Origin of the sequence: Paraburkholderia sediminicola (assembly GCF_902859805.1) — a bacterium.
Taxonomy (GTDB): domain Bacteria; phylum Pseudomonadota; class Gammaproteobacteria; order Burkholderiales; family Burkholderiaceae; genus Paraburkholderia; species Paraburkholderia sediminicola.
This window is the reverse complement of the sequence record NZ_CADIKC010000002.1, coordinates 1-115,343: the sequence shown is the minus strand read 5'-3', so window position 1 is coordinate 115,343 and position 115,343 is coordinate 1. Positions and strand designations below refer to the sequence as shown.

The following is a 115,343-nucleotide window of genomic DNA, read 5'->3' as shown; positions in this document are numbered from 1 at the left end:
CCAACTGCGTGTCCAGTTTCTTTTCGAGCTGCTGCAGGCGCTGGGTCACCGCCGAGGGCGACAGCCCCAGTTTTCGCGCCGCGGCGATCAGGCTGCCACTTTCGCGGATGGCCAGCAGAAACCGGATATCGGCCGAGTCGTTCATGGCGGCAAGTTATGAGTTCGGGAGTCTGGCAGCTTAAAGCGTTTGGATGCGCTGTTCCAGTGCGTCACGAGACGTTCCTGCAAGGTAGACTGATACGTCCGTAACGAAGCTGATAGCTTGAGCGGCTAAAGTGTGCACGTTAGTGTGCAATTGAGCCAGTTGAGCCAGGTGGGGCGGGCAGCACCTGCCTTCCGTCGAATCGTTGTTGCTTCCATTTGAAGAGAAGTCCCATGCCGTTGTCACAAGGATCGAGTCCGGGCGCCGCCACGCAACTAAATGCCCTGAAACAGGGGGTATTCCTGCACACGGGCTGGCGCAGCGCAGGAACGTGGGTCTGGTCGCGTCTGCGCGCACTCGATTCCGTGACCGGATTCTATGAACCGTTCAGCACTGTGCTCGCCGATCTGAGCCTCGCCGACGTTTCTGCATCCCGCCCTACGTTGACCTCCGGACACCCGCCGCTGGCCGCGCCGTATTTCGACGAGTACCGGCCGTTTCTGGAGGAGGGCGCGCGCGGCGTGGCCGGATACAGGAAGCGCTTCGGCACCGATCGTTTTGCACCTGCACCCGACGCGGAATTCCCCGCCTTGCAGGCCTATCTGGCCAATCTTTGCGAACGCACCGCTGAGCACGGCAGCGTACCGGTCTTCAAGTTTTGCCGTTCGTCGGGGCGGCTGCCGTGGCTCAAGCAGGCCTTCCCGCAGGTCATGCACGCGGCCGTGTTGAGAAATCCCGCATCGCAGTTCGCCTCGGGGTGGCTGCTCAATCAGCAATGGAGCAATTCGTTTTTCGTGGCCGCACCCTTTCGCGTGCTGGGTCTGAACCAGACGGAGCCACTGGTTAGGCAGGCCATCGAAATCTGCGGCGTGAGCTTGCCGCCTGGCGTGCCCACGTCGGATGACGCCTACGCCATGGCGTGCGAGCAATACGCGCGCACGGCGGAAGGCAATAACGCGTATCGGGCGTTCGTCGCGCTATGGATTCTCTGTGTGTTGCGCATGGCCGACGGCGTCGATCTGATGATCGACGTCGACAGGCTGGGGCAATCGCGTGACTATGCGGCCGGATTGCGCTCCGGGTTCGAGGCGCAGGCCGGCTTGTCACCCGACTTCAGCAGCGCGCGCGATCTGGTCGAGGAAACGCGCCGCAGCGCGGCGCGCATGGCTGGGATCGACGGCCGGTCGATGCGAGCCGTTCATTCCGCGGCGCTGAAATTCCTCAAAGCCCAGAACAGCGCGGATGCCGATTTTATCGAGCTCGTCCGCGAAAAGATGGTGTTGGCCAATGAATTGACCGAGCAATGGCGCTGAGTTGGGCCTCTTTTCCTGACGTTGCGCCAGCCTTGCCGGCCAGTACAGTTGCCTCGTGAAAAACAATACAGTGAGGCGCGGTTTTATTGTGCTGTATCGGGAATATGACCGGCGCCGTCGATACAGTTGGCGGATCAACCCTTGCGGCCTATCCCGAACACGAGGAACGAAATGAATGCAGTGAACGAACAAGCGAAGTTGTCGGTGCAGCAGTTGGGGCATTACATCAGCGGTGCACCGGCTGCGTCGACCAGCGGCCGCTTCAAGGACGTGTTCAATCCCGCCACGGGCCAGGTGACCGGCTCGGTCGCTTTGGCATCGGTCGAGGAAGTGGACGCGGCGGTCAAGGCCGCCAAGGCTGCCTTCCCCGCCTGGAGCGAAACCGCGCCGATCAAGCGCGCCCGCATTCTGTTCAAGTTCAAGGAACTGCTGAACAGGCACCACGACGAACTGGCGATGCTGATCACCCGCGAGCACGGCAAGGTGTTCACGGACGCGCAAGGCGAGGTGGTGCGCGGTATCGAAGTGGTCGAGTTCGCTTGCGGTATTCCGAATCTGTTGAAAACCGATTTCACCGACCAGATCGGCGGCGGCATCGACAACTGGAATCTGCGTCAGGCGCTGGGCGTAGTGGCGGGGATCACGCCGTTCAATTTCCCGGTGATGGTGCCGATGTGGATGTTCCCGGTTGCGCTTGCCTGCGGCAACACGTTCGTGCTGAAGCCGTCGGAGCGTGATCCGTCGGCGTCGTTGCGCATTGCCGAACTGCTGAAGGAAGCCGGTCTGCCTGATGGCGTGTTCAACGTCGTGAACGGCGACAAGGTGGCCGTGGATGCGTTGATCGAACACCCGGACGTCGCGGCGCTGTCGTTTGTCGGGTCCACGCCGATCGCCGAATATATCTATACGGAAGCATCGAAGCGCGGCAAGCGCGTGCAGGCGCTCGGCGGCGCGAAGAACCATCTGGTGGTGATGCCGGACGCCGACCTGGACCAGGCGGTAGACGCCCTGATCGGCGCCGCCTACGGTTCGGCAGGCGAGCGTTGCATGGCGATCTCGGTTGCCGTGGCGGTGGGCAATGTCGCCGATGAACTGATCGAACGCCTGGTGCCGCGCGTGAAGTCGCTGGTGATCAAGAACGGCGAGAACCTCGACGCCGAAATGGGTCCATTGGTTACGGCCGAACATAAGGCCAAGGTGGCCGGCTATATCGACTCGGGCGTCGCGGAAGGCGCGAAGCTGATCGTCGATGGCCGCGCGCATCCGGTCACGAATGCAGACGGCTTCTTCATCGGCGGGACGCTGTTCGACCAGGTCGGTACCGGGATGAAGATCTACAAGGAAGAAATCTTCGGTCCGGTGCTGGCGGTGGTGCGTGTGCCCGATTTCGCGAGCGCGGTCGAGCTGATCAATGCGCACGAGTTCGGCAACGGCGTGTCGCTCTTTACGTCCGACGGCGGTGTGGCGCGTGCATTCGGCCGGCAGATTCAGGTGGGCATGGTCGGCATCAACGTGCCGATTCCGGTGCCGATGGCATGGCACTCGTTCGGCGGCTGGAAGCGGTCGCTGTTCGGCGATCACCACGCGTATGGCGAAGAAGGCGTACGTTTCTACACGCGCTACAAGAGCATCATGCAGCGCTGGCCGGATAGCATCACGAAGGGTGCGGAGTTCACGATGCCGGTGGCGAAGTAAGCGATAGAGCAGTATTGCCGTAGTTAAAAAGCCGCGCCTGATTTTTCAGGCGCGGCTTTTTTAATGAATCGGCCGCGTGCACGCGGCACGCAGCGACAAACAATCAGGCCTGGTTCAGATACCAGCGCCAGTCCTGTTCACCGACTTCGCCCATGAATTGCCGGTACTCGGCGCGCTTGATCGCGAGGAACACCTTAAGGAATTTCGCACCAAACACGTCCTTTGCCCAGTCTGACTGTTCGAGCGCGTTCAAGGCGCTCAACCAGTCGGTTGGCAGCAGCGTGGTGGCTTGCGCATAACCGTTGCCCTCGATCGGCGCGCCCGGGTCGAGGCGTTCGCGAATGCCGTGGTGCGAGGCCGCGAGAATAGCTGCCGCAGCGAGATACGGATTCGCATCGGCGCCGCACACGCGATGCTCGACGTGCCGGCTCGGCGCCGGACCGCCCGGCACGCGCAGGCTGACTGTGCGGTTATCGACGCCCCATGTCGGCGTGCACGGCGCATAACTGTTGGCCTGGAAGCGGCGATACGAGTTCGCGTTCGGACAGAACATCAGCATCGAGTCGAGCAGGCCGTGCAACATGCCGCCCACGGCCTGGCGCAGTAACGGCGTGCCGGCTTTGTCTTCGGCGGCGAACAGGTTGTCGCCGGCTTCATTGGCGAGGCTCACGTGCATGTGCATGCCCGAACCGGCAACGTCGGCGAACGGCTTCGCCATGAAACATGCGCTCATGCCGTGCGCGTTCGCGACCCCCTTGACGATGCGCTTGTAGCGCACGGCGTGATCCATTGCTTCAAGCGCGGGGCCGTGTTCGAGCGTGATCTCCACCTGGCCCGGCGCGTATTCGGAAATCGCGGTGCGTACCGGAATGTTCTGTTCGCGGCAGGCATCGTAGAGATCCTTCAGGAACGGTTCGATCTGTTCGAGTTCGCGCAGGCCATACACCTGGGTTGTTCGCGGACGGCGGCCGTCGGTATCGAGTGCGGGTTGCGGACGGCCCTGTGCATCGAGCTTTGCATCCAGCAGATAGAACTCGAGTTCGCACGCCATTACCGGAAAGAAACCCTCCGCTTGCAGACCGTCGACAATGCGCGCAAGCAGTTGCCGTGGATCGGCGACGCCGGCGGGCAGGCCTTCTTCGGGATGCATCTGAACCTGCACGGCGGCAGTCGGCATTTTGCGCCACGGCAGGCGCACGAGGCTGCCCGGCAGCGGATAGGCGCGGCAGTCGATATCGCCCACGTCCCAGACGAGGCCGCTGTCTTCGGTATCGTCGCCGTTGATGGTCAGGTTCATGATCGCGCTCGGCAGCGGCCGTCCGCTGCGATACACGGCGAGCAGTTCTTCACGATGAAGCAGCTTGCCGCGCGGCACGCCGGCGGCGTCGACGATAAAGAGTTCGATCAGATCGATATCGGGATTCTGTTCGAGGAAACTCAGCGCTTCCTGTTCGTGGGCGAATCGCATGTTGGTTCTCTCTGCGCGTTGGCGCGTGCCTCGTCCTCCGCATCAGGCGCGCGGAGCGACGAAAAAATCGGAAGAGCCGTGGATGGCGGCGTCGGATTCAGCTCAGGCGAGCGGATGCAGAGAGAACGACGGGGGACGTGCGTGACGGCAATGCCAGATCGCCCAGAAAGCGAGAATTACGTTCAGCAGGGGATTGAGGCGCGCCGTGGCGAGGCGCGCGTGTGCGCACGCCGGATCGGCGTGGCAACTGCGGCTGAATGACCGTGTGGCGGGCTTCATGATGCACACGAGTATAGCTGCGGGCCGGTCGCGTTGCTCGACGAAATAATGCTGCGCTTCGTTGTATTTGGCCGCGTTTCGAGCCGCGCCCCTCAAACCCCGGCCGACGTATCTTCTTCCGCTTCATGCAACACGGCATTCTGCACCGCCGTGACAGGACTGACATACGGCGGCGCCTGACGCGGGTCGTCAATGCTGTAGCGCAGACGCCCCGCCTCGACGTACACGCGAAACTGACGATACCTCACCAGATAGAGCAAGCCAACGATTGCCGCGGCGAAGCCCGATGCCGCGCCGACGCTGAGCGCCCACCGCGGGCCGAAGTGATCCGCGACCCAACCCACCACTGGTGCGCCGAGCGGCGTGCCGCCTAGTGCGATGGCCAGCAGGATCGCGATGACCCGGCCGCGCATGGCCGGCTCGGTGGAGATCTGCACGAGGCTGTTCGTCGACGTGTTGAAGGTCTGCGTCGCCACGCCAACCACGACGAGCGCCAGACCGAACAATACGTAGTTCGGCATTAGCGCGGCGACCGTGCAGCCGACGCCAAAAACCGCCGCTGCGCCGAGCAAAAGAGCCATGCGAGGCCTTGCTCTGCGCGCGGAGAGCAGCGCACCGGTGACCGAACCGATTGCCATGGTCGAGCTCAGCACGCCGTATTGACTCGCACCTGCATGAAAGGCGGTGACCGACATGGTCGAGATGAAGATCGGGAAGTTCAGCCCGAACGTCCCGATCAGAAACATCATCAACAGCGCGGCTTTCAGATCGGGACGCGTCCATACATACTTGAAGCCTTCCACGAAGCTGCCGCGCGTGCGCGCCGCACGCGGTTTCAGATTCAGTTCGCTGATGCGCAGCATCCGCAGCGAAGCGAGCACGGCGACGAAGGAGAGGCCATTGATCAGAAACACCCAGCCCGTGCCCACTGAGGCGATCAACAGCCCCGCGACAGCAGGCCCGATCATGCGCGCCGCGTTAAACGAGGTGGAGTTCAGCGCGACCGCGTTCGGCAGATCGGCTTCTCCCACCAGATCGGAAACAAAGGTCTGACGCGCCGGTGAATCGAACGCGGTGACACAGCCGAGCAAACCCGCAAACACATAGACCTGCCATAACTGCACGAGGCCGGTCACGGTGAGAATCCCGAGGCATAACGCCAACGTGCCCATCGCCCCCTGGGTGGCGAACAGCAGCTTGCGGCGATCGAAATGATCGGCCGCATAGCCGGTTAGGGGCAGCAGGAGCATTTGCGGCCCGAACTGCAGCGACATCACAATGCCCACGGAGGTGGCATTGTGATGCGTGAGTTCAGTCAGCACGAGCCAGTCCTGCGCCGTGCGCTGCATCCATGTCCCGACGTTGGAGACGATTGCGCCGCTGGCCCAGACCCGGTAGTTGAACGTACGCAGCGAACGGAATGTGCCGCTCACCGGGGCATCTCCGTGTGGACGATTCGCGCCGCGCAGCGGTTCAGACGCATGATCATGCGCGTGATGTTTCGAGCAGATCGAGGACGTCCTGCGTCGAGCCGGTTTCGCCGAGGCGCGGGAAGATTCGCGTGACGCTGTTGGTGTGAGCGTCTGCGTTCATGTCCGTCATCGCGTCTACCGCGAACGTGATGTTGAAGCCGAGTTCCTGTGCAAATCGCGCGGTGGACTCGACGCCGATGCTGGTGGCCACGCCGACGAGTACCACTTGCGTGACGCCTTGTTTCCGCAAATACGCTTCGAGGTCGGTGTTCGTGAACGCTCCCCAGGTGCGCTTGGTCACCAGATGATCCGACGGCTGCTGATTCAGTTCGGGAACGAGGTCTGCAAAGCCGGCGGGGAAGTCGCCGGCAGGACGCGACTGTTCCGCGCGGCCCGGCGCGCCGCCCGCCACGTTGACGAGCACCACCGGCAGACCATGGCGGCGAAATGCGTTGATCAGATCAACGGAGCGTTTGACGACCTCTGAGGTGGGATGAGCGGTGGGCAGCGCGACGATGCCTTGCTGCAAATCGATGACGACCAATGCGGTCTTTGCGTCGAGCGTAGTGAGGGCCATGGTGTTTTCCTGAGCGTTACGAGTCGATGAGGCGTTTGAGCAAGTCGACGCCAATCGTGAGTTGTTTCTGTTCGGCGGCGGAGAAGCGGGTCTGGATCGTACGGAATAGCCAGTCTTCGCGCGCCGCGCGGCTTGCCTTGATTTTCTTGCGGAAGGCGGGCGTGAGGGAGAGAACGGTTTGCCGCCCGTCGTTCGGGTCGGGTGCGCCGCTCACGAGTCCGGCCGCTTTCAGAACTGAAAGCGTCTCGCCCATGGATTGCGGCCGCATACCCTGGATGCGCGCGAGCGTGGTGACCGTTGCCGGACCTTCGCGTTCCAGCAGACCGAGAACCTGCACCTGCGACGGCGTGAAATCGCCCACATGTGCTTCTTCGCGCAACCGTCGGCGCAGCTTGCCGACAAGTACGCGCAGATCTTCCGCCGTTGCGTGCAGGGCGTCCGGATCGGAGAGGGGCCGTGTGGGCTGAGTGTCGTTGCTGGACATACCGGCAGATGTGAAGGTTACCTACGAAGGTTACCTTCACATCTGCCGGGAGTCAAGTTGACTGGATTGACAGCGGAATGCAAGGTGAACCACGCATTCCGTGTTTGGCTTGAGAGATCGGGTTGGCGCGCGGCGATGCGCCGTTTAGAACTTATGACGAAGCGCCACGCGGGCCACGACCTGATTCTGCGTCGACGAGGGAGACTGCGTGCCTGGGACGAATGCGTCGTCGAGAATCGAGTTGGTTGAACTGCCGGCGACCTTCTGATATTCGCCTTGAACGTAGACGTCCGTGCGTTTGGACAGGTTGTAGTCCGCCATCAGTCCGACGGAGTGAATTTTGGGCTTCACGCTGCCGGTGGAGGCATCGTATGTCTCTATCGTGTAGACATACTGCGCGCCGACAAAGAACGCGGGGGTGATCTGGTATTTTCCGTTCACTTCGAAGTTCTGGTATTTGAGCGTGTTCAGCTGAACGCCGTTCGCGGCGAGCGGGATGCCGATATAGCCATTACCGGTAGGATCCTTGTAGTTCGAGTTGGTATACGCGAAACCGACGGTCGCTGAACCGAACGTGTAGTTGATCCCGCCGCCGAACACGCGCATACGGCCGGCGATGAAGCTTGCGTCGTTGGCGGTAATTGCACCGTTCGACCCCACGCCGGGATTATTCGCCTGCAAATAGGCCGCGGCGACCAGCAGACCGCCGTTTGCGTATTGAGCGCCGAAACTGTACTGACGATTGTTGGCGAAATTCGTATCGTTGCTGAAGCTATACGTGCCACCGAACTGAAACCCCGAGAAATCCGGGCTGGCGTACTTGATGGTGTTATCGACACGAAACGAGTTATCGGTGTTGTCATTGTCGTACGGGTGCGCAAACAGATAGCCGGCCCAATTGCCATTGGCGGTAGTTTGCGCGAGATAGTCGACGACCGAATCGTATTGACGGCCTAGCGTAACGGAGCCGAAGCGATCGCTGCTCAGCCCCACATAGGCTTGCCGCCCGAACATGCGCCCACCCTGATTGAGTCGACCGGAATTCAGATCGAAGCCATTTTCGAGTTGAAAGATTGCTTTGAGACCACCGCCGAGATCTTCCGAGCCTTTCAAGCCCCAGCGACTGCCTTGAGCGTAACCGCTGGCGAGTTCCACGACGCTACCGTGCCCGACGTTATTTGTATAGTCGATCCCTTCGTCGATGACTCCGTACAGCGTCACGCTGCTTTGCGCGAAAGCGGGGGAGGCGACAGCGCCGACCAGGGCGACGGCGAGGACTTTCTTTTTCATAAGATCTCCGGAATGGTTTGGCAAGTGGCCGACGCATGATTTTCCGGACAATACTTTTTGCAAAGCGAGGAATTCTGATGGCACCAATCGGAAACCCCGATGGAGCACCCGCAGGAGAGATGAAACCCAACCGCAAACCCTTTGCGATCCGAACTATTGAATTGAAGTAGGAGCAAACAATCCGGGATGAAAACGAAAACAACGCGCGCAGGAAAAAGCAAGAAGGGGAAAAAACCAAACGGTGTTAAGAACGACGCGTCGGCGCGCGAAGCGCCGCCGGAAGAATGACACCCTTGTCACAAGCGCCTGCAGGTGCACGCCCCCAGATTCCAGATGCACCACTACCCTAGGCAAACTACGGCACCCACTTAGCAGGAGTGGTTTGAGCCGCTTTCTTTTGCCTACTTTTCTTTGCGGCAAGCAAAGAAAAGTAGGTGCCGCCCCGCACAGGGGCAACACTAATAGACCACGAACAATACAAGGAAAGGCACCAAACCCAGAACAAGAAAACCCCAAACCCAGAACAAGAAAACCCCAAACCCAGAACAAGGAACCCCCAAACCCAGAACAAGGAACCCCCAAACCCCAAGAACACCAAAAAACAACCACCCCGCAAGAAAAAAACTAAGCAGCAACCCCAACAACAACGTTGCGCCTCTCCTCCACCATCTCCTCAATCAACCCAGCGAGCACATCCACAGCAGGATCCCGATTAACAGAAGCCCGATGCAACTCAAGATCAGCCGGGGGCAGGGCAGGCAGCCCGTCCTGAACACCGAGCACCCGCCAGTTATCCGGCAGCGTACACCGATCGATAATAGTCACAGCCGCGCCGTGATTAACGGCAACCTTAATCCCAGTAGGACTCTGACTGGTATAAACCACCTGATACTGCCGCTCAAGCGCAGCAAGCGCTTCAAGCCCCCGCTGCCGATAACAGCAAGTCTCAGGAAACAAAGCCAGCGGCACAGGAACCCCAGGCTCCAGAACAAAATCCCGATGCGCCGCCCACACCACTTCCTCACGCCCAAGATGCCGCCCACTAGTCTGCGACCCATGCCGCACCACTAGCGCCAGATCCAACTCCCCTGCCTGCAACCGCTCCAGCAACTCCAACGACATCCGGCAATGAATATGCGGCCGCGCACCCGGCCTCAGCGCATAAAACTTCTTGAGCAACTCAGGCAGCCATAGCTCCGCATAGTCTTCGGGCAGCCCAAACCGGATCACACCGTCACTATTACTCCTGTTCAGCGCAGCAATTGCCTCGTTCTGCACCTGAATAATCCGCCGGGCGTGAATCAAAAAATTCTCGCCGTCGCGTGACAAAGCCAGCCGCCGGCTGTTCCGCAGAAACATGTGCGTTTCCAGCCGATCCTCCAGCGTGCGGATCCGCAGACTGATGGTCGATTGTGTGCGGTGCAGCAATTTGGCCGCCGCAGTAAACCCGCCGCTATCGACCACGGCAACGAACGCCCGCACCAGTTCGGGGTCCAGAGAACTCAGTTTCGACCAATCGGGTCCGCTGATGGAAGCCATCGGAATTACTCGCTTTCCAAAGAAATTTGGCGATCAAAACATGGGGGCGTCAGTGAGGTGATTGTTGTCGAAAACAATTCGCGTCACAAATCAGTCTGAACCCCTAATCTGGAGTCCCGCCGTGTCAGTCCTTCCTCTTGCCGATGCCGAATGCAACGATTTGAGCGACATCGTCGATACCGGGCGCTACCCGTTGCACGATCCGGACCACCCCCGCATGCGCGAGCTGATCGCAAGCTGCCGCGCCCACCTGGCGGGCAACGGCAGCGCGGTGCTGCACGGTTTTCTGCGGCCCGAGGCGCTTGTCCAGGCGCGGGCCGAGGGCGTGGCGCTGGCGGCCAAGACCTATTTTTCGACTCGTAAGGTCAACGCCTACTTCACGGCGGACGATCCGTCGCTGCCCGCCGACGATCCGCGCCGCGTCTTCATGGACCGCACCAGCGGTTTCGTCACCCGCGATGTGATTCCCGCTGACGCGATCGTGCATCGCATCTATGTGGCCCTCGCGATGAAGCGCTTCGTTGCGGCCTGCCTCGGTGAAGCACGCGTCTGGGAATACGCGGACCCTTATGCCGGGCTGGTTCAGAACGTCATGCCGCCCGGTACCGAACAGCCCTGGCATTACGACACCAACGAATTCATCGTTTCGATGATGACGCAACAGCCGGATGCGGGCGGCGACTTCGAGTATTGCCCGAACATCCGTTCGCCCCAGGGCGAGAACTATGGCGACGTGGGCAGCGTGGTGCGCGGCGAGACACGTGCGCCGATCAACGTGATCACGTTGCAGCCCGGTGATCTGCAACTGTTCAAGGGACGCTTTTCACTGCACCGCGTCACCAAGGTGCAAGGCGCAATTGACCGGCATACAGCGATCTTCGCGTACTCGCAGAAGCCCGGTGTGATCGGCAGGCTTGAACGCACGCGCCAGCTGTATGGACGGGTTTCAGAAATGCATCTGGAAGCCGAGCAGCGGCTCGTGCGCGCCGACAACCTCGTCGATTGAAGCTGTTTTTCTAAAACTACTCCACGTCCCCTTCGAAAACATGACGATTATTCGCCCGACTCACCGCCCGGAAGATTGCGAACCCACTGCGGAGGAAATCGCGCAGATTCAGCGTGACCGGCTTGCCGCCGTGCGCCGCGAGCTGAAAAAGCGCGATCTGACCGCCGCGATCCTGTTCGACCCCACGCATATGCGCTACGCGACCGGCTCGCGCAACATGCAGGTCTATTCGATGCGCAATCCCGCGCGCTATCTGTTCGTACCGGCCGAAGGCAAGGTCGTGCTGTTCGAATACGCCGGTTGCGATTTTCTAGCGGACGGACTCGATACCGTCGATGAAGTCCGGCCCGCTACCGCGATTTCCTATTACTTCTGCGACGACATGCTGGGCCGCGTCACCGAACGCTGGGCCGATGAAATCGACGAACTGGTCAAGCAGAGCGGCGGCGGCAAACGCATCGCCATCGAGAGCGCGACGTCGGCGGCGGCCTTTGCGTTGCAAGCGCGCGGCTATCAGATCAGCGACGCGCAGGAACCGCTCGAACGGGCCCGTTCGATCAAGGTGCCAAACGAGATCAAGATGATCCGTTCATCGTTGCGTGCCGCGGAAGAGGGCGTGCGCAAGCTGGAAGCCGCACTCGTGCCAGGCATCAGCGAAAACGAACTCTGGTCGCATCTGCATAAGCACATCATCGAAACGGACGGCGACTACGTGGAAACACGTTTGATCAGCTCGGGTCCGCGCACCAACCCGTGGTTCCAGGAAAGCAGCCCGCGCAAGATCCAGACAGGCGAGCTCGTTGGCCTCGATACGGATGTAGTGGGGCGCTTCGGCTATTACGCGGATTTCTCGCGCACGTTCCTGTGCGGCGATGCTCCCGCCACGACAGCACAGAAAACGCTCTACAAGCTCGCCTACGAACAGGTGCATTCGAACATGGAGAACGTGCGCGCCGGCACGACCTTCCAGGAGTTCATCGCGAAGGCCTGGAAGATTCCCGGTCCTTATCAGGCGCGCCGCTATTTCGCGCTCGCGCATGGCGTCGGCATGACCGGCGAGTATCCGTACATCGTCCATCGCGAGGACAACGACGCCAAGGGTTATGACGGCGTGATCGAGCCTGGTATGACGCTGTGCATCGAAAGCTATATCGGCCATGAAGATGGCGGCGAAGGCGTCAAGCTGGAAGAGCAGGTGTATGTGCGCGACGACGGCCGTGTGGAACTGCTGTCCGACTATCCGTTCGAGAAGCGCCTGCTCGCTTGAACGCATGGCGTGTCCTCACCGGCATGTGAGGCAGAGGTTCGGCCTCCCGTGCATGCCGGCTCAATGCAATTCAACGCTCCAAGGGTGATCGACGATGCAATTCAGACAACTTCGGGTGGTGTTGTGCGCCGCCGCCATGACTTTGACCGGCGTCACCGCGCACGCTGCGGATAGCTGGTGCGCGCAGGGAAAAACGGTGCATTTCGCCGGCATTACGTGGGAAAGCGGCTCTTTTGCGACCGAAGTGCTGCGGCAGATTCTGGAGAAGGGCTACGGCTGCAAGACCGATGTCGTGCCGGGCAGCACGGCGGCGACTGAAACCGCGCTCGCGCACAACGACGTGCAGGTGTGGGCTGAACAATGGACCGGGCGCAGCGAGATCACGGCGAAGGCTGTGGCTTCGGGCAGCGTCAAGCTGGTGGGCGACACCTTGCCCGGCGGCACGAAGGAAGGCTGGTTCGTGCCCGAATACGTGGTGAAGGGTGATCCCAAACGCGGTATCAAGCCGGTCGCCGCGGGCCTCGTTTCGGTGACCGACCTGCCTAAGTACAAGAGCGTATTCGCCGACGACGAAGAACCGGACAAGGGCCGCTTTCTCAACTGTCCGACGGGTTGGGATTGCGAACGGGTCAACACACGCTTGCTGAAGGTGCTGAATCTCGATGCGAGCTACACCAACTTCCATCCAGGCACCGGCGCCGCGCTCGATGCCGCTATCGCTTCCGCGTACCAGCGTGGCGCACCGATTGTGTTCTATTACTGGGGCCCGGCCGCGTTGATGGCGAAGTACAAGTTCGTCGAACTGAAGATGCCTGCCTATAACGACGCATGCTGGAAGACCTTGCGCGACGAAAGCAGTACCTCGCAATGTGCCTCCTCGTACATGGTTTCGCATGTCACGGTGGGCGTCTCCACGCCGTTCTACGACGCCGACCCGCAACTCGTGTCGATGCTCGGCAAGGTCAAGTTCCCAATGGACTTCCTCAACAGCACGATCCTCGAAATGAGCACGAAGAAACTCGACGGTTCGGCCATGGCCACGCAATTCCTGCGCGAGCATCCGGAGATGTGGAAGCAATGGGTGCCTGCCGACATCGCGTCGAAAGTGCAGGCTGGACTCGCTGGCGCCTGACAGGCGGTAACGGTAACGTCAGATGGCTTTCGACGGCACGAAGTCTTGCGGCTTCGTGCCGGACTGCAGGTGTTGTGCGGCCTGTGATCTACCTGTAGTGGAGGAGGGATCATGCATTCGTTTTTTCTGCATCTTTCGATTGCCGACTGGGTGAACGACGCCGTGCAATCGTTCGTTACCCGCTACGGCGACAGCTTTCACCAGTTCAGCATCGCGCTCTTACGCTATGTGCTCGTGCCGCTCGAAGGCGCGTTACGCGCGTTACCGCCGTGGCTGATTCTGCTGGCGGTCGGCGCTGTGACGTGGAATGCAACGCGGCGCCTGAGCATTGCCGGCTTCTTCATGCTGCTGCTCTATGCGATAGGTTGCTTCGGTCTGTGGGAAAAACTGATGCAGACCCTCGCGTTGATGCTGGTGGCGACGGTGCTGTCGGTCTCGCTCGGTGTGCCGCTCGGCATTCTCACCTCGCGCAGCGCATGGCTGCGGCGCGTGCTGTTGCCCACGCTCGACGTCATGCAAACGCTGCCGAGCTTCGTCTATCTGATTCCAGTGCTGATGCTGTTCGGCCTCGGCAAGGTGCCGGCGATCCTCGCCACGATCATCTATGCGCTGCCGCCGCTGATTCGCCTGACCGATCTCGGCATCCGCCATGTGGATGCCGAGGTGGTCGAGGCGGCGCGCGCCTTCGGTACGACTCGCTGGCAGTTGCTGGTGAATGTACAGATGCCGCTGGCGCGGCCCAGCATCATGGCCGGCATCAACCAGACGACGATGATGGCGCTTTCCATGGTGGTGATCGCCTCGATGATCGGTTCGCGCGGCCTCGGCGAAGATGTGCTCGCCGGGATTCAGACGCTCGACGTGGGCAAGGGGACGCAAGCTGGCATTGCCATCGTGATCCTCGCAATCGTGATCGATCGTATCAGCCAGGGTTACGGGCAGGACCGCCGCGCGCGACGGGTGTTGGCGCAGCGCAGAAAGGCCCGGGCGGCTTCGCGCATTCCTTATCGTGTGAGCAGCGCGAATACGGATGACACATCGGCGGCTGAAAGCGGACTCGAAACCCGCACGGCCAAATGACGGGAAAAAGCAGGGAAAAGCAGGAAAAACGCGAGGAGAGCGATATGGCAGCGATTGAAGTCAACCACGTGTACAAGCTTTTCGGGCCGCCGGCCACTCACGCGCGCGTGCTCGACCTGTTGCGAAGCGGCAAGGGCAAAGCCGATGTGCTGGCCCAGACCGGGTGCAACGTCGGCTTGAACGATGTCAGTCTGAATATCGGCGCGGGCGAGATTTTCGTGATCATGGGATTGTCCGGTTCCGGAAAATCGACCCTTGTGCGCCATTTCAACCGGCTGATCGAGCCGACCGCGGGCGAGATCGTGATCGACGGTTCGGACGTCATCAAGCTCGGCGCGCAAGGCCTGCGTGACCTGCGCCGTTATAAGGTCAGCATGGTGTTCCAGAATTTCGGACTGCTGCCGCATCAGACCGTGCTCGACAATACGGCGTACGCACTGCGTGTGCGCGGCGAACGCAAGACCGAAGCCAACGAGAAAGCCCGTGTCTGGCTCGGCAAGGTGGGCCTGAACGGCTACGACGAACACTACCCGGACGAGTTATCGGGCGGCATGCGTCAGCGGGTCGGCCTGGCCCGCGCGCTTGCCGCGGATACGGACGTGCTGCTGATGGACGAAGCATTCTCTGCGCTTGACCCGCTGATTCGCACAGAAATGCAGGACCAGTTGCTGCAACTGCAGGCGACGCTAAAGAAGACCATCGTGTTTATTACACACGATCTCGACGAAGCACTGCGGATCGGCAACCGCATCGCGATTCTGCGCGACGGCAAACTCGTGCAGGAAGGCACGCCCAACGAGATCCTGACGCGCCCCGCGGATGACTACGTGAGGCGCTTTGTCGAGCGTCGCCCGGATCGCGGAACAGTCAGCCATTGATACAGTGCTTGTATGCACAGGGATGTTGAGCCCGGTTTCACGGCGCAATCTCCGGAATGTCGGGCAAGCCATCTTTGGGCCCGAGCATGTCATCGACCGCGAGGCTTTGGCAGTTGGGTGCTGGAGCCGCCGCCGCAGTCGGAGTCGCTGCGACGGTCTCGATTCCAGCATGACTTCCTGTGTCTGCGAGTTGAGTTGTTTCGGCTTGCATGGCGACGCTGCAACCTTGCTCTTCTAGCAGTGAGGTCGAGTTACCGGCGCGGCATTCCTTGTGCAAGCTGTCGGCCCAGTTCGCAAAGCCGAGGAACTCATTCCGCTCTTTCGGAGTCTGGGCCAATTCGGCGTACCTCGCATACGCGCGCCCTGCGCGTGTCGGATCCATCTTGATAGCGTTCACGTATTCGCTGCGCGCGCCCTTGTCATCGCCGAGCAGATCCAGCGACTCCGCCAGATTGACGTGTGCTTCCTGATAGTCCGGTTTCAGATAAACGGCGATATGGAAGTCGTCGCGCGCATTTTGCAGGTCGGACTTCGCTTCAGCGGAATGACGCTCAGATGCTTGCCTCGCCAGGGCCAACCAGGCGCGGCCAATTGCATTGAACGCGGCCTCCCGTGACGAATGTAAGGCAATGGATCGTTCGAACGCGCCGATCGCCTGTTTGTGGCAACCGAGTTCACTGAGTGCGACGCCCCAGTTATAAAAGCTCCAGGACGACGGATATTCGGCGGATAGGCGGCTTACCGCGGTGATTTCGGCTTTGTACTGGTGGTTCACTTCGTCGATCTTCGAGAGTCCGAGGAGGGCCCATTTGTAGGTCGGCTGTTCGTCTCCGGCATCGACGATGCTCGAAAATATCTGTTCTGGCTCGGCAAAATCGCAGGCGCTGCTGTCGTCATAGCAGCTCGTCTGGGCTTCGGCCGACCGGTACGAGGCGTAGATATAAGGACTGTGCTTCTTCAGCACATCGCTGGCGAGATTGGGGAGTTTATTCTTCAGATCGGCGATTGCGCCTTCGGTCGTGTCGAAGTGATAAACCTGGCCGCGTTCCACCAGGACCAGATGCAGGGCGTAGTGGTCCGGGGTGCCGGTTACGCTGCCTGAGATGGTTGAGACCGGAAGCGGCAGCGCCTCGCGCACGTACTGCAGGATCGCCTTCGCGGAAATGGATGTGCCGGGCACAGAGAAATCCGGCATGTCGGAATCGAGCCTGATTTCTTCTTTGGCGGAGGCGGGTATCACGTTCGCTGCGCTCTCTTCGAGGTCGAGCAGTTGGCCCGCGACGAGTGACTGGACTACGTCGCTGGAGTAGCCGATCTTGGCGAGTTCCTCGGGAACAGAGATGTTTTCGATGACGGTCTCGCGTGCGGATAGCAGTTTCCACAGCACGGCGCACGCAAGAAATGCGCCGAACAGAAGCAGCACGTTCAGCGAAACGATGCGCAGGTTGGACGTGAAGGTGGCGACCCTCGCAAGACGGCCTTCATCCTGGGCGCCCGTTTTTCTGGGTGTCCGCCCTCGCTTCGGCCTGGGTTTCTTTTCCGGCTCGGGTCCGGATCCCGGGTGCGGCTGATGTGTTGGCTTGACCGCTCTCAGGTGCGAGGGGCGATCAGCTCCGCGATGATGTCTCGGTGCGTTCATGTTGCCTCCCCTCGATGAGCCGGCTTCAACAAAACGAAGCTGCGAGGCGAGGATTTAACAATTGGACGGCCTGCGTGACCTGACGCTTTTAATCAGGCTCGACCGTCTCGCGCACGATGCCGAAGTGCGTCCTGAATCCATCCCAACCGAGCGGCGTGACGGCTACCGACCGCGTGGTGGAAGACTTGCGCACCCAGCCCCATGCGAGAAAGGCGTCCATGAGCCGGGCGCCTAACGGCCCCGCGACGTGAAACTGCCGCTCGGTCCAATCGAGACATTGGCGGGCCAGTTCCGTTTGGCCGGCCGGCAACTCGCCGATATCGATGCCGAGCTGCTGTAGCCACGCGTGGCCGGACGTGGTGAGCGCGTAGCGGCGCTCGCTCGCCTCGACGATGAAGCCCCGCGTGAGCATGTTTTGCGTCACCGCGATGCTGATCTTGCCCGCCAGATGGTCATAGCAGCAGCGCGCGAAACGCAGCGCCTGCGCCGAGCGATTCGGCGTATTGCGCCACGCCGGGGTAACCGGGCCCACCGACGCGAGGCTTTCAAGCACATGAGAAACGTGCGCGCCCGCGAGCCGGTAATAGCGATGCCGGCCCTTGCTTTCCACGCTCAGCAAGCCGCCGTCGAGCAGCTTGGCGAGGTGCGAGCTGGCGGTCTGGGCAGTCACGCCCGCCGCTGCTGCAAGCGCGCCGGCCGACATAGTGCTGCCGTCGGCGAGCGTGATCAGCATCACCGAACGAACCGGTTCGGCGATCAGGTGTGCAACGCTCGAAATATTGTGCTGACCCATTTATGTGCAATGTCCGTCATTGATGCGTGAGCGACGCCTGCCGGCAGGCAAACCGTTGAGTTGTCCGCACGCACGCTTCGATACAGCCCGAAGCATTCTCTGTGTGGGCCGCCTTATAGTCAACGGCGAAGCAGAAAATAGGGGCTGAAACTCTTGAACGATGAACGTGAATATCAGAAGCGGGTATTGATCGCGACGAGCCTCAGCTACGTCATTGTCATCCTGGATACGTCGATCGTAAACGTTGCGCTGGAGCCGGTTGCGGCCAGTCTGGGCTCGGATATTGCCGGCCTGCAATGGGTGGTCAACGCTTACACGCTGACGTTTGCCAGCCTGCTGCTGAGCGGCGGCGCGCTGGGCGACCGGATCGGCGCGAAAACGGTCTACCTCGCCGGATTGCTGGTCTTTGCCTGCGCATCGGCGTTATGCGGATTCGCGCCGGATCTGCAGATTCTGGTGGTTGCGCGAGTATTACAAGGTCTCGGCGCAGCACTATTGGTGCCATGTTCGCTGACCCTGATCAACCATGCTTTCCCGGTTGCCCGGCAGCGCGCCAGCGCGATCGGCATGTTGGCCGGGTGCGGCGGTATCGCGATGGCGGCGGGGCCGCTAGCCGGTGGTCTGCTGACTCACCTGCTCGGCTGGCGCAGCATTTTTCTGGTGAACGTGCCGATTGCGCTGATCGGCGCGTGGCTGACTACGCGCGTCGATTCGGTGCGGCCGGCCAATTCGGACAAATCGATGGATGTCGCCGGGCAACTGCTCGCCATCGTTGCACTCGGCGCATCGGTAGCCGTGCTGATCGAGGGGGCGAAGCTCGGATGGCAGGCGGCCACGATACGTGTGGGCGCAGTGATTGCGCTTGCCGGCTGGGTCGCATTCGTGCTGGTTGAGGGCAAGCGCAAACAACCGATGCTGCCGTTGGGCTTCTTTCGTAGTCCGGTATTTTCTGCGTCGGCATTCGTTTCGCTGATTTCCGGCCTGATTTTCTATGGACTGTTTTTCCTGCTGAGCTTGTACTTCCAGTCTGCTCGTGCATGGTCGCCATTGCAGACCGGCCTCGCATTCCTGCCGTTGACTGTGATGGTGGCCATCGGCAGCTTCGCATCCGGCGCGTTGAATCGAACGTATGGCGCGCACCGGCTCGTTTGTGCCGGCTTTCTGCTGTATGCGCTGGGTTTCGCCGGGCTCGTCGCGCTCGCGGACGATGCGCCGTACTGGCGTATTGCGTTGTGCTTTCCCGCCGTCGGTTTTGCGGCGGGGGTGATTTCGCCGGCGGCGACCGCCGCGCTGATGACAGCGGTAGACAAGGCGCGTGCCGGCGTCGGGGCGGGCGTGCTCAACGCGAGCCGGCAGACAGGGGCTGCCTTTGGCGTCGCGATCTTCGGCGCGCTGATGAGTGCGATCCAGCCCATCGACGCTGGGATTCGCGTGGCGGTGTATCTGGCGACCGGCCTGTCGCTGCTGGGCGCGCTGGTCTGGAGTGTCGCGTTGGCGGTGGCGACGCGTTATGCAGGCAGTGATGCCTGCTAAGCGGGGGTGAACCGCAAAGAGCGGCGCGCCGGGCAGCATCGGCGGTCCGCCGGCTTCAACATCTTGTGAGCGCTTCACTGCTTGGTCACCGGTTAATCGCGCCGGTCGCGTAAAAACGACCTGGCCGCGTTCACAGAAGCGGGTGCAATGCCCGCTCATGGCCCCTCATGTGGACCAGGCGATTTATTATCGCTGGTACTAGTCAGGTGCATTTTCGGCCACCGATACTGAACTCATCTGCTATGGCCGTCGTGCCGCATCCGCTCGCTGCGGGTCGCCACACCGGGCCGGTCCTGCCATGCCAGGCGGACTCAGCAGAGACGATTTCATCGCTTACGAAAAGCAGACGGAGACTTCATGCTCAAGTTCCTGATCGGGATCGGCATCCCCTATGTCGGCGTGATAGGCCTGCTGCCCTGGGTCGCCTCGGTCGATCGATTCGTCCTCGGCGTGCCGTTCATCTATGCGTGGATTTTCGCGTGGTTTGTCCTGACGTCCATCTGCCTGCAGGTGTGCTGGCGTCTGTTCGATCGTCGCGCGGACGAAGCCGATCCGCGAACCCACTGAAGCAGCAGGAGAGCCAGGATGTCCACCGTTGTCTTTCTCGGTTTGATTCTCTTTTCGCTGTATCTGGCGATACGGTCTAAAAAAGGCCATGGCGCGCAAAGCGTGCATGACTTCTTTGTCGCGTCCCGGCAGTTTGGCGCGTATCTGGTGTTCTTTCTCGCTGCGGGCGAAATCTACAGTATCGGCACGATGGTCGGCTTTCCAGGCGGCATCTATGCGAAGGGCCCCACGTATGGAGTCTGGTTCCTGGGATACATCCTGCTGGCGTATCCCGTCGGCTATTTCATCGGGCCGAAAATCTGGGAGGCCGGCAAGCGCTATAACGCGATTACGCTGCCCGACCTGTTCAAGGGCTATTTCGGCAACCGTGCGCTGGAGGTGATCGTTGCCGGATCGGCGATTCTGTTCCTGCTGCCCTGGGGCGAGTTGCAATTCACGGGGCTCGTCGCCGCGTTCAAGGGCCTCGGCTGGAATTTCCAGCCGCTCTATCTGATTCTGATTTCAGCGATGCTGGCATTCACCTACATCGCCATTTCCGGTGTGCGGGCGTCGGCGTACATTGCGATTCTGAAAGACGTGCTGATGGTCGTGGCGATTGTGATCACCGGACTCGCGGTCTCGTGGGAGTCCGGCGTCACGGAAGTTTTTCACGCGGCGAGCCTGCACGTCAGCAACAGCATGAACGCCAGCCAACTGACGTTTTCGATGAGCACCATGCTGTTCCAGTCGCTGGGGTTCTATGTGATGCCGTTCGCCGTACAGGTTTTCTTTACGGCCACCAGTCCGAACACGATCCGGCGCACTCAGGTGGCCATGCCGCTGTACATGCTGATGTATCCGTTTCTGGTGATCGCTTCGTACTATGCGATCAGTCAGAACCTGCACCTCGCGTCGCCGAATGAAGCGTTCTTTGCGGCCGCGATCCGGCTGCTGCCGGGCTGGTTGCTGGGTCTTGTCGCCGCCGGCGCCGCGCTATCGGGTCTCCTGGTGCTGACGGGTATCTGTCTCGCCATCGGCCCGCTCGTGACACGCAATCTGTTGCCGAAGATGCCCGAGAGCAGGCAGAAGGCCACCGCGAAAACGGTCATCGTGGTCTACCTACTGGTCTCGATTGTGATGACCTTGCTGACACCGAATCTGATGCTCACGCTGATCAATACCGCCTACTACGGCGTGACCCAGTTTTTCCCCGGCGTGATGGTCATTCTGTTTTCGCTTCGAGTCAAACCGGCCGCTGTTGCAACGGGTATTCTGACTGGCCAGATCCTCGCGATCATCCTTTACATCCTTCATGTCGATCTCGGCGGATTCAACCTGGGCCTGCTGTGTCTCGTGATCAATATCGCGGTGACAGCGGTGCTGAATCATGGCTGGAAGCGTAAGCCGGTGCATGCGTTGTCCTGACTGTTTTGCTTGTGTCCTCAACCAAAGAACAGTTATCCATGAATTCGATTGAACGAGGTCCCATCACCGTTTTTGTCGCCAGGAAGATTCTGACGATGAATCCGGCCCAGCCGCAGGCCACGCACGTTGCCGTGCGGGACGGCAGAATTCTCTCCGTCGGGAATCTGGAGGACGTGAGTCGCTGGGGCGAGGCTGAGATCGTCGACACGTTCCGTGACAAGGTCCTGATGCCCGGTCTCGTAGAAGGGCATTGCCATCTGATGGAAGGCGCCATGTGGGATGCCGTGTATGTCGGCTACTACGACCGGCGTGGTCCCGACGGCAAGCTGTGGCGAGGACTCAGAACACTGGACGAGGTGATCGAACGGCTCGCCGAAGCACAACGCGCCATGACGGACGCTCAGGCGCCGCTGCTCGCGTGGGGCTTCGATCCGATTTTCTTCGGCGCGAGCCGTCTGTCGGTTAGAGAACTCGATACCGTTTCCGCGAGCCGGCCCATTGTCGTGCTGCACGCTAGTGTGCACCTGATGAACGTCAACACCGCCATGCTGGCGCTCGCCGGTATTGACGAAGACACCGACATCGACGGGATCGACAAGGATAGCGAAGGCCGGCCAAGCGGCGAGCTGCAGGAATTCGCCGCCATGTTCCCCGTGTATCAGGTGATAGGCAGTCAGCTTTCCATCGCGGCAAGTGAAAAGACCGAGGCCATCTGGAATTTCGGCAAAGTCGCGCAACTCGCCGGCGTGACTACCGCGACGGATCTGGTCAATGACCTTTCGGCGCTGGGCAATCGCAATCTTCGCGAAGTCACCGCCGACCCGCAGTATCCGGTCAGAATCGTGCCCGCGTTTGCTCCGCAGCGAAGCCCTGATAACGGCGTCGAAAAAGTACTGTCAGCCATTCACGACAGCACCGAGAAATTGCGGTTTGGTCCGGTCAAATTTATCGTCGATGGATCGATTCAGGGCTTTACGGCGCGGCTCAAATGGCCGGGTTATGTCGGCGGGCAACCGAGCGGCTTGTGGCTGATTCCGCCGAGCCAGCTGGAGGAGGTGTTCACGCCGTTTCATCGCGCGGGGCTGCAACTCCATATTCATACCAACGGCGATGAAGCCACCGAGGTCGTATTGAACGCCGTCGAAAAGATGCTCGACGCCTGTCCGCGCAGCGATCACCGCCATACGCTGCAGCACTGTCAGATGGCCGACGCGAGCCAGCTGGCCCGCGCAGCGAAACTCGGCGTGTGCATCAACTTTTTCTCCAACCATATCTACTACTGGGGCGACGCCCACTACGCGCAGACCATGGGCCCCGACCGCGCAAACCGGATGAATGCGGCGGGAACGGCGCGGCGTCTGGGTATTCCCTATGCCTTTCATTCGGATGCGCCGATCACGCAGTTGAGCCCGCTGTTCACGGCCTGGTGCGCGGTGCAGCGCAAGACGGCCGGCGGCCGCGTGCTGGGCGAGAGCGAATGTATCCCCGTGGCGGACGCACTGCGCGCGATTACGCTAGGGGCGGCCTATACGCTCAGGATGGAGCATCTGATCGGCAGTATCGAGGTGGGCAAATTCGCGGACTTCGCCGTGCTGGCCGACGACCCGACCGAGGTCGCGGCTGAGCAGTTGAAAGACGTCGAAGTGTGGGGCACGGTGCTGGGCGGCCGCGTGTTTCAGTCGCCGGCAAAATGAGCGGCGTGGCGCAGTCCGGCATTCGACCGCCCATTCCGCTGGTGGTGCTCGGCGGCTATCTGGGTGCGGGAAAGACGACGCTGCTCAACCATGTGCTCTCGAATGCCGGTGAGCGCAGGGTGGCGGTGCTGGTCAACGATTTCGGCGATATCAATATCGACGCCGCACTGATCCGCGAACGCACGGACGACGTCATCAATCTGGAGAACGGTTGCGTTTGCTGCTCGATCGGGGGGCGCCTCGTCGATGCGCTCGTGAAGATTAGCGCGCGTGCCGAGCGTCCTGAGTTGTTGATCATTGAAGCCAGTGGCGTTTCCGATCCCGTGAAGATCGCGCAGATCGGTCTGCTCGACCGGGCATTCAGGTTGGTCGGAATCATCGTTGCCGTGGACGCGGAGCGGGTCGGTGCGACTTTGCTCGACCCGTATGTCGGCGATATTGTGCGTCGGCAGATCGTGGGCGCGACGGCCCTTGTGCTTACCAAGACCGACCTTGTGACGGAGCAGGAAAAGGTTACGGCGTCGGATGCGGTGTTGACGCTCGCGAGCACGTCTATCCTGCTCGAATCCGCAAACGGTTCCATCCCGCTGGAGTTGATCTTCGACGCGAGCGTGGTGCCTCGTCATCGCACCCGTGGACCCGCGCTCGCGGCGAGTGGGCACGTCAATAGCCATCAGGACATCTGCAGCTTTTCCTTTCGTTCGGACTTTCGCCTCGACAGGAAGAAACTCAAGGACGTGTTTCGCACGTTGACGGTCCCGCTATTAAGGGCGAAGGGCATCGTATGGCTCGACCGGGATGCTTCTCCGCAGGAGCTCCATGTGGTCGGCGGCCGCATTTTGATCACGCCTTTTGCGGGTCATGCAGGGGGCGAATCGACGATCGTTCTGATCGGTCGCTTCAGCGACGAAGACGAGCGTACGGTGAAACGCTGCCTCGAAAGCGCACAAGTGCTGAACTGAACTGGCGTTAGCCTCGCGCCAGCGTGCCACGCTCATCGTGTCAGGCACGTCAAGCGCACTAAATTCACCAAACCAACCAAGCCCACCAACGGCCTGAATCCGAAACCGCGGTTCGAGGCCAGTCAAGCCACGTCTCCCCGCTACACGCTGCACCAGGCGAAACCAGCGCACTGGCCCTACCGTCGAGGGGTCACCAAACTTACACTTTTCCATAAGAGATCGCCGCTTAGGCAAGCTCACGAGTCACACCCAATTCACCAAGCAGGAGACATGCATGGCCACAACAGAAACGTCCGCATCGAAGGTCACCGCGGACACGCTCGCCGCATTTTCCGCTGCGTTCAATCGTCACGATGCCAATGCGCTGATGGAGTTCATGACCGAAGACTGTGTGTTCGACGCCGCTGGCGGAAGCGAAGTCTATGGCGCGCGCTTCGTCGGCCGCGACGCGGTGCGCGCAGCGTTCGAAGCGGTGTTCAAGACTTTCCCGGATGCGCATTGGGGAAAGGGCCGTCACTACGTGATCGGGGAACGCGGTGTGTCCGAATGGGTATTCACGGGCACGCATGCGGAGGGTTGGCGCATCGAAGCAGAAGGCTGCGATCTCTTCGAATTCCGTGATGGTCTGATCGCAGTCAAGCGCGCGTTCCGCAAGGAACGTCCCAAGCAGAACGTTTGACGCCGACGAGGAGCTTCTCATGGAGCAAAGTGTCATCACACGGGTCGGCGAAGGTCTGTCCGCAGGACGGGATAGCGCAACACAGTATGACCCGAGATACGACCCGCTGGTCTCGCCGGGACCGGGGCACGGCAAGCAATACGCGCCGACATACTGGGCCGCGACCGCCGGCACGCCGCCGCCGGACGATGGTCCGATCACGAAAGATATCGACGTGGATGTGGCGATCATCGGCGCAGGCTACACAGGGCTCGCGACAGCGCTTTGCCTCGCGCGCGAGCATGGCATCAAGGCCGTGGTGCTCGAGGCCAACAAAACCAGCTGGGGCTGCAGCAGCCGCAATGGCGGACAAGGGCAGAATGCGTCGGGACGCCTGTCACGTTCTCAATGGATCGAGCGTTGGGGTAAAGACGTCGCGTTGAAAATGCACGACGAGATCCAGGAGGGCTTCGACAACTTCAAGTCGCTGGTGGCCGAAATAGATTGCGATCCGCAGCCGGGTGGCCACTTTCTGATTGCGCACCGGCCACGCATGATGGACAAACTCGCCGCCGAAGCCAAAGTCTGGAAAGACGTTTTCGGTTATCCGTCCGAGCTTATCGATCAGGCCACGCTGCGCCGCGAGTACGTCAATGATTGCGAGGCGGCCGGCGCGCTCCACGAACCCGAAGGCATCGGCATCCACGCGCTGAAGCTCGCGTATGGCTATCTGCGGCTCGCACGCGAAGCGGGCGCACGCGTTCATCCGGCGAGTCCGGTGATCGGCTGGGAAACCATTAACGGCATCCATCATCTGCGCACGCCGGGCGGTATCGTGCGGGCCCGGTCTGTGGGTATAGCGACCGGCGCATATACGGCGCCGGACCTTCATCCTTCGCTGACGAGCCGGGTGATGCCGATCCTGTCGAATTCGATGGTGACGCGTCCGCTCACGCAGCAGGAAATCGCCGCTTGCAATTTTCGAACGACGCAGGTGCTCACCGATACGCGCACGCTGCGGTTTTACTACCGCTTCCTGCCGGACAACCGGCTGCAGATCGGCAGCCGTAGCGCGATCACCGGCGCGGATGCGCCGAACCCGCGCCACTACGAGTTGCTCATCGAAGGGATGGGGCGCAAGTTTCCGGCGTTGCGCGGTGTCCAGATCGACTATTCATGGTGGGGGTGGGTGGATGTGAGCCACGACATGATGCCGCGCGTGTGCCAGCCGGATCCGAAGCAGTCGGTGTTTTACGCACTGGGCTATGGTGGCAACGGTGTGTCATATTCCCAGCAGGCGGGGCGACGCCTCGCCGAACGGATTGCGGGCAAAGGGTCGAAGCAGATGTTGCCGATTTTCACGTCCCCGTTGCCCGGTCATCCGTTCGCGCCGTTCCGCCGCATTGGACAACGGATGCTCTACCAGTTGTATTTCCGGCGCGACGAGAAACCTTGAGCGCGGCCTGCGTGCCGCGCCACCCGCGGCACGTTATTCGCCAGCCGTCGTGCGTCACTTGCACGGCGTTGCGCAGCCAGACAGGTCTGCGCGTTAAATCATAAGAAAAGACACGATGCAGCGAAACGCGCAAGCGTCCTCGCTCGATCCGAATTGACGGCGCTCAGGTTCCGGGAACGCGCGCAGCTTCGCACCCCGCACGACCGGCGCCGTCATCAACAGGATGTGGAGGTGACATGCAGGTATCGAACAAGAGTGAACTGAAGACCGGCCTCAAGGAGCGCCACATGACCATGATCGCGCTAGGCGGCGTGATTGGCGCGGGGCTGTTTGTCGGCAGCGGCGTTGTGGTCCAGCAGGCAGGGCCGGCTGCGGTACTGTCGTTTCTGATTACCGGTGGCCTGATCGTGCTCGTTATGCGAATGCTCGGAGAAATGGCGTGCGCCATGCCGGCGGTGGGTTCGTTTTACGAATACGCGCGACTCGCCTTTGCCGGCAAGCGCGGGCCGGGCAAACTGGCCGGCTTTCTGACCGGCTGGATGTACTGGTATTTCTGGGTGATCGTCGTGGCCGTCGAGGCGGTGGCCGGCGCGAAACTGGTTCAATTCTGGCTGCCGGATACGCCGGCGTGGGCGATCAGTCTCGTGCTGCTGGTCGTGTTGACCGCGACCAACCTGATCTCGGTGGGCAGCTACGGGGAGTTCGAGTTCTGGTTCGCGTCCATCAAGGTGGCGGCGATCGTCGTGTTCCTGTTCCTCGGCGCGCTCTACGTGCTGGGTCTGTGGCCCGCTTCGATGCACACCACCTCGGTGATGCCGACACTGCTGTCGCACGGCGGGTTGATGCCGAAGGGCATCGGGCCGGTGCTGAGCGGCGCCGTCGCGGCGACCGGTTTTTATTTTGGCGCCGAGATCGTCACGATTGCCGCGGCCGAAGCGCATGAGCCGGTCAAGGCCGTCGCCAAAGCCACCAATTCGGTGATCACCCGCGTGCTGATTTTCTATGTCGGCTCGATTCTGCTCGTCGTAGCGCTGGTGCCGTGGGACTCGCCGAAAATGGCGACACCGTATGTGAGCGCACTCAGTGCAATGGGCATCCCGGCCGCCGCCAATGTCATGAACGCCATCGTGTTGACTGCGGTGCTGTCCGCGCTCAATTCCGGCCTTTACGCCGCATCGCGGATGATGTTTGCGCTGACCCGCCACGGCGATGCGCCTGCCGCGCTTGCCAAGGTCAATCGCCGCGGCGTTCCCGTTCGCGCGATTCTGATCGGCACCTTGTTCGGCTATGTGTCGGTGGTCATGTCTTACGTATCGCCCGATACCGTGTTCGCATTCCTTGTCAATTCGTACGGCACAGTGGCCATATTCGTCTACGTGCTGATCGCCGTGTCGCAACTGAAGCTGCGCGCCCGGCTCGAGCGCGAGGCGCCGGAGATGCTGCGCGTGAGGATGTGGTGCTATCCGTATCTGACCTGTTTCGCGATTGTCGGCATGGTTGGCATTCTGGTAGCGATGGCGTTCATACCGGACCAGCGTACGCCTCTGTGGCTCGGGGTGGTGAGTCTCGGGGTGTTGCTCGTGGCGTATGTATGGCGGGCCCGAAAAAGCGCCGTAACGTCAACTGAACCGGAATTCGTGGACTATCGGCCGCGTACTCATTGAGGCCTGTCCAGAAGGGGGCTGTTTGATGTGCGGCGGCGGGTCGTTCACGATCGCCGCCGCGCTCCGCTAATGAAAGGTTGGGGGCCGCTGCGTTGCTACTTCGTTGCGGCCACCGTTGCCGCAGCAGCAGGCTGAAGCAGCGGTCCAATGCGCACGGCGATCTCCTTGAGCTTCGGCACCGCTTTTAGCAGATCCTCCAGGCTGGAACGCGCTGTGGGCGAATGAACGGCCAGCGCCGCGAGCACGCGGCCATCCTCGACATTGCGCACCGGCACCGCGACCGCCACCATCCCGCGCACGAACTCCTCGTTGTCGACGCCGATGCCGCGCATGGCGAGGCGGTCGAGTTCCGCTTCCAGCAGATCGATATCGGTCAGGGTGCGATACGTCATCGATTTGAGCGGCAAGCGCCGGATGACAAGTGCGCGCTCGGCCGAACTCATCTGCGAAAGAAACAGCTTGCCGCTGGCCGTGCAATGCAGCGGGACGCGCGTGCCCGGTTGCATATGCAGACGCAAAGGTTCACTCGTTTCGACTCGCTCGACGTACAGCACGGTATCGCCGTCGAGCACGGTGAGATTGCAGGTCTCGCCGAGCGACTCCACGAGCGTGCGCAGCAGCGAACGGCACGCACGCGTAAACGTGCTGTTTGCGAGCGTGGTGAGGGCGAGCTGCGCGGCGCGCGGCCCAAGCGCAATCGCGCGATCGGCGCCGCGCGAGTCCGGCATGTGCGTGACGTAACCGCGTGCTTCGAGCGACTCGATCAGCCGCATCAGGGTCGCCTTCGGAATCTGCAGACGTGAGGACAACTGGGAGAGTGACGACGGTTGTCCGGCGGACGCAAGTTGCTCCAGCACGCTGAGCGCGCGCAGGACGCGGGTGTCGTCGGCGGGTTCGTGAGCGGGTGAGGGGAGATGCGTGGTGTCTCTCATTGTCCTTCCCGAAGCGGATGACGATAAATGCAGCCCGAGCGGATCAGTGACAACCCGGATGAACGCGCGCGGACAGAGTGAATAGTGAAACGAAAAAGTCGGTTTTCGTACCGGATTATTCAATCGTAACCGGATTTGCTTGAAGTCGAAACTGCCATCCAATAAATTGGGACGAAATGATCCGGTTTTAAAAACAAAGGCAGTAACACGGAGACATCAATGGTACGGAGTTTCGACTACGTGGTCGTCGGCGCGGGATCGGCCGGCTGTGTACTGGCCAACCGCCTCTCCGAGAATGGCCGCTACTCGGTCTGCCTGCTCGAAGCCGGGCCGCCCGACCGCTTTCTGTGGATCCATATCCCGATCGGTTACGGCAAGACCATGTTCCATCCGGTCTACAACTGGGGCTTTTACACCGACCCGGATCCGAACATGCACGACCGCAAGCTTTACTGGCCGCGCGGGCGCACGCTGGGCGGCTCCAGTTCCATCAACGGGCTGATCTACATTCGCGGTCAGAAAGAGGATTACGACCACTGGGCCGCGCTCGGCAATCGCGGCTGGAGCTGGAAAGAGTGCCTGCCTTACTTCCGGCGGCTCGAACACAACGAACTGGGCGAGTCACCTACGCGTGGCGTGGATGGTCCGTTGTGGGCCTCAACGATCAAGCAGCGCCACGAACTCGTTGACGCATTTATTGCAGCGTCGAATCGCCTGGGCGTCCCAACGGTCGACGACTTCAATCGGGGCGATCAGGAGGGCGTCGGCTATTACCAGCTGACCACGCGGCGTGGCTGGCGTTGTTCGACGGCCGTCGCATATCTCAAACCCGCGCGCAGCCGTCCGAATCTGCAGATCGAGACCGACGCGCTGGCGTCGAAGATTCTTTTCGAAGGCACCCGCGCCACGGGTGTTCGCTATGTGCAGCACGGCAAGGTTCACGAAGTGCGTGCGCACCGCGAGGTGGTGCTGACCGCAGGCGCGCTGCAATCGCCGCAATTGTTGCAGGTGTCAGGCGTTGGGCCGGCCAGATTGCTCAATGAGCTGGGTATTCCCGTGGTCGCCAATCGAGCCGGTGTCGGCGAGAACCTGCAGGACCATCTGCAAGTTCGTCTGACCTATGAAGTAACGCGGCCGATTACAACAAACGACCTGCTGCATTCCTGGACGGGCCGCGCGAAGATGGGACTGCAATGGGCGCTGTTTCGCGAGGGGCCATTGTCTGTCGGCATCAACCAGGGCGGCATGTTCTGCCGCGCGTTGCCGGATGAGGCGAAAACGCCCGACATCCAGTTCCACTTTTCCACGCTCTCAGCCGACACCGCGGGCGGCGACGTCCACGCGTTTCCCGGCTGTACCTATTCGATCTGCCAGTTGCGGCCGGAGTCGCGCGGAAGCGTGCGGATCCGCACGAGCGACATGCGCGACGCTCCGTCGATCCAGCCGAATTATCTGGCAACCGATCTCGACCGCCGCACGACCGTCGCGGGTGTGCGTTTCGCGCGCCGCGTCGCCGCCACGGAGCCCATGGCATCGCTGATGAAACGCGAAGTGCGGCCTGGCGGGGAAGCACAAAGCGACGACGAGTTGCTGCACTTCTGCCGCGAATACGGTCAGACGATTTTTCATCCGTCGGGTACCGCGAAGATGGGCGTCGCGAGCGATCCGGGCGCGGTGGTCGACGAACGATTGCGTGTGTATGGCACGCAAGGCTTGCGGGTGGTCGATTGTTCGATCATGCCGACGCTGGTCTCCGGCAATACCAACGTACCGATCGTGATGGTCGCCGAGAAGGCGTCCAGCATGATTCTGGAGGATGCCCGCGCCGGCGACCTTCCGGCTGGGCAAGTGCAATCGCGGAGCATGGAAGCGCAATATTGAGGCAATAACGGGCGTAAAAGCAGAAACAGAAACAACGAAGCGAAGTGGCCGCAAGAAGTAAAACGATCGCTACCTGACCCGCTGCATCCGAAGTCGATAAAAGCAGCGTGCAGGCGGCGGAATTCGTGCCCCAGGAGGAGACAGACGGGGGCTCAAATGTGCTGCGTTGCCGGGACGGCACGCGGCCATCCATTGGAGGAGGCGCTATGGCAATCGATATGCGGGTTATCCGCCGCGTTGCATTCGCAAGCGTGATCGGCGCGACGGTCGAATGGTATGACTTTTTTCTGTACGGCGTGGTCGCGGGCATTGTGTTCAACAAGCTTTACTTTCCCGCTCACGATCCGCTCGTCTCGACGATGCTGGCCTACGGCACGTTCGCCGTCGGCTTCATCACGCGGCCGCTCGGCGGCGTGATCTTCGGACACTTCGGCGACAAGGTCGGACGCAAGTCCGCATTGATCTGCACGCTGATCATCATGGGGGTTTCGACGGCAGGGGTTGCCTTCGTGCCGACCTTCGATCAGATCGGCATCTGGGCACCGATTCTGTTGCTCTTCCTGCGCGTGTTGCAGGGCATCGGGCTTGGAGGCGAGTGGGGCGGCGCGGTGCTGATGGCCTACGAATATGCGCCGCCGAACCGGCGTGGTCTGTACGCGAGCTTGCCGCAGATCGGTCTGTCGATCGGCTTGTGCCTCGCGTCGGGCATCGTCGCGGGCATCTCCCACCTGCTGCCGGAAGCGGCGTTTCTTTCGTGGGGTTGGCGGGTCGCGTTTGGCGCTTCGTTGCTGCTCGTGGTGCTCGGTCTCTACATCCGGCTCAAGGTGATGGAGACGCCCGAGTTTCTCGCGCTCAAGCGCAACCGCCGCGACGTGAAAATTCCGTTCGTCGACATGATCACGCGCTACCGCAGTTCGGTGCTGCTCGGCATGGGTGCGCGCTGGATCGACGGGGTGTTCTTCAACATCTTCGCGGTGTTCATGATCGGCTACCTCACGCAACGTCTTTCGATGAGCCGCACGGAAGCGCTCACCGGCGTGATGATCGCGGCGATGGTGATGTGCTTCTTCATCCCTTTCTTCGGCCGGATGTCGGACCTGATGGGACGTGCGCGCGTGTATCGCTGGGGCTCGCTGATTTGCGGCGCCTCGGTGCTGCCGGCGTTCTGGCTGATGGAGACGCAGTCGGGCAATACGCTGGGCGTCTGGCTCGGCGTGGTGATCCCGTTCGGTATCTTCTACGCGATGGTCTACGGTCCGGAAGCCGCGCTTTTTGCCGAGCTGTTCGATCCGGAGGTGCGCTATACGGGCATCTCGTTCGTGTATCAGTTCTCTGGCATCTTCGCGAGCGGCCTCACGCCGATCATCGCGACGGCACTGCTGCGCCTCGATGGCGGCAAGCCCTGGTACGTCTGCGGCTACGTGATTCTGTCCGCGCTGCTTTCGGCATGGGCGGCGCGAGCGATGGAACGACGCCCGAAACCCTTCGACGAGATGGCGGCCGTGCGTTGACGGCGCGGCCTGCCGGTTTGATGTGGGCGAAGCGCCGCCCAGGACGTGGGATTCTGTTTATAATTAAACGGAACAAAACGTACCGAAAATTAACATCATCCGGCGGCGCCGAACGAACATCCCCGCAGCGGGGAGGAGAAAGAAGTGACTGATATCGTGACTGGCAAACCCGACAGAATGGTCGCGGTACGAACCGTTTTCGGCATCGATTCCAGCCTGATGGTGCCCGCTTTCAGCGAGCGCGACGACCACGTGCCGGAGATCGACGAGGTCTACCGCTTCAATCCGGAAGTGACGCTGGCGATTCTGGCCGGCTTCAGCCGTGACCGCCGGGTGATGGTGCAGGGCTTGCACGGTACCGGGAAGTCGACGCACATCGAACAGGTTGCGGCCCGTCTCAACTGGCCGTGCGTGCGTGTCAATCTCGATGGCCATATCAGCCGCCTCGATCTGGTCGGTAAAGATGCGATCGTGGTGCGCGACGATCTGCAGGTTACCGAGTTTCAGGAGGGGATCGTGCCATGGGCCTTGCAGCGCCCGGTCGCCCTGATCTTCGATGAATACGATGCGGGGCGTCCGGACGTGATGTTCGTGATCCAGCGCATTCTCGAGCGCGACGGCAAGTTCACGTTGCTCGACCAGAATCGCGTGATTCATCCGCATCCGTATTTCCGCATGTTCGCCACCACCAATACGGTGGGACTGGGCAATCTGAACGGTTTGTATCACGGCACGCAGGTGCTGAATCACGCGCAGATGGATCGCTGGAACGTGGTGGCCACGCTCAACTATCTGCCGCGCGCGGAAGAGGCCGGCATCGTGCTTGCACGCGTACCGGAGCTTGCTGACGAGGCGGGACGCGCGCTGATCGAATCGATGGTGAGCGTGGCGGAACTGACCCGCAAGGGCTTTGCGAGCGGCGACCTGTCGACGCTGATGTCGCCGCGCACGGTGATCAACTGGGCGGAGAACTGCCAGATTTTCCGTGATCCTGCTATGGCGTTTCGTCTGACCTTCCTGAACAAGTGCGATGAAGCCGAGCGTTCGATCGTGGCCGAGTATTTCCAGCGCTGCTTTGGTACTGAACTCGAGGCCGCGGCCAAGGTTGAAGACCACGTTGCAGGCAGCCGCTGATGACGTCGGACAGGCAAGCGACGCTGCGCGCTGAGCAGCGCGAGGCCCTGTGCGCCGCGACCGTGCGTGCGCTCACAGGCGACGCCGCGTTGCATTACCGCGAAGGCCGTTTGTGCCGCGACCTGCGGCCTTTGCCCTTGCACGCGCCGCATCTGCGCACCGATCCGCAGCAGGACGATTTCGCGTCCCTGCGTGGCGCGGCCGACGGCGCGGCCTTGCGACTCATGCACTCCGATGCGGCGCTGCACAGCCGTCTATGCCCGACGGACCGCGTTGAGCGGCTGGTATTCGAACTGCTCGAGCAACTCCGGTGCGAAACACAGACGCCACCTGGCATGCCGGGCCTGGTGCAGAATCTGCGCGATCGTTTCGAGGCATGGTCGCTGGCTTTCTATCGCTCCGGACTCGCCGAAGACCACCTCGGCATCCTCCTGTACACCGTGGCGCAGATGGCGTGGTCGCGCCTGACGGGCTGGCCTGTGCTTGAACAGACCGAGGGTCTGATCGAAGCCACGCGCGCGGCGGTCGCGCCGGTGCTGGGCGTCCCGCTGGCAGGTTTGCGCCGGCATCGGCAGGAGCAGGGCGCGTTCGCTGTCCATGCGCTCGAACTGGCGAGGCGGGTGGCTGAGATGATCCGAAGCGCCCGCGCCGAGGCGCTGGACGATGCGCAAGATGACCCGCAGGAGAACGACGACAAAGCCCCGCGCACAGCGTTCTCGCTCTGGTTCGACGTCGAGGACGACGAGTACAAGGACATGGCCGTTGCCCTCACCGGCAGAAGCCGCGTGCTCGAGGCCTCGGAGCAAGGTTATCGGGCCTATACCACGCGCTACGACCGCGAGATTGCGCCAGGCGCGCTCGTCCGCAAAGCCTTGCTCAGTGAGTTTCGCGAGCGGCTCGACGAACGTGTGGCTGCACAGGGCATCAACGTGGCGCGGCTCGCGCACGTGCTGAAGGCGGCGCTGGCGATTCCGCAACGCGATGGCTGGTCGTTCGGTGAAGAGCATGGCCGCATCGACGGACGGCGTCTCGCCCAACTCGTTAGTTCTCCCGCTGAGCGGCGTCTGTTCCGGCTGGAACGAAACACGCTCGTGGCCGACTGCGTTGTCGGCTTTCTGATCGATTGCTCGGGCTCGATGAAAGCGCATATCGAACCGGTGGCGATCATGGTGGACATCCTCACGCGCGCGCTCGACCAGGCCGGTGTCACTACCGAGGTGCTGGGCTTCACCACCGGCGCCTGGAACGGCGGCCGCGCCCGTCTCGACTGGCTGGCGCAGGGCCGCCCGTCTCATCCGGGGCGGCTCAATGAACTGTCTCATCTGGTGTTCAAAAACGCCGACCAGAGCTGGCGACGCGCCCGCGCCGATATTGCCGCGCTCTTCAAGGCGGACCTGTTTCGCGAGGGCGTGGATGGCGAAGCGGTCGACTGGGCCTGCGCGCGTCTCGTTGCCCGTCCTGAGGCGCGACGGATGCTGATCGTGATCTCGGATGGCAGCCCCATGGACAGCGCGACGGGCCAGGCCAACGACGCCTTCTATCTCGACAACCATCTCAAGGCCGTCGTGGCGCGCCATGATGCCTCGCGCGATGTGGAGGTGCTAGGCCTGGGCGTCGGGCTGGATCTCAGTCCGTATTACCGCCGTTGTCTGGCGGTGGACCTATCCGTGCCGCCCGACATGAAGCTGTTCGGGGAGATCGTGGGTTGGATCGGTACACGCGGAACGGGCGGCAGGCGGTGACCGCTGGTGATCGCTCACGCGGCCTATCCCCGGGTGGGTCACGACGCGAGCGGCGTGGTGTGTGCGTCCAGCGGTGCCTCTGCGGTTTGCGCCTGCACGGCGGTCACGGCGATCACGTAGTAGATATCGTCCGCGCTGCAGCCGCGCGAAAGATCGTTGGCCGGTTTTTTCAGACCCTGCAGCAAGGGGCCGATTGCCTTCGCATCGCCGATCCGTTCAGCCAGCTTGTAGCCGATATTGCCGGCCTCGAGACTCGGGAAAATCAGCACGTTGGCATGTCCTTGCACCTGCGAGTGCTCGATCTTGCGCATGGCGATCTCGGAGACGAGTGCCGCGTCCAGTTGCACGTCGCCGTCGATCGCGAGATGCGGACGCTGTTCCCTCACCTGGCGCGTTGCTTCCACGACTTTGTCGACTGCCGCGTGCCGGGCGCTGCCGCTGGTCGAAAATGACAGCATGGCCACGCGCGGCTCCTCCATCAGCAGGCTTTGCGCGCTGTCGGCCGCCGCCATTGCAATCTGGGCCAGTTCGCCGGCGTCCGGGTCCACCACCAGTCCGCAGTCGGAGAAGATCAGGCCGCCTTTGAGCGTGTGGAAGGGCTCGCACAGCATCATCAGAAAAAAACTCGACACGAGCTTGAAGGACGGATGGATGCCGATGATCTGGATGGCGGTGCGGACCACGTCGGCGGTGGTGTGCACTGAGCCTGCCACCGATCCGTCGGCGTGACCGAGCCGCACCATCAGGTTGGCGAAGCAGAGGGGGTTGAGGATATCCTGCGTGGCTTCATCCGGCGTCATGCCTTTCTTGCTGCGCAGTGTGAAAAGCGCTTCGGCAAACGAGGACGCAAGCGGCGAGGTCGCGGGATCCACCAGCTCCATGTCCGACAGGTCGACGTTTTGCCCGGCAGCGGCCGCGCGGATGCGCGCACTCGGACCGACCAGCACGATGCGGGCGATGCCTTCACGCGTGGCGCGTTGCGCGGCCTCCAGCATGCGGGGGTCTTCCGCTTCGCAGAGCACGATGCGTCTCGGCGAGGAGCGGGCGCGTTCGATGATGCGGTTGATGGCTTTCATGGCACTGGGCGGCAGTCACGGTTGGGGAAACGAAGACAGCAAGCGGCAAACGGCAAACTGCAGATGTCAAACAAAGAAGCCGGAAACGGCAAAAGACATCCCGTTTCCGGCCCGCCGGGCGCAAGGAGAAATACCCCAGCGCCCGGACCTTCAACCAACGGACCGGTCAGACATAGTCCTTGTACTTATCGAGCAGGCGCACCGGCTTGGCCAGCGCATCACGGCGGAACGGATCGCCGAGTTCGCGCGTGCACATGATCTCGATGATGGTGGTCTTGCCGTGGTTCATCTGCGCATCGATCGCACGCTTCAACGCCGGGCCGACGTCCTCGAGCCGGTCCACTGTGACGCCCTCGGCGCCCATCGCACGCGCGACGCCCGCGAAGCTCTGGTTGTCGAGTTCACCGGCGACGAAGCGGCGGTTGTAGAAGTCGACCTGGTTCTTCTTCTCGGCGCCCCATTGCCGGTTGTGGAAGACCACCGCCGTGACCGGAATGTTGTGACGCACGCAGGTCATGGTTTCCATCAGGCTCATGCCCCATGCGCCGTCGCCGGCGTAAGAGACAGCGGGGCGATGCGGTGCGGCAACCTTGGCGCCGATGATGGTGGGGAAAGCGTAGCCGCAATTGCCCCAGCTCATCGCGGCGAAGAAGCTGCGCGGCTTTTTGAAGCGCAGGTAGCTGTTGGCCACCGAGTTGATGTTGCCGATGTCGGTGGAGACCATTACGTCGTCCGGCATGGCCTTTTCAAGCTCGCGCAAGACCTGGCGCGGGTGCAGATAGTTGCCGCCGCCGGGCGTGCGCTCGTCTTTCTGCTCCTCGATCATGTCCAGGCTGTAGGGGTCGCGTTCGTGGGTCCAGCCGTCGAGTTCCTTCTCCCATGCGGCCTTCTCCGCGGCGATCTCGCCGGCGCGCTCTTCACGCGAGGCGTCGCACACGAGGGTACGGCCTTCAAGGCGCTGCGTCAGCGCAACTGCGGCAGCCTTGGCGTCGCCGCAGATGCCCACAGAGATCTTCTTCACGAGGCCGAGCATCTTGTGGTCGGCGTCGATCTGGATAATCCTGGCGTTCTGCGGCCAGTAGTCCATGCCGTGTTGCGGCAGCGTGCCGAACGGTCCCAGACGCGAACCGAGCGCGATCACCACGTCGGCACGCTGGATCAGTTTCATCGCGGCCTTGGAGCCTTGATAGCCGAGCGGGCCGCACCACAGCGGATGATCGGCAGGGAACGAGTCGTTGTGCAGGTAGCTGTTGACGACGGGTGCGCCCAGACGCTCGGCGAGCGCCTTGCATTCCTCGATCGCATCGGCCATCACCACGCCGCCGCCGGAAATGATGACGGGGAATTTGGCCTGGGCGAGCAGTTCAGCCGCTTCGTTCAGGCGCTGATCGCCGCCGGGGCCGCGGTCGAGGCGCTGCGGTTGCGGAATCTCGGCCTTGATCTGGCCGTAGAAATAATCGCGCGGAATGTTGAGTTGGGTCGGGCCCATCTCGGCCAGCGCGCGGTCGAAGCAGCGGCCGGTGAATTCAGCCATGCGCGCGGGATGGGTGACGTGACCCTGATACTTGGTGAACTCCTGGAACATGGGGAGTTGCTTCGCTTCCTGGAAGCCGCCCAGACCGATGCCCATGGTGCCCGCCTCGGGCGTGATCATGACCACGGGGCTGTGCGCCCAATAGGCCGCGGCGATGGCGGTCACGCAATTGCTGATGCCCGGGCCGTTCTGGCCGATCACCACGCCATGGCGGCCCGACACGCGGGCATAGCCGTCGGCCATATGGCCGGCGCCTTGTTCATGCACCACAGGGATGAGACGGATGCCGGCGGGCGCGAAGATGTCCATGGCGTCCATGAACGCCGAGCCCATGATGCCGAACATATCGGTCACGCCGTTCGCGGCCAGGGTTTCGACAAAAGCTTCTGACGGGGTCATGGCCTGCGGGCCGCTGACGGGGGTGTGATCGCTCATGAGGGCTGTCTCCGATGTTTAATGAAACCGGAACAATTTGTTCCGAAAAGTGCTTACCTAAAATGTAGAGCATGCACCTGTGATGGTCAATAGGTGATTCGAGATAAACGGTACAATTTGTCTCGAAAATTGAAGAATATGATGCGGGGCGAAATGCGGGGAGAACGGCTCAATCCCAGGGCAGCGAATAGGTCTTCACGTTGGTGAAGCTTTTCATCGCTTCCTGGACGCCTTCCTTGTAGCCAAGACCCGAATCCTTGATGCCGCCGAACGGCGTCAACTCGAGCCGGTAACCGGGCACCTCGCGCACGTTCACGCTGCCCACCTGCAGTTCGGCGATAAAGCGCGTGATGTAATCGAGGCGATTCGTGCAGACCGAAGACGAGAGACCGTAGTCGGTCGAGTTGGAAATCCGGATCGCGTCGTCGATATCGCGAAAGCGGATCACCGGCGACACGGGTCCGAAGGTTTCGTATTTGACGAGCGGCATGTCCGGGGTGACGTGATCGACCACGGTGGGCGAATACAGCGCGCCTTCGCGGCGATTGCCCACCAGAAGCTTCGCACCGCGGCCGATCGCATCGTTCACCTGAGCTTCGAAGAACTTCGCTGCGGCCTCGTCGATGACGGTGCCCATATCGGTCGCCGGATCGGTGGGGTCGCCGTAACGTATGGCGCGGGTCTTCTCCACGAGCAGTTCAACGAAGCGGTCGGCCACCGCCTCGTGCACCAGAATGCGCTTCACCGCAGTACAACGCTGGCCGGAGTTCTTGTACGAACCGGAGACGGCGAGCGTGCTGGCTTCTTCCAGGTCGGCGTCTTCCATCACGATGATCGGATCGTTGCCGCCGAGTTCGAGCACCGCGCGCCGATAACCCATCTTGCTGGCGATGTATTTGCCGATCTGCACGCCGCCCGTGAAGGTGATCAGATCGACGTGCTCGTTCGTGATCAGTTCGTCGGCGATTTCTTTGGGGTCGCCGGTGATGACCTGCAGCATTTCCTGCGGCAGGCCGGCCGCGTAGAAGATATCCGCGAGCAGGTAGGTGGAGAGCGGCACCTTCTCGGAGGGTTTGACGACGATACGGTTGTTGGTCGCGATGGAAGGCACGATTTTGTGCGCAACCTGATTCATCGGATGGTTGAACGGGGTGATCGCGGAGATGACGCCGAGGAGGGGATCGCGCTGGGTGTAGACGCGGCGCTTCTTGCCGTGCGGCGTGAGATCGCAGGAAAACACCTGACCGTCGTCTTTGAGCGCCTCATTGGCGCCGAACGTCATCACGTCGGCCACGCGGCCCGCCTCGTACAGCGAGTCTTTCTTGCACAGACCGGACTCGGCGGTGATCAGATCGGCAATTTCTTCAGTACGCCGACGGACCATGTCCGCCGCGCGCAGCAGGATCTGTGAGCGCTCGTAGCGCGTCAGCCGTGCACGATACTGGTGTGCCCAGGCAAAGGCGCGCTGTACGTCGGCCACCGTCGCGTTGGGCACCGTGCCGACCAGTTCACCGTTGTAGGGATTAAAAACTTCGATGATCTCCGCACGCCGGATTTCTTCTCCGCCAATGCGCAGCGCTTCATGACGAACCTGCGGCGACGGCCAGACTTTCGCGATCGAATTCATACTGCTCTCCAGCGATAACAGACAGCTGAAGTATTGCGGAGGGCACCGTCATCGCAGTAGTGCCAGCCGCTGCCAATCGCTGAGTCCACGCCCGTCTTCTACATTTAAACCCGGCCTTTCCACGGCACCAGCACGCGTTCGAGGTGACGCATCAACAGGTCGAAACACAAAGCAAAGAAGCCGATGACGATGATGCCCATGATCACCACGTCGCTCGCAAGAAATTCCGCGGCGTTGAGCACCATGAAGCCGAGACCGCTGGTCGACGCCACCATTTCCGCGGCGACGAGCGTCGTCCAGCCGACACCGATGCCGATCCGCATACCCGTGAAAATCTCCGGCAACGCGGATTTCAGAATCACATACAACACCACCTGTGTGCGCGAGGCGCCCATCGAATAAGCCGCATGAATCTGCTCGATCGACACGGACCGCACGCCGGAGCGCGCTGCGATGGCGAGCGGCGCGAAGATGGCCAGATAGATGAGAAAGACTTTGGAGAATTCGCCGATGCCGAACCAGATGATGATGAGCGGCAAATAGGCGAGCGGCGGAAGCGGCCGGTAGAACTCGATAGGCGGATCGAAAATGCCGCGCGCAAAGCGCGAGACGCCCATCATCACGCCGATGGGAATCGCGGTCACGCAGGCGAGCGCGAAGGCGCCGAACACGCGCAGCAAGCTGATGCCGGTATGCTGCGCGAGCGTGGAGTTGGCGAAGCCTTCGGTAGCGACGTAGATGAACTTTGCGTACACCGCTTGCGGCGACGGCAGAAAGAGCGGCTTGATCCAGTGCAGGTTAGTCGCGACAAACCATAGTCCGATGAACAGGGCGACCGTGATAAGACTGGTGACGGCACTGCTGCCCTGGCCGGGCACGCCGAAGGTGTCGCCCGGCCGCGCGGGTTTCTTGGCGAGCAGTCGTGGACGCCGGCCGGGTGTGCGCGGTGGCTCCATCGGCGTGTCGGATCCGAGCGAGGCTTGCTGGCCGTGCGCCAATGCATGGGCCCGTTTTGAACTAAACATGTGTCACCTCGGCTTCGGCGGCGTGCATTTTCTCGTCGCCGTAAATGATACTGAGCACGCGTTCGCGCATTTCGATGAAATCGGGGCTCGACTTGATGGCGCGCGCGTCGCGCGTCTCCAGAAAGCGTCGATTGAAATCCAGCTCGTAGGTATGCGTAATGCGCCCGGGGCGTGGCGACATCACGATCAGGTGGCTGGCAAGAAAGAGTGCCTCCTCCACGCTGTGCGTAATGAAGAAGAACATCTTGCTGGTTTTCGTCCAGACGTCGAGCAGCAGCTCCTGAATGGTTTCGCGGGTCAGCGCGTCGAGCGCGGCCATCGGCTCGTCCATCAGCAGCATGGCGGGGTCGCAGGTCAGCGCACGGGCGATGCCCACACGCTGCTGCATCCCGCCGGAAAGCTGATAGATCATGTGCTTGTGAAAGTCCTGCAAGCCGACCAGCGCCAGATTGCGCGCGGCGATGTCGCGCCGCTGCGCTTTCGGCACGCCCTGAAGCTTCAGACCGAACTCGGCGTTGTCGATCACGTTGAGCCACGGCAACAGGGCATGCTTCTGGAACACGACACCACGGTCGGCGCCGGGTCCGGCGATCGGCGAACCGCCGAGCAGCAACTCGCCGCTGGTCGGCGCGATGAAACCCGCCATCAGCGAGAGCAGGGTGGTTTTGCCACAACCCGATGCACCGAGCGCGACGACGAAGTCGCCCGAGTTGATCGTCAGATTGATGTTGTCGAGCGCGTGCACCGTCTGGCCGGCCTTGCGCCCCGGAAAGACCACGCTCACATTCTTGACTCTCATGCTTTCCATGTTGCCTCCTGATTCGACGGAACCGGCCTACGTCATTTGAGTTTCATTGCCGCTTCGGCGTAAGCCGGGGTCACGAACTTCGAGTAATCGGGCAACACCGCGCTGATCTGCTTCTGATCCTTCAGGAAGTTGGCCGTGTCCTTCAGCGCGAAGGTCGCGCGGCCGGCACTGCCGCCGCCCAGCCATTGCGACGAGGCCTGCTCCTGGAGCGTCGGAAACGCGTAGAGCGAGAGCGATTCCGGCACGTCGGCCGGCGAGCCGCCGATCATCTTGGCGATGGCCGTGGCCTGCGGCGAAGTGGCATTCCATTGCGCGGTGTTCTTGCGGTATTGATCGTCGGCATCGGCGATGGCTTTCACGAGTTTTGCCATGAAGTCCTTATGCGCCTCGCCCCATTGGCGGTCGACAGCAATGCCGTCGAAGGTCGGTTTGCCGAGCTTCGAGAGATCGCCGGACGTAATCAGGACCTTGCCGTTCTTCTTCAATTGCGCGAGCGCGGGGTCCCACACGTAGGCGGCGTCGATATCGCCGCGCTCCCACGCCGCGACCAGCTGGTTCGGCTGCATGTTGAGGATCTTCACGTCAGAAGGATTGATGCCCCAATGCTGCAGCGCGAACATGGTGTGATAGTGCGTCGTCGAGACGAACGGCACGCCGATCGTCTTGCCCTTCAGATCGGCCGGTTTGGTGATGCCGGAGCCGTTGCGTACGACCATCGCTTCGGCCTGGTTGATGTTGTCCAGAATCCAGAAGAGTTGCAGGTCGAGGCCCTGGCTGACCGCGGCGGCGAGCGGGCTCGAACCGATCACGCCGACCTTCACGTCGCCCGAGGCCATGGCGGTCGCGACCTTCGCGCCGGATTCGAACTGGCGCCAGTTGATCTTGTAGCCCGTGTCCTTCTCGATGGAGCCGCTCGCGATCGCGACGACCCATGGGTCGACGATCTGTTGATAGGCTATCGTGACCTCCTTGTCCTGCGCGTGGCTGGCTGGCGCCACCACGCAGGCGAGTGCTGCGAATGCCGCTACCGTCATGCGGCGCGTCAGATGGCCGAACCAGCGGGACAGCTTTTGGGGGTTGTCGCTTTTCATCGTAGGTCTCCAGAATGGCCGTGCAGGCACGCGAGTACACGTGAATCCAACCTTCGCCGACGGGGGCTTGTCCCAATCGCCGGCAATGGGGTGATGCGAGTATCGTCAGTAAAAAATGTTGCGGGTTAGGGCCAGACGTGGCTGATCGTTGAGTCCACACCCTTGCACCAGCGTGGGCCGTTGCACCGATCTCGCCGGCAGCCGCCCGGGCTGGCTGGCTCCCGCTTTTTTGCGCGTTCACAATGCCGGTGTCCGTCTTTGCGCGGGCGGGCTCCGCCTATAAAAATCAGGAGAAAGCATGGCAAGTCGCACCTCGGTGGCCCTATGGACCCAGCGGTTCCAGCGCTCACCCGAGTCGAACATGAGCCTCCAGGGTCAGATTCGCCAGATGCTGGTGGCTGCGATTCTGGACGGCCAACTGCTGCCGAATCACGCGCTGCCCTCTAGCCGGGAGCTGGCCGACCAGTTGAGCGTTGCTCGCAACACGGTCGTGCTGGCTTATCAGCAGCTGGTTGAGGAGGGCTATCTGATTTCGCGTGAGCGCAGCGGGCATTTCGTCAACCCGGCGATCCTCGAGGGGCGGCACGAATTTGCGCCGCTGCAGACGGTCCCCGGACAGGCGGCTAATGAGGCGCTTGCAAGGCCGGATTGGGACCAGCGCGTCAGAAGACGGCCGTCCTCGCAGCGCAATATCGTCAAGCCGGGCAACTGGCTGAGTTACGAATACCCCTTTATCTACGGGCAGTTCGACCAGTCGCTGTTTCCGACCAACGACTGGCGCGAATGCTGCATGAAGGCGCTGTCGGTGATGGAGATTCGCAACTGGGCGCCGGACCTGATCGAGCGCGACGACGAGTCGTTGATCCAGCAGATCCGCACGCGGGTGCTGCCGCGGCGCGGCGTGTTTGCGATGCCGGACGAAATCGTCGTGACGATCGGCTGCCAGCAGGCGCTCTATCTGATCGCGGATCTGCTCGCGAGCGAGCGGACCACGATCGGCTTTGAAAACCCCGGCTATCCGGATGCCCGCAATATCTTCGAGAACCGCAATGCGCGGCTGCAACCGCTGCCTGTGGATAGCGGCGGCGTGCGCCCGGTCGAAGACGCCGACCTGCTCGCGCAATGCGACTACGTCTATGTGACGCCGAGTCATCAGTGCCCGACCACGGCCACCATGCCTATCGAGCGCCGTCATGCGCTGCTGGAACAGGCGCAGGCGCATGACTTCGTCTTGATCGAGGACGACTACGAGAGCGAAAACAACTTCTCAGGCACACCGCATCCGGCATTGAAGAGCCTGGATACCGCAGACCGGGTGATCTATATCGGCAGTCTGTCGAAGACGTTTGCGCCTGGGTTGCGGCTCGGTTATATCGTCGGGCCGCGTGAGCTGGTCCGCGAATTGCGCGCGCTGCGGCGCCTGATGGTGCGGCACCCGGCCGCCTATATTCAGCGCGCCTTTGCCACCTTTCTGGCGCTCGGGCACCACGATGCGCTGCTGCGACGGCTTGCTCACGCCTATCGGGAACGCGCGCAGGCGCTGATGACGGCGCTCGACACGCATCTTCCCGAGGCGCGCTATCTGCCGGTTGGCGGTGGCGCGTCGTGCTGGGTCGAAGGGCCGCCGTGGCTCGATGCGACACAGCTTGCGGCGGACGCGCAGGCGCATGGCATCCTGATCGAGCTGGGACGGGTTTTCTTCATGACCGGACTGGAGCAGAACCACTGCTTCCGGATGGGCTTTTCGGCCATCAAGCTCGAAAAGATCGATGAGGGCGTGCGCCTGCTCGCGGAGCTCGTGCGTGCGCAGCAGCCCGAGGAATAGGCCGGCGGCGCGCTAGAACGTTTTAGCGAGCTGCTGAGCGGCTTCCTGCAGGCGCGGGACGAACTCCAGGGCGCGCGACAGCGGCGCCCGCGAGACCGGCGCATGCACGGCGATCGCCGCGATGCAGGTGTTGTTCTCATCCATCACCGGCGCAGCCACACACGCAATACCGGCGACAAATTCCTCATTGTCGATGGCGATGCGCTTGTGCGCGGTGCGATCGAGTTCCGCTTCGAGCAGTTCAGGGTCGGTGATGGTGTTCGGCGTGAAGCGTTCGAGCTTCAGCGTGCGGACGAGGGCGCTGCGTTGTTCGCGCGGCAGCATGGCGAGCAGCAGCTTGCCGCTCGCGCTGCAATGCGCCGGTACGTGCGAGCCGGGCTTGAGATCGAGCCGCAACGGCCAGGGCGCTTCGAGCCGGTCGAGATAGAGCACCTCGGTTTCGTGCAGCATCGTGAGGTTGCAGGTTTCGCCGAGATCGGCAACCAGATTCGACAGGATCGCATGCCGCAACCGGCGAGCACCCGAGTGCATCATGACGCCAAGACCGAGTTGCGCGAGACGCGGCCCGATTACATAGGCATTCTTCTGCCCGGGTTCGCGGATCACGAGACCACCGGCCTCGAGCGAAGCCAGCATGCGATGCAGCGAAGCCTTCGGCAGGTCGACGTCCTGGGCAATGTCGGCTAGCGACACCGGACCTTCGGCGCGGACGAGATGTTCCAGCAGGGCGAACGCGCGCAGGGTGGGAGTATCCGCTTTAGTCATGGTGCCGTTCCGGAAAATGGATCGGCGTCATTGTACCGTGTGCCTTTGTCGGCCGAGGCTTTCGCGGAATTGAGGAGGATTTTGCGTGTAATTCAAGCGCGGATCATCCCGTTTTTCGGAATGCGCTGCGGCGGGCTATTTCGGCGGCTACTGCCGGAATGTCTTGGCGGTTTCCTCCGCGGCCAGCCGCAGATCGGGCAGGAAGGCCAGCAGATCGTCGAGTACGACCCGTCCGACCGGCGCCTGGACGGCGATGGCCGCGCACGCGCGATTGCGATCCAGCATGACCGGCACCGCGATCGCGATGAGTCCCTGCAAATGTTCCTGGTTGTTGATCGCGAGCTGACGCCGCCGCGTGATGGTCAGTTCTTTGCGTAACTCGCCGCGGTCAGTAATCGTCCGCTCGGAATAGGCGCGCAGCGGCAAGGTTTCGATAACCCGTTCGCGCCGGTCTTTGGGAAGAAAGCTGAGCAACAGCTTGCCGCTTGCCGAGCAGTGCAGCGGCACATGCGAGCCGGGTTGAAGGTGCATGCGCAGCGGCCACTCCGTTTCCACCCGGTCTACATAGACCACGTCGTTACCGGCCAGCATCGTCAGATTGCAGGTTTCGCCAATTTTGGCCACCAGTTGTTCAAGCAGGACATGGCGGGCAGCGGCCGGGCCCGCATGCATCAGCACATTGACCGCCAGCATGCGCACGCGCGGCGAGCACTCATACAGCCGGTCGCCGGCGCTGCGCGTGACCAGCCACGCATCCATCAACTGCACCAGAATGCGATGCACGGTCTGCTTGGGCAGTTCGAGGGCATGGACGAGATCCGTCATGGAAAGCGGGCCGCTTGCCTCAGCCAGGGTTTCGAGTACGCGAAATGCGCGTACGGCCGCAGCATTCGATTGATTCGAAGTCGCCACGCTGTCTCCTCGATGTCGTAGTTATAAGTTGGATTGTGCATCGGTCTGTTTAGTTTTCGGGACTATGGAAAGTCCCGAATTTCGCACTTTTCGATTCTGGCCCGCTCAGCGCAAGGGATAGTTCAAAAAACGGGACTCCGAAGCAGGTACGGCTCACTAGATTGGTACCAACGCCAATCTTTTCAGTCCGGAGTGAACCGTATGAACGTTAGGGCCACAGAAGCGGAAGCGACGCACGCTAACGCACATAGCGAAGTCGAACGCGTCGTCGCGTCACTGGTTGCGCGTGCGCGAGCCGCGCAACGCGGATTTGAGGTCGCGGGTCAGGACGTGCTCGATGCCGCCGCCGACGCCGCCGCGTGGGCGATCATGGAGCCCGCCCGCAACCGCCAGCTTGCCGAACTGGCGGTGCGCGACACCGGTCTCGGCAACGCGGACGACAAGTTCCGCAAGAACTATCGCAAGACGCTCGGCTTATTGCGCGATCTGCGCGGGCAGAAGACCACGGGTGTGATCGCGCGTCATGAGGCCACCGGCATCGTCGAGATTGCGCGGGCGGTCGGCGTGGTGGCGGCGATCACGCCGTCCACCAATCCGGCGGCTACGCCGATCAACAAGATCGTCAACGCGCTCAAATGCGGCAATGCGGTCATCGTGGCGCCTTCTCCGAAAGGCTATTCGTCGTGCGCGCTGCTGATTGAATTCATTCACGCGCAATTCGCCAGAGTCGGGCTCGCGGCCGACCTCGTCCAGATGTTGCCTGCGCCGATCAGCAAGGCGGCCACTAGCGAACTGATGCGGCAGTGCGATCTGGTTGTGGCGACTGGCTCGCAAGCGAATGTGCGGATGGCCTACGCCAGCGGGACGCCCGCGTTCGGCGTGGGCGCGGGGAATGTTGCTTCGATCGTCACTGCATCCGCCGACTTACACGATGCAGCGCACAAGATCGCGCGCTCGAAAACGTTCGACAACGCCACGAGCTGTTCATCCGAAAACAGCGTCGTGATCGAAGACGCGGTGTACGCGGACATGCTGGCCGAACTGACTGCCTGCGGTGGCGTGATGCTCGACGCCGCGCAAAAGGCGCAATTGCAGGGCGCCCTGTGGTCGAACGGCAAGTTATCGGCACACTGCACCGCGCGCTCGGCCACCGCGATTGCACGCGCGGCGGGCCTCGATGACATCGCAGCACGTGAGCCCGCGTTTCTGATGGTGGAGGAAACCGGCTTCGGCGCTGACTATCCTTTCTCGGGCGAGAAGCTCGCGCCGGTGCTGACCGTTTATCGCGCGGAGAACTTCGACGCTGCTGCCGACATCGTGCGCGGCATCTACGGCTACATGGGTGCAGGACACTCGGTCGGCCTGCATTCCAGCGATTCGGGCCAGGCGGAGCAGCTCGGTTTGACGCTGCCGGTTGCGCGCGTGATCGTGAATCAGGCGCATTGCCTTGCGACCGGCGGCAACTTCGATAACGGCTTGCCATTCTCGCTTTCGATGGGATGCGGAACGTGGGGGCGCAACAATTTCTCGAGCAACCTCAATTTTCAGCAGTACCTGAACATCACACGCGTGGCCTACCCGATCGAAGAGCACGTCCCCGAACTGGACGACGTACTCGGGGATTTCTTCGTGAGGTATGGCAAATGACGACGCCTCACACAATCCGTGCGCTGATCGATGCGCGCGCCGCGCAGTATCCCGACAAGCCGTTTTTGCTGGCGGCGCCTGAATGTGCTGAAGACGGGGGCGCTGCGCCGCGGCCCGACGTGCTGACCTTCGCGAAACTGCGCGAGGATTGCCGCGCGCTCGAGACGGTTTTTCATGAAGCAGGCTTGCAGGCCGGCGATGTCGTATCGGTCTTCATGGGCAACGGCATCCATACGGCAAGGCTGCTGCTCGCGGCGATGTACAGCGGGCTCGTCGCCAATCCGCTCAATCTGTTGTGCCAGCCGTCGCAGTTGCGCTATATCGTGGAGCATTCGGACACCCGCATGGTCTTCGTTTCCGGCGAGACGCACGCGGCGATGGCAAGCGCGATTGCAGAGTTGCGCGAGCAGGGATTGACCCGCGAAATCGCGTTGTTGCAGACGGCGCCCGATGCCGCTATTGCACCGGTGCCGACCGCCGTGGAACCTGTGTTGGCGGAAACGGCGATGTCTATGGATGCGCACACTAAACCGGCCCAGCGCGCGTCACGTGTGACATACGAGGCACACGCGAAACATACAGACACCTGGGATACCGAAACGCCGTCAAGCGGCGAACCGGCTGCAAGCGATGTAGCGTTGCTGATGTATACGTCCGGCACCACCGGTGCGCCAAAGGGTGTTCTGCTGGACCAGCGAAACCTGCTGGCCAATGCGCGCAACATCTCGCTCGAACACCGGCTCGGCACCGGCGACCGGGTCTTCGCCGCGTTGCCGCTTTATCACATCAATGGTCTCGTTGTGACGCTGCTTGCGCCGCTCTTTCATGGCGGCTCGGTGGTCATGGCGCCGCGATTCTCCGCACGCACCTACTGGCGCGATGTCGCGCGCCACGGTTGCACATGGATCAACGTGGTGCCGACGATTGTCGCTTATCTGCTCAATAACGACGAACCGTGCACGGTCGATCTGTCCGCGCTGAGATTCTGCCGCAGTGCGTCGGCCGCGCTGCCTGCCGATCATCACCGAGCGTTCGAGGCGCGCTTTGGAATCGGCATCATCGAAACGATGGGCATGACCGAAACCGCCGCCCCCATGTTCAGCAATCCATACGACCCGGCAAGCCGAAGAATCGGCAGCATCGGCTTGCCGTCAGGCGGCGAGGCGAAGGTGATCGACCGTGACGGCCGCGAATGCGTGCCCGACGAGTGCGGCGAACTGGTGCTGCGTGGCGAACAGGTCATGCGCGGCTATTACAAGCGAGCGGGAGAAACGCGTGCGGCCTTCACCGCCGACGGCTGGCTGCGCACCGGCGACCTCGGCTATCGAGACAGCGACGGTTATTTCTACATCAACGGCCGTGCGAAGGAATTGATCATCAAGGGCGGCGAAAACATCGCCCCGCGCGAGATCGATGAAGCGTTGCTCAAACATCCCGGCGTGCTGGATGCGGCGGTGGTGGGCGTGCCGGATACCGCTTACGGCCAGGAGATCGTCGCCTTCATCGTGCCTCGCATTGCAGAGGGGCCGGGCGCGCTCGACATCGCGGATCTGCGTGAACACTGTCTGCGCGAACTGGGCCGCTACAAGACACCGAAGGAGTTTCGCTTCATTGCGGAACTGCCTCGGGGACCGTCGGGCAAGGTGCAACGCCTGAAGCTCGTGCCTACCTGACGGCGCGTGTATCGGCATGCATGGCGGCATGCCCGGAGCGCGCCGGCAGGCAGAGGAGGGCGCGAGTCGAGGCGCACGCGGCGCGGAGCAGTACGACGTACGGATCGAACGATCACAGACGCCCCCGGCGTCACATAAGAGAAACAGGAGACAGCATGCAAACGCACAAGCGGCGTGTGAAGACACGCCACATCATCCTGGCCGTCATGTGCCTGATGTATTTCATCTCGTACATCGACCGTGTGAATATTGCCGTGGCCGGTCCTATCATCCGGCACGAAATGGGTCTGACGACGGTTCAGCTCGGCCTCGTGTTCTCGGCTTTTGCTTATCCGTATGCGTTCATGCAAGTCATCGGCGGCTGGCTGTCGGACAAGTACGGGCCGAAGCTGGTGCTGACGGTGCTCTCGCTGATCTGGGGGGCGGCGACGCTCGCGACCGGATTCGCCGGCAGTGTGGCAATGCTCGTCGCGCTGCGCTTCGCGCTGGGCATCGGCGAGGGCGGTGCGTTTCCGACGGCGACGCGTGCCTTTACCTACTGGATGCCGGTGGCGGAACGGGGCTTTGCTCAGGGCATCACCCATAGCTTTGCCCGCCTCGGCGGCGCGGTCACACCACCGCTCGTGCTCGCGGTGGTGGTGGCGGGCGGCTGGCGCGACGCGTTCATTCTGCTCGGCGTGGCGAGTCTTGCGTGGACCGTGCTGTACCTCTGCGTCTTTACGAACTCGCCGGAGCAGAACCGGCGTGTGACGCCGGAGGAAACGGCGGAGATCGGCTATCGCGCGGGCGACTGCGAACGCGCCAAACGTGCGGCCACGCCGTGGCGCAAGCTGATTCGTCGTATGTGGCTCGTCACGTTCGTCGACTTCTGTTACGGCTGGCTGCTTTGGGTCTATCTAACCTGGTTACCTTCGTACCTGAAGGAAGCTCGCGGCTTCGATCTCAAACAATTGGCGCTGTTCACCGCGCTGCCGCTGCTCGCCGGCGTGATCGGCGATACCTTGGGCGGTGTCGTTTCGGACCGGCTTTACAAGCGTACCGGCCGGCTGCGCTTTGCGCGCTGCGCCGTGCTGGTGGTGGGCATGGGCGGCTCGCTCGTGTTCCTGCTGCCGATGGTGTCCGCGACCAATCCACTGATGGCGGTGCTGTACCTGTCGGCGTCGTTCTTCTTTCTCGAGATCACGAATCCTGTGTTGTGGACTTTGCCGCTCGACATCGGCGGTCGCTACGCGGGCACAGCGGGCGGCATGATGAACACGGGCTTCGGCGTCGCCGGCATGATCTCGCCCGTCGTGTTCGGCTATCTGATCGAGACGACGGGCAGTTATAACGTGCCGTTCACGATTTCCGCATGCTTGCTCGGGGTGGGGATCGTAGCCGCATTTTTCATCGATCCGGCGAGGACCGTCGAGGCCGACGAGGAGCGCGAACGGCTCGAAGGCAGGCCGCTGGACGGCATGCCCGCGTTTATGCAGGCGGGCGCCGCGGTGCGGCTGGAGCGGCATCATCTGCGCCGTCCGCTGCGCTGGTGGAGATAAGGCATTCAGGTGAGTGGGCGGAGCGTAGGCGGCTCCGCCCCCGGCATACCGCGGCTCGCGCGCAGATAGGCGGCGCCGGCTTCGCTGAGCGCCACTTCGGCTACGCTGCCGGGTGAGTGGGTCCGCGTGAGATAGCCGCGCGCGAAGGCATCTTCCCAGATCGGCAATCGCGGGCAGGAAGTGCGCCAGACTTCGATTGCTTCGCTGTAGGGCCGGGCGCCCGGTCCAATCCATTCCAGCAGGTCGAGAATCAGCGGTTCGATGGGATCGTGCATGTTCACGCCGTGCGGCGTGTCTGGGTTGTTGTCGGGAATTGTGGGGTCCATGGCGGCTCCGTCTCCTTGCTATGCCCTCATCCTGAGCGCCGTGCCGCAAACAGTAAAATGAAAATATTTACGGCATTGCTGCATTTTTCTTATGAAAATCGACGGCGCCTTGGTGGGCGGGCGTAATCGCGGCAATTTGGATAGACTAAGCGGCGTCGCCCGGCCCGATCGATTCTGTTCGGGGGAGCGTCGCGGTGGCAAAGCCGCCGCCTCATCGTCCTGCGTGCATACCTGCACCCGATCCACCGAACCGTGGCCACAAGCAACGGATAAGACAAACGGATAAGACATGGAGACACCCATGAAAACAGGATTCATCGGCCTCGGCGTGATGGGGCAGCCCATGGCGCTCAACCTCGCGCGCGACGGCACGCCACTGGTCGTGTGGAACCGCACGCCGGACCGTTGCGCCGCGTTGCGCGACGCAGGCGCTCAGGTTGCGGACAGCGCCTGCGAGGTCTTCCGGCAGGCCCGCATTGTGATCCTGATGATGGCGACCGACACGGCGCTCGACGCTGTGCTCGGTCGCCACACCGCGGACTTCGCAACGAACGTCGAGCAGCACATCATCGTGCACATGGGGACGACATCGGCCGACTATTCGCGCGAGCTCGAAGCCGACATCCGCGCGGCAGGCGGGCAGTACGTCGAGGCGCCCGTCTCGGGTTCACGCAAGCCGGCCGAAGCGGGGCAACTGGTGGCGATGCTGGCGGGCGAGCCGGCGGCCGTCGACGAAGTGCGTCCGCTCCTCAAGCCGATGTGCCACGAGACGGTGATCTGCGGCGCGGTGCCGGCGGGGCTTCTGATGAAGCTGTCGATCAACACGTTCCTGATTCCGATGGTGACCGCGCTGGCCGAGGCGGCGCATCTTGCGCGGCGCTACGGGCTCGACATGAAGCAATTTCAGGCTGTGCTCGACGCGGGCCCGATGGCGAGCAACGTATCCCGCGTGAAAGTCGACAAGCTCGTGAACGAGGATTTCACCGTGCAGGCCTCGATTGTCGACGTGCTGAAGAATAACCGGCTCGCGGCCGAGGCGGCGCGCCATGCGAATCTTGCGTCGCCGTTGCTGGATGTCTGCTTTGACCTGTACACCGAGACCGTTGAGTTGGGTCACGGTCAGGCCGATATGGTGGCCGTCGTGCACGCGATCGAGGCGCGCACCGAGGCGAGGGAGAGCACAAAGGGTGCGTCCGCTTGAATCAGCTTGAGTGTCCCGGTACGGCACGTTGCGGTGCCGGGCGAAAGCGCTTCCGGAATCTGCCACGGGCGCCGAAGCCGTCGAGCGACCTGGCGCTTCACGACGCCGTTCGCCACATTCAATAACTGGCAACCTCGATCACAGCGTTCGCAAAGGCCTTGGGGGCTTCCTGCGGCAGATTGTGACCGATTCCACCTGTGATGGTGCGGTGCGCATATCTGCTGACAAACTTCTTCGCATAAGCCGTGGGCTCTGGATGAGGCGCGCCGTTCGCGTCGCCTTCAAGGGTAATCGTCGGCACGGTGATGATCGGCGCGGCCGCAAGACGCCTTTCCAGATCGGCGTACTGCGGCTCGCCATCTGAGAGACTCAATCGCCAGCGGTAGTTGTCGATCACGATCGCAACGTGGTCCGGGTTCTGGAAGGCGTTTGCGGATCGTTCGAACGTCGCGTCGTCGAAGCGCCATTTCGGCGACGCAAGTTGCCAGATGAGCTTCGCGAAGCCGTCCCGATTGGCTTCGTAACCCTGCCTACCCCGCTCAGTGGCGAAGTAGAACTGGTACCACCACGCGAGCTCCGCCTTGGGCTGCAAGGGCGCCTTGCTGCCCGCCTGGCTGCCGATCAGATAGCCGCTCACCGACACCAATGCCTTGCAGCGCTCCGGCCACAGCGCTGCGACGACATTGGCCGTGCGCGCGCCCCAGTCGAATCCACCGATGATCGCCTGTTGGATCTTCAGCGCATCCATCAGCGCGATGACATCGACGGCGAGCACCGACTGCTGGCCATTGCGGACCGTTTCGCCGGCAAGAAACCGCGTGGTCCCATAGCCACGCAAGTACGGAACGATCACCCTATGGCCCGCGGCAGCGAGCCGATGCGCGACATCGGCGAAGCTGTGGATGTCATAAGGCCAGCCGTGGAGCAGGATCACAACTGGCCCGTTGCCAGGGCCGACCTCCGCATAGCCGACGTTCAGGACACCAGCATCGATCTGCTTGATCCCGGTGAACGATACCTTCGATGCTGCGGCGTTTGCACGTGGATTCGCGCCTCCTTCCGCGGACTGCGGGTGCGCGAACCCGCTCAAGGACAGTTCCAGCACGCCGACGCCGACGGCGGCCGTCCCAAGAAAGCGTCGGCGACGGCTGTTGATCTCATTCGACACCAGTACTCTCCTCTTCATGATCAGGGTGATCGAACAACGAATCGGCTTTTGAACCTGTCGTTGAACTGCGTTACGAAAGCCGATTCATTCGGACCGATGTTATTGCGCGTCGGTCGTGCATTCTCGTCGAGGTTCGTGCGTCGCCGTCCGGCAATGAAAATGATGTTGCCAGTCGTCTTCATCGATTGCTCTCGAGATGAATGGTCTTCATGCGTGAATGGATTCGCGTCATTCAACGCAAGGACCTGAAAGACGCCCTGAGTTCTTCCGAGAAAAGTTGTGGCTGTTCCCAGGCCGCAAAGTGGCCGCCCTTGTTCACTTCATTGAAGTAGATGAGCTTGTGGTAGCTGCGTTCGGTCCAGCTGCGAGGCGCCTGATAGATCTCGCCGGGGAAGACCGTCACTGCCGCAGGGATTGAGATATCGACGGCGTTGAAGTTGTTCGCATTGTTTTCCCAGTAGAGCTGCGCCGCGGATGTCGACGTGTTGGTCAGCCAGTACAGCGTGATGTCGTCGAGCATCTCGTCCCTGGTCAGCGAGCGTTCGGGATCGCCGCCGCTGTAGGTCCAGTCCGCAAATTTGTCGTACATCCATGCTGCCTGGCCGACTGGAGAATCCGCGAGCGCGTAACCCACCGTCTGTGGGCGCGTGACCATCATCGCTGCGTAACCGCCGCCGCGCGTATAGAGGTTATCAAGCGACTTGTACGCGGCTTTCTCCTTGTCGGAGAGGCCGGCCGGCGGTGGATTGCCCGCTTTCAGCGAGTTCGCCACCTCCGGCGGTACTGTCGCCGGCATGTTGACGTGAATGCCGAGCAGTCCGGGTGGTTTCTGGGCGGCCATTTTGTCGGCGATCACGGAGCCCCAGTCGCCGCCCTGCGCGACGTAGTGCTGGTAGCCGAGGCGGCGCATCAGTTCCTCCCAGGCGCGGGCGATATGGTCAGGCGTCCACCCCGTGCCCTTGGGCTTGCCTGAGAACCCGTATCCGGGCATCGAAGGCAGGACCAGGTCGAAGGAATCTTCCGCGCGCCCGCCATACGCGACTGGATCGGTGAGCGGCCCGATGACTTTCAGTTCCTCGAATACCGAGCCGGGCCAGCCATGGGTCATGATCATCGGCAGCGCGTTCGGATTGCGTGAGCGCACCCAGATGAAGTGAATATCGACGCCATCGATTGTGGTGACGTATTGCGGCAGGGCATTGAGCCTCGCCTCGGCCTCGCGCCAGTCGTAGTCCGTGCCCCAGTAGTTCACGAGCTCCTTAAGCCTGGCGAGTTGCGCGCCTTGAGATCGGTCGTCGACCGTCTCCTTGTCCGGCCAGCGGGTCGCCGCGATGCGTTTGCGCAGATCGGAGAGTTGGGCATCGGAAAAATGGGCGTGGAATGGGCGGATCGCTGTATCGCCGGTCGATGCGGGTACGGGCAATTCGTCAGCAGCGAGGAGAGGTGGCGCAAAAGCGGCTGCAGTAAGAAAGCTCAAGCTAAACGCGCGCGCCTTCAATGAGCCGAATGCGAGTCGACGCATGGATGAAATGGAAAACATATTTACGTATGCCTAATTAAATGGAAGATATAAATCTGATCAAATGGAAGGCCAGCGAGATCGTGTCGCAACCGGTGCGGTGTGCGTACAGCGCGTCCGCGTAACGCGATCCGTGCTCCTTACCGATATTTATACGGTCAATTGGTGATGGCTCAAAGGACGTATAAACTACACTTTCAGGACGTATCAGTTCAGGAGGTAGCCGTGCCGACAGTTGCGTTTGTGGTGTTCGACGGCTTCTATTCCATGGCGCTCGTTGCGGAATCGGTGTTCGAGTTCGCAAACGTGGCGTTCGGTGAACCGTTCTATAAGACGCTCTACGTTTCCGAAGCAGGCGGCCTGGTGCGCGCCTCGAGCGGTTTGATGGTCTTGACCGAGGCGATCGACGATCGCGTATTCGACACGGTCATCTTCGCCGGAAGCAATCCCATCACCGTCGTACCGCCGCCAGGTGTGCTCGCATACGTGCGTCGCAGCGCCGAGACTGCACGGCGCACCGCATCGATGTGCACAGGCGCGTTCGTGCTCGCTGAGGCCGGCTTGCTCGACGGCCGCCGTGCAACCACGCACTGGCACTATGCTCACGATCTACGCACCCGCTTTCCCTCTGTTACGGTGGACGAGGATCGGATCTTCATTGCGGACGGGCCGATCTGGACTTCGGCCGGCATGACAGCGGGCATCGATCTCGCACTCGCGTTGGTGGAGAAGGACCTTGGCGCCACGGTCGCGCGGTCGGTCGCGCGAAAGCTTGTTGTCTATCATTGGCGTTCCGGCGGACAGTCGCAGCACTCAGCGCTGCTCGAACTCGAGCCAAAGTCCGATCGCATTCAATCCGCGCTGACGTATGCGAAAAAGAATCTCAACGAACCACTTTCGGTCGAGCAATTGGCGGATGTCGCGCGTTTGAGTCCGCGTCAATTTAGCCGCGCGTTTCGTGCGGAGACTGGGCAGACTCCTGCAAAGGCCGTCGAGCGGCTGCGCATTGAAACTGCGCGCCTGATGCTCGAGGAAAGCCGGCACACGATCGATCAGGTCGCCAGCGCGACCGGGTTCTCCGATCCGAGGAGAATGCGGGAAGTATTTCTGCGGGTATTCGGGCAACCGCCGCAAGCATTTCGTCGCAACGCACGCACGGCGACGGGCGCGCCGTGAGACCTTCTTCTTCCTACGTTCACCTGTCACCTTACGCCGGGTTTCTCAATGTCCAAGACCAAACCAGACGACTCGCCCGATGCACCTGCAACCGGGATCCGCAAAGGTCTCACCAACTATGGTGACAGCGGCTTCTCCCTGTTTTTGCGCAAGGCTTTCATCAAAGGCGCGGGCTATACCGACGACGCACTGGATCGACCGGTAGTCGGCATCTGCAACACCGGCAGCGCCTACAACCCGTGCCACGGCAACGCGCCGCAATTGATCGAAGCAGTCAAGCGCGGCGTGATGCTGGCCGGCGGCTTACCGATGGATTTCCCCACCATTTCCATCCACGAGAGTTTTTCGCAGCCGACCAGCATGTACCTGCGCAACCTGATGTCGATGGATACCGAGGAGATGATCCGCGCCCAGCCGATGGACGCGGTCGTGCTGATCGGGGGCTGCGACAAGACGGTGCCGGCGCAGTTGATGGGCGCGGCATCGGCGAATATTCCCGCCATCCAGTTGATCACAGGCTCCATGCTGACCGGCTCGCATCGCGGCGAGCGCGTGGGTGCGTGCACCGATTGCCGCCGCTACTGGGGCAAATTCCGCGCAGAAGAGATCGATAGCGCGGAAATTGCCGCTGTGAACAATCAACTGGTGGCCAGCGTCGGCACCTGTTCGGTGATGGGCACGGCCAGCACCATGGCGTGCGTAGCCGAAGCATTGGGGATGACAGTGCCGGGCGGCGCGTCCCCGCCGGCCGTGACGGCCGATCGTATCCGTATCGCAGAGGAGACCGGCGCCGAGGCCGTGCGCATGGCACGCAGCGGCCTGACGATCGACAAGATCCTGACCGCCGATGCATTCGAGAACGCCATCCGCGTGTTACTGGCGATTGGTGGCTCGACCAATGGCATCGTGCACCTGACCGCGATCGCTGGACGCATGGGACTGGATGTCGATCTGAAGGCGCTGGATCGCATGGGGCGCGAAACGCCGGTGTTGCTGGACCTGAAACCGTCCGGCCAGCATTACATGGAAGACTTTCACCACGCCGGCGGCATGGCGACATTACTGCGCGAACTCAAGCCGCTGCTCAAGCTCGACGCGATGACCGTCACTGGGCGTACTTTGGGTGAAGAGATGGAACTGGCCGGTCCCGGCTTTGAACAGGACGTGGTGCGCACGATCGCCGATCCGATCTATCCGCAAGGCGGCATTGCCGTCTTGCACGGCAACCTCGCACCCGGCGGCGCGATCATCAAGCAATCCGCCGCCGATGCCAAGCTCATGCAGCACGAGGGGCGCGCCGTGGTGTTCGAGAACGGGCAGGACATGGCAGAGCGGATCGATTCGGACGACCTCGACGTCACGGCCGACGATATTCTGGTACTGAAGAACATCGGTCCAAAAGGCGCGCCGGGAATGCCTGAGGCCGGCTACATTCCGATTCCGAAAAAGCTGGCGCGTGCCGGCGTCAAGGACATGGTGCGCATTTCTGACGGACGCATGAGTGGCACCGCGTTCGGCACCATCGTGTTGCACGTGACGCCTGAGGCGGCCATCGGTGGACCGCTGGCTTACGTTCAGAACGGCGATCGTATCCGGCTTAGCGTAGTTGCTCGTGAAATCACGCTGCTCGTGTCGGACTCCGAACTGGCGCGCCGCGCGGCCGCTGCGCCTGTGGAAATACCGACGGCTGAACGCGGGTATCGGAAACTGTTCCTCGATACGGTGCTGCAGGCCGATAAGGGCGTGGATTTCGATTTCTTGCGCGCGGCGAGGATTCTCGACACGACGCCGAAGGGATAGCGGCTGCATAAGGTGCCGCGATCCAGATTTTGTCTGGGGAGCACCGTCAAGACCAACACGAATACGCCTTCCTTGTCTTTCCAATTTGTTTAACTATAATGTTAAATATCAACCGAAAGGTTTATAAAAGGAGGCAATCATGAGCGAGCCGTTTCATCGTCCTTCGCTGGGTGCGTCGGTGTACTACAAGGACCCGTTTGCCGCGCTCGACTGGCTCGAAAAAGCGTTCGGCTTCGAGCGTCAACTGGTGGTCACGGATAGCGATGGCCAGCTGGGTCATTCTGAAATGCGTTTCGGCGACAGCTACGTGATGATCTGCCGCGAATGGTCGGAAGACGCGGCGAGTCCGGCTTCGATCGGCGGCAAGAATACGCAATCGGTGCACGTGCAATTGCGCGAGGGGATCGACGAACATTGCGCCCACGCGCGTGCCGTGGGTGCTGTGATCACGCGCGAGCCCGCGGATCAGTTCTATGGTGATCGCGTCTATGCTGCGCGCGATCCGGAAGGGCATGTGTGGAGTTTCGGGCAGACAGTTCGCGAGGTGTCGCGCGAGGAAGCGGAGCGCGTTAGCGGTCTGAAGATCGAAGGATGGGTTTAAGCGATGGGACTGCCAGCCAGCGTCTCGCTCGACCGCACTCTGGCTGCACTGGCCGATCCGAACCGGCGTCAGGTGGTCGATCTGCTCAGCCAGCAACCGATGCGCGCGGGCGAACTTGCGCAAGCCACCAGTCTTTCGCCGCAGGCGATGAGCCGGCATTTGCGTGTGCTGCGCTCGAGCGAACTGATCGAAGAATCGCACGACGGCGTCGACGCGCGCGTGCGTCTCTACGTGCTGAGGTCGGAGCCGATGAGCGAGTTGAAGGCATGGCTCGAACAGACCGAAGCCTTATGGTCCGAGCAATTGCTGTCGTTCAAGGCGCATCTGGAGCAGCAGGAATGAGTTCGCGTGTGCAGGTGTCGTTACGCGTCGCGGCAACGCCCAAACGCGCGTTCGAAGTGTTCACGCGTGAGATCGGCAGATGGTGGCGTCCGAATGGTCTGTTTCAGTTCACGTCGCAAGGCGCGGGTGTGCTGTCGTTCGAACAGGTTGCGGCGCCTCACACGCCTCGCGAGTGCGTCCGCCTGATCGAAACGCAGCCGGACGGCAGCGTGTTCGAGATCGGCTGCGTGACGGTCTGGGAGCCGGGCGAACGTTTGGCATTCGGCTGGCGTCAAGCAAGTTTCACTGACGCGCAGCACACGCAGGTCGAAGTGCGTTTCGAAGCGGTGGGCGACGAAACACGCGTGACGGTGGAGCATCGTGGCTGGGATACGGTGCCGCAGGAGCATGTCGCGCGCCACCATTTCCCCGAGCGCGTGTTTCTGTTGCGGCACGGCGAATGGTGGCAGGTGTTGCTGGCTTCGCTACGGGCTGAAGTGCAATCGGCTGCGCCACCGGGGTGAATTGCGGCGTGCGTCGTACGTTCTCGTCAGCGTGTGGCGATCGCGGCGGCAACACCGGCCATAACCGTAGCGCTGGCGCGGTTGGTGAACTTCACCGCGCGGCGCGTGCTCAGCAACTTGCGCGCGCGCGTGGCGAGCAGCGCCCAACCGAAGTCGACGGCCATCAGCACGATCAGCATGGTGAGCGTGAGTTCGAACCAAGCGACGGTGCCGATGCGCGACAGATCGATGATGGTCGGCAGCAATGCGAGGTAGAACATCATGATCTTCGGGTTGCCGAGCGTCACCAGCATGCCGGCGATGAACATGCGCCACGGCGACTGGCCGCTCGGCAGGTCGCTGCCTTGTACGTCGGCCGGTGCGCGCCACATCTTCCAGGCAAGGAACAGCAGATAGGCGACGCCGACAAATTTCAGCGCGATGAACACCATGCCGAAGCTGCGCGCGATCACCGCCAGGCCGGCTACCGCGCAGGTGAGCCACAATGCTTCGCCCAACCACATCGCGGCGAGAAACGGCAATACGTCGCGAAAGCCGTTGGTCAGCACGCGCGCGACCAGCGCGGCAACGCTGGGGCCGGGTGTGCCGGCGGCGATGATCAGTGCAAGCGCGAAGACGAGCAAAGCAGATAGCGACATCACGTTTCTCCACGAAATTCAGTGTGCGCGCAACCTCCGGCTTAATGAGCGCGCAACCTCCGGTTGACGAAGCGCCACGCGGCGCTCACCAGCAGCGATCCGACACCGAGCGAGACGCCCAGCAGCACGATCGAACTCATATGATCGCGCACCAGCGGCACGTTGCCGAACAGATAGCCGGCCGCCACCAGCGATACGATCCACAGCGCCGCGCCGGCGGTGACGAACGACACGAAGCGTGCAAACGTCATGCGTGAAACGCCGGCGACAAACGGCGCGAACGTGCGCACGACAGCAATGAACGGCGACAGCAGAAAGGTCAGGCCGCCGCGCGCTTCGTAAAACGCGTGTGCTTTGCGCAGTGCGTTCTTGTCGAGCCAGCGGTAGTCGGCGGTATAGACCTTTTCGCCGATGGCGCGGCCGATCGCGTAGTCGACGATGCTGCCGGCCACTGTGGCGGCGAACAGCACAGGGACGACGATCCAGACGTTCAGCGCGCCGGTGGCGGCGAGACCGCCACAGATGAAGATCAGCGGATCGCCAGGCAAAAAGAAGAGCGGCAGGAAACCGATTTCGACGAACACGACGAGAAACAGCATCGCGTAGACGGCCGTGCCGTATTGCACGATCAAACCGCTGAGGTGCTGGTCGAAGTGCAGGGCGACCTGCAGCACATGCATGAGATCCATCGTGGTTCGAAAGGGATTTGGGTGTTCGGAATTTTAGTCCCGTCGCGGCGCGGGCACTTGTTTATTTCTCGGTGCTGATGTCAATATCGGGGCGTGTCTTCCAGAACCACGCCCGAAAAAAACCAAGAAACCCCTATGCAACACGCTTCCAACCTCACGTTCCGCCTTGCCGCACCGCACGAAGCGGACACTATCCGTACGATCGAATTCGAGGCCGGCCAGCGCTTTGTCAGCGTCGGCATGACGGGTATCGCCGATGCACCACCGATGGAGCTGGAACTTGTCCAACGCAAGATCGACGCGCAGCAGATTATCGTCGCCGTGGAAACTGATGAGACGTGTGTGGGATTTGTGATGTTCGAGCCGCAGTCCGCGCGTTTTTACGTGCAGGAGCTGGACGTGCTGAGTTCACATGCCGGGCAACGCATTGGCGCGGCGTTGATCGATCAGGTCGCGCAACTCGCGCGTGCGCAACAGATAACGCAACTCATTTTGTCGACGTTTCGCGAGGTGCCGTGGAATGCGCCGTACTATCGGCGGCTCGGCTTTCGCGATATCGAGGCGGCCGATCTGGATGCGGCACTGATCGCCCGGCGCGATGCGCACATCGCGCGCGGACTCGACGAATCGAAACGCGTGTTCATGCGGCGTGACCTTGCGTAACGCCGCATGAACCGAACGTCTTATTCCACTGCTTCCAGCGTCGGGTAGTCCACGTAGCCGGTTTCGCCACGTGCATAGTACGTGGCCGGATTCGGCTTGTTCAGCGGCGCATTCGTCTCGAAGCGGCGCACCAGATCCGGATTCGCGATGAACAGTTGACCCCAGGCCACTGCGTCTGCTTCACCCGCGTCGAGCACGTGCTGCGCGGTTTCCTTGGTGAACTTTTCGTTCGCGATGTACGGGCCGCCGAATGCCTTCTTCAGTTGCGGGCCGAGGCGGTCGTCGCCGAGAGCTTCGCGGGCGGCGATGAACGCGATCTTGCGCTTGCCGAGTTCGCGCGCCACGTAACCGAAAGTCGCTGCCGGATCCGAATCGCCCATGTTGTGCGAGTCGCGACGCGGTGCGAGGTGCACGCCGACACGGTTCGCGCCCCAGACGTCGATACAGGCGTCCGTGATTTCGAGCAGCAGGCGGGCGCGGTTTTCGAGCGGGCCGCCGTAGGCGTCGGTACGCTTGTTGGTGCTGTCCTGCAGAAACTGGTCGAGCAGATAGCCGTTCGCGCCGTGCACTTCCACACCGTCGAAACCTGCTGCCTTCGCGTTTTCGGCGCCCTTGCGGAACGCTTCGACCACGCCGGCGATTTCGTCGAGTTCGAGTGCGCGCGGCGTCACGTACGGACGCTCCGGACGCACCAGGCTCACGTGGCCTTGCGCCGGGATGGCGCTAGGCGCAACCGGCAGTTCGCCATTGAGGAACAGCGGGTCCGAAATACGGCCGACGTGCCACAGCTGCAGGAAAATTTTGCCGCCGGCTGCGTGCACGGCGTTCGTGACGATCTTCCAGCCTTCCACCTGCTCCTGCGACCAGATGCCCGGGGTGTCGGCGTAACCGACGCCTTGCGGCGTGACGGACGTGGCTTCGCTGATGATCAGGCCTGCCGTGGCGCGTTCGGCGTAGTACTTCGCCATCAACGCGTTCGGCACGCGGATTTCTTCAGCGCGTTGGCGCGTGAGCGGCGCCATGATGATGCGGTTCGACAACGTGATGTCGCCAATCTGGAGCGGGTCAAAAAGAGTCGGCATATGAGTTCACCTTAGGTGGCGGGCGCGTGGCCCGGGCCTTAAAAAAACTGCATGATGAAATAAGCGAAAAAAACGCGGCGATGCGGATGAAGCGCTCAGAGATCCGTGTTCATGTGCTCGAGAAAAGCCTGAATGACGGCCTCGTTGCGTTTGAAAAATACCCATTGGCCAACCCGCTTCGACGTAACGAGACCGGCGCGCTGCAACGCGGCAAGGTGCGCCGACACGGTGGACTGCGACAGGCCGCAGTGCGCGTCGATCTTGCCCGCGCACACGCCGTGATCGAGCGGTAGCTCCTGGTCGGAGAAATGCGCATACGGCTCGCGCAGCCAGCCGAGGATCTCCCGCCTTACGGGGTTGGCAAGCGCTTTGTGAATCGCGTCGATATCGAGCGTCATGTGGGTCGGTTTCAGGGCATCAACTTCAAATCGTCAACTTCAGATCGTCAACGACAGGCAGACATGGCGCAGGTTGGTGGCCATGCATCTGCATCGCTACAAGACGAATCATATATCGGAATTTAACGATATGCTTGAAGCCACTACTGTCTATGGGGTCGATAGATGTCGGCACCAATGAACCTGCGCTTCCACGGCACGGGAAGGCGGACATAACGGTAAATATGAAAGGCATCTGTCACGTTATAGTTACGATCTATCAATAGCATTGCAAAAATCGCATTCTGTTGATGGCCGCTCTCACATATATTTTTATGTGCAGTAGGCCTGCCGACGCGGACCAATCCTGGTCCAACACAAGCTGTGACGTCCATCATCGGACAAAGACTATGCGCGTCGGGTGACAGTGCCAGTACATCAAAAAGAGTCCATCATGTGATTCCCCGACCGCCCGACGGCGCTGGTTCGGCGATGCACCGTAGAAACCAGACGCCGTGGAAGAACTGGTAGTGGGTACATTCCCCAAGGAGATAGTGCATGTCAAACGAAGCAAAGTGCCCGTTCAATCATGCTGCCGGCGGTGGCACGACGAACCGTGACTGGTGGCCAAAGCAGCTGCGGGTGGATCTGCTTAGCCAGCACTCCAGCAAGTCGGACCCGCTGGACAGCGGCTTCAACTATGCCGAGGCGTTCAAGAGCCTCGATCTGGCCGCGGTGAAGAAGGATCTTGCGGCACTGATGACCGACTCGCAGGAATGGTGGCCGGCAGACTTCGGCCACTATGGTCCATTCTTCATCCGCATGGCCTGGCACAGTGCCGGCACGTACCGCATCGGCGACGGCCGCGGCGGCGCCGGGCGCGGCCAGCAGCGTTTCGCGCCGCTCAACAGCTGGCCGGACAACGTCAGCCTCGATAAGGCTCGTCGCCTGCTGTGGCCGATCAAACAGAAATACGGCCAGAAAATTTCCTGGGCCGATCTGCTGATCCTGACCGGCAACGTCGCGCTCGAAACCATGGGTTTCAAGACCTTCGGCTTTGGTGGCGGTCGCGCCGACACCTGGGAGCCGGACCTGGACGTCTACTGGGGCAACGAAAAGACCTGGCTGGGCGGCGATGTCCGTTATGGCAAGGGCGCTGCCGGCAATGAGGGCGAAGGCGTGATCGTGGCCGATCCAGCACTGCACGGCAGCGAAGTCAGCCGCGACGACAACGGACGCAACCTGGAAAACCCGCTGGGCGCGGTGCAGATGGGCCTGATCTATGTCAACCCGGAAGGTCCCGACGGCAATCCTGACCCGCTCGCCGCGGCACATGACATCCGTGAGACCTTCGCTCGCATGGCCATGAACGACGAGGAAACGGTCGCGCTGATCGCCGGTGGCCACAGCTTTGGCAAGACGCACGGCGCCGGTCCTGCCGACAATGTGGGTCCGGTACCCGAGGCCGCCGACCTCGAGAACCAGGGGCTGGGCTGGAAGAGCAGCTTTGGCACCGGCAAGGGCGCCGACGCGATCTCCAGCGGACTGGAAGTCACCTGGACCACCACGCCGACGAAGTGGGGCAACGGATTCTTCGAGAACCTGTTCAAGTACGAATGGGAACTGACCAAGAGCCCCGCCGGCGCCAACCAGTGGGTCGCCAAGGATGCCGGTGAAACGATTCCGCACGCTTTCGATGCCTCGAAGAAGCAGCGGCCGACGATGCTCACCACCGACCTCTCGCTGCGCTTCGATCCCGCCTACGAGAAGATTTCGCGGCGTTTCCTGGCGAATCCAGACCAGCTCTCCGATGCCTTCGCCCGTGCATGGTTCAAGCTCACTCACCGCGACATGGGGCCGCGCGTCCGCTATCTTGGACCAGAAGTGCCTGCTGAAGAACTGATCTGGCAGGACCCGATTCCGGCGGTCGACCACGCACTGGTCAACGATCAGGACGTCGCGTCGCTCAAGCAGAAGATTCTGGCGTCAGGGCTGTCCGTTTCGCAACTGGTGTCGACAGCGTGGGCGTCGGCATCCACCTTCCGCGGCTCGGACAAGCGCGGCGGCGCCAACGGTGCGCGCATTCGCCTCGCTCCGCAGAAAGACTGGGCGGTCAACCAGCCCGAGCAGCTGGCGAAGGTACTGAAGGTCCTCGAAGGGATCCAGAGCGAGTTCAACGGCGCACAGTCCGGCAAGAAGGTGTCGCTGGCCGACCTGATCGTGCTGGCCGGTAGCGCCGGCATCGAGCAGGCTGCGAAAAACGGCGGCCATCAGGTGACAGTGGCGTTTACGCCGGGACGCGCGGACGCGTCGCAGGATCAGACCGACGTGGAATCCGTCGGAGCGCTTGAGCCCGTTGCCGATGGTTTCCGTAACTATCTGAAGGGCAAGTACAGTGTTCCGGCTGAAGCGTTGCTGATCGACAAGGCGCAATTGCTGACTCTGACCGCACCCGAGATGACCGCGCTCATCGGCGGCTTGCGTGCCCTGAAGGTCCAGAGCGGGCAGGATTCGCATGGTGTCTTCACCAAGCGGCCGGAAACGTTGACCAACGACTTTTTCGTCAACCTGCTCGACATGGGTACGGAATGGAAACCGGTTTCCCGGGACGTGTTCGAAGGGCGCGACCGCAAAACCGGTGAGGTGAAGTGGACCGGTAGCCGTGTCGATCTGGTGTTTGGTTCGCACGCTGTGTTGCGGGCGCTGTCCGAAGTCTATGCAAGCGAGGACGGGCAGGCCAAATTCGTTCGCGACTTTGTCGCTGCGTGGGTCAAGGTGATGAACCTCGATCGCTTCGACCTCGCCTGAGCGGGTGTGCGGGTCCCGTCAGAGTTGCAATCCTGACGGAGCCTTGCCTCAGTTTGCGAAGGTAATTCTGCATGTCGCGGTGCGACTCCGAATATATCGGAGCCGCGCCGTTTTTTTTGCGTCCACGCCATACCGTGCAGCTTGAGTGACTCGAGCATCCGCGTCATTGCATCAGCCTGCATGGTCGTCCTTCCCCTTCCTTAGGCTTCGTAGCGACCCACTTTGGTCTGCGGCTCGACCGTGGATCGCGTGCGGGTGTCAGTCCGTCGATTCAGGGTTTACGCGGTGCGCACATACTTGAAAAATCAAGTACACTCAGTCGCAACATAGTTGAAAAATCAAATAAATTAGCCTCTGGGACAAACCCGTGTGATGCACCTCATCCTTCCTTTGCAGATGAGGTTGCGATGCCTTGAATTGGAGCAGATCAATGAGAAACAAGATTGCACTTGAGGAACACTTTGCGATAGACCTCACTATCGATCAGTCGAAAATTTATGCGCCTGCGCCCGTTTGGGAAATGCTGAAGTCCAATCTGATGGACATCGAGCAGCAGCGACTCGAGCGGATGGAGCAGGGCGGAACCGAGTATTCAATCCTGTCGCTCAACTCGCCCGGCATCCAGGGTATCCCGGACATCAAGCAGGCGATCGATGTCGCGCGACGGGCCAATGATGTCCTCGCAGAACATGTTGCGCGTCATCCGACCCGTTTGGGTGGATTTGCTGCATTGCCTATGCAGGACCCCGAAGCAGCGGCGCGTGAACTCGAGCGAAGCGTGAAGGATCTCGGATTCCATGGCTTCATGGTGAGTGGCTTTTCCCAGGTGGGCGATGCGGAAAATGTCGTGTACTACGATGCCCCGCAGTACACCGATTTCTGGGCGAGCGCGGCGGCGCTCGGCAAGCCGTTCTATATGCATCCTCGCGATCCGTTGCCGTCCCGCGAACCGATCTACGATGGTTTCCCGTGGCTGACCGCCGCGACCTGGGCGTTCGCGGTTGAGACGAGTACTCACGCGCTGCGGCTGATGACGTCCGGCCTCTTCGACCGCAATCCTGAGTTGCAGATGATTCTTGGCCATCTCGGCGAGGGGATCCCGTTCAACATCTGGCGCGTCGACCACATTCTTCAAAAGGCGCCACGTGGATTGCCCTGCAAGCGTAGCGTGGGCGAATACCTCAGGGAGAATGTCTACGTCACGACGAGCGGGAATTTCAGAACCCAGACGCTGCTGTCCACGATGCTGGAAATGGGCAGCGACCGGATCATGTACTCGGTCGACTATCCGTTCGAAACGCACGACGAGGCGTCCCAATGGTTCGACACATGCTCGATCAGCGAAACGGATCGCGTGAAGATTGGACGGGAAAACGCACAGCGTTTGTTCGGTCTTGAATGATGCGAGGAATAGGAGAAATCGAATGTCCGTGACTCAATTGACACCAGCGTTGGCACCAGCAGATGTGTGGCGTAACAAAATCTATAGCGGCGGATGGAAGACCGGAGGCGGAGGTACGATCCCGGTGACCGAGAAGGCGACCGGCGTGGAATTGGGCTCGATTGGTTGTGCATCGGCTGCCGATGTGTCCGCCGCCGCCGCGATCGCGACTGACGCGCAACGCGCCTGGGCCGCGACACCCGGGCCTCAGCGAGGGGATGTGTTGCGCGAAGTCGCCCGTTTGCTGGAGGTTCACAAAGAGGAGATTGCCGTTCAGATTGTCCGCGAGACCGGGTCGATACGGCCTAAGGGACAACTGGAGGTGAAGCTGGCGATACGCGAGATTCTCGAGGCCGCGGCTTTGGGCAGCCAGCCAACCGGGATGATCACGACAAGCGACGTTAAGGAGCGCCATAGCGTAGCGCGCAGAATTCCCATGGGTGTGGTCGGCGTCATTACGCCGTGGAATTCGCCGTTCATTCTGGCGGCGCGAGCCATCGCTCCGGCACTGGCCACCGGCAATGCAGTGCTACTCAAGCCCGACCCTCAATCGCCGGTTAGCGGCGGCGTCCTGTATGCGCGGCTATTCGAGGCGGCGGGGCTGCCCGAGGGGCTGTTCCATGTTCTTCCTGGCGCGGCGGAAACCGGTGACGCGCTGGTTCGGGATCCTCTTGTTAACATGATCAGCTTCACGGGATCCACGCGAGTAGGGCAAGCGATCGGCGCCGTAGCAGGCGGCTTGCTCAAGCGAACGAGCCTCGAACTCGGCGGCAAGAATCCCTACATCGTGCTTGATGATGTCAATGTCGACGCAGCGGCGAGCGCAGGGGCGTGGGGATCGTTTTTGCATCAGGGGCAAGTTTGCATGTCGGCGGGCCGGCATCTCGTTCATGAACGCATTGCGGACGCCTACATTGAAAGCCTCGTGAGGCGAACCAAGGCGTTATCGGTTGGCGACCCTTTCAAGGGCAATGTCCATCTCGGCCCCATCATCAATGAACGGCAGGCCGAAAACGTCGATCGCATCGTTGCCGAGTCTGTGAGCAAGGGCGCGAAGCTTCTCGCCGGTGGGACGCGCGACGGGCTGTTTTTTAACCCGACTGTCCTGGTAGACGTCGCGCCGGGGATGCCTGCGTTCGAGGAAGAGATTTTCGGTCCCGTCGCCGCGGTGACGGTGTTCAGGAACGATGACGAAGCGGTAACGCTCGCCAATCAGAATCGCTATGGCCTGGTGGCGGCAGTGGCTTCTTCCGATTTGCGTCGCGCCCAACGGATTGCGGACCGGCTGCATGCCGGCATCGTTCACATCAATGATCAGACGGTCATGCACGAGGTGTTTGGTCCGATGGGCGGTCTCGGTTTGTCCGGCAACGGGCATAACTACAGCACCCTGACCAACATCGACCAGTTCACGGAATGGCAGTGGGTGACGAGCCGCGACGAACTTCCGGCTTATCCCTTCTAGAAAGCTGTTGCGCCGGGCTCGCCGTGTACGCGTACTGATCCGCGTCGCCCGGCAGCGACGAGAAGACAGAAATGACCCATTAGCGCACGATTTCATGCGCAAACGGAGCGAGGTGAAGAGTGACCCCGGATACTGCGCAGCGAGTCGAAGAGGCGCCTGCTTCGATCGTCGACATTGGCGCGTTGATCGATAGCCAGCCACTGAGCACCTTCCAGAAATGGATCATGGTGATGATCGGTTGCTCAGTGGTGATGGATGGATTCGACGTGCAGACAATGGGTTTTGTCGCACCTGCGATTGTCCGTGCCTGGGGCATCAGCCCGGCCGAGCTCGGTCCGATTTTCGGCGCCGGCTTGCTGGGGATGCTCGCGGGCTCCATCGTTCTCGGCGCCATGGCCGATCGCGCGGGGCGTCGGCCGGTGCTTATCGGCGCGACTGTTTTCTATGGGCTATGCATGCTCGGTACCACCCTGGTTCAGAGTGTGCCGGAATTTCTTGTCCTTCGTTTCCTGACCGGTTTCGGTATTGGCGGCGTGATGGGTAACGCTATCGCGCTGGTCAGCGAATACAGTCCGCAGAAATATCGGGCATCGCTGATGACCTGGGTCTCGTGTGGCTTCACGGGTGGGGCAATTGCCGGAGGACTTCTCTGCGCTGCCTTGCTTCCATCGATGGGCTGGAGGTCGGTGTTCTTCGTTGGGGGCGTATTGCCGTTGCTCATTGCCGTCCCGATGGCCAGGTATCTGCCGGAATCGCTTCAACTGCTGGTGGTCAAACAGCGCCGCCTGGAAAGGGTGGCTAAGTGGCTTGGGCGAATCGCGCCGAACGTCCAGCTTACGCCGGGGACCCGCTTTGCCGTTCGCGGGCAGCCGCAAACGAAGGCCTCCGTTGGCGAGCTGTTCCGCCATGGCCGCGGCACGATGACGTTGTTGCTATGGGGGATCAACTTCGCGAATCTGCTTGACCTCTTTTTCCTGTCGAACTGGCTTCCGATGCTTTCCTTGCGAGTTGGCCATGGCGTGGCGACGGCTGTACTCATCGGCACCTCATTGCAGATCGGCGGTACGGCGGGGGCGCTGCTACTGGGCCCGCTGATGGACCGTTTCGGCTTCTATCGTGTCTTGGCGCTCAGCTTTCTGGTGGCGACGTTTTCGGTGGCATCTGTTGGTCTGCCCGATCTATCAACGGGGTTGCGCTATGCCGTCGTGCTGATAAGCGGAATCTGCATCGTTGGCGGGCAGCCGGCGGTCAACGCGTTGACCGCGACGCTCTATCCAACTTCGTTGCGGGCCACCGGGGTCGGCTGGAGTCTGGGTATCGGCCGGGCGGGTTCAATCATCGGTCCGGTGGTAGCCGGACAACTGATCAGGCTGCAATGGTCGAATACCGCGTTGTTTGTCGCGGCTGCGGTGCCCGCGTTGGCATCGTGTCTGATGATTGTTTTCCTTAGCCGTGCTTCGGCGAGAAATCGGATCGATTGCGTTGAGTGTTAGTGGGCTGCAGCAGATTTAGATAAAAGAAAAACAGCAAAGCACTGTCGTGTCAACGACAGATTATCCAATCAGTCAGCCTGGATAATGACCCTGTCGTCATTCGAATACGACGGCGACAGATCGTACCGGTAACGATCGGGTGCGCCCGCTCAAACCGGGCGGTGCGGCTCGAGCGGTTCATTCGAATGGGCGGGTGGCTGCCTGACAATGGATTCGAGTTCGGCGGTATCTACCAGGGTGATTCGCCCGTACCGGATACGAACGAGTTGCCGGTCTATGAACCAGCGTAGTTCCTTGTTGACGTGCTGGCGTGAGGCCATGAGCAGCGCAGCCAGATCTTCCTGCGACAAACGGATGCCGAGCGTCACGCCATCGTTATCGGTGTGGCCGTAGCGTTTGCCGAGTGCGAGTAAATGGCCTGCGAGGCGCGCGCGAAACGACATCAAACCAAGATTTCCAAGGCAGTCGTGAAGGTGGCGTGCACGTGTGGCAAGTAGCCGGAGCAGGCTTGCAGTGAGGGTCGGTTCGCGTTCAAGTGTGGCGTTTAGCGCATCGGCGGGAATGTGAAAGAGCCGGGTAAGTCCGCGCGCCCGCTGGTTGTGAATGGAGCGCTGATCTGTCATCACGGCGGTGAGATTGGCCAGCTCGCCTGGCGGGATGAACGTCTCGACGGCCCGGATGCCCTGGGTGCTTGGCCATCCCCATTCGAGCATGCCGGAAAGAATGATGTGGATATCGGTGCAGGGATCGTTGGCGAGATAAATCAGCTCGCCATCGGCATACGTGCGCAGATAACCAGCTTCGACAAGAGCATCGAGGACGGATTCCGGCCACGCGCGCAGGGCCTCATGGTTACGGAATGCAGTCCATATGATCTCCCGCTGCTTACGTGACAGATCGCGGCCGCTCGACTGCAATGGCAGATTTGTCGCTGCTTTCGCGGAAATATCTTCAGCGCGGTCGACAGGGGAAAGGTTTCGGGGTGGAGCTTGCATGCGGCAGTCCGGTTCGAGGTGTTTGAGTCGAGTATCGATAAACGCGAGGTGTGCGAACGAAATGTCTCGGGCGATTAACGATAAACGATAAACGCGTATCGCGGCATGGATGCACGGCCGCTTTAAGAACGTTTTTCTTGTGAGCCGCCGGCAGGCAGCGGGCGGAGCGATGGAACGCGAGCCAACTGGATCTCGCCCTAACGGGAGAAGATTTATATGAGTCAACCGATTGTGAGCGGCGGCGCGCTGGACGATGCAACCGCAGCTACGCGTCATGATGTCGATGTGCTGGTCATCGGTGGTGGTCCGGCCGGCACCTGGGCTGCGATTAGCGCTGCAGCGAGAGGGGCGAAGGTCGTGCTCGCGGACAAGGGTTTCTGCGGAACGTCAGGCGCGACGGCGCCGTCAGGCACCGCGATCTGGTATGTCTCGCCGCAGGGCGATACGCGCGAGCGGGCGAAACAGAGCCGTTTTGATCTGGGAGGCCAGCTTGCGGAACACGACTGGATGGATCGTGTGCTTGAGCAAACCTGGGTGAACGTCCATCAACTTGCAGAATGGGGCTATCCGTTTCCCGTCGACGAAAACGGCGAGGAGCAGCGCACATCGCTGCAGGGGCCGGATTACATGCGGCTCATGCGCAAGCGCGTGAAGGAGAGCGGGGCATGCATCCTCGATCACAGCCCAGCCCTCGAATTACTCGTGGATGGGGGCGGCGCGGTTGCCGGCGCGCGCGGCGTGCAGCGCCAGAGCGGGGAAATGTGGGTCGTGCGCGCGAAGGCCGTGGTGATTGCAACGGGCGGCTGTGCGTTTCAGAGCCGCGCGCTCGGCTGCAATGTGCTGACTGGCGACGGCCACCTGATGGCCGCCGAGGTGGGCGCGGAGATGTCCGGCATGGAGTTCTCGAATGCCTATGGGCTCGGTCCCGCATTCGCTTCGGTCACCAAATCTCTGTTCTACAAATGGGCGACGTTCTACGACGAACAGGGCGTTAAGCTCGAGGGAGCGGGCTCGGCATTCGGGCGCAGCGTCATCGCGCGTGAGCTGCAGACGCGCCGCGTATTCGCGTGTCTCGATCGAACCGACGAACAGGTTCGCGTGTGGATGCGCACGGCGCAACCGAACTTCTTTGTGCCCTTCGACCGGCTGGGCATCGATCCCTTCACCCAGCACTTCCCGGTAACGCTCAGATTGGAGGGGACGGTTCGCGGAACCGGTGGCCTGCATGTTACGGGCCGCGATTGTTCGACGTCGGTGGAGGGTCTCTATGCGTCAGGCGACGCCGCGACTCGCGAGATGATTTGTGGCGGGTTCACCGGCGGTGGCAGCCATAACGCTGCATGGGCGATGTCGTCGGGTTTCTGGGCGGGCGCCGGTGCGGCCGACCACGCGCTCGCGAAGCGTCGCGCCGGCATCGGCATCGGCATCGGCAGACTCTATTGCGCGGGCGATGTCGGCTTGCGCGACACGTCGCACAACGTGCCTTTTGACAGCGCGAGCGTCGTGCAGGCTGTGCAAGGCGAGGTGTTTCCTTATGAGCGTAACTGGACGCGCAGCGGGGACCTGCTGGACGACTCGCTGAGCCGCCTCGACGCACTGTGGGCGAGCTTGCGCACCAGCGCACCGGCACGCGGTGCGCACGAGGCCGTGCGCGCGCGAGAGGCGGCGGCGATGGTTGCGACCGCGCGCTGGATGTATCGCAGCGCGCAGGTACGTACCGAGACGCGCGGCATGCATCGGCGCGCGGAATACAAGTCGATCGATGCAGGGCAGCGTCACAGATTGATCAGCGGAGGCCTCGACGACGTATGGGTCCGCAGGAAGGAGCTAGATACCGGATTGGTGCCGGCTGAACATCATGGAGCCCATGCATGATCGAAATTTTGAGCGAATCGCGCTGCACGGGATGCAACATCTGCGTCCGCGCGTGTCCCACGAATGTGTTCGAGGCGGTGGAAGGGGGCATTCCGCGGATCGCGAGGCAGAGCGACTGTCAGACCTGCTTCATGTGCGAGCTGTACTGTCCCGCGGATGCCTTGTTCGTCGCACCGCAGGCCGATGCCGCCGTTGTGGTGGACGAAGCACGTCTTCCGCACGGTGCACAGCTCGGCAGCTACCGCGAAGCACTCGGCTGGGGTCCAGGGCGCACTTCGACCGCCGCACTTGACGCAAGCTACGCACTGCTGACACCTACCCGTTGATGGACGACCGTAGCAATGTCATAGCTTCGACGAGAGGCCGTACCTCTCGTCGAAGGAGTAGCTGCGCCGCTCACTCGGGCACGAAGCCGGTCTTACCCTCGAACATCACCGACTCTGCGATGTTCTTTTGCGCCTGCAGCGCGGCCAGACTCCCGGTGTAGCCGGTTTCCAGCACGGAATAAGCATCTCCGCCGAGGACGGTGCGCAGCGGCGGCTCCGACATCTGGCTGACCGCATAGATGGCGTCGGCCATTTTCACGGGGTCGCCCGAAGCGTATGCGTCGCCGTTTTCCGCGATCCAGCGGCGCAGTTTGCCAACTGCGCTGTCCTTGTATTCATCGAGTTCTGTGGTCCAGCGGATGTTGGCCACGAAGTCGGTCTTCATGGAGCCCGGTTCGATGATGATGGTCTTGATACCGAACTCGGCGATTTCCTGACTGACCGCTTCGGCAAAACCTTCCAGGCCGAACTTCGCAGCGTGATACAGCGCGCCTCCCGGGAAAGCCGCACGTCCGCCGACGCTGGTGACGTGGATGAACGTGCCGCGCTTCTTTGCGCGCAACGCGCCGAGGAAGGCGCGCGTGACGTGGATGGGCGCCAGCAGATTCAGCGCGATCTGCTGCTCGATATCCGCATCGCTCATTTCCTCCATCGCGCCGATCACGGCGCCGCCCGCGTTGTTGACGACCACATCGACATCGGGATGACGCGCCGCGGCGGCCCGAACCTGTTCGTGATCGGCCAGGTCGACCGACTCCACCTGGAGCAGATCCGGATAGGCCTGCTTCAGCGCCTGCATCGCTTCGACACGGCGCACAGCTGCAACCACAGGATGCCCCTGGGCCAGTACTTTTTCCGTGAGGGCAAGCCCGAGACCGCCGGACGCGCCGGTAATGAACCACTTCTGATTTGACATGATGCCGTTCTCCTTACAAGTAATGAGCGCGTACGCGCTCAATAATGAACGAAAATTTTTAAACTGTGATTGCCCGCCAGGCGACATGAAAGCCGAGTTGCAGGTGACGTTCGGCGCTCTCGGGATGCTTGTCGACGTACTCGATCGTCGTGTCGGCGATGTGCTCGATTATGGACGAAAGAAATGCGATCGAAGCGTCAACCAGCACGCCATCGCGCACGGCGTCTTCCATCATCTGGGATATCGCCAGAAACGGTCCCATCCCCTGTGCCCGTGTGTCGTCGAGTATGTGCCCGGAAGCCGAAAGCCGCGAGAGAGCGAAGCGCCCAGCCGCATGGGCCAGTCCCCAATTCACATAGCGCTCGAAGACGTGCTGCATGCGTTGCCGGTAGCCTGCATCGTGTGGATAGTCCGGCATCACGGATCGCGCCAGATCCTGTTTCAGGTGCAGGTAGAGTTCCTGGAACAGCGCGTCCTTGTTCTCGAAGTAGGTGAACAGGGTGCCTTCGGCCACGCCGGCGCGCTTGGCGATGCCCGCCGTGGTGGCCAGCACGCCCTGCTCAGCAACGGTCTGCGTTGCGGACAGCAGCAGGGCGCCGCGTTTTTCCGGACTCAAAGGACGTGCCATCGGATGTCTGAAGACAAATAGAGTGATTACGCGCTCAATTATAACTGCTTTCTGACATGAATGCCGATCGGAAGACGGGGCGAAGAATGGCAGTTCAGCCGCGAACGGGTCGGGTCAAACAAGATCATCGAGCGCGCCGGCGTTTTCGTACACCTTGAGCAGCATGGCGCGAAGCACCTGAACGTCGTTTGCCGTAAAACCGCTCAGTATCACCGACTCATGTTGCTTCGCGACCGGGACGATGCGCAGCGCCAGTTCGTCGCCCTTGCTTGTCAGAGCAATCCTGATTGATCGACCGTCCGTCGTGCTCTTCTCGCGCTTGACCAGTTCCTGGCTCTCAAGACGATCAATGATCCTGGACAGCGCGGAAATATCCGACGTCGCATGCACCGACAATTCAGACAAGGTCTGGTGCGGAACGTACAGCAGCGAGGCGCAGACTCGCCACTCGCTGAGGTTCAAGCCGAACGGTTTCAGTGCCTTCGCGAATGCGTTTCCCATCCGGCCTCCGGCACGTGTCAGCAGGAACGGAATCGCCTGTTCGAGTTCTTGTGGTCGCTTCGGTGTCTTCATGGTCATCGGTGGGTTGCGGGTTTACATGGGTACGTATATTTGAAAAATCAACTATACTCCACCTCAAATGTACTTGAAAAATCAAATAAATGTTATCCGGGTGAATTCGGATAACCCGTCTCTTTCTGAGTGAGCGACGCGTCATGCGCTGAACCGGGGCAGGCGTTAGGGAGAAGTCGGATCGATCGAGCCTGCCTGGATATGAAAGACTCAGAAATGGTATTTCAATCATTTAGTTTGCATTGCTAATAAAAATAACAATTACGGTGATGATCTATACGAACGGAGATCGGATTTGGAAACTCAAGTCATCATTGTCGGAGCCGGCCCGGTAGGACTGACACTTGCGATCGACCTTGGCAAGCGCGGCATAGCGTGTGTGCTCGTCGAGCAAAAGGCTGAGCCGCAGTTTCTGCCGAAAATGGAGCGCTGCAACGCGCGGACCATGGAGATCTTCCGGCGGCTTGATCTCGCGGAATGCATCCGGGCCGCAGGCATGCCCGAAGACGTCCCCATGGACATCCAGATCATCCGTTCCATGACTGAGCCTGCGATTCTGCGCTTACCTTATCCGTCGGTGGCGGAGGCTCGCGCGCTCACGCACGAGAGCCACGACGGCAGCCTTCCGCTCGAACCCTATCAGCTCATCTCGCAGTACACACTGGAGCCGCTTCTTCTTGAAGTGGCCGAGCAATTGCCGGCGGTTACGGTGATGCGGGGTACGACGTTTCTGGAATTCACCGAGCAGGACGACGGCGTTCTGGTGGCGGTCAATGCCGCCGACGGCGCGAGGAGAACCTTGAAGGCCGCTTACCTCGTGGGCTGCGATGGTGGCGGGAGCCAAGTACGTAAGCAACTAGGCATCCGTCTGGAGGGCGAGGGCGACATTGCGCGACTGAGACAGGGCCTGTTCTATTGCGAGCAGCTCTACGAGCGGCTTCCGATAGGCGACGGACCGAGCCGTGGGCGGCACTACCTGGTGGCGGGCGGACCTCCTACGTTCATGATCATGCAGGATTCCACACGACATTGGACAGTCCATTCCGCCGTCGAGAGCGACGACGAGATGCGACGGATGTTCGAGCGGATCATCGGCGTTGCCTTGCCCTACGAGATGCTGTATTGCGCGGAATGGCGGCAGAATCTGCTGCTAGCCGAACGTTATGGAAAGGGACGGGTGTTTCTCGCAGGCGATGCGGTTCACCTCGTGATTCCTACGGGCGGCCTCGGCATGAACACCGGCGTTGGCGATGCCACCGATCTTGCCTGGAAGCTGGCCGCCACGCTGCAGGGGTGGGGCGGCCCGATGTTGCTGGCGTCCTATGAAACCGAGCGGCGCCAGATTGGCGAGCGGGTTGTCGGCGCATCGCGTTACGCGTCGCTTGGATATCGCGCCTGGTTGGCGGAGGTGCGCCCGGAGATCGGAGACGATACGCCCGCAGGGGAGACCGCTCGCGCCCACCTGGCCGTTGTGGCGAACGTGGAGCAACGCAAATCGAACGAGATGATCGGCGCGGAACTGGGCTATCGCTATGTGGATTCGCCCATTATCGACAATGTACCGGGAGGGCCGCAGCACGATCTGCGTGCCTATCTTCCCACGACGTGGCCGGGCGCGCGGCTTCCCCATATGTGGCTCACCAACGCAAGCGCCATCCAGGACCGGCTACGGTCGGAGCGCTACACGTTGATCGACGTCGCGAGTGGGCATGATGCCAGCCCGCTTCTCGCCGCGTTCGAAATGCTCGGCGCGCCGCTCGACGTGCTCGTGCTCGCGGATTCTCGGCTTCGCACCGTCTATGAGCGCGACCTGATCCTCGTGCGGCCCGACATGCATATCGCGTGGCGGGGCGACCGACTTCCACGGGCCGTCGATGATCTCGCCGCGAAAGTGACAGGACATGGCAACGCAAACCGCGCATTGAGTTTGATCAGTAGCGGCTGATCGAGCCGGCTGAGTCGAAAGCAGATCAATATCGGTCAGCACTACGTAGAAGGTTCGACGCGCGACGGCGCAGGGGCGCCGTCGTCTTGAGATTTCAACAACATTGGAGACAAGAAAATGAGCGTACGGTTGAATCGGGCCGGAGGTGGCCATTCATGGCGCCGGCTGTTTTGGTGGACGGTCCCGTTGCTTGCGGCAAGTGCGTCGGGCGTGTCGTATGCGCAGAGCTCTGTCACCCTGTATGGGATCATCGATACCGGCGTTGAATATGTGACGAACGTCGGTGCTAAAAAATCCAGCTCAGTGCACATTCCGTCTCTCACAGCCTCGCTACCATCGCTGTGGGGCATCCGTGGCAAAGAGGATCTGGGTGGCGGGCTGAGCGCGGTTTTTGTATTGGAGTCCGGATTTGCTCCAGGACAGGGCACGCTGAATCAAGGGGGGCGTCTGTTTGGCAGACAGGCTTATGTCGGGCTCGCGGGGCGGTGGGGGACGTTGACCCTCGGGCGGCAGTATTCGCAGATCTTTTGGGCGACATTAACGGGCGACACGCTGGCTCCGAATATCTTTGCCGCCGCCGATCTTGACCCCTACCTGACTCAGCCACGCGTTGATAATTCGATCGCCTATAGCTTCACGTCATCGGGACTGACCGTGGGCGCGACCTATTCACTGGGACGCGACGTGGCGGATAGCGCGGCGGCCGGAGGGTGCGCCGGCCAATCGCCGACTGACTGGCGGGCCTGCAAGTCCATGTCTGCCATGCTGAAATATGACGCCGGGAGATGGGGCGCGGCGGCGGCCTTCGACCGCAACTACGGTGGGGGCGGCACCGGCTCGCCCTTGCCACTTAGCTCGCAAACCGATACACGCGCCCTCATCGATGGCTACGTGAAATTTGGCAACTCGACTTTCGGCGCGGGATTCCAGCACCGGATCAATCACGGCGTGCAGACGCCGAAAATCTTCGACGCGATCAGCAACTATTGGTGGGTCGGTGGATCCTACTTGCCCGTTCCATATATTTCGCTCGACGCACAGTTCGGCCATATCACGGTGAACAGCAATGACGCGGGGGGCTCCGTGATCGCCGCGCGCGCGATGTACTTCCTCTCCAAGGGCACTTCGGTGTACGTCACGGCAGGGCATGTGTTCAACCAGCGCAACGCGGCGTTCTCGATTGACGGTGGTGTGGTTCCGCCTGCTTCGACGCCATTGCCGGGCGTGGGTCAAACCGGTGCGATGGTGGGTATTCGACACCTGTTCTAACTGTCGCTTTTTCATTCGACTATATCGTTAGGATAACAACATGTTCTACATGAGACTCCGGCCTCGTCAATTGATATTGGTCGCTGTGGCCGCCATGTCGCCGTTTCTGGGTGTTGCGCATGCGCAGATCGATACGTCGAAAAGCACAGTGATTGCCACGTCGAAGCAGATGAACGTGCCTGTCGACGGGACATTCAGGAAGTTCACTGCGCAGATCGTCTTCGATTCGGCCAGGCCGACTGCGGGAAGCGCGCAACTGACCATCGACACCGCCAGCTACGATCTCGGCGACCCAAGCTATAACCAGCAGGTGCGCGGCAAAGACTGGTTCGACTCAGCTCAGTTTCCCAATGCCACATTCGTCTCGAACTCTATTGCGCCGGCCGGCGGAAACCAGTTCAAGGTCAGCGGCAAGCTAACCATCAAGAGCAAGTCGGAGAACGTGACGGTGCCGGTCACCGTCACGCAGCAGAGTGCGACGCAAACATTCGACGGCATCTTGCCGATCAAGCGTAGCCAGTTCGACATCGGCTCAGGCGAATGGAAAGACACTTCGGTGGTCGCCGATGAAGTGTTGATCAGGTTTCACATTGTCGAAGCTAAAAAATAAACAGCAAAACCGCTCAGAACTCCCTGGAGAATCGCAATGAAGAAGCAACTTTTGACCGTAGCGATCACCGCTCTGGCAGCCGGAACATCGTTTTGTGCAAAGGCCGCGGAGACGACGTATCAACTGGATCCGACGCACACGTATCCGAGCTTTGAAGCCGATCACTTCGGCGGCGTCTCGATCTGGCGCGGCAAGTTCAATAAGAGCAGCGGCAAGGTGACGATCGATCGCGAAGCCAGAACCGGCACGCTGGAGGCGACTATCGACATGACGTCGGTGGATATCGGCAACGATACGCTGGATACGGCGTTGAAGAGCTCGAAGTTCTTCGACGCCACTCAATTCCCGACCGCTGTCTATAGGGGCACGTCGATGACGTTCAAGGGCGATGTGCCGGTCGAAGTGATCGGCGAGTTGACACTGCACGGTGTGACGAAACCGCTGAATCTGAAGATCGAATCGTTCAAGTGCTTCCAGAACCCGCTGCTCAAACGCGAAGTGTGCGGTACGGAATCGACTGGGAGTTTCGACCGGTCGGATTTTGGCGTTGACATGGGCAAGACATACGGCTTCAGGATGCAAACGGTGCTGCACATCCAGGCTGAAGGGATCAAGCAATAAGGCGGCATCCCCGGCACAATTGTCAAGCCATCGCTCACCATTTGAGTCGTCTGGCCGTGGTGATGCCCGCGGTTCTTTGCATTGACGTGGCCGCCTTCCAACGCGGACCGTGATAGCGATCCAGCGTCTCGCCGGATCGCACTGCGCAGGTTATCCACAGAAAATGTTCATATCCTTGTGGACAAGTCCTGGTCAAACCCGCCAAGTGATTGAGCGCAGGGTGATTTCCTGATCGGCACGGCGAACCCGCACATCCAGGCAGACCCGGGAGACCGAGGCAGACCAACCTCGACCGACCACCGGCAACGCGCCGCTCATTCCACCGGCGAGGCCAGCAGCGACACCGGCACGCCGTGACAACTCACTCTGGCCACGAGCGCCGCGCCGAGGTCCGCGCTTGCTTTTGTGTGCGCATCGAACGACGACTCTTCCTTATCGACGCGCAGAATGTTAATCGGCCACGATGCCCGGGAGAGCCGTTCGTGCGCAAAGGATCCGACCCACAGCGGAGTAGCGGACACGCCGTTCTCCACGGCATAGCCGCTCGGCCAGAAACGCAGAACGTCGCGTTCGTCGCGCGTGTCGCCAGGACGCATGAACACCAGCGATGAGGGCACGCCGTTGTTCAGCTTCGGCAATACCGGCAGCGAGGTCGCCGCGACGTTCGGTGAGGCAAGCGAGAGCAGGCTGTGCGCGGACAGGTCCGTGCCCTCGATCCATCCCTGGGCGCGCAGTTGTCCCTTGATCGAATCGAGGTTCGACACCCATTGCAGCGTGAGCGGTTCCTTGTGGTCGCCGCCCATATCCGAGCGATAGCATGGCAGTCTCTTCCACAGCGACACGGTCCACTGTGCTTGCGTGACCAGCACGGGCTGCGGGCGCGGCATGTTGTCCGGCGCCGCTGTCGGGGAATTGATGCTCAGTTGTACGCCCACGCTCGCGAGCATGACCACCAGAACCACGACCGGCATGAAGCCGCGTGAGGGCGGCACGGCCGGATACCGTAATATCACCGTCAGCGAGACGATGGCCACCCACATATACGCGAGTGCGGCGCCGCCGATCGCGTCGGAGACCCAATACCTGCCGAAGTAAAGTCCTGCGAGCGCGATCATGATGACGACAACCATACTCGCGGTCGCCACGAGCAAACCTTCCAGCATGCCGACCCGTCGCACGAGCAGGAACGCGAGGAAGCCGTAGACGATCACCGTCGCGGCGACGTGATTGCTCGGAAACACGTACGCGTCGGACAGCATTTGATTGGGCGGCGCGCGGTGCATCGCGAACTGCAGGGCAAAAATCAGCAACTGGGAGAACACGACCGCGGCGAGCCAGTAGCCGATGGCGCGCCAACGCCGCTCGATCAGCATCCACACCACCACCGTCACGACCACGGCCGTCAGCGTGAAGACGCTGCCGAGTGTCGCCACGCCTGCAAGGACCGTGTCGCTCCACGGCGTGCGCACCGATTGCAGAAAGTGATAGACGGACAGATCGATGCTCACCAGCGGATCGCCGCTGACGACGTCTTCGAGCACACCGAAGAAGAGCGCACCCGCCGCGAACACAACCAGCGACGTCAACACGATGCTGCTGGCGTCCGGCTGTTCGGGGTCGAGCAGCCGCCGCGCGAATCGGCCAAAGGGGCCCGGGTGACGGCAGGCCCAGTTTCCCAGATAGCGTCCCGCCGCGCTCGACCACGCACTGGCATGCGAGACCAGGAACTCCATCGCGCGAAAGCTCAGCCAGACGATGCACACCAGCAACGCGATGATGACAACGAGGCGAAACGACACTGCGCCGGCCAGCAGCACCGAGGCGCCGAAGACCACGCCCGGCAGAATATGCGCAGGGGCCCATAGCAGCGCCGACAGGACGTTCATGCCGTAGAAGCGCAACGGCGTCATGCCCAGCATGCCGGCCACCACCGGCACGATCGCTCGCAATGGTCCTACGAAGCGGGCAAACACGACACTTTTGGCGCCATGTTTCTGAAAGAAGCGATGGCCGGCGTCGAGTATCTGCGGGTGCGTGCGGAACGGCCAGAACTGGACAATCCTCTCCTTGTAGCGGCCACCGATCCAGAAACTCATGCCGTCCCCGGCGATGGCGCCGACGATCGCCCACAGGAACACCCAGCCGAGGCTCAGTGAACCCGTGCCGGCAAGTGCTCCGGCCAGGAACATCGCGGTGCTGCCCGGGATGAAGGTACCGATGACGGCGATGGCCTCGAGAAAGGCCGCAAGAAAGACGACCGTGAGCATCCACGCCGGATGGCCGGCAAGCAGATGCAAAAGGTGGATGTAGGCATGCTCCATCGTGCGCGATCAGCCGTTCTGGCGTAACGGTTGATCATAACGCGCACGGCGCTGCCGCACATTTTTGCCTGCCGGCATCGGGAGCCATGCCGGCGCACAGTCTCACGAAGCCGTCAGCAAATCGCCAGATGCGGTCGCCCCGGGTTTGGCCCGGGTTCGCCCCGAGTTCGGCCCGGGTTTGCCCCGGGTTTGCCCGTTAAGAAGCCGTCAACGAATCGCCGGATACGTGGACCCGCTCGCCGATCTGGACATCCGGCTGCGTCGGATAGCTGAAGTTGCGGTAGCTGCCGTCCTGCATGCGCACTTGCACCTGATAGGTGGTCTGCTTGCGCACGGCGTGCTCGATCCCGTTGCCGGCAAGCCCCCCGCCGACAGCGCCTGCGATGGTGGTGAGAATCTTGCCCCGTCCGCCGCCGATCTGATTGCCGACGAGGCCGCCGGCCACCGCGCCACCCAGCGCGCCGAGCCCGGTGGTCGGCTCAGGTGCCTGCACCGTGTTGATGGCGACCACTTCGCCCGCATAAGGGTCGGCGACCGGCCTTGCCGGCGCGGGTTCATAGGGTGCCTGGTAACCCTGATTGTTTGCATACCGCGGCGGCTGCGGGGCCGGCGCGCTGCGCGTGTGATGCACTGGCGGGCGCACCGGTGCGGCTTGCTGAACCGTTTGCTGAACCGGGGCCGCCTGGGGTGCGGCGACCGGCGCGCTGGCAACTTGCGCCGCGATCGTGGTGGCCGGCTGCGCGGGCTCGGTAACGGCGTGCGAGGTAGGCAGAAGGCCAGTCATCGCCGCGATGCCAGTGGCGCTCGCGAGGATGACGGCTACCGCCGCGCCGGCGACGAGGGGGTGAATGCGGTTGCGCTGCGGATTACTGGAGGTGAGGTTCGTGTTCATTGCGGGCTCCGCGGGTAGATGCCTGCAATAACGCCGCAGCAGCGCAGCCGGTGGACGCCGGACGCACGCTGCTTTGTAAGCATTTGTACAACTTGCCGATGAAAACAGGGCCGCTCAGATTTCGTCGGTAAATTCGTCGAGGAAGCGCTGCAGACGGTCGTGGCGAATTTTCGCGAGGCGCACGCCGGTTGCTGTCTGGAAACCGGACGCCAGTTTCAGCAGCTTCGTATGGAAATGGTCGAGCGTGTACGCGGTGTCGTCCAACGGACGCTCCGCCGCGTGCGGGTCGGCCGGGTCGTACAAGGCGCGGCCCATCCGGCCGGCCACGTAGAAGCAACGCGCGACGCCCAGCATTCCGATCGCGTCGAGCCGGTCGGCATCCTGCAGCGTTTTTGCTTCGAGCGTGGTCGGCGCGACACCGGCCGAAAAGCTATGCGCCTCCACCGCGTGCGCCGCAGCCTGAATTTTCGCATCTGGCCAGCCGAGCGATGCCAGCACGCGCGCGGCTTTTTCCGCTGACAGGCGCGAGGCCTGCGCGCGCAGCGGCGAATTCTTCTCGACCGCGACGCAGTCATGCAGCAGCGTCGACGCGAACAGCACCTGCGCATCGCCGCCTTCTTCCGCCTGGATGGCCGCTGCGTTCTTCCACACTCGCTGCAGGTGTGAGGTGTCGTGGGAGCCGTCGCCGTTGTCGTCGTATGCGTGAGGCAACAGGGTTGCGGCGAGGTCCTGAAATGGAGCGAAGGCGGGTTTCGTCATGATGTCGGGCGAGAAAAAGAGCCGCAGATTATCGCCGATCGTCGATCAATCCCCGAATTTCAACGATGAACAAAAGTGGCTGGCGGGCAGTCTTACTGTTCGACCGGGTTCCTTTGCGAGCGTCGTTGGCTCGACATCGCTACGATGTGCGGGAAGCATAGGTCGGGCAATTCGACGGCATGACGGAGTGGGCTATGAAAATCGTGACAAAGACCATATTGGCCGCGGCGCTGATGATGGGTCTGACGGGCGTGGCTTGCGCTCAATCGGCAAACCTCAACGCCAATGGTATGGTCGGTTTGCAAGCGGGCGGGATGAATGGCGCAGGGCAGGGAACGGGTTTGGCGGCGGGGGCGGCAGGGCTGAGCCCAACGCCGGGCGCCGGCACGGTGGGCCACACCCCAGCGATTGGAGGAACCGGCGGCACCGGATCGGGGCCGGCGCTCAACAACATGCGAGCGAATGGCACCAGCCTGAATATGAGCCCGGATCCTCGTGCACCGAACGTAACGGGAAAAGCGTTCGGACAGTAGTCGTCACTCAGCCTGAACCAGTTGCAGAACAATGCGCTTCGCCGAGGCGAGATGTTCCACCGTCATCGATCGCGCGAGGCGAGCGTTGCCAGCCTCGCAGGCTTCGAGAATCTTGAGATGCTCGTCCTGGAATACCGGTGTATCGGCGAGCAGCGTGTTTTGCAATCGCTCGTAGCGCTCAACCTGAGCGCGCAACTCGCGGATCGCTTTCAATTGCCGGCCATTTGCACACGGTCGGTATAGCAGCTCATGAAACTCGCGATTCAGTTCACCCTGTCTTTGCGGGGTATCGGCATCGCCCAGAAGCCGATGAACGAGTTCGGCGCGCGACAACGTCTCATTGTCCATGCATTTGACCGCGTGAAAAATGGCGTCTCCTTCGAGCAAGATGCGCAGGCCGTAAATCTCGTTCAGGTCCGACTCGGTCAACGTGCGCACAACCGCCCCGCGATTGCGCATGAGCTCGACCAGTCCTTCGCCCTCGAGCTTTTGTATGGCCTCTCTCATCGGCACACGGCTCACGCCGAAACGATCGGCGAGTTCACGCTCGACCAGCCGTGCGCCGTCCTCCAGTTCGCCAGTCGCGATCAGTTCGCGCAGTGAGACGGCGATGGCGTCAGCCGTCGAATCCAGTTTGTGATCCATATGCGTCAGGTTCCTGTCGTTTGGAATAATGGTATACCAAAACGGATTCGTGCATTTAGAATACACGTGTTGCGAAATCAAATCCGGGTCAACAGCGAAGGAGATTGGCATGGCGTACGGCGAGCACAAATACGCGGTATCGGTGCAATGGACAGGCAACCGCGGCAGCGGCACCTCGGGATACCGGGAATACGGTCGGGACCACATTATCGCGGCCGGAAACAAGCCCGAGATTCCCGGCTCATCGGACGCCGCGTTTCTCGGCGACGCGAACCGGTGGAACCCGGAAGATCTACTGGTCGCCTCAGCTTCCGCCTGTCACAAACTCTGGTATCTGCATCTTTGTTCGGATGCGGGCATCGCTGTTTTGAGCTATCGCGACAACGCTGAAGGCACCATGCTCGACAGTCCGGAGCAGGGCCGTTTTTCACAGATCGTTCTACGTCCTCATGTCGTCATTCGGGCAGGCGATGATCTCGAACTGGCCGGGCGTTTGCATCACGCGGCGCATGAGAAATGCTATATCGCGAACTCGGTCAACTTTCCGATTCTGTGCGAACCGGTCGTTGAGGCGGATGGGGCGTGACGGATGCCTGGTGTTCGCGGGCGTCAGGAGAAATCGTGACGCGATGCAACGCAACGCGTCAGGCAAAGCAGTGTAGGACGTGCAGAAGGAAAGTCAGCCGTTTGCCCGCCGCTCGCTCGAACAACGCGGAGCGGGCGGGCAGCATCGGTTTAATGCAGCAACGTCATCTGCACGACCTTCACAACAACGAGTGCGACAGCCACGATCAGATAGCCGCGCAGCACGCCCATCCAGATGCGTTTGGACAGATTCAGTTGCGGCGCCGGCAGTTCTTCCAGGGGCGGCATGCGCCACGTATTGCGTGCTTCTTTCGAAAACTGCTGTTCGCTACCGGAGGCCTGAGCAACCGCGGGAACCGCTGTATCCGTCGATGCGAGCCGCAGCCTGCGAACCGTCACGGTTGCAGCGTGGCCGACTACGGCCAGTAGTGTGCCGCCGGCCAGTACTTCAATAATCGCTTCGCCGGTAATGTCCGGATACAACACCGATGCAGTGAGGATGATGGAGAGCATGACGAGCACCCAGACAACCGCGCCTGTAAAGAGGTTGAGTTTCTTCGAGTTCACCCACGGACCGAGAACGGCGCGGTCGTTGCACAACAGGAGCAGGAACACCGTTGCACTCGGAAGCAGCACGCCGGCGAGCGTCTGCACGGCTTCAGTCAGAAGACCGAGCGGGCTGCCGGGAATCAGCACCAGCGCAGCGGCGGCCGCGACAATACCGAAGTAGACGAGGTAGAAGCCCTTCGCGTCGGTCACGCCACGATGCAGCGAGTGGCGGATCTTGAACACGTCGCCGATTGCGTAAGCGGTGGACAGCGACACGGCTGCCGCTCCGATAATGCAGGCGTCGAGCAGCGCGACCGCGAAGAGAACCGCGGGTGTGCGGCCGGCATATTTTTCGAGGCCGGCGATCACGCCACCCGCGTCCGTGAAATTGCCGAACTCAGGTTTGCCTGCATACAGTGCAGCGCAGAACGAGATCATGGCTACCGCACCGATCATCACGAAGACGATACCGATCCACAGGTCGGCTTTCTCATACTTCATGAAGCGCGGCGTGATGCGTTTGTCCACGATATAGCTCTGCTGGAAAAACAGCTGCCAGGGCGCGACCGTGGTGCCGACAATGCCGATCACGAGCAGCATCACATCGCTCAGTTTCGAATTGGCGGGCCAGTTCGGAATGAGGAAATCGTGCGTCATCTGCGCAACCGGCGGATGAATCGACACCAGTACTGGCACCAGCAGCAGGCTCAGCAGACAGAGCACGACCGCGAAGCGCTCAAAGCGCCTGAAGTTGCCCGTGCTGACCGCGGCCATCGTCACCGCCGCGGCGATGCAGACCCCGGTCACTTTCGAAATGCCGAAGAAATCGAGCACGAACGTGATGCCGATGAATTCGGTCACGATGGTGAGCGCGTTCAGGATGAACAGATCGACGACGCTGAATGCCCCCCAGAACTTGCCGAAGCGCTCGAAAATCAGCCGGGCATGGCCGACGCCGGTCACGGCGCCGAGACGCAGCACCATTTCCTGATTGACGAATAGAACGGGCACGAGCAGCAGCATGGTCCACAGCAGGGTGGTGCCGTAATTCTGTCCCGCTTGCGTGTAGGTGCCGAAGGCGCCGGCGTCGTTGTCGCCGACCATCACGATGAGGCCGGGGCCGAGGATCGCGAGCAGCGTTCGGATGCGAGCCCACCAGCTGTTGCGAGGTGCGGTGTCGTGGTGCGCGATGGTGCCGAGCGCGCCTTTGATGTCGCCGAGATGGGCTTCGTCGAGAACGGCGCCGCGTGGTGGTGAGACGTTAATTGGAGTGGACATTTTTAACCGCCTTGGCAGTGTGATTTGAATGCAGTGGCGCGCCTTCGGAATCCGCAGTACGCAGGTCGTCGAATGGACTCGAGCGACTGCGGCGCATGCGGATCGCGAAGACGTGCGGGTACTGACAGTGAGTATTACGAAGCTGAGTTCGAGAGGAGCGCTTTGACCCGGTGCCAGGACACGGCGAGCCAGTGCGGCTTGATGCTGTGAAGCGCGAGTGCAGCGTCGCTGTGGATATGCGTTTGCTGCAGGGTCGGTACGAGGATGGCGATGTACATGGTATTTCTCCGGTGCGTATGGCTTGACGCAGGTTGCGGAAAGCCAGCAGACACGGAGCGCGGCCGGCACTATGGGCGCGGCGGCGAAGGTCTACCTGCTTTCCTCAGGCAAAAGAAAAATTGCGTGGCAATTGAGCGGCATAAGGGATAACTGTCACTGTCGGGCATGGCGGCTCCTTATCGTTTCTGTTTATCGACGTTGCTTATCGGCATTGCTTATTTGCGTTGCTAATCTGCATTCGTTAAGCACGTGCTTGTCCACGCGTTCGGCCGCGCCGGAATTCGAACGGATCCAACCGGCGTGAGCGAACGCTGCCGCGAGTGGATACTCGCGACGCGATGCCATGCGGTTGCGGGACGTGCGTAAGCACGGCGCGGCCGAATGGCGCTAGTTAAGGTGCACGGGGAGAGTTACTACGGCGCGCACCGTCTGCCTGCTGGCAAGACGGCGGCTGAGAAAAGAGAGCGCGGGCGTCGGGCCGGTCAGGCAGTGAAACTGTTCGAAGATCGACTACTGCTGGTGTCCAAGGCAATGGCCCCGTTTGTGATAACGGGCGAATTTTATGCACTCCCGCAAGCAGAAGTCAACATGCTTCGTTAAGCGAAGCAAATATTTTTTCTTTATGCGTGCGGCAACGTACTTCGCTATCGCCAGTGGGGCTGAGTCTTTCAGAAGTGACAGGAAAGACAGGGGAATGAAGGGCGCGGACGCAGCGGTCCATAAGGCAACTGCGAGGCAACTGCGGGGCAACTGCGAGGTAACGGCAGGGCAAAGCCGAGGACAGACAACAGGCTCGCCCGCAAATTAGGAGTGTGATCTTGTTGATGTGATTTTTACTTGCGATTTTATAAGTGTGCCGAATACAATCCGCCCGTCTCAGCAAAAGGAGTCCTTCGTGGACACATGCTCTAGTAGTGGAAGTCCGATGCCGGTCTACGCCGGCGCAGTATCCGCGAGTTAGCAGCAGGTTTACTCCTTCGCCGCTAACTCGCTCCGTTCGGGTTAGCGCGCTTCTTCAGTGGCCGGTCCAGCCGGTCCGACAGTCGCACGCTCCCTCTGTTTGATCGCTATCGCATTGTTTGCGAGACCCGGTCACGTCTTCGTACATCGCCCGGTTTTGCCGGGCTCGATGGGAGTGAGCTTATGTTCGTCAAATCGTTGTCGTATCGTTCTGTGGCCCGTCGCATGCGCGGCGCTCAGACTTGCCTCGCGCAGAAAGTCCCTGAAAAAACCGGGTGGTGGATGTCGGGTGGCCACCTCGGGTTGACGCTTCTCCTGTCGTTCGGCGTGGCGCCGTCCGTCATGGCACAGACGCCGGCAGTGGATCCGGCGCCGGCCTCGGATCAGTCCCCGGCCACAGGGCAGACACCTGCCGCGCCTGCCGGGCTCTGGGAACGTTCGAATCTGCTCGGCGACATGGGCGGGTTGCGTCCCTGGCTCGGCAACTACGGTGTGACCTTCAACTTGCAGGAAACCAGCGAGTATCTGAACAACTTGTCGGGCGGCGTCAAACGAGGCGGCGCTTACGATGGACTGACCCAGTTCGGTATCGTCGTCGACACGGAAAAAGCGCTCGGGCTGCCGGGCGGCACGTTCAATGTCTCGGCATTGCAGATTCATGGCAGCAATCTGAGCCAACGGAATCTGCAGACCCTGCAAAGCGCGAGTGGTATCGAGGCCGACGACACGACGAGATTATGGGAGCTCTGGTATCAGCAATCCCTGATCGGCGGAAAAGTGGATGTGAAGGTCGGACAGCAGAGTCTCGACCAGGAATTCATGGTGAGCCAGTTCGCGACGCCGTTCGTCAACGCGACCTTTGGCTGGCCTGTACTGCCGTCGGTCGATATGCCGGCGGGCGGGCCTGCTTATCCACTGTCGTCGCTCGGCGTGCGATTGCGCGCCAGGCCTTCGGACGCATGGACTGTGATGGCCGGTGTCTTCGACGGCAATCCGGCGGGCAGCGACACGGGCGACCCACAGCAGCAGAATCGCCACGGTACGAATTTCAATCTGCGTGGCGGCGCGTTGTTCATCGGCGAGGTGCAGTACGCCATCAACCAGCCTGCGGCGAATCCCTCGGGTACGCAGGCAACCGGTCTGCCCGGCACCTACAAGCTGGGCTTCTGGTACAACACGCAAAATTTTGCGGACCAGCGCTTTGACAGTACCGGTTTGTCGCTGGCGAATCCGGCGAGCAATGGCGTGCCGGCGAGTCATCGAGGCGATTACAGCTTCTACGCGGTGGCCGATCAGACGGTTTGGCAACGGGGCGGGGACAGTCCGCAGTCGGTGGGTGTTTTCGCGAGAGTCATGGGCGCCCCTGGCGATCGCAATCTGGTGGACCTCGGCGTGAATGCGGGTGTGACGCTCAAAGCGCCGTTCAAAGGGCGCGACAACGATGTGGCCGGATTGGCAGTCGGCTACGCGAAGATCGGCTCGCGTGCTCAAGGGCTCGCGAGCGATACCGCGTCGCTGACCACCCCGGGCTATCCGTCGCGCAGCGCCGAGACAGTCGTCGAGGCGACCTACCAGTATCAGGTCGCACCGTGGTGGCAGTTGCAGGCGGACTTCCAATATGTGTTCCGGCCGGCGGGCGGTATTCCGGATCCGGGCAATCCGTCCCAACGCGTTGGTAACGAAGCGATCGTCGGGCTGCGGACCAATATCGTTTTCTGAGGGGATGGGGTGGATGTTTCGACGCGCTACGGCGTCCAGAAGCGCGTCGAAACACGCAGGGCCGGGCAGGGGATGGGTGTCCGGCGTTATGAGAATTCCATATCCAGGACATTGATACGCAACTAACGGTCAGGCCCGCCCGGCCACTCCGAATAACGCGACGCCCGCCTCGGTGGAAACTGAAGACGGCCGCCGCTCGCGCCCAACGCAGCAGCTACGCAGTGGAGAGACCAGCTATGCCACTCAACGATTGCCGTCAAGCAGATCGCCAAGCAATTCGTCGAATGCGGCTTGGGCGTCTTCGAGTTCCTGCAACGCGGCGTCGAACGTTTGCAGCGCGAACTGCGAAGGCTGGCCGCTGCCGGCCGGCGGGAATTGCGATTGCAGCGACGCGAACGCTGCCTTTACCCGCGTGGTTGCAGTCAGGACGCGCTCCATCGCGGCTGATTCTTCGGCTCTTGCCTGTTCGTGATCCATGAAAACTCCGTGCTCGTCTGGTCGGCTCGCGCCGTATCAAATGCGTGACTATGCCACGTCCGCGTTCAGGACAGCGGCAGGCCGCCGTTAGCCTTGATTTCCCGTAGTGACAACGCCGATTCCACCGACGTCACGCCCGGCAGGCTGCGCATCTCGTCGCGCATGAACGTGCCGTAGTCGTCGAGATCGCGCGCGACCACCTGCAGAATATAGTCGGCGCTGCCCGACACGTTGTGGCACGCCAGAATTCGCGGAATTGCCTGCACCTCGCGCTCGAAACGGGTGGCCACCGCGCGGTCGTGTACGGCAAAACGCACATAGACGAACGCGACGACGCCGAGGCCGAGAGCGGAGCGCGAAAGCATCGCGCGGTACTGGTCGATATAGCCGTCGTTTTCGAGGCGCTTGAGGCGCCGGGCGCAAGGCGTTTCGCTCAGGCCGACCATGTCGGCCAGCCGTGCATTCGACATGCGGCCGTCGTTCTGCAGCGCGGCGAGGATCGCGCGGTCTGTTTTATCGAGGTCGGTTGTCATGGTTTTGAGGTGTTTGCAGTGCGTTGGCGGAAAACATGACTCGGGGATGGAATATTAGCGTATTCCTTCAAAGACGAAGCCGCAGCTCCTGTATTTCGCCAGCAAACCCTCCGCTGACGACGGCAAGATAGAGCCCTTAAAACAAGAGGCTTCCATGATTTCCGCACACCTTCTGGCTGTTTATATCGCTGCGTTGTTTGTCGTCTATGCCGTGCCTGGGCCCGACATGGCGCTGGTTCTGCAGACCAGCATCGGACGCGGCGTGCGCAGTGGTTTCGCCGCGGCTGGCGGCCTTGGGCTGGCGCGGGCCACGCACGTCACGTTGTCGGCATGCGGCGTGGCGGCGCTGTTGCGCAGCGCGCCCTGGCTGTACGACGTGGTGCGTTACGGCGGCGCGGTTTATCTCGCGTGGGTTGGCATCCAGATTTTCCGCTCGCCCGTATTCGCATTACCTGAGGGCGGTGTGATGGGCACTGAGTCGCGGCCGTTGCGGACCGCTTTCGTCAAGGGCTTGCTGACCAATCTGTTGAACCCGAAAGCACTGCTGTTCTGTTCGGTGCTGTTGCCGCAGTTCGTGCGTCCCGAGGCCGGACCGGTTGCGCTGCAGATGGTTGAGCTGGGTCTGGTGCTGCTCGCCATCGGCGCATGTTTCGACGCTGTGTACGCGATTGGCGCGGCGCGCATTGCCGGATGGATGCGCGCTCATCCTCTCGCGCAGACACTGCAGCGTTGGACTTTTTCTGCGGCGCTGATCGGCTTTGCCTTGCGGCTTTCGCTGGACTGACTGACTTGCTGGCTTGTGGAGGTCGGCGCAGCGTGATGCGATGCCTGCGACAGGTAATGAATAGAGTAGCGAAGCGCGACGGCCGATGCATGCATCATGCCCACGCGCGAAGTGATTGTGTTAATAAAGCCGATACGCCGCCGCGCACCCTCCCGCGGCAACACAATCGCTCGCTCCTATCTGTCGATGAAAACTTTTCTGCTTTATGCCGTGACCGCCGTTGCCGAGATCGTTGGGTGCTATTTGCCCTGGCGTTGGCTGAAGGAGGGGGGCTCCATCTGGCTGCTGGTGCCCGGCGCGCTCAGCCTCGCCTTGTTCGCCTGGCTGCTGACGCTGCACGGCACCGCCGCAGGCCGCGTGTATGCGGCTTACGGCGGTGTGTATGTGGCCGTGGCGATCGTGTGGCTATGGGGCGTCGACAAAGTGCGCCCCACGCTGTGGGATGCGGCTGGCGTGGTATTCACGCTAGCCGGCATGGCGATCATCGCGTTCCAGCCGCGCGTGTGATGTCGCAATCACATGCCGCAATCACATGGCGCCCACGCCACAGCGCATCCACCTTCTTACTTAGCGCCGCCCAGATAGTCGAGCTTGCCAAGTTCGACGCCGTTGTGACGCAGAATGTCGTACGCCGTCGTGACGTGAAAATAAAAGTTCGGCAACACGAAACCGAGCAGATATGACAGCCCCGTGAACTCGATCGGGCCAACGCGCATTTTCAGTGTGATCGGACGTTCTTCAGACCCGTCGATCTGTTGCGGATTGAATTCCTTCAGATAATCAATCGTCTTTTGAAGGCGGGCATCGAGTTCTTCGAAGGTCTGTTCGACGTCGTCGTACTTCGGCGCTTCGACGCCAGCCAGACGCGCGGCGCAGCCCTTCGCCGTGTCGCTCACGATATAGACCTGGCGCAACAGCGGCAGCATGTCCGGCGCGAGACGGGCGTTCGTGAGCACGGACGGGTCGATCTGTTTCTCTGCAGCGTGCGCCTCGGCCTTGCCGAGGATGACTTGCAGGTTAGTCATGCCGCGCACCAGCACGGGCAATGATGCTTGATACATCGAAATTGACATGGGGTTCCTCTGATTCTTTGATCGTGCGCGCGGGTGGCGCGCGAGGCGCTGCGACGGCTGGATTGCCGCTTCAGCATCATAGCGCGGGTGCCGCGCGATGCGCATTGATCAAACGCCGCGTTAGCCATTCGGACAACTGCCGCGCACGCCGGAACTGTGTTCGAATGCATGGGTCGGACGGTTTGGCGAAGTCCTTGAAACAGCAATCCGCCGCTGGCCACGCGGCGGAGAGTTCGTGAAGGCGCGTGCCGTGCCTGGGGTCCACCTTGCGGCCCGCGCCGTCACGCTAACAGGAGAATCGACACCATGGTCAATAGACAACCGTTGCCAGGAAGCGAGCGCAAGGCGGAACAAGGTTCGACAGTCGTTGGGCAATGCGATCCGGCAGAACGGATCGAGGTTTTCGTGATGTTGCGCCGTCAACACCAGGCGCAGTTCGACTCACTGATGAGCAAGATCGAAGCGGGCGACCCGAGCGTCAAACCTCTATCGCGGGAGGCCTTTGCAAAAGATTACAGCGCAGCGCCGGACGACATCGCCAAGGTCAAAGCCTTTGCCACCGCACACGGCCTGACGGTGGTGCGGGAAGATCCGGCAGCGCGCCAGGTGGTGCTGGGCGGCACGATCGCGCAGTTCCAGACTGCCTTCGGCGTCAAGCTGGAGCATTACCAGCACCACACGGCGGGCCAGTTCCGTGGCCGCACCGGCACGATCAGTGTGCCGGACGATCTGCACGGCATCGTGCAAGCCGTGCTCGGCCTCGATAACCGGCCTCAGGCGCGGCCGCACTTTCGCATCCGGCCGCCGTTCCAGCCGGCCAAAGCGCATCAGGCGTCCTTTACGCCGCTGCAGCTCGCGTCGTTGTATCAGTTTCCGCAGGGTGACGGCAGCGGCGAATGCGTCGGCATCATCGAACTCGGCGGTGGGTACAGCACATCCGACCTGACGAGTTACTTTGCGAGTCTCGGCGTCACTTCGCCCAAGGTGGAATCTGTCGGCGTCGATCAGGGTAGCAATCAGCCGAGCGGCGACCCGAACGGGCCCGACGGCGAAGTCACGCTCGACATCGAAATCGTCGGTGCGATTGTGCCTGGCGCGACGATCGCGGTCTATTTCACACAGAACAGCGATGCCGGTTTCATCGACGCAGTAAGTCGCGCGGTGCATGACACGACCAACAAACCCTCGGTCGTCTCGATCAGCTGGGGCGGCCCGGAGGCGAACTGGACCAGCCAGTCGCAGCAGGCGTTCAACAGCGTGCTGCAAACGGCGGCAGCACTCGGCGTGACGGTCTGCGCGGCGTCCGGCGATAGCGGCTCGAGCGACGGGTCCAGTGGCGATCAGGTCGACTTTCCAGCGTCGAGCCCTTACGTGCTCGCATGCGGCGGCACAAGCCTGACCGCGTCGGGCACAGCGATTTCGCGCGAGGTGGTGTGGAACGACGGCGCGCAGGGCGGCGCGGGCGGTGGCGGCGTGAGCCGGACCTTTCCCGTGCCGGTGTGGCAACAGGGTCTGTCAGTCACTTCATCGAGCGGCGCGACGACGGCGCTCAGCGGGCGTGGCGTGCCGGACGTGGCCGGCGATGCATCGCCTATCACTGGCTATAGCGTATTGATCGACGGCACACAGACGGTGGTCGGCGGCACCAGCGCGGTCGCACCGCTGTGGGCGGCGTTGATTGCGCGGATCAACGCGGCGAAGGGGCAGCCGGCCGGTTTTATCAACCCGAAGTTGTACAAGGCGCCGGGCGCGTTCAACGACATCACCCAGGGCAACAATGGCAGCTTTGCCGCGTCGCCAGGCTGGGATGCGTGCACGGGACTAGGCAGTCCCAATGGTCAGAAGGTGGCGGCGGCACTATAGTCTGATGAGTCGCGGTTCAGTCTGGAAGGCGTCTCGCTGATCGCCAGCGTCGGCGCTCACCGGCTGTCCGCGCTTGTCCCAAGGTGCGTGGCGTTCGGGCCGCAGGCGGTACGGTGCTTGCCTTCAGGAGACGCAGGCAAGGCAGGACACACAGGTCACATCTAGAAACATCAAGAGACATCGAGACACATCAAGACGTATCAAGAGAGACACACCGAGACACATCAAGACTTTAACGATTCCATGGAGCGATCATGACGAACACCGAGTCAGCTTCCGTTAGTCCGCAGTCGTCACACAACACGCATGCTTCGTCCGCAACGGCCGCCGCCGGTGCGTCGCACAAAGGCGGAGATCAGCCGTTCTTCGATCCGGTCGCTTATGGCAACGGGCCGGACGATTCCGTCACCGATACCACTGAAACAGCCGCGATCACACATCATTCGACCACGATCGGCGGCCAGAAGATCAACTACACGGCGACGGCGGGCCACCTCGTCATTGTCGACCCAAGCAGTTCGCAGCCTGAAGCCAAGATGTTCTACGTCGCGTTCACGCAGGACAACCAGAAGGAGGAAACCCGCCCGGTGACGTTCTTCTACAACGGCGGCCCGGGTTCGTCGTCGGTGTTCGTGCTGCTGGGTTCGTTCGCGCCGCGCCGCATCAAGACGTCGATGCCGGGCTTTACGCCGCCCGCGCCGTATTCGATGGAAGACAACCCGGACAGCCTGCTCGACAAGAGCGACCTCGTCTTCATCAATCCGGTCGGCACGGGCTACTCGGCGGCCATTGCGCCGAAGACGAACCGCGCCTTCTGGGGTGTCGACCAGGACGCCGACTCGATCAAGCAGTTCATCAAGCGCTTTCTCACCAAGAACAATCGCTGGAATTCGCCGAAGTATCTGTTCGGCGAGTCTTACGGCACGGCGCGCAGTTGCGTGCTGGCTTACCGGCTGCACGAAGACGGCGTCGATCTGAACGGCATCACGCTGCAATCGTCCATTCTCGACTACACACAATCGGGCAACCCGGTCGGCGCCTTGCCCACCACCGCGGCGGACGCGTGGTATCACAAGAAACTCGGCATTGCCCCACGGCCGACCGACCTCGGCACGTTTGCCGAAGAAGTCGCTCAATTCGCGCGCACCGACTACCTGGCGGCGCTGCGCAAGTTTCCGACGACGGATTCCGCAACGGTCGAAAAACTCAGCGAATACACGGGTATCGACAAAACCACCTTGCTCGCGTGGAGCCTCGATATCGCGTCGTACGACAGCCGCGGCAATTCGCTGTTCCTGACCACGTTGCTGAAATCGCAGGGGCTCGCGCTTGGCGAGTACGACGGCCGCGTGACGGCGATCAACACCGGTATCGCCGGCAAGATCGACCCGAATTCCGGCGGCAACGATCCGACCATGACGGCGGTGACCGGCGTCTACACGACCATGTGGAACGTGTACCTGAACGAGCAGTTGAAATACACGTCGAATTCGGCGTTCACGGACCTCAACGATCAGGCATTCCAGTATTGGGACTTCAGCCATATCGATCCGACCGGCGCGCAGAAGGGGCTCGACGCGAAGGGCAACATCATTCTGTACACCGCCGGCGATCTTGCCGCGGTGATGGCGCTCAACCCTGACCTGAAGGTGCTGTCCGCGAACGGTTTCTTCGACTACGTCACGCCGTTCTATCAGACCGTGCTCGATCTGCAGCAAATGCCGCTCGTTAGCCAGCAGGTCCGGCAGAATCTGTCGGCGCGTTTTTATCCGTCGGGGCATATGGTCTATCTCGACGGTGGCTCGCGTACCGCGCTCAAGGCGGATCTCGCCAAGATGTACGACACGACGGTGTCCAATACCCAGGCGCTCTTCCGTATCCGCGCCTTGCAGGCCCGGGTGGTGCAAAAGCCGAAGTAGCTGGCGGCTGCGCGGTGCCTGAGCCGTGCCTGCGCGCGGCGCAGGCTACCGTGTTACCTTTGCACGGTGGTTCGGCGCGGTCCTGTCGCGTGTATTCGTGCACGCCAGGACCGCGCAGACGTTCATCTGCAGGCGCCTTGGGGTGCGTCCTTATTAGTCTGCGTATGGATGCCCTAGTCGCGTCGGGATATTGAATGTGTTTTAATTAGTCTGCGAATTGAACTATTGCGCGCCGCTGCCGGCGCGCCGACGAATGAACGCAGGCATTGCAGACAGGCGCCGCATCATCTATTACAGCGGCGCAACCAGCAGGACACACCAGACCGTTCCGCCGACGCTCGCGCGCCGGTGCAGTGTCGCGCGTCCGGGCCGCAAGACGCGTCTTGCGTTCCTGTTCGGCTTCGCCGCGCTACTCGCTTTGCGAATCGGTGAAGTCCGGGCTCAGGATTCAGCGATGCTCGACGAGCGCGTCACGCAGGAGTCAGTCGGCGAAACGATCTGCCGACCCGGCTACGCGGACACAGTTGCTCCACCGTTCGACCAGTTGATGGCTCACAAGGACCGCATGCTTGCCGCGCGCGGCATCGATGCCGACAACGGTCCCGCTTTCGCGCTGGACAGGCGCGTGCCCATCGTGCTCGGCGGCTCGCCGAACGCACCCGCCAATCTCGATCTTCTGCCGTGGGCAGGCCATCAGGGCGAGCGTCGCAAGGCGCGCGCCGCGGTCATGCTCAAACGCTGCGTTTGCGAAGGGAAGCTGAGCCTCGCGGAGGCGCAAGCCGCGATTGTCGGTAACTGGTCGGTGGTGTATTCGGGCTTTAGCCAGACGTCTTGCGATGTGAGTCGCCTCGATGTCGCAACTGGCGACAGCAACGGACGAGGCGACAGTCGCGACAGCGCACCATGAGGCTGCCTGTCTTCGCTTGCGTTGACGATCCGTCCGCGGTGCTGGTTCACGTGTCGCAAGGCGAGAATGCATGGTGGGTGAGCGCGGCAAACGTGCAAGCGGCGGACTGATCCCGACGATCAGCCCGCCCTTTGCCCACGTCCCCCGCAGGATGCCGGTGGCGATAAATGTCGCTGTCCGGTGCGGCCCGGTTTTTGCGTCCAGCGTCCGCGTCTGGCGCGTGTGCCTGGCCGGCACCACTGAATGAACATGTGTTTTGCTATTTTTACGGCCGCTTATTCAGGTACAGTGCATTAACGGAAGTTTTTCGTAGGTCCGTTTTTAACGACATTGTGTCGCATCGCTTTTGTTGTCGATTGTGGCTATCCTGAAAACAGGACGAAATTCGAAGGGGAGATTTAAATGATTGCCTTCTATCTGACATTGGCTGCTGTGGGTGCGGCCGGCGCCGCCTTGATCCGCCAACTCGTGGCCGCTCAGGAAAAACAGCGTGCAGCGCTGCGCCCGGTGCGAGTGCAGGCTGCGGATCGCCGCGCGCGCCGAGGGTAGGCGGCATGAACCTGATCGTGCGCAATATCGCGGAATCGTGCAGCGAGCAGGAAGTACGGGAATTTCTCAAGCGTGAGCTTGGGCATTACGCGAAACACGTCGAGGTGGTCGACGCCGGAAAACCCAGCGCCTACGCCACGGTCGAGTTAAACGCGGAAGTGCCGTATGTGGGCGAGGTGATCGCGCGGCAGATTCACGGCAAGCAGTTGGGCGGCTTGACGCTCGAGGCCAGCGCCGATCTGTTTAGTGACGACACACCGCCTGCTCACTGAGTCAGTCGCAACCGCTTTTGCCGATTGCGTCGAATGCGCTGCGTGGGGAGAGCGCGCTGCGTCAGGCGTAGATTCCTGACGTTCATCCTCCCCACGCATCCTGGTTGTTACTTCCCTTTTTTCATTCCCCGCCTGTCTTTACCGGCCAATCGAACGGCGTGTAGGGCAGCGCCCGCTTGTGGCGTGTGACGTCGTAGAAGCGCAGGACCGTTTCGCGCGCTGCGTCGCTTACCGGTTTGCCCTCCAGAAAGTCATCGATATCGTCGTAAGGGATACCGTACGCGTCTTCGTCAGGTCGTTGTGGACGCAACATTTCCAGGTCGGCGGTCGGCACCTTGTGCGCCAGCGATTCGGGTGCGCCCAGGGCTTTGGACAGTGCCCGCACGCGACGCTTGTTCAGGCCGGTGAGCGGCAGCACGTCGGCGCCGCCGTCGCCGAACTTAGTGAAAAATCCCATTACCGATTCGGCCGCGTGATCCGTGCCGATCACCACGCCCGCCCGCGCGCTGGCAACCGCGTATTGCGCGATCATTCGCTGGCGCGCCTTGATATTGCCGTGGACGAAATCCTGCTGTGAATCGTCGTTAAATCGCACGCCGCTGTTGTCCAGCGCGGTGAGCATTGCATCGGCGGCGGGTTTGATGTCGATGGTGAGATTTTCGTCCGCGCGAATAAAGCTTAAGGCCTGCTGCGCGTCGGCTTCATCTTTTTGCACGCCATAAGGCAAACGGATCGCGACGAAACGCGCGTCGTAATGTTCGGCGCGCAGCCGCTCGACCGCGAGTTGTGCAAGCCGGCCAGCGGTAGTTGAATCGACGCCGCCGCTGATACCGAGCACGTAAGTTTTCAGGCCGTTGCTGCGCAGATAGTTCGCCAGGAAGGCGACCCGGCGCTCGATTTCCTGTGCGGCGTCGAACTCGGCGGCGATGTGCATTTCCGCTGCGATGCTTGCCTGGCGTGCGGCTGGGTCCTGTTGCGTCATGTTCCTCTTTCCTCCATGTGCGGTAACGCAAGTGTCAACCATGAACGCTCGCGCTGATTGCATAAGCGACCGGTCCACGTATGAGTCGAATCCGCGAGCATGTCGCGGCAAATCGGTTTTGCAGTTTTATCGTGGATATTGGCTTTCAATTCACTTTGCGCTGCTTTTAAAACCGAGGCGCAGAGCGTTGAATATCGGTTGTTAATGCGGTGATTTGGGTGAATTGGCCGAGTCTTCATCGACAGATGCCAATGCGCTTAGTAACATCCTCGTTCCGAGCGCCGCATGAGCCGGCGAGCAGTCAATAATAATCAGGTTTGCTCAAATACGCGATGAACTACCCCAATTGGCCTGGCCAGCCTGCACCGGACCGCAGTACTTCCGCATCGGTAGATCGTCGAAGTGAAGCGGTGTGTATGTCAGGTTTACGCTTCGTGCCGCGTTTCGCGTGCGCCCCTCGTTCAGTGCGCTATCTGGCGCGCGTGCTCGGGGCTATCTTTTGCGCGATGTCATGTGGCGTTGCCGTTGCGGCGTCGGGTACGGGACCGGCCTCGGCGTCGGGCGCTACGTCTGCACGGCCATCGGCATCCGTAGTGGCGAACCACCCGGCGCGCGCGGTCGACGCCTCGGCCGTTGCCGCGCCCGATGCGGCCGGCGTGGTCGACCCACGTCGCGCGTTCCTGCTGCGTGAGGTGTTCGCGCAAGACGTCGCGCGCCGGCTGAAAGTGTCGGCCGCGGAACAGCGCGCCTATGCCGACCGTCTGCAAATGGCGCTCGGCGAACACATGCTCGGCAACCTGTCGGGCGAGTACGTCGTTGTGGTGGATCGCAACGCCAATGTGCAGGCGCTGTTCATCTATTTCCGGGCAACGCCGGCCGACAGCTGGCAGATGATCGGCGCGTCGCCGGTCTCAACGGGCCGGCCTGGCGAGTACGACCACTTCATCACGCCGCTCGGCGTGTTTGAACATACGCCGTCCAACATGGATTTTCGCTCCGAAGGCACGCTGAACGAGAACCACATCCGCGGCTACGGCAAGCGCGACATGCGGATCTTCGACCTCGGCTGGGCGCAGGGCGAGCGAGGATGGGGCAAGGGCGGCATGTCGCAGATGCGTTTCCAGATGCACGCCACCGATCCGGACCGGCTCGAGCCACTGCTCGGTATTCGCCATTCGAAGGGCTGCGTGCGGATCCCCGCGTCGCTCAATGCGTTTATCGACCACTACGGCATTCTCGACGCTGAGTATGTCGCGCTCGTCGAGTCCGGCAAATCGCTGTGGGTATTGAAAAGCGATCGCCAGGTGACGCCGTGGGCGGGGCGCTACATTGTCGTGGTGGATTCGGCGCGCAAGAGCCGCCCGGCCTGGGCGCCGGCCCCGGGCAGCAAGGTGCGAGCGAAAGTGCCCGCCGGCGCCGATACAGCGGATTGAGTGGCGGATTGAGCGACGGGCGAAGCTGCTGAGCCGATATCGAACTGACCGCGTTCGCGCGGCGATGCCACCCAGAACGCGTGACGAGCGCGCATTGACCGACGCAGGCCGGTCTGCGCCGATCAAAAAAACGTCACGACCGCGCCAGCACCACGCCCACCAGCGCCACCGCAAATCCAGCGATCTGCACCGGCAGCAGCGTTTCACCGAAGCCAACATACCCCTCGAGCGCGGCGAGTGGCGGCGCGAGAAACATGAGCGCAGTGGCGCGCGCCGCATCGCCGCGCCTGACCATCCACACCAGTAAGGTGACGCTGATTCCGGACAGCATCACGATGCCCCACGCCAGTGACCCCCACAAAGTGGCCGATGCAATCCAGCGATGCTCGCCGAGCGCCAGCGCAAGCATTGCCGCAACGACTGCCGCGCCGAAGTTTTGCACTGCACTTGCGCTGCGGATATCGGCCTTTGCCAGCGAAGTCTTCTGAAACAGTGTGCCTGCGGTGATCGCGCCGATCGCGAGGATCGAAATAAGCACGACGAGCCACGGCGGCGCGTCGCCATGTTGGGTGGGCGGCGTGGCCGCGGCGAGTTTCGGTTCGAGAACCAGCACGACGCCGGCGAGGCCGAGCGCCATGCCGGTCCAGCCACGGCGCGAAAGCCGCTCACCGAATAGCGGGGCCGCGACGGCTGCAGTCGCAAGCGGCTGCAGCGCGCCGAGCAAGGCCATCACACCAGCGCTCAACCCCTGTGCGACAGCCCAGTAGCCTGCGCCGAGATAGACGCCTTGCAGCAGCGCGCCCGCTATCAGGTGCTTGCCCAGATCGCGGCCGGTCGGCCAGGCGGCGCGTGCAGCGAGCGCCGCAAGCGCGAATATCAGCGCGGTGCCGCCGAAGCGCGCGAGCAGGAACAGACTGGGATCGGCATACGGTGTGATCGCCCGGGCGACCACGAAACCGGTCGACCACAACACGACGAATACGGCGGCGATCGAGGAGGCGAGCATCGGGAACGGGTAACGTGAAAAGCCGCCATCTTGCCTGGACGCGAGACGCACGTCTTGTTCGAAGCTGCAATCATCACCACATCAGCAATACTGTCCCCACGCCGAGTACGCCGCCGCACACCGCGCAGGCCCACAGCAGCACACGCGTACGCCGATATTCACGGCTGATATCCACCATCAACTGTGCATTCTGCTGCGGGGTGCGGGCGCGATCGTGCTCATGCTGCAGATAGCGCACGGCCAGTTGCGGCACGCGCGGCAGCATATGCGCCAGATGTGGCAACTCGCGCGAAATGCGCTTGATCCATCCGCGATGATCCATATCGCGCTGCGCTATGCCCGCCAGCACGCCGCGTGTGACATTCCACGTATCGACGCCCGGGTGCAGCGCACGCGCGAGCATTTCCGCCTGCTGGAACGAGCGCTGCGCGGTGGCGAGCCGTCCGGACACGGCGCCGTCGAACGGATGCACCGCGTGCAGCAGATGGTGAAACAGCGAACCCGCCGAGCGGTCCTCGGGCGCGTCTGCGAAGTGCGCTTCGGCGCGCGTGCGCAACTCGGCTTCGAGCATCTCCTTGCGCGTGTCGTCGGACACGTGGCCGGCGTCGCGATGCAGTTCGGCGAGACGGCCATAGTCCTGGTCGAACAGGGCAGTCGCGCCGTGTACGAAGAATTCGCGCTCGCCGGTCGACAGACTCGACATGTTCGAAAACTCTGCCAGCACGAGGCGTCCCAGTGTGTCCGGTTCGATGCTCACGCGCACCTTGCGCGCATCGAGCGTCGCGTGAAAGAAGCCGTGCTCGAATGCCTGTTCGGTCACCACCTCGACGATATGCGCGGCCAGCGGCGCAAGCTTGACGTGATGCAAATGCAGGCCGGGCAGGTCGCTGGCGGCCAGGGTGCTGACGCGTTGCATCGTCAGCGTCTGGTTGGTGCACAGGTCCCAGATTACGGCCGGCACGACGATGCGCCGGTCGCCGTCGAAATGATGGCCGGTCTGGCTCAGATTGGCGGCCTCGGCACGTAGATCGAAACGGCGCTGGATGTCGTCGGTGAAGGTCTGCGCCAAGGTCCGCAGTTGCAGGCGGCGGGCCGAGCCGGAAAGTTTTTCCAGCCAGCGCGCGACCCAGCGCAGAAGCGCGAGCTCGTCGCCGATCTGTTGCAACTGATCGGCGCGCACCAGCTTGATGGCCACTTCGCTATGGCCGTTGACCGGCACGATGAGCCGCGCGAAGTGCGTCTGCTCGGCAAAGCCGCCGCGCACCGGCACCAGATCGACGGCGCTGAAGATCGTGGCGAGGGGCCGGCCGAATGCGCGTGCCAAAGCCTGTTCGGATTCCAGCGGCGGCAGCGGGGCTTCGAGATGATCGATTGCATCCATGGCGTCGTGCAGGGTGCCGCTCGCGAGTTCGGGCCGTTCGGCCAGGGTCTGCGCAAAGCGGCTCGCGAGCGGCCCGAGCGCGGGCAGCACGCCGTGCAGGCTCGCGCCGCTGCGCCCGGCAGCGTGCACACGGCCGATCAGCTCGATCATCCAGTGCAGTTTGTGGTCGGATGGGGCGGCAAGCCAGATCAGGCGTGCGCCATAACGCAACGCGTGGAACAGCAGCAGTAAACGGCGAAACAGTGGCGGCATCGGCAGTTCGGTTGACGGACTACGCGGCTTCGACAGGCGTCGGCGCGCGGCCAGGGCGTTCAGGTTAGCAGGTAAGCGCGGCAAGAGGAGCATCCCCGCGCCACGCGTAATACAATACGCCGGCCTTCTCCAACCGTGGCGAAACCCAAGCGTGCCGGCTCCCGGCCTCCAATAGATGCTCGCAGAACAACGTCACCAATACATCCTGGCGCAGGTCGCCAAAACCGGCGCGCTCTCGGTCGCTGAACTGGTGCGCGAACTGAATGTGTCGCGCGAGACGATCCGCCGCGATCTGAATGCACTGGCCGGGCGCGGTCTGCTCGTCACGACCCACGGCGGCGCGCTATCCAGCGACCGGCGCGAGCCCGACCTCGATACGCGCGAAGCCGCCAACGCCGGCGCCAAGCGGGCGATCGGCGAACGCGCGGCCGAGTTCGTGCCGGACGGCGCCTCGCTGATCATCGATTCGGGCAGCACCACGCAAGCGGTGGCCCGTGCGCTGCTCGACCGGCACCGCCTGTCCGTCTATACGAACGACTGGCGTATCGCGCTGCTGCTAGGCCGCCGCAACGATAACCGCGTGACGCTGCTCGGCGGCGAACTGTCGGATATCGAAGACGCTACCTTCGGCCTCGACACGGTTCATCAACTGACGCAGTACCACGCGGACTTCGCCTTCATCGGCGCGGGCGGCATTTCGCCGGACGGCTACCTGACCGACTACAGCCGCATGGCCGCCGAAGTGCGCAGCCGTATGATCGCCGCCGCCGACACCGTGGTGGTGGTCGCCGACCACTCGAAGTTCGGGCGCGTGACGCCGGTACGCATCAACGGTATCGAATCGGCGCGTTATCTCGTCACCGAGCTGGCGCCGGAGAAAGCGCTCGGCAAGGCGATCACGGCGCACGGGCCGGAAATCCTGATCGCCTGAGCGGCTGCGCCCGCGGAGCCACCCGAGCACCCGGGCGGCTGGCGCCGCGGGCGCATGAGCGAGCGCCTCGCATATCTGCGCGCCACGGCTGCTCCGCAGCCGCCACGTCACTTGACGCGAATCCCAAGCCATTTCAGCGTACGGTCGATCGCGGCCACCGCGTTACGCAATTCGTCCGCGTCGATCGCGCCGATGCAACCCACGCGGAACGTGTCCACTTGCGTCAGCTTGCCGGGATACAGCACGTAACCCGCCTCGCGCACGGCGGCATAAAAGTTTGCAAAATTCCACGCGGGGTCGCGCGGCGCATAGAAGGTGACGATCACCGGCGCCTGCACGTCGGGTTTCAGAAGCGGTTCGAAGCCGAGCGCTTTCATGCCGCTTATCAAGGCCGCGCAATTCTGCGTATAGCGCGCGCCGCGAGCCGCTTGTCCCCCTTGCGCGAAGAACTGATCCAGCGCCTGACGCAAAGCCGCGACCACATGAGTCGGCGGCGTGAAGCGCCACTGCGTCGTCTTCTCCATATAGACGTATTGATCGTACAGATCCAGTGCGAGCGACGGCGAGCGTCCTTCGCTGCGCTCCAGCACGCTGCGCCGCACAATCACGAATCCCATGCCCGGCACGCCTTCCAGACATTTGCCGCTCGCCGAGATCAACGCATCGATGCCGCCGCGCCGTAAATCGATCGGCAGCGCGCCGAACGAGCTCATCGCGTCGACGATCAGGCTTTTGCCGTGCCGCTGACACACCGCGGCGATATCGTCGAGCGGATTGAGCAGGCCGGCGCTCGTTTCCAGGTGGACCTGCGCAACATGAGTAATTCGCGATTCGCGGTTGAGGGCGTCTTCGATGGCGGCCGCGCCGACTGGCTCGTCCTCGCGCAGCGTCAGTTCCACATAAGCGATCCCCATACGCTGCAATATTCGGATCAGACGGGCACAATACGCGCCGTTGTTCGGAACCAGCACGCAACCTTGGCGCGGCACGAGCGTGCCGAGCGCCGCTTCGACCGCGAACGTGCCGCTGCCTTGAAGCGGCACGCAAACATAGTCATTTTCACCATGTACGATTTTGACGAGGTCGGCGCACACGCTATGTGTCATACGGTTGAACGCGGCGTCCCACGAGCCCCAGTCGCGCAGCATCGCCTCGCGGGTTTGCGGCGCAGTGCTCAGCGGACCTGGGGTCAGCAGGATTGGATCGTTTCCAGGAATCACAGCGCCTCCATCATCAGATGAATGTCCGTCGCCCGGGCAGGGTGACGAAAAGATTGTTTTGGATATTATTGGCGAATTGTGTCAATTGTTGGAATTCGACAGAATCGTCATGGCGTTGTCATGGAAACCTGTGATCCTTGCCGTGCCCGTTCAGGCATGGCCGGCAGCGCGAGTCTCGTAGATGAGCTGTAAGTCAGGCTGGAGAAGAAGCAGCAAAGTTGTCGGCAATCTGCAATCCGCGCGAATTCGGGTGAATTCGGGCGAAACTGCACGGTAACTGGCTGCGGGCAACACGCAAGCGGCGCGGCGCTACCGCCGTTCAATCACAACAGGTATCGGGATATCCCGACCGTCTGGTTTTTTGCCTTTCGGAGAGAGCGACATGACAAAGACGAATTCCCTTCACGCCACGGCTGGCCTCGCACGCAAACTGTTGCCGGCGCTGATCGCCGCGGCAGCATTCGGCGGCACGGCGATGCAGGCCCATGCGGCTGACGCAGTGGTGCTGTACACCGCCGACGGCCTCGAAAACCTCTATAAGGATGTGCTGCCGGCCTTCGAAAAGAAGGAAGGTGTGAAGGTCAACATCGTCACGGCAGGTAGCGGCGAAGTGGTGAACCGCGCCACCATCGAGAAGGATCAGCCGAAGGCCGACGTGATCGTCACGTTGCCGCCGTTCATCCAGCAAGCCGATCAGAGCGGCCTGCTGCAGGCTTATGAGAGCGCCAACTACAAGAACGTGCCGGCGATCGCCAAGGCGCCGAACGGTTCGTGGGCGACTTTCGTGAACAACTACTTCTCGTTCGCGATCAACCCGGACGTCACCAAGAACCAGCCGAAGACCTTCGCCGACCTGCTGCACCCGGACTACACCGGCAAGGTCGCCTACTCGAACCCGGCCACGGCTGGCGACGGTATGGCCGTGATCATTCTGACCACGTCGTTGATGGGCGAAGACAAGGCGTTCGACTATCTGAAGAAGCTCGAAGAGAGCGCCAAGTTCCACACCAAGGGCACGGGCTACCTCGACGTGCTGCTCTCGCGTAACGAAATCGCCTTCGCGAACGGCGACCTGCAGATGGATCTGGACGATGCAGCGAACGGCGGTCTGTCGCTCAAGCCGATCTTCCTTGCAGCCAGCGCCGGCGGCAAGCCGACCACGTTCCAGCTGCCGTACGCGATCGGACTGATCAAGAACGGCCCGAACCAGGCTGAAGGCAAGAAGCTGATCGACTACCTGATGTCGACCGACGTGCAATCCAAGGTGCCGGACATCTTCGGTATCCCGGGCCGCACGGACGTGCCGCTCGCCGGCAAGAACGGCGAAGCAGTCAAGAAGGCGATCGCCGGCGTCACGCTGATCCCGGTGGACTGGACGCAAGTGATGGCGAAGAAGGCTGACTGGACGGCACGTTGGAAGAGCGATGTGATCGGTTCGTCGGGCAAGCAACTCGAAGTCGTCAAGCCGAAGTAAGCCGCAATTTGCAATTGAATCAGGCGGCGCCTCCCGCATTCGTGCGGGGCGCCGCATCAGCATTAATCCAGTTGGAGGATGAACCCGGTGAATACGGCCAGTCTTGCTCACCCAGGCGCGCTCGGCGCCTCACCGGACGCGCTCGACGGCGCGCGTTCGAACACGCCGGGCGGCGTGCAGATCGACCATCTGACGGTGCGTTTCGGAACGCGCACCGTGCTCGACGATCTGTCGCTGACCATTCAGCGCGGCGAATTGCTCACCGTGCTCGGCCGCAGCGGTTGCGGCAAGACCACGCTGTTGCGCTTCATCGCCGGGTTCATTGAAGCGGACGGATTGTCGGGCACCTTGACCGTCGCCGGTCACGACCTGACGCACGTGCCGCCGCATAAGCGCAATCTCGGCTTGCTGTTCCAGAGCTATGCGCTGTTCCCGCATTTATCGGTATTCGACAACGTGGCGTTCGGCTTGCGTGCGCGCCGCACGCCTTCGAAGGATGTCGCGCGACGTGTCGCCGACGCGTTGAAGCTCGTGCAGCTGGGCGACGCCGGTCATCACATGCCGGCGCAATTGTCGGGCGGCATGCAGCAGCGCGTGGCGCTCGCGCGCGCGCTCGTGATCGAACCCGATGTGTTGTTGCTCGACGAACCGCTTTCCGCACTCGACGCCAATCTGCGCGCCTCGGTGCGTTCCGAACTGAAGGCGCTGCACGAGCGCCTGCCGAATCTGACGATCGTCTGCGTGACGCACGATCAGGACGACGCGCTGGTGCTGTCCGACCGCACGCTGCTGATGCGCGAAGGTCGCATCGCCCAACTCGGCACGCCGCAACAGTTGTACGACACGCCGAACGACGGTTTCGTCGCGCGCTATCTGGGCGCGGCCAATCTGTTGCCGCCGCAGGTGGCATTCGGCATGGACGACGTGCGCTACAACGAGCGCGAGCGGGTGGCCTGTCTGCGTCCTGAAGCGCTGCGCATCGTGCCGCTTGGCGAGGGGCAATTGCATGGCGCGATTGCGTCGGTCGAATGGTACGGCGCGGTGCTGTCGGTGTCGGTCGCTCTGGACGCGATGCCTAACGAGCCCGTGCTGGTCACCATGCAGCGCGGTCACGGCATGATGCCGGAGAAGGGCGCGCGTGTTTCCCTGCGTTATGAGGCTGACGATGTCGTCCTTATCAACCCCTGATACCCCCAATTCGATCAGCGAAGCTGCTGCTGACGCCCGCCGCAGCGCGAGCGCGGCCTCGCACACGGCGGCGGTGAAGCGACGCGAACGCGCGGCGCAATGGCACCTGCTGTTTCTTGCGGTGGTCGTGCTGGGTCCGCTCGTGATCTATCCGCTCGTGCGTCTCGTGCTGCTGAGTTTCACCGGTCCGCACGGTTTGAGTCTGCAGGCTTACTCGACGTTTTTCGGCAATCCGGAAACGCGCGGCGTAGTCGGCACCACGCTGTGGATTCTGTGCGTGAGCGCCGGGCTCGCATCGTTGCTCGGTATCGGCCTCGCGTCGCTATTGTTCTTCAAGCCGTTTCCCGGCGCGCGCATGGTCACGCGGTTTCTTGAACTGTTCGTCGCGTTCCCGTCGTTTCTGGTCGCGTTCACGCTGATCTTTCTGTACGGCTCGCAAGGCTCGGTCAGCATCGCCTTGCAGCAGCTGTTTCATCTCGAGGCGCCGCCGCTCAATTTCCTGTTCGGCGTGGGCGGCGTGATTCTCGCGGAAGTGGTCTTCTACGCGCCGTTTGTTGTGCGTCCTACGCTGGCGTCGTTCGCCACGCTCGACATGCGTCTGATCGAAGCCGCCCGCAGTCTCGGCGCGAGCGGCTGGATGGTTGCGTTCAAGGTGATCCTGCCGCTCGCGTGGCCAGGCATCGCCGCTGGCACGATCCTGTGTTTTCTGCTGACGTTGAACGAGTTCGGCATTCTGCTCGTGCTCGGCAGCGCGCATCTGATTACGCTGCCGGTCGCGATCTACAGCTCGGCGACCGTCGACCTGGATCTGCCGACCGCCGCCGCCGGCGCAGTCGTGATGCTGATCATGTCGTTGTCGCTGTACGCGTTGTACCGCCAGGTCAACCGTCGCAAGGTGAAAGGAGCGGGCCATGGCCGTTGAACTCGACCCAACCGTTTTGCCGGTTATGCACAAGAAGGCGCGGCCGGTGCGCCGCAGTCTGCCGGTGCGCATACTCGGCAGTCTGTTTCTCGGCTTTGCCGCGTTGCTGTGCTTCTGGCTGTTCGTCTTGCCGGTGCTGGTGGTCGCGCTGTCGAGCGTGGCCGGGCACTGGTCGGGCACGATTCTGCCGGACAGCCTCAGCACGCGCTGGTTCGAGCGGCTCGGTTCCAGCGACTTCGACGCGCTGACTACAAGCCTCGGCATCGGCATGGGTGTGGCCGTGCTCGGCACGATTCTCGGGCTGTGGCTGGCACTGGCGCTCGAAGGCCGTGACCGGCGTGGTCTTGGCGCGTTCGTCGACACCATCGCGATGATGCCCAACGGCGTGCCGAGCGTGGTGCTCGGGTTGGCCGTGCTGATCGCGTACCACAAGCGCCCGCTCGATCTGTCGAGCTCGGCGGCCATCGTCGTGTTTGTGCAGCTCGCGCTGGTGCTGCCGTTCTGCTACCGCTGCGCGGCCGCCGCGTTGCGTCCGGAACTGACCATTCTGCGCGAAGCGGCGGCGAGCCTGGGTGCGCCACCGTCGATGGTGCTGCGTGGCGTCGTGCTGCCGCAACTGGTGCCGGCAATACGCGCGAGTCTCGCACTCGGCTTTGCGCTCTCGCTCGGCGAACTCGGCGCGACGCTCACTGTTTATCCGCCGGGCTTTGCGACGGTGCCGATCGTGGTGGTCGGGCAGGTGGAGCGCGGGTATTACCTGCCGGCCTCCGCGTTGTCGCTGATTCTGCTGCTGGTCTCGCTTGCTGCGCTGCTGCTGATCGCGGCGCGTGTCCCGCGCCGTCGGGTGGACTGACGAGCACCTTCTGATTGTTGTGTTTGCGTGCGCCTGCCAGGCGGCGGCCGCGCAAACACGCAAACACATATCGATGTGGCGAAATTTGTCAAAATGACCGAATATATGCAAACTGCTTCTGTCGATCCGATTGAGGTTGTGCGCAGGCATTCGCTGACGACGCTGGTCCGCGACGAAATCGAACGGCACATCATCGAAGGGGCGATCGCACCTGGCGACAAACTCAACGAAGCCGACTGGGCCGCGCGTCTGCAAGTGTCGCGCGGGCCGGTGCGCGAGGCGTTTCGCGCGCTGGAGCAGGCGGGTCTCGTGCGCACCGAGAAAAACCGCGGCGTGTTCGTGCGGACGGTGTCGCTCGCGGAAGCGGACGAGATTTATGCGGTGCGCGCGGTGCTTGAAGAGGCGGCCTGCCGGATGCTGGCTTCGCGTATCGATGCGCAGAAGCTTGCGGTGTTGCGCGAGTGGCTCGACGCAATGCGCGCCGCGCTCGACGCGCAGGATCACGATGCTTACGCGCGCGCCAACGTGGCGTTTCACGATGCGATCGTGGCGGCGTCAGGCAATCTGAAGTTGTATGAGACGTATCGAAGGCTGGTGAGCGAGTTGAGTCTGTTTCGTCGCGCCGCGCTGGTGGTGCATGCCGATGCGATGGAACGCTCGCTCACTGAGCATCGCGCGATTCTGACGGCGCTGGGCTCGCGCGACGCCGAACATGCCGCGGCGCTGATGCATGCGCATGTGAACGGCGGGTTGCAGCGCGCGCGTGAGGCGTGCGAACCGGCGGGGTCGTTGGGCGCGGTGCGGATGTCGGCGGCATCGAACGATTGAGACTGGCTGCAATGGATTGACTGGAGCACGCGTGCTCTCAACGGATGGAAGGTAACAATGGCAAACGCAAGCGAACGTACGATCGAAGTCAACGGCCGCAGTTACCGGCTGCCATCGCAACCCACGGTCGTCGTGTGTGTCGACGGCTGCGAATACGATTATCTCGAAGCCGCGGTCGCGGCCGGCGTCGCGCCATTCATCGGCAAGATGCTCAAGGGCGGCGCGGCCTTCAAGGGCGACTGCGTAATTCCGTCGTTCACCAACCCGAATAATCTTTCGATCGTGTGCGGTGTGCCGCCCTCGGTGCACGGCATTTGCGGCAATTACTTCTGGGATCCGGACGCGAACGGCGGCGAAGGCGCGGAAGTGATGATGAACGATCCGGCCTATCTCCGCGCAGGGACCTTGCTGGCTGCCGCGGCGGAAGCGGGCGCGGCGGTTGCTGTGGTCACCGCGAAAGACAAGCTGCGCCGGCTGCTCGGCTGGCAATTGAAGGGCATCTGCTTCTCGGCGGAAAAAGCCGACAAGGTGACGCGCGAAGAAAACGGCATCGACGAGGTGCTCGATCTGGTCGGCTTGCCGTTGCCCGATGTGTATAGCGCGGGTTTGTCCGAGTTCGTGTTCGCCGCCGGTGTGAGGCTTGCTGAAACCCGCAAGCTCGACCTGATGTATCTGTCGACCACCGATTACATTCAACATAAATGGGCGCCAGGCACTGAAGGCGCAAATGCGTTTTACGCGATGATGGATGGCTACCTCGCCAAACTCGATGCGCTCGGTTGGGTGATCGGCCTCACTGCCGACCATGGCATGAACGCCAAGCACGATCTGAAGACCGGCGAGCCGAATGTCATCTATCTGCAGGACGTGCTGGACGATTGGCTTGGTGTTCGCCGCGCGCGCGTCATCTTGCCGATTACCGATCCCTATGTCGTGCATCACGGCGCGCTCGGTTCGTTCGCGACGATTTACCTGCCGCACGATGTGAGCGTTACGCAGGTGATCGAGCGGATTGGCGGATTGCAGGGCATTGAAGTCGTGCTCGACAATCGCGCCGCTTGCGAGCGTTTCGAGCTGCCGAATGACCGCGTTGGCGATATTGTCGTGGTCAGTACGCGGCATGTGGTGCTCGGCACGCGTCGCGATGAGCACGATCTGTCCGGACTGACCGTGCCGTTGCGCTCGCACGGCGGTATTTCCGAGCAGGAAGTGCCGTTGCTGTTCAATCGCCGCGTCGAGGGTTTGCCTTCCGGGAAACGGTTGCGCAACTTCGATATCTTCGACGTCGCTTTGAATCACGTGTCGCCATCATGAACGCCGTGCTGCGGGACCATCCGGCATTTCGGGCGGAAGCACTGCGGCTCAAAGGCGAGCGCGCGATGCGCTCGCGCACGCTCGACGTGTTCGATCCTTATACAGGGACGCGGGTGGGCACGGTCCCGCTGGCGAGCATCGACGACGTGCGCGCCGCGTTCGAATACGCCGCGGCCTATCAGGCGAAGCTCACGCGCTACGAGCGCTCGCAGATTCTCGAACGTGCTGCGGCATTGCTGCGGGAGCGGACCGAGGAAGCTTCTGACCTGATTTCGCTCGAGTCGGGTTTGTCGAAGCAGGATTCGCGCTATGAGATCGGCCGCGTCGCCGATGTGTTCAAGTTCGCCTCGATCGAAGCCTTGCGCGACGACGGGCAGAGTTTTTCCTGCGATCTCACGCCGCATGGCAAGAAGCGCCGGGTGTTTTCGCAGCGTGAGCCGTTGGCGGGTGTGATCGTCGCGATTACGCCGTTCAACCATCCGATGAACCAGGTCGCGCACAAGATTGCGCCGGCTATTGCAACCAATAATCGCGTGGTGCTGAAGCCGTCGGAGAAGGTGCCGTTGTCGGCGTTTTATCTGGCGGACATTCTTTATGAAGCGGGTTTGCCGACGCCAATGCTGCAGGTGCTGACCGGCGATCCGCGCGAAATCGCCGACGAGCTGATTACGCATCCTTTGGCCGATCTCGTCACTTTCACCGGTGGCGTGGCGATCGGTAAATACATTGCGGCGAAGGCGGCTTACCGGCGCGTCGTGCTGGAACTGGGCGGCAACGATCCGCTGATTGTGCTCGAAGACGCCGATCTCGATCGTGCCGCGACGCTGGCCGTGCAGGGTTCGTACAAGAACTCCGGGCAGCGGTGTACCGCAGTCAAGCGGATGCTGGTGCAGAAGAGCATCGCGGCGGACTTCACCGATCTGGTCGTGGAGAAGACGCGCGCATGGACCTATGGCGATCCGTTCGACGCGTCCAATCAGATGGGCACCGTGATCGACGTCGCCGCGGCGCAACTATTCGAGGCGCGTGTGAACGAAGCAGTGGCGAATGGCGCGCGCTTGCGCATCGGCAACCAGCGCGACGGCGCGCTTTATTCGCCGACGGTGCTGGATGGCGTCGACCCGTCAATGACACTGGTGCGCGAGGAAACGTTTGGCCCGGTGTCGCCGATCATTACCTTCGATACGCTCGACGACGCGATTCGTATCAGTAACGGCACGCCGTTCGGGTTGTCGTCCGGTGTATGCACGAACCGGCAGGACGCGATCACGCGCTTCATCAATGAATTGCGCGTGGGGACGGTCAACGTGTGGGAAGTGCCGGGATACAGGATCGAGCTGACGCCGTTCGGCGGCATCAAGGATTCCGGGCTTGGCTATAAGGAAGGTGTTCAGGAAGCGATGAAGAGCTTCACCAATCTGAAGACCTTTTCATTACCGTGGGAGTAAGAACGTGGCATTGAGTCTGAACGACATCCGTTCGTTATATGAGCAATACGGCAAGCTCGCTTATAGCGGCGAGCCGGTGACGCAGCTTGAACATGCGCTGCAAAGCGGCGCACTGGCGGAAGAGGCAGGTGCCGGCGATGAACTCATCGCTGCGGCGTTTCTGCATGACCTCGGCCATCTGCTGAATCTGCAAGGCGAAACGCCGACGGAACGGGGCATCGACGATCTGCATCAGTATTTTGCGCTGCCGTTCTTGCGGCCGGTGTTGTCGGACGCGGTGCTGGAGCCGATCCGGCTGCACGTCGACGCCAAGCGCTGCCTCTGCGCAATCGACGATGCATACTTTGGCCAGCTTTCCGCTGATTCGGTGCGGAGTCTGGAATTGCAAGGCGGTATCTTCAGCAAGGAAGAAGCTGAGATGTTCCTGCAGAAGCCCTACGCGGAAGACGCCTTGCGTCTGCGCAAATGGGACGACCGCGCGAAAGAAGAGAACCGTGCGACGCCGGGGCTCGATCATTATTTGAGCGTAGTCGAGCGCGTTATGCAGAAGCACGTGGCCGCCTGAACGAGGTGGTTTTCGGGGGGCTTCGGGTGAGCTTGTTGTGCCACTCGTTTTCAATTCTTGCGCCATTTCTGGCGCAATCCATGCGCATCAAAATAACGCTTGCAAGGGGCGGTCGGGCTCGCTAGAATCTCGCTCTTTCGTGCTCCGGACACCGGGGCATGGGATGCGGGAGAGCCAGCAGTGGCAAGGCTTTGCGCGATGTGGGCGGGTTGAGAAAGTTAGAAAAACCTGTTGACGGCGTAGCGAAAGTTCTTCATAATCTCGTTTCTCTGCTGCTGATGCAGCGACGCAGAACGAAGCGGTGCCGGGTAGTTGAAGTGGGCGCGGGTTCGGTAGTGAGTGCGTAATCGATCTTTAAAAATTAACAGCCGATAAGTGTGGGCGCTTGATGCGCGACGCGGCGGTGGACTCTTCGGGGTCTGCCGGAAGCGAAAGTATCAAGTCTCACACT

The 115,343-nt window shown here is 61.8% G+C and carries 102 protein-coding genes (1 of these 102 running past the window's edge); 60 read left to right on the top strand and 42 right to left on the bottom strand.

Annotated elements, in window-relative coordinates; all coding sequences use genetic code 11:
- Positions 1-145: the 5' end (the start) of a LysR family transcriptional regulator gene (locus tag R8871_RS09065; protein ID WP_175050129.1), read on the bottom strand. It extends 761 nt beyond the left edge of the window; the window shows 145 of its 906 coding nt (coding positions 1-145); it begins with the start codon at positions 143-145; the stop codon falls past the left edge of the window.
- Positions 146-375: 230 nt separating this feature from the next.
- Here R8871_RS09065 and R8871_RS09060 point away from each other — a divergent pair, with 230 nt between their 5' ends.
- Both R8871_RS09060 and R8871_RS09055 read left to right on the top strand, forming a co-directional pair.
- Positions 376-1,455: a hypothetical protein gene (locus R8871_RS09060; protein WP_175050128.1), complete on the top strand. Its 1,080-nt coding sequence runs from the start codon at positions 376-378 to the stop codon at positions 1,453-1,455.
- A 171-nt stretch (positions 1,456-1,626) separates the two neighbouring features.
- Positions 1,627-3,150, top strand: coding sequence for a CoA-acylating methylmalonate-semialdehyde dehydrogenase (locus R8871_RS09055; RefSeq protein WP_175050127.1), 1,524 nt, complete (start codon positions 1,627-1,629; stop codon positions 3,148-3,150).
- 103 nt (positions 3,151-3,253) lie between these two features.
- On the opposite strand, the gene R8871_RS09050 is transcribed toward R8871_RS09055, so the two are convergent.
- The 6 genes from R8871_RS09050 to R8871_RS09025 all read right to left on the bottom strand — a co-directional run bounded on the left by R8871_RS09050 (position 3,254) and on the right by R8871_RS09025 (position 10,259).
- On the bottom strand, positions 3,254-4,618 hold the full coding sequence (locus tag R8871_RS09050) for a glutamine synthetase family protein (RefSeq protein ID WP_175050126.1): 1,365 nt from the start codon (positions 4,616-4,618) through the stop codon (positions 3,254-3,256).
- 371 nt (positions 4,619-4,989) lie between these two features.
- The gene (locus R8871_RS09045; RefSeq protein ID WP_175050125.1) at positions 4,990-6,330 is read right to left on the bottom strand and encodes an MFS transporter; all 1,341 of its coding nucleotides are present in this window, start codon (positions 6,328-6,330) and stop codon (positions 4,990-4,992) included.
- A 52-nt stretch (positions 6,331-6,382) separates the two neighbouring features.
- Positions 6,383-6,946, bottom strand: a complete 564-nt coding sequence (locus tag R8871_RS09040) for an isochorismatase family protein (protein ID WP_175050124.1) — start codon at positions 6,944-6,946, stop codon at positions 6,383-6,385.
- 16 nt (positions 6,947-6,962) lie between these two features.
- Positions 6,963-7,430, bottom strand: a complete 468-nt coding sequence (locus tag R8871_RS09035; RefSeq protein WP_175050123.1) for a MarR family winged helix-turn-helix transcriptional regulator — start codon at positions 7,428-7,430, stop codon at positions 6,963-6,965.
- A gap of 144 nt (positions 7,431-7,574) precedes the next feature.
- Entirely contained in the window at positions 7,575-8,720 is a 1,146-nt protein-coding gene (locus R8871_RS09030; RefSeq protein WP_175050122.1) for a porin, read from the bottom strand.
- A 624-nt stretch (positions 8,721-9,344) separates the two neighbouring features.
- Positions 9,345-10,259: a LysR substrate-binding domain-containing protein gene (locus tag R8871_RS09025; protein ID WP_175050121.1), complete on the bottom strand. Its 915-nt coding sequence runs from the start codon at positions 10,257-10,259 to the stop codon at positions 9,345-9,347.
- A gap of 121 nt (positions 10,260-10,380) precedes the next feature.
- Between R8871_RS09025 and R8871_RS09020 the strand changes: the two genes are divergently transcribed.
- The 5 genes from R8871_RS09020 (at position 10,381) to R8871_RS09000 (ending at position 15,622) form a co-directional block, all read left to right on the top strand.
- Positions 10,381-11,265: a HalD/BesD family halogenase gene (locus tag R8871_RS09020; RefSeq protein ID WP_175050120.1), complete on the top strand. Its 885-nt coding sequence runs from the start codon at positions 10,381-10,383 to the stop codon at positions 11,263-11,265.
- Between the two features lie 40 nt (positions 11,266-11,305).
- A complete protein-coding gene (locus R8871_RS09015; RefSeq protein ID WP_175050119.1) occupies positions 11,306-12,532 on the top strand; it encodes a M24 family metallopeptidase in 1,227 nt (408 codons plus the stop codon).
- Between the two features lie 94 nt (positions 12,533-12,626).
- Positions 12,627-13,664: an ABC transporter substrate-binding protein gene (locus tag R8871_RS09010; RefSeq protein ID WP_175050118.1), complete on the top strand. Its 1,038-nt coding sequence runs from the start codon at positions 12,627-12,629 to the stop codon at positions 13,662-13,664.
- Positions 13,665-13,775: 111 nt separating this feature from the next.
- Positions 13,776-14,744: an ABC transporter permease gene (locus tag R8871_RS09005; RefSeq protein WP_175050117.1), complete on the top strand. Its 969-nt coding sequence runs from the start codon at positions 13,776-13,778 to the stop codon at positions 14,742-14,744.
- A 44-nt stretch (positions 14,745-14,788) separates the two neighbouring features.
- A complete protein-coding gene (locus tag R8871_RS09000) occupies positions 14,789-15,622 on the top strand; it encodes a quaternary amine ABC transporter ATP-binding protein (protein ID WP_175050116.1) in 834 nt (277 codons plus the stop codon).
- 37 nt (positions 15,623-15,659) lie between these two features.
- Here R8871_RS09000 and R8871_RS08995 read toward each other — a convergent pair whose 3' ends face one another.
- Complete coding sequence (locus R8871_RS08995; RefSeq protein ID WP_175050115.1) at positions 15,660-17,261, bottom strand: tetratricopeptide repeat protein; 1,602 nt, start codon at positions 17,259-17,261, stop codon at positions 15,660-15,662.
- 88 nt (positions 17,262-17,349) lie between these two features.
- Positions 17,350-18,054: an ArsR/SmtB family transcription factor gene (locus R8871_RS08990; RefSeq protein ID WP_175050114.1), complete on the bottom strand. Its 705-nt coding sequence runs from the start codon at positions 18,052-18,054 to the stop codon at positions 17,350-17,352.
- Between the two features lie 153 nt (positions 18,055-18,207).
- Between R8871_RS08990 and R8871_RS08985 the strand changes: the two genes are divergently transcribed.
- From R8871_RS08985 to R8871_RS08950, 8 genes are all read left to right on the top strand, one after another.
- Positions 18,208-19,587: an MFS transporter gene (locus tag R8871_RS08985; RefSeq protein WP_246287500.1), complete on the top strand. Its 1,380-nt coding sequence runs from the start codon at positions 18,208-18,210 to the stop codon at positions 19,585-19,587.
- Between the two features lie 357 nt (positions 19,588-19,944).
- The gene (locus R8871_RS08980; protein WP_175050113.1) at positions 19,945-20,154 is read left to right on the top strand and encodes a DUF3311 domain-containing protein; all 210 of its coding nucleotides are present in this window, start codon (positions 19,945-19,947) and stop codon (positions 20,152-20,154) included.
- A gap of 18 nt (positions 20,155-20,172) precedes the next feature.
- Positions 20,173-21,558: a sodium:solute symporter family protein gene (locus R8871_RS08975; RefSeq protein WP_175050112.1), complete on the top strand. Its 1,386-nt coding sequence runs from the start codon at positions 20,173-20,175 to the stop codon at positions 21,556-21,558.
- Positions 21,559-21,596: 38 nt separating this feature from the next.
- Positions 21,597-23,252: an amidohydrolase gene (locus tag R8871_RS08970; protein ID WP_175050111.1), complete on the top strand. Its 1,656-nt coding sequence runs from the start codon at positions 21,597-21,599 to the stop codon at positions 23,250-23,252.
- Positions 23,249-24,214 carry a CobW family GTP-binding protein gene (locus R8871_RS08965; RefSeq protein ID WP_175050110.1) on the top strand — a complete coding sequence of 322 codons (966 nt, stop codon included), beginning with the start codon at positions 23,249-23,251 and terminating at the stop codon, positions 24,212-24,214. The genes R8871_RS08970 and R8871_RS08965 overlap by 4 nt, the downstream gene beginning before the upstream one ends.
- A 274-nt stretch (positions 24,215-24,488) precedes the next feature.
- A complete protein-coding gene (locus R8871_RS08960) occupies positions 24,489-24,893 on the top strand; it encodes a nuclear transport factor 2 family protein (RefSeq protein WP_175050109.1) in 405 nt (134 codons plus the stop codon).
- Positions 24,894-24,912: 19 nt separating this feature from the next.
- Positions 24,913-26,328: an NAD(P)/FAD-dependent oxidoreductase gene (locus tag R8871_RS08955; RefSeq protein WP_175050108.1), complete on the top strand. Its 1,416-nt coding sequence runs from the start codon at positions 24,913-24,915 to the stop codon at positions 26,326-26,328.
- A gap of 236 nt (positions 26,329-26,564) precedes the next feature.
- Positions 26,565-27,992, top strand: a complete 1,428-nt coding sequence (locus R8871_RS08950; protein WP_175050107.1) for an amino acid permease — start codon at positions 26,565-26,567, stop codon at positions 27,990-27,992.
- Positions 27,993-28,087: 95 nt separating this feature from the next.
- On the opposite strand, the gene R8871_RS08945 is transcribed toward R8871_RS08950, so the two are convergent.
- Entirely contained in the window at positions 28,088-28,924 is an 837-nt protein-coding gene (locus tag R8871_RS08945; RefSeq protein ID WP_175050106.1) for an IclR family transcriptional regulator, read from the bottom strand.
- A gap of 219 nt (positions 28,925-29,143) precedes the next feature.
- On the opposite strand from R8871_RS08945, the gene R8871_RS08940 reads away from it, so the two are divergent.
- The 4 genes from R8871_RS08940 (at position 29,144) to R8871_RS08925 (ending at position 35,192) form a co-directional block, all read left to right on the top strand.
- The gene (locus R8871_RS08940) at positions 29,144-30,805 is read left to right on the top strand and encodes a GMC family oxidoreductase (protein ID WP_175050105.1); all 1,662 of its coding nucleotides are present in this window, start codon (positions 29,144-29,146) and stop codon (positions 30,803-30,805) included.
- A 206-nt stretch (positions 30,806-31,011) separates the two neighbouring features.
- A complete protein-coding gene (locus tag R8871_RS08935) occupies positions 31,012-32,316 on the top strand; it encodes an MFS transporter (protein WP_175050104.1) in 1,305 nt (434 codons plus the stop codon).
- A gap of 144 nt (positions 32,317-32,460) precedes the next feature.
- Positions 32,461-33,450 (top strand): AAA family ATPase, encoded by a 990-nt coding sequence (locus R8871_RS08930; RefSeq protein ID WP_175050103.1) that lies wholly within the window; start codon positions 32,461-32,463, stop codon positions 33,448-33,450.
- Positions 33,450-35,192, top strand: a complete 1,743-nt coding sequence (locus R8871_RS08925) for a cobaltochelatase CobT-related protein (protein ID WP_175050102.1) — start codon at positions 33,450-33,452, stop codon at positions 35,190-35,192. The genes R8871_RS08930 and R8871_RS08925 overlap by 1 nt, the downstream gene beginning before the upstream one ends.
- Positions 35,193-35,230: 38 nt before the next feature.
- Here R8871_RS08925 and pta read toward each other — a convergent pair whose 3' ends face one another.
- The 6 genes from pta to tauA all read right to left on the bottom strand — a co-directional run bounded on the left by pta (position 35,231) and on the right by tauA (position 42,731).
- On the bottom strand, positions 35,231-36,268 hold the full coding sequence (gene pta / locus R8871_RS08920; RefSeq protein ID WP_175050101.1) for a phosphate acetyltransferase: 1,038 nt from the start codon (positions 36,266-36,268) through the stop codon (positions 35,231-35,233).
- A 166-nt stretch (positions 36,269-36,434) separates the two neighbouring features.
- Positions 36,435-38,237, bottom strand: a complete 1,803-nt coding sequence (xsc, locus tag R8871_RS08915) for a sulfoacetaldehyde acetyltransferase (protein ID WP_175050100.1) — start codon at positions 38,235-38,237, stop codon at positions 36,435-36,437.
- Positions 38,238-38,406: 169 nt separating this feature from the next.
- Entirely contained in the window at positions 38,407-39,864 is a 1,458-nt protein-coding gene (phnY, locus tag R8871_RS08910; RefSeq protein ID WP_175050099.1) for a phosphonoacetaldehyde dehydrogenase, read from the bottom strand.
- A gap of 104 nt (positions 39,865-39,968) precedes the next feature.
- Positions 39,969-40,889 (bottom strand): ABC transporter permease subunit, encoded by a 921-nt coding sequence (locus tag R8871_RS08905; protein ID WP_175050098.1) that lies wholly within the window; start codon positions 40,887-40,889, stop codon positions 39,969-39,971.
- On the bottom strand, positions 40,882-41,697 hold the full coding sequence (locus R8871_RS08900) for a taurine ABC transporter ATP-binding protein (RefSeq protein ID WP_093632851.1): 816 nt from the start codon (positions 41,695-41,697) through the stop codon (positions 40,882-40,884). Before R8871_RS08900 ends, R8871_RS08905 begins: the two co-directional genes overlap by 8 nt.
- Positions 41,698-41,729: 32 nt before the next feature.
- Entirely contained in the window at positions 41,730-42,731 is a 1,002-nt protein-coding gene (gene tauA, locus R8871_RS08895) for a taurine ABC transporter substrate-binding protein (RefSeq protein WP_246287545.1), read from the bottom strand.
- A 355-nt stretch (positions 42,732-43,086) separates the two neighbouring features.
- Here tauA and pdxR point away from each other — a divergent pair, with 355 nt between their 5' ends.
- The gene (gene pdxR, locus R8871_RS08890) at positions 43,087-44,613 is read left to right on the top strand and encodes a MocR-like pyridoxine biosynthesis transcription factor PdxR (RefSeq protein WP_175050096.1); all 1,527 of its coding nucleotides are present in this window, start codon (positions 43,087-43,089) and stop codon (positions 44,611-44,613) included.
- A 12-nt stretch (positions 44,614-44,625) separates the two neighbouring features.
- On the opposite strand, the gene R8871_RS08885 is transcribed toward pdxR, so the two are convergent.
- Both R8871_RS08885 and R8871_RS08880 read right to left on the bottom strand, forming a co-directional pair.
- On the bottom strand, positions 44,626-45,378 hold the full coding sequence (locus tag R8871_RS08885; protein WP_074288001.1) for an IclR family transcriptional regulator: 753 nt from the start codon (positions 45,376-45,378) through the stop codon (positions 44,626-44,628).
- A gap of 147 nt (positions 45,379-45,525) precedes the next feature.
- A complete protein-coding gene (locus tag R8871_RS08880) occupies positions 45,526-46,290 on the bottom strand; it encodes an IclR family transcriptional regulator (RefSeq protein WP_097393753.1) in 765 nt (254 codons plus the stop codon).
- 201 nt (positions 46,291-46,491) lie between these two features.
- Here R8871_RS08880 and sauS point away from each other — a divergent pair, with 201 nt between their 5' ends.
- The 3 genes from sauS to R8871_RS08865 all read left to right on the top strand — a co-directional run bounded on the left by sauS (position 46,492) and on the right by R8871_RS08865 (position 51,148).
- A complete protein-coding gene (gene sauS, locus R8871_RS08875; protein WP_175050095.1) occupies positions 46,492-47,937 on the top strand; it encodes an acylating sulfoacetaldehyde dehydrogenase in 1,446 nt (481 codons plus the stop codon).
- Entirely contained in the window at positions 47,934-49,610 is a 1,677-nt protein-coding gene (locus R8871_RS08870) for an AMP-binding protein (protein ID WP_175050094.1), read from the top strand. The genes sauS and R8871_RS08870 overlap by 4 nt, the downstream gene beginning before the upstream one ends.
- 155 nt (positions 49,611-49,765) lie before the next feature.
- On the top strand, positions 49,766-51,148 hold the full coding sequence (locus tag R8871_RS08865; protein WP_175050093.1) for an MFS transporter: 1,383 nt from the start codon (positions 49,766-49,768) through the stop codon (positions 51,146-51,148).
- 5 nt (positions 51,149-51,153) lie between these two features.
- Here R8871_RS08865 and R8871_RS08860 read toward each other — a convergent pair whose 3' ends face one another.
- The gene (locus R8871_RS08860) at positions 51,154-51,474 is read right to left on the bottom strand and encodes a 3-phosphoglycerate dehydrogenase (RefSeq protein WP_175050092.1); all 321 of its coding nucleotides are present in this window, start codon (positions 51,472-51,474) and stop codon (positions 51,154-51,156) included.
- Between the two features lie 289 nt (positions 51,475-51,763).
- Here R8871_RS08860 and R8871_RS08855 point away from each other — a divergent pair, with 289 nt between their 5' ends.
- Positions 51,764-52,675: an NAD(P)-dependent oxidoreductase gene (locus R8871_RS08855; protein ID WP_175050091.1), complete on the top strand. Its 912-nt coding sequence runs from the start codon at positions 51,764-51,766 to the stop codon at positions 52,673-52,675.
- Between the two features lie 118 nt (positions 52,676-52,793).
- On the opposite strand, the gene R8871_RS08850 is transcribed toward R8871_RS08855, so the two are convergent.
- Both R8871_RS08850 and R8871_RS08845 read right to left on the bottom strand, forming a co-directional pair.
- Entirely contained in the window at positions 52,794-53,843 is a 1,050-nt protein-coding gene (locus tag R8871_RS08850) for an alpha/beta fold hydrolase (RefSeq protein WP_281370230.1), read from the bottom strand.
- Positions 53,844-54,075: 232 nt separating this feature from the next.
- Positions 54,076-55,365, bottom strand: coding sequence for an epoxide hydrolase family protein (locus R8871_RS08845; protein ID WP_175050089.1), 1,290 nt, complete (start codon positions 55,363-55,365; stop codon positions 54,076-54,078).
- Positions 55,366-55,587: 222 nt separating this feature from the next.
- Here R8871_RS08845 and R8871_RS08840 point away from each other — a divergent pair, with 222 nt between their 5' ends.
- The 5 genes from R8871_RS08840 (at position 55,588) to R8871_RS08820 (ending at position 59,784) form a co-directional block, all read left to right on the top strand.
- Entirely contained in the window at positions 55,588-56,538 is a 951-nt protein-coding gene (locus R8871_RS08840; RefSeq protein WP_175050088.1) for a GlxA family transcriptional regulator, read from the top strand.
- Between the two features lie 48 nt (positions 56,539-56,586).
- A complete protein-coding gene (locus tag R8871_RS08835) occupies positions 56,587-58,338 on the top strand; it encodes an IlvD/Edd family dehydratase (RefSeq protein WP_175050087.1) in 1,752 nt (583 codons plus the stop codon).
- A gap of 139 nt (positions 58,339-58,477) precedes the next feature.
- Positions 58,478-58,939, top strand: a complete 462-nt coding sequence (locus tag R8871_RS08830) for a VOC family protein (protein ID WP_175050086.1) — start codon at positions 58,478-58,480, stop codon at positions 58,937-58,939.
- Between the two features lie 3 nt (positions 58,940-58,942).
- Positions 58,943-59,281 (top strand): ArsR/SmtB family transcription factor, encoded by a 339-nt coding sequence (locus tag R8871_RS08825; RefSeq protein ID WP_175050085.1) that lies wholly within the window; start codon positions 58,943-58,945, stop codon positions 59,279-59,281.
- A complete protein-coding gene (locus tag R8871_RS08820) occupies positions 59,278-59,784 on the top strand; it encodes an SRPBCC domain-containing protein (RefSeq protein ID WP_175050084.1) in 507 nt (168 codons plus the stop codon). Before R8871_RS08825 ends, R8871_RS08820 begins: the two co-directional genes overlap by 4 nt.
- 26 nt (positions 59,785-59,810) lie before the next feature.
- Here R8871_RS08820 and R8871_RS08815 read toward each other — a convergent pair whose 3' ends face one another.
- Both R8871_RS08815 and R8871_RS08810 read right to left on the bottom strand, forming a co-directional pair.
- Entirely contained in the window at positions 59,811-60,422 is a 612-nt protein-coding gene (locus R8871_RS08815; protein ID WP_175050083.1) for a LysE family translocator, read from the bottom strand.
- Between the two features lie 41 nt (positions 60,423-60,463).
- Positions 60,464-61,111 (bottom strand): VTT domain-containing protein, encoded by a 648-nt coding sequence (locus R8871_RS08810; protein ID WP_175050082.1) that lies wholly within the window; start codon positions 61,109-61,111, stop codon positions 60,464-60,466.
- 135 nt (positions 61,112-61,246) lie between these two features.
- Between R8871_RS08810 and R8871_RS08805 the strand changes: the two genes are divergently transcribed.
- Positions 61,247-61,774 carry a GNAT family N-acetyltransferase gene (locus R8871_RS08805; RefSeq protein WP_175050081.1) on the top strand — a complete coding sequence of 176 codons (528 nt, stop codon included), beginning with the start codon at positions 61,247-61,249 and terminating at the stop codon, positions 61,772-61,774.
- 20 nt (positions 61,775-61,794) lie between these two features.
- Here the strand turns inward: R8871_RS08805 and R8871_RS08800 are convergent, their stop codons facing one another.
- Together R8871_RS08800 and R8871_RS08795 are read right to left on the bottom strand one after the other, a co-directional pair.
- Positions 61,795-62,856: an alkene reductase gene (locus R8871_RS08800; protein WP_175050080.1), complete on the bottom strand. Its 1,062-nt coding sequence runs from the start codon at positions 62,854-62,856 to the stop codon at positions 61,795-61,797.
- Between the two features lie 95 nt (positions 62,857-62,951).
- Positions 62,952-63,254, bottom strand: a complete 303-nt coding sequence (locus tag R8871_RS08795) for an ArsR/SmtB family transcription factor (protein ID WP_175050079.1) — start codon at positions 63,252-63,254, stop codon at positions 62,952-62,954.
- Between the two features lie 537 nt (positions 63,255-63,791).
- Here R8871_RS08795 and katG point away from each other — a divergent pair.
- The 4 genes from katG to R8871_RS08775 all read left to right on the top strand — a co-directional run bounded on the left by katG (position 63,792) and on the right by R8871_RS08775 (position 70,440).
- Positions 63,792-66,041, top strand: coding sequence for a catalase/peroxidase HPI (gene katG / locus R8871_RS08790; RefSeq protein WP_175050078.1), 2,250 nt, complete (start codon positions 63,792-63,794; stop codon positions 66,039-66,041).
- Positions 66,042-66,471: 430 nt separating this feature from the next.
- Positions 66,472-67,443, top strand: coding sequence for an amidohydrolase family protein (locus tag R8871_RS08785; protein ID WP_175050077.1), 972 nt, complete (start codon positions 66,472-66,474; stop codon positions 67,441-67,443).
- On the top strand, positions 67,403-68,947 hold the full coding sequence (locus R8871_RS08780) for a benzaldehyde dehydrogenase (RefSeq protein ID WP_322789510.1): 1,545 nt from the start codon (positions 67,403-67,405) through the stop codon (positions 68,945-68,947). Before R8871_RS08785 ends, R8871_RS08780 begins: the two co-directional genes overlap by 41 nt.
- A gap of 119 nt (positions 68,948-69,066) precedes the next feature.
- On the top strand, positions 69,067-70,440 hold the full coding sequence (locus R8871_RS08775) for an MFS transporter (protein WP_246287499.1): 1,374 nt from the start codon (positions 69,067-69,069) through the stop codon (positions 70,438-70,440).
- 149 nt (positions 70,441-70,589) lie between these two features.
- On the opposite strand, the gene R8871_RS08770 is transcribed toward R8871_RS08775, so the two are convergent.
- Positions 70,590-71,435: a Crp/Fnr family transcriptional regulator gene (locus R8871_RS08770; RefSeq protein ID WP_175050076.1), complete on the bottom strand. Its 846-nt coding sequence runs from the start codon at positions 71,433-71,435 to the stop codon at positions 70,590-70,592.
- Between the two features lie 216 nt (positions 71,436-71,651).
- Between R8871_RS08770 and R8871_RS08765 the strand changes: the two genes are divergently transcribed.
- Together R8871_RS08765 and R8871_RS08760 are read left to right on the top strand one after the other, a co-directional pair.
- On the top strand, positions 71,652-73,310 hold the full coding sequence (locus R8871_RS08765) for an FAD-dependent oxidoreductase (protein ID WP_175050075.1): 1,659 nt from the start codon (positions 71,652-71,654) through the stop codon (positions 73,308-73,310).
- Entirely contained in the window at positions 73,307-73,636 is a 330-nt protein-coding gene (locus R8871_RS08760) for a 4Fe-4S dicluster domain-containing protein (protein WP_175050074.1), read from the top strand. The genes R8871_RS08765 and R8871_RS08760 overlap by 4 nt, the downstream gene beginning before the upstream one ends.
- 70 nt (positions 73,637-73,706) lie before the next feature.
- On the opposite strand, the gene R8871_RS08755 is transcribed toward R8871_RS08760, so the two are convergent.
- The 3 genes from R8871_RS08755 to R8871_RS08745 form a co-directional block, all read right to left on the bottom strand.
- On the bottom strand, positions 73,707-74,552 hold the full coding sequence (locus R8871_RS08755; protein ID WP_175050073.1) for an SDR family NAD(P)-dependent oxidoreductase: 846 nt from the start codon (positions 74,550-74,552) through the stop codon (positions 73,707-73,709).
- 58 nt (positions 74,553-74,610) lie between these two features.
- A complete protein-coding gene (locus R8871_RS08750) occupies positions 74,611-75,180 on the bottom strand; it encodes a TetR/AcrR family transcriptional regulator (RefSeq protein WP_175050072.1) in 570 nt (189 codons plus the stop codon).
- A gap of 114 nt (positions 75,181-75,294) precedes the next feature.
- Positions 75,295-75,681: a MarR family winged helix-turn-helix transcriptional regulator gene (locus R8871_RS08745; protein ID WP_407673141.1), complete on the bottom strand. Its 387-nt coding sequence runs from the start codon at positions 75,679-75,681 to the stop codon at positions 75,295-75,297.
- A 367-nt stretch (positions 75,682-76,048) separates the two neighbouring features.
- Here R8871_RS08745 and R8871_RS08740 point away from each other — a divergent pair, with 367 nt between their 5' ends.
- The 4 genes from R8871_RS08740 to R8871_RS08725 all read left to right on the top strand — a co-directional run bounded on the left by R8871_RS08740 (position 76,049) and on the right by R8871_RS08725 (position 80,198).
- Positions 76,049-77,698, top strand: a complete 1,650-nt coding sequence (locus tag R8871_RS08740) for an FAD-dependent monooxygenase (protein WP_175050071.1) — start codon at positions 76,049-76,051, stop codon at positions 77,696-77,698.
- A gap of 117 nt (positions 77,699-77,815) precedes the next feature.
- Positions 77,816-78,967, top strand: a complete 1,152-nt coding sequence (locus tag R8871_RS08735) for a porin (RefSeq protein ID WP_175050070.1) — start codon at positions 77,816-77,818, stop codon at positions 78,965-78,967.
- 94 nt (positions 78,968-79,061) lie between these two features.
- Positions 79,062-79,577 carry a YceI family protein gene (locus R8871_RS08730; protein WP_246287544.1) on the top strand — a complete coding sequence of 172 codons (516 nt, stop codon included), beginning with the start codon at positions 79,062-79,064 and terminating at the stop codon, positions 79,575-79,577.
- A 36-nt stretch (positions 79,578-79,613) separates the two neighbouring features.
- Positions 79,614-80,198 (top strand): YceI family protein, encoded by a 585-nt coding sequence (locus tag R8871_RS08725; protein ID WP_175050069.1) that lies wholly within the window; start codon positions 79,614-79,616, stop codon positions 80,196-80,198.
- Positions 80,199-80,512: 314 nt separating this feature from the next.
- Here R8871_RS08725 and R8871_RS08720 read toward each other — a convergent pair whose 3' ends face one another.
- The 3 genes from R8871_RS08720 to R8871_RS08710 all read right to left on the bottom strand — a co-directional run bounded on the left by R8871_RS08720 (position 80,513) and on the right by R8871_RS08710 (position 84,170).
- Positions 80,513-82,519 (bottom strand): bifunctional DedA family/phosphatase PAP2 family protein, encoded by a 2,007-nt coding sequence (locus tag R8871_RS08720; protein WP_175050068.1) that lies wholly within the window; start codon positions 82,517-82,519, stop codon positions 80,513-80,515.
- A 196-nt stretch (positions 82,520-82,715) separates the two neighbouring features.
- Entirely contained in the window at positions 82,716-83,411 is a 696-nt protein-coding gene (locus R8871_RS08715) for a glycine zipper 2TM domain-containing protein (RefSeq protein WP_175050067.1), read from the bottom strand.
- A gap of 114 nt (positions 83,412-83,525) precedes the next feature.
- Positions 83,526-84,170: an HD domain-containing protein gene (locus tag R8871_RS08710; RefSeq protein ID WP_175050066.1), complete on the bottom strand. Its 645-nt coding sequence runs from the start codon at positions 84,168-84,170 to the stop codon at positions 83,526-83,528.
- Positions 84,171-84,364: 194 nt separating this feature from the next.
- Between R8871_RS08710 and R8871_RS08705 the strand changes: the two genes are divergently transcribed.
- A complete protein-coding gene (locus tag R8871_RS08705) occupies positions 84,365-84,703 on the top strand; it encodes a hypothetical protein (protein WP_175050065.1) in 339 nt (112 codons plus the stop codon).
- Positions 84,704-84,706: 3 nt separating this feature from the next.
- Here R8871_RS08705 and R8871_RS08700 read toward each other — a convergent pair whose 3' ends face one another.
- Complete coding sequence (locus tag R8871_RS08700) at positions 84,707-85,348, bottom strand: GntR family transcriptional regulator (protein ID WP_175050064.1); 642 nt, start codon at positions 85,346-85,348, stop codon at positions 84,707-84,709.
- Positions 85,349-85,457: 109 nt separating this feature from the next.
- Here R8871_RS08700 and R8871_RS08695 point away from each other — a divergent pair, with 109 nt between their 5' ends.
- Entirely contained in the window at positions 85,458-85,934 is a 477-nt protein-coding gene (locus tag R8871_RS08695) for an OsmC family protein (protein ID WP_175050063.1), read from the top strand.
- Between the two features lie 149 nt (positions 85,935-86,083).
- Here R8871_RS08695 and R8871_RS08690 read toward each other — a convergent pair whose 3' ends face one another.
- Together R8871_RS08690 and R8871_RS08685 are read right to left on the bottom strand one after the other, a co-directional pair.
- Complete coding sequence (locus R8871_RS08690) at positions 86,084-87,760, bottom strand: NRAMP family divalent metal transporter (RefSeq protein WP_175050062.1); 1,677 nt, start codon at positions 87,758-87,760, stop codon at positions 86,084-86,086.
- Between the two features lie 134 nt (positions 87,761-87,894).
- A complete protein-coding gene (locus R8871_RS08685; protein ID WP_175050061.1) occupies positions 87,895-88,038 on the bottom strand; it encodes a hypothetical protein in 144 nt (47 codons plus the stop codon).
- Between the two features lie 1,243 nt (positions 88,039-89,281).
- Here R8871_RS08685 and R8871_RS08680 point away from each other — a divergent pair.
- Positions 89,282-90,718: a carbohydrate porin gene (locus tag R8871_RS08680; protein WP_175050680.1), complete on the top strand. Its 1,437-nt coding sequence runs from the start codon at positions 89,282-89,284 to the stop codon at positions 90,716-90,718.
- 243 nt (positions 90,719-90,961) lie between these two features.
- On the opposite strand, the gene R8871_RS08675 is transcribed toward R8871_RS08680, so the two are convergent.
- Positions 90,962-91,195, bottom strand: a complete 234-nt coding sequence (locus R8871_RS08675; protein WP_054039234.1) for a hypothetical protein — start codon at positions 91,193-91,195, stop codon at positions 90,962-90,964.
- A 65-nt stretch (positions 91,196-91,260) separates the two neighbouring features.
- Positions 91,261-91,728: an Lrp/AsnC family transcriptional regulator gene (locus R8871_RS08670; RefSeq protein WP_054039235.1), complete on the bottom strand. Its 468-nt coding sequence runs from the start codon at positions 91,726-91,728 to the stop codon at positions 91,261-91,263.
- A 154-nt stretch (positions 91,729-91,882) separates the two neighbouring features.
- Here R8871_RS08670 and R8871_RS08665 point away from each other — a divergent pair, with 154 nt between their 5' ends.
- Entirely contained in the window at positions 91,883-92,512 is a 630-nt protein-coding gene (locus R8871_RS08665) for a LysE family translocator (protein ID WP_175050060.1), read from the top strand.
- Positions 92,513-92,698: 186 nt separating this feature from the next.
- On the top strand, positions 92,699-93,019 hold the full coding sequence (locus tag R8871_RS08660) for a YnfA family protein (protein ID WP_175050059.1): 321 nt from the start codon (positions 92,699-92,701) through the stop codon (positions 93,017-93,019).
- Between the two features lie 56 nt (positions 93,020-93,075).
- Here the strand turns inward: R8871_RS08660 and R8871_RS08655 are convergent, their stop codons facing one another.
- Positions 93,076-93,585, bottom strand: coding sequence for a DUF1993 domain-containing protein (locus R8871_RS08655; protein ID WP_093633227.1), 510 nt, complete (start codon positions 93,583-93,585; stop codon positions 93,076-93,078).
- Positions 93,586-93,891: 306 nt separating this feature from the next.
- Between R8871_RS08655 and R8871_RS08650 the strand changes: the two genes are divergently transcribed.
- From R8871_RS08650 to R8871_RS08630, 5 genes are all read left to right on the top strand, one after another.
- Positions 93,892-95,448, top strand: a complete 1,557-nt coding sequence (locus tag R8871_RS08650) for a S53 family peptidase (protein WP_175050058.1) — start codon at positions 93,892-93,894, stop codon at positions 95,446-95,448.
- Between the two features lie 254 nt (positions 95,449-95,702).
- Positions 95,703-97,367, top strand: coding sequence for a S10 family peptidase (locus R8871_RS08645; RefSeq protein ID WP_175050057.1), 1,665 nt, complete (start codon positions 95,703-95,705; stop codon positions 97,365-97,367).
- Positions 97,368-97,620: 253 nt separating this feature from the next.
- Positions 97,621-98,274 (top strand): hypothetical protein, encoded by a 654-nt coding sequence (locus tag R8871_RS08640; protein ID WP_175050056.1) that lies wholly within the window; start codon positions 97,621-97,623, stop codon positions 98,272-98,274.
- A 402-nt stretch (positions 98,275-98,676) separates the two neighbouring features.
- Positions 98,677-98,823, top strand: coding sequence for a hypothetical protein (locus R8871_RS08635; RefSeq protein ID WP_175050055.1), 147 nt, complete (start codon positions 98,677-98,679; stop codon positions 98,821-98,823).
- 5 nt (positions 98,824-98,828) lie between these two features.
- Positions 98,829-99,095, top strand: coding sequence for an RNA-binding protein (locus R8871_RS08630; RefSeq protein WP_175050054.1), 267 nt, complete (start codon positions 98,829-98,831; stop codon positions 99,093-99,095).
- A 121-nt stretch (positions 99,096-99,216) separates the two neighbouring features.
- Here R8871_RS08630 and nadE read toward each other — a convergent pair whose 3' ends face one another.
- The gene (nadE, locus tag R8871_RS08625; RefSeq protein ID WP_175050053.1) at positions 99,217-100,077 is read right to left on the bottom strand and encodes an ammonia-dependent NAD(+) synthetase; all 861 of its coding nucleotides are present in this window, start codon (positions 100,075-100,077) and stop codon (positions 99,217-99,219) included.
- A 416-nt stretch (positions 100,078-100,493) separates the two neighbouring features.
- Here nadE and R8871_RS08620 point away from each other — a divergent pair, with 416 nt between their 5' ends.
- Positions 100,494-101,510, top strand: coding sequence for a L,D-transpeptidase (locus R8871_RS08620; RefSeq protein ID WP_246287498.1), 1,017 nt, complete (start codon positions 100,494-100,496; stop codon positions 101,508-101,510).
- A 133-nt stretch (positions 101,511-101,643) separates the two neighbouring features.
- Here the strand turns inward: R8871_RS08620 and R8871_RS08615 are convergent, their stop codons facing one another.
- Together R8871_RS08615 and R8871_RS08610 are read right to left on the bottom strand one after the other, a co-directional pair.
- Complete coding sequence (locus tag R8871_RS08615) at positions 101,644-102,516, bottom strand: DMT family transporter (protein ID WP_175050679.1); 873 nt, start codon at positions 102,514-102,516, stop codon at positions 101,644-101,646.
- Between the two features lie 73 nt (positions 102,517-102,589).
- Positions 102,590-104,149, bottom strand: coding sequence for an ABC1 kinase family protein (locus tag R8871_RS08610; protein ID WP_175050678.1), 1,560 nt, complete (start codon positions 104,147-104,149; stop codon positions 102,590-102,592).
- A 175-nt stretch (positions 104,150-104,324) separates the two neighbouring features.
- On the opposite strand from R8871_RS08610, the gene R8871_RS08605 reads away from it, so the two are divergent.
- Positions 104,325-105,080: a DeoR/GlpR family DNA-binding transcription regulator gene (locus R8871_RS08605; protein ID WP_169488938.1), complete on the top strand. Its 756-nt coding sequence runs from the start codon at positions 104,325-104,327 to the stop codon at positions 105,078-105,080.
- Between the two features lie 107 nt (positions 105,081-105,187).
- Here the strand turns inward: R8871_RS08605 and R8871_RS08600 are convergent, their stop codons facing one another.
- A complete protein-coding gene (locus R8871_RS08600) occupies positions 105,188-106,297 on the bottom strand; it encodes a 2-aminoethylphosphonate--pyruvate transaminase (protein WP_175050677.1) in 1,110 nt (369 codons plus the stop codon).
- A 385-nt stretch (positions 106,298-106,682) separates the two neighbouring features.
- Here R8871_RS08600 and phnS point away from each other — a divergent pair, with 385 nt between their 5' ends.
- The 8 genes from phnS (at position 106,683) to R8871_RS08560 (ending at position 114,892) form a co-directional block, all read left to right on the top strand.
- A complete protein-coding gene (phnS, locus tag R8871_RS08595; protein ID WP_175050051.1) occupies positions 106,683-107,774 on the top strand; it encodes a 2-aminoethylphosphonate ABC transporter substrate-binding protein in 1,092 nt (363 codons plus the stop codon).
- Between the two features lie 87 nt (positions 107,775-107,861).
- Positions 107,862-108,962 carry a 2-aminoethylphosphonate ABC transport system ATP-binding subunit PhnT gene (phnT, locus tag R8871_RS08590; protein ID WP_175050050.1) on the top strand — a complete coding sequence of 367 codons (1,101 nt, stop codon included), beginning with the start codon at positions 107,862-107,864 and terminating at the stop codon, positions 108,960-108,962.
- Positions 108,940-109,884, top strand: a complete 945-nt coding sequence (locus R8871_RS08585) for a 2-aminoethylphosphonate ABC transporter permease subunit (RefSeq protein WP_175050049.1) — start codon at positions 108,940-108,942, stop codon at positions 109,882-109,884. The genes phnT and R8871_RS08585 overlap by 23 nt, the downstream gene beginning before the upstream one ends.
- Positions 109,874-110,737 carry a 2-aminoethylphosphonate ABC transport system, membrane component PhnV gene (phnV, locus tag R8871_RS08580; protein WP_175050048.1) on the top strand — a complete coding sequence of 288 codons (864 nt, stop codon included), beginning with the start codon at positions 109,874-109,876 and terminating at the stop codon, positions 110,735-110,737. Before R8871_RS08585 ends, phnV begins: the two co-directional genes overlap by 11 nt.
- A gap of 93 nt (positions 110,738-110,830) precedes the next feature.
- Entirely contained in the window at positions 110,831-111,565 is a 735-nt protein-coding gene (locus tag R8871_RS08575) for a phosphonate utilization associated transcriptional regulator (protein ID WP_175050047.1), read from the top strand.
- A 57-nt stretch (positions 111,566-111,622) separates the two neighbouring features.
- Entirely contained in the window at positions 111,623-112,879 is a 1,257-nt protein-coding gene (gene phnA, locus R8871_RS08570; protein WP_175050046.1) for a phosphonoacetate hydrolase, read from the top strand.
- Positions 112,876-114,327 carry a phosphonoacetaldehyde dehydrogenase gene (gene phnY, locus R8871_RS08565; protein ID WP_175050045.1) on the top strand — a complete coding sequence of 484 codons (1,452 nt, stop codon included), beginning with the start codon at positions 112,876-112,878 and terminating at the stop codon, positions 114,325-114,327. The genes phnA and phnY (R8871_RS08565) overlap by 4 nt, the downstream gene beginning before the upstream one ends.
- A 4-nt stretch (positions 114,328-114,331) precedes the next feature.
- Positions 114,332-114,892: a phosphonate degradation HD-domain oxygenase gene (locus tag R8871_RS08560; protein ID WP_175050044.1), complete on the top strand. Its 561-nt coding sequence runs from the start codon at positions 114,332-114,334 to the stop codon at positions 114,890-114,892.
- Positions 114,893-115,343: the final 451 nt, after the last annotated feature.

What these genes read in the sequence shown, in the direction of transcription:
- R8871_RS08800 (WP_175050080.1), bottom strand. Translation starts at nt 62,856, where the DNA reads ATGCCGACTCTTTTTGACCCGCTCCAGATTGGCGACATCACGTTGTCG.
- R8871_RS08935 (WP_175050104.1), top strand. Translation starts at nt 31,012, where the DNA reads ATGGCAATCGATATGCGGGTTATCCGCCGCGTTGCATTCGCAAGCGTG.
- R8871_RS08575 (WP_175050047.1), top strand. Translation starts at nt 110,831, where the DNA reads ATGACCGAATATATGCAAACTGCTTCTGTCGATCCGATTGAGGTTGTG.
- R8871_RS08760 (WP_175050074.1), top strand. Translation starts at nt 73,307, where the DNA reads ATGATCGAAATTTTGAGCGAATCGCGCTGCACGGGATGCAACATCTGC.
- tauA (WP_246287545.1), bottom strand. Translation starts at nt 42,731, where the DNA reads ATGACGGTAGCGGCATTCGCAGCACTCGCCTGCGTGGTGGCGCCAGCC.
- R8871_RS09030 (WP_175050122.1), bottom strand. Translation starts at nt 8,720, where the DNA reads ATGAAAAAGAAAGTCCTCGCCGTCGCCCTGGTCGGCGCTGTCGCCTCC.
- nadE (WP_175050053.1), bottom strand. Translation starts at nt 100,077, where the DNA reads ATGACGCAACAGGACCCAGCCGCACGCCAGGCAAGCATCGCAGCGGAA.
- pta (WP_175050101.1), bottom strand. Translation starts at nt 36,268, where the DNA reads ATGAAAGCCATCAACCGCATCATCGAACGCGCCCGCTCCTCGCCGAGA.
- katG (WP_175050078.1), top strand. Translation starts at nt 63,792, where the DNA reads ATGTCAAACGAAGCAAAGTGCCCGTTCAATCATGCTGCCGGCGGTGGC.
- R8871_RS08615 (WP_175050679.1), bottom strand. Translation starts at nt 102,516, where the DNA reads ATGCTCGCCTCCTCGATCGCCGCCGTATTCGTCGTGTTGTGGTCGACC.
- R8871_RS08885 (WP_074288001.1), bottom strand. Translation starts at nt 45,378, where the DNA reads ATGACTAAAGCGGATACTCCCACCCTGCGCGCGTTCGCCCTGCTGGAA.
- R8871_RS08730 (WP_246287544.1), top strand. Translation starts at nt 79,062, where the DNA reads ATGTCGCCGTTTCTGGGTGTTGCGCATGCGCAGATCGATACGTCGAAA.
- R8871_RS08945 (WP_175050106.1), bottom strand. Translation starts at nt 28,924, where the DNA reads ATGAGAGACACCACGCATCTCCCCTCACCCGCTCACGAACCCGCCGAC.
- R8871_RS08810 (WP_175050082.1), bottom strand. Translation starts at nt 61,111, where the DNA reads ATGGATCTCATGCATGTGCTGCAGGTCGCCCTGCACTTCGACCAGCAC.
- R8871_RS08960 (WP_175050109.1), top strand. Translation starts at nt 24,489, where the DNA reads ATGGCCACAACAGAAACGTCCGCATCGAAGGTCACCGCGGACACGCTC.
- R8871_RS08870 (WP_175050094.1), top strand. Translation starts at nt 47,934, where the DNA reads ATGACGACGCCTCACACAATCCGTGCGCTGATCGATGCGCGCGCCGCG.
- phnY (WP_175050099.1), bottom strand. Translation starts at nt 39,864, where the DNA reads ATGAATTCGATCGCGAAAGTCTGGCCGTCGCCGCAGGTTCGTCATGAA.
- R8871_RS08815 (WP_175050083.1), bottom strand. Translation starts at nt 60,422, where the DNA reads ATGTCGCTATCTGCTTTGCTCGTCTTCGCGCTTGCACTGATCATCGCC.
- R8871_RS08905 (WP_175050098.1), bottom strand. Translation starts at nt 40,889, where the DNA reads ATGTTTAGTTCAAAACGGGCCCATGCATTGGCGCACGGCCAGCAAGCC.
- phnY (WP_175050045.1), top strand. Translation starts at nt 112,876, where the DNA reads ATGAACGCCGTGCTGCGGGACCATCCGGCATTTCGGGCGGAAGCACTG.
- R8871_RS08970 (WP_175050111.1), top strand. Translation starts at nt 21,597, where the DNA reads ATGAATTCGATTGAACGAGGTCCCATCACCGTTTTTGTCGCCAGGAAG.
- R8871_RS08995 (WP_175050115.1), bottom strand. Translation starts at nt 17,261, where the DNA reads ATGAACGCACCGAGACATCATCGCGGAGCTGATCGCCCCTCGCACCTG.
- R8871_RS08900 (WP_093632851.1), bottom strand. Translation starts at nt 41,697, where the DNA reads ATGGAAAGCATGAGAGTCAAGAATGTGAGCGTGGTCTTTCCGGGGCGC.
- R8871_RS09035 (WP_175050123.1), bottom strand. Translation starts at nt 7,430, where the DNA reads ATGTCCAGCAACGACACTCAGCCCACACGGCCCCTCTCCGATCCGGAC.
- R8871_RS08605 (WP_169488938.1), top strand. Translation starts at nt 104,325, where the DNA reads ATGCTCGCAGAACAACGTCACCAATACATCCTGGCGCAGGTCGCCAAA.
- R8871_RS08795 (WP_175050079.1), bottom strand. Translation starts at nt 63,254, where the DNA reads ATGACGCTCGATATCGACGCGATTCACAAAGCGCTTGCCAACCCCGTA.
- R8871_RS08670 (WP_054039235.1), bottom strand. Translation starts at nt 91,728, where the DNA reads ATGACAACCGACCTCGATAAAACAGACCGCGCGATCCTCGCCGCGCTG.
- R8871_RS08755 (WP_175050073.1), bottom strand. Translation starts at nt 74,552, where the DNA reads ATGTCAAATCAGAAGTGGTTCATTACCGGCGCGTCCGGCGGTCTCGGG.
- R8871_RS08675 (WP_054039234.1), bottom strand. Translation starts at nt 91,195, where the DNA reads ATGGATCACGAACAGGCAAGAGCCGAAGAATCAGCCGCGATGGAGCGC.
- R8871_RS08725 (WP_175050069.1), top strand. Translation starts at nt 79,614, where the DNA reads ATGAAGAAGCAACTTTTGACCGTAGCGATCACCGCTCTGGCAGCCGGA.
- R8871_RS08990 (WP_175050114.1), bottom strand. Translation starts at nt 18,054, where the DNA reads ATGGGTCAGCACAATATTTCGAGCGTTGCACACCTGATCGCCGAACCG.
- R8871_RS08765 (WP_175050075.1), top strand. Translation starts at nt 71,652, where the DNA reads ATGAGTCAACCGATTGTGAGCGGCGGCGCGCTGGACGATGCAACCGCA.
- R8871_RS08585 (WP_175050049.1), top strand. Translation starts at nt 108,940, where the DNA reads ATGTCGTCCTTATCAACCCCTGATACCCCCAATTCGATCAGCGAAGCT.
- R8871_RS08855 (WP_175050091.1), top strand. Translation starts at nt 51,764, where the DNA reads ATGGAGACACCCATGAAAACAGGATTCATCGGCCTCGGCGTGATGGGG.
- R8871_RS08975 (WP_175050112.1), top strand. Translation starts at nt 20,173, where the DNA reads ATGTCCACCGTTGTCTTTCTCGGTTTGATTCTCTTTTCGCTGTATCTG.
- R8871_RS08645 (WP_175050057.1), top strand. Translation starts at nt 95,703, where the DNA reads ATGACGAACACCGAGTCAGCTTCCGTTAGTCCGCAGTCGTCACACAAC.
- R8871_RS08845 (WP_175050089.1), bottom strand. Translation starts at nt 55,365, where the DNA reads ATGCGTCGACTCGCATTCGGCTCATTGAAGGCGCGCGCGTTTAGCTTG.
- R8871_RS08650 (WP_175050058.1), top strand. Translation starts at nt 93,892, where the DNA reads ATGGTCAATAGACAACCGTTGCCAGGAAGCGAGCGCAAGGCGGAACAA.
- R8871_RS08635 (WP_175050055.1), top strand. Translation starts at nt 98,677, where the DNA reads ATGATTGCCTTCTATCTGACATTGGCTGCTGTGGGTGCGGCCGGCGCC.
- R8871_RS08695 (WP_175050063.1), top strand. Translation starts at nt 85,458, where the DNA reads ATGGCGTACGGCGAGCACAAATACGCGGTATCGGTGCAATGGACAGGC.
- R8871_RS08700 (WP_175050064.1), bottom strand. Translation starts at nt 85,348, where the DNA reads ATGGATCACAAACTGGATTCGACGGCTGACGCCATCGCCGTCTCACTG.
- R8871_RS08620 (WP_246287498.1), top strand. Translation starts at nt 100,494, where the DNA reads ATGTCAGGTTTACGCTTCGTGCCGCGTTTCGCGTGCGCCCCTCGTTCA.
- R8871_RS08735 (WP_175050070.1), top strand. Translation starts at nt 77,816, where the DNA reads ATGAGCGTACGGTTGAATCGGGCCGGAGGTGGCCATTCATGGCGCCGG.
- R8871_RS08715 (WP_175050067.1), bottom strand. Translation starts at nt 83,411, where the DNA reads ATGAACACGAACCTCACCTCCAGTAATCCGCAGCGCAACCGCATTCAC.
- phnA (WP_175050046.1), top strand. Translation starts at nt 111,623, where the DNA reads ATGGCAAACGCAAGCGAACGTACGATCGAAGTCAACGGCCGCAGTTAC.
- R8871_RS08865 (WP_175050093.1), top strand. Translation starts at nt 49,766, where the DNA reads ATGCAAACGCACAAGCGGCGTGTGAAGACACGCCACATCATCCTGGCC.
- R8871_RS09050 (WP_175050126.1), bottom strand. Translation starts at nt 4,618, where the DNA reads ATGCGATTCGCCCACGAACAGGAAGCGCTGAGTTTCCTCGAACAGAAT.
- R8871_RS08680 (WP_175050680.1), top strand. Translation starts at nt 89,282, where the DNA reads ATGTCGGGTGGCCACCTCGGGTTGACGCTTCTCCTGTCGTTCGGCGTG.
- R8871_RS08710 (WP_175050066.1), bottom strand. Translation starts at nt 84,170, where the DNA reads ATGACGAAACCCGCCTTCGCTCCATTTCAGGACCTCGCCGCAACCCTG.
- R8871_RS08745 (WP_407673141.1), bottom strand. Translation starts at nt 75,681, where the DNA reads ATGGGAAACGCATTCGCGAAGGCACTGAAACCGTTCGGCTTGAACCTC.
- R8871_RS09010 (WP_175050118.1), top strand. Translation starts at nt 12,627, where the DNA reads ATGCAATTCAGACAACTTCGGGTGGTGTTGTGCGCCGCCGCCATGACT.
- R8871_RS08660 (WP_175050059.1), top strand. Translation starts at nt 92,699, where the DNA reads ATGAAAACTTTTCTGCTTTATGCCGTGACCGCCGTTGCCGAGATCGTT.
- R8871_RS08640 (WP_175050056.1), top strand. Translation starts at nt 97,621, where the DNA reads ATGAACGCAGGCATTGCAGACAGGCGCCGCATCATCTATTACAGCGGC.
- R8871_RS09005 (WP_175050117.1), top strand. Translation starts at nt 13,776, where the DNA reads ATGCATTCGTTTTTTCTGCATCTTTCGATTGCCGACTGGGTGAACGAC.
- R8871_RS09055 (WP_175050127.1), top strand. Translation starts at nt 1,627, where the DNA reads ATGAATGCAGTGAACGAACAAGCGAAGTTGTCGGTGCAGCAGTTGGGG.
- R8871_RS08860 (WP_175050092.1), bottom strand. Translation starts at nt 51,474, where the DNA reads ATGGACCCCACAATTCCCGACAACAACCCAGACACGCCGCACGGCGTG.
- R8871_RS08830 (WP_175050086.1), top strand. Translation starts at nt 58,478, where the DNA reads ATGAGCGAGCCGTTTCATCGTCCTTCGCTGGGTGCGTCGGTGTACTAC.
- R8871_RS08955 (WP_175050108.1), top strand. Translation starts at nt 24,913, where the DNA reads ATGGAGCAAAGTGTCATCACACGGGTCGGCGAAGGTCTGTCCGCAGGA.
- R8871_RS08685 (WP_175050061.1), bottom strand. Translation starts at nt 88,038, where the DNA reads ATGTACATCGCCATCCTCGTACCGACCCTGCAGCAAACGCATATCCAC.
- phnS (WP_175050051.1), top strand. Translation starts at nt 106,683, where the DNA reads ATGACAAAGACGAATTCCCTTCACGCCACGGCTGGCCTCGCACGCAAA.
- R8871_RS08925 (WP_175050102.1), top strand. Translation starts at nt 33,450, where the DNA reads ATGACGTCGGACAGGCAAGCGACGCTGCGCGCTGAGCAGCGCGAGGCC.
- pdxR (WP_175050096.1), top strand. Translation starts at nt 43,087, where the DNA reads ATGGCAAGTCGCACCTCGGTGGCCCTATGGACCCAGCGGTTCCAGCGC.
- R8871_RS08835 (WP_175050087.1), top strand. Translation starts at nt 56,587, where the DNA reads ATGTCCAAGACCAAACCAGACGACTCGCCCGATGCACCTGCAACCGGG.
- R8871_RS08820 (WP_175050084.1), top strand. Translation starts at nt 59,278, where the DNA reads ATGAGTTCGCGTGTGCAGGTGTCGTTACGCGTCGCGGCAACGCCCAAA.
- R8871_RS08965 (WP_175050110.1), top strand. Translation starts at nt 23,249, where the DNA reads ATGAGCGGCGTGGCGCAGTCCGGCATTCGACCGCCCATTCCGCTGGTG.
- R8871_RS08750 (WP_175050072.1), bottom strand. Translation starts at nt 75,180, where the DNA reads ATGGCACGTCCTTTGAGTCCGGAAAAACGCGGCGCCCTGCTGCTGTCC.
- R8871_RS09025 (WP_175050121.1), bottom strand. Translation starts at nt 10,259, where the DNA reads ATGGCTTCCATCAGCGGACCCGATTGGTCGAAACTGAGTTCTCTGGAC.
- R8871_RS08950 (WP_175050107.1), top strand. Translation starts at nt 26,565, where the DNA reads ATGCAGGTATCGAACAAGAGTGAACTGAAGACCGGCCTCAAGGAGCGC.
- R8871_RS08705 (WP_175050065.1), top strand. Translation starts at nt 84,365, where the DNA reads ATGAAAATCGTGACAAAGACCATATTGGCCGCGGCGCTGATGATGGGT.
- R8871_RS08630 (WP_175050054.1), top strand. Translation starts at nt 98,829, where the DNA reads ATGAACCTGATCGTGCGCAATATCGCGGAATCGTGCAGCGAGCAGGAA.
- R8871_RS08720 (WP_175050068.1), bottom strand. Translation starts at nt 82,519, where the DNA reads ATGGAGCATGCCTACATCCACCTTTTGCATCTGCTTGCCGGCCATCCG.
- sauS (WP_175050095.1), top strand. Translation starts at nt 46,492, where the DNA reads ATGAACGTTAGGGCCACAGAAGCGGAAGCGACGCACGCTAACGCACAT.
- R8871_RS08785 (WP_175050077.1), top strand. Translation starts at nt 66,472, where the DNA reads ATGAGAAACAAGATTGCACTTGAGGAACACTTTGCGATAGACCTCACT.
- R8871_RS09060 (WP_175050128.1), top strand. Translation starts at nt 376, where the DNA reads ATGCCGTTGTCACAAGGATCGAGTCCGGGCGCCGCCACGCAACTAAAT.
- R8871_RS08690 (WP_175050062.1), bottom strand. Translation starts at nt 87,760, where the DNA reads ATGTCCACTCCAATTAACGTCTCACCACCACGCGGCGCCGTTCTCGAC.
- phnV (WP_175050048.1), top strand. Translation starts at nt 109,874, where the DNA reads ATGGCCGTTGAACTCGACCCAACCGTTTTGCCGGTTATGCACAAGAAG.
- R8871_RS08825 (WP_175050085.1), top strand. Translation starts at nt 58,943, where the DNA reads ATGGGACTGCCAGCCAGCGTCTCGCTCGACCGCACTCTGGCTGCACTG.
- R8871_RS08655 (WP_093633227.1), bottom strand. Translation starts at nt 93,585, where the DNA reads ATGTCAATTTCGATGTATCAAGCATCATTGCCCGTGCTGGTGCGCGGC.
- xsc (WP_175050100.1), bottom strand. Translation starts at nt 38,237, where the DNA reads ATGAGCGATCACACCCCCGTCAGCGGCCCGCAGGCCATGACCCCGTCA.
- R8871_RS09000 (WP_175050116.1), top strand. Translation starts at nt 14,789, where the DNA reads ATGGCAGCGATTGAAGTCAACCACGTGTACAAGCTTTTCGGGCCGCCG.
- R8871_RS08610 (WP_175050678.1), bottom strand. Translation starts at nt 104,149, where the DNA reads ATGCCGCCACTGTTTCGCCGTTTACTGCTGCTGTTCCACGCGTTGCGT.
- R8871_RS08805 (WP_175050081.1), top strand. Translation starts at nt 61,247, where the DNA reads ATGCAACACGCTTCCAACCTCACGTTCCGCCTTGCCGCACCGCACGAA.
- R8871_RS09040 (WP_175050124.1), bottom strand. Translation starts at nt 6,946, where the DNA reads ATGGCCCTCACTACGCTCGACGCAAAGACCGCATTGGTCGTCATCGAT.
- R8871_RS08665 (WP_175050060.1), top strand. Translation starts at nt 91,883, where the DNA reads ATGATTTCCGCACACCTTCTGGCTGTTTATATCGCTGCGTTGTTTGTC.
- R8871_RS09015 (WP_175050119.1), top strand. Translation starts at nt 11,306, where the DNA reads ATGACGATTATTCGCCCGACTCACCGCCCGGAAGATTGCGAACCCACT.
- R8871_RS08770 (WP_175050076.1), bottom strand. Translation starts at nt 71,435, where the DNA reads ATGCAAGCTCCACCCCGAAACCTTTCCCCTGTCGACCGCGCTGAAGAT.
- R8871_RS08980 (WP_175050113.1), top strand. Translation starts at nt 19,945, where the DNA reads ATGCTCAAGTTCCTGATCGGGATCGGCATCCCCTATGTCGGCGTGATA.
- R8871_RS08940 (WP_175050105.1), top strand. Translation starts at nt 29,144, where the DNA reads ATGGTACGGAGTTTCGACTACGTGGTCGTCGGCGCGGGATCGGCCGGC.